General features: G+C 73.9%; 96 protein-coding genes (2 of these 96 cut by a window edge). 43 read left to right on the top strand and 53 right to left on the bottom strand.

Features of this window, described 5'->3' with window-relative positions:
- On the bottom strand, positions 1 to 239 hold the 5' portion of the coding sequence (locus tag ACFYOV_RS17020; RefSeq protein ID WP_389088362.1) for a YciI family protein. The gene continues 169 nt to the left of window position 1, outside the view; the window shows 239 of its 408 coding nt (coding positions 1-239); the start codon lies at positions 237 to 239; its stop codon lies off the left edge, out of view.
- 223 nt (positions 240 to 462) lie between these two features.
- On the opposite strand from ACFYOV_RS17020, the gene ACFYOV_RS17015 reads away from it, so the two are divergent.
- Complete coding sequence (locus ACFYOV_RS17015) at positions 463 to 1188, top strand: SDR family NAD(P)-dependent oxidoreductase (protein WP_389088359.1); 726 nt, start codon at positions 463 to 465, stop codon at positions 1186 to 1188.
- 114 nt (positions 1189 to 1302) lie between these two features.
- On the top strand, positions 1303 to 2433 hold the full coding sequence (locus ACFYOV_RS17010) for a CapA family protein (RefSeq protein ID WP_389088357.1): 1131 nt from the start codon (positions 1303 to 1305) through the stop codon (positions 2431 to 2433).
- 107 nt (positions 2434 to 2540) lie between these two features.
- On the opposite strand, the gene ACFYOV_RS17005 is transcribed toward ACFYOV_RS17010, so the two are convergent.
- Positions 2541 to 3680 (bottom strand): AI-2E family transporter, encoded by a 1140-nt coding sequence (locus ACFYOV_RS17005; protein ID WP_389088355.1) that lies wholly within the window; start codon positions 3678 to 3680, stop codon positions 2541 to 2543.
- Positions 3681 to 3910: 230 nt separating this feature from the next.
- Here ACFYOV_RS17005 and ACFYOV_RS17000 point away from each other — a divergent pair, with 230 nt between their 5' ends.
- On the top strand, positions 3911 to 4627 hold the full coding sequence (locus ACFYOV_RS17000) for a S1 family peptidase (protein WP_389088353.1): 717 nt from the start codon (positions 3911 to 3913) through the stop codon (positions 4625 to 4627).
- Positions 4628 to 4919: 292 nt separating this feature from the next.
- On the opposite strand, the gene ACFYOV_RS16995 is transcribed toward ACFYOV_RS17000, so the two are convergent.
- Together ACFYOV_RS16995 and ACFYOV_RS16990 are read right to left on the bottom strand one after the other, a co-directional pair.
- On the bottom strand, positions 4920 to 6857 hold the full coding sequence (locus ACFYOV_RS16995; RefSeq protein ID WP_389088351.1) for a glycogen debranching N-terminal domain-containing protein: 1938 nt from the start codon (positions 6855 to 6857) through the stop codon (positions 4920 to 4922).
- Positions 6854 to 8359, bottom strand: coding sequence for a hypothetical protein (locus tag ACFYOV_RS16990; RefSeq protein ID WP_389088348.1), 1506 nt, complete (start codon positions 8357 to 8359; stop codon positions 6854 to 6856). The genes ACFYOV_RS16995 and ACFYOV_RS16990 overlap by 4 nt, the downstream gene beginning before the upstream one ends.
- Positions 8360 to 8478: 119 nt before the next feature.
- On the opposite strand from ACFYOV_RS16990, the gene ACFYOV_RS16985 reads away from it, so the two are divergent.
- Both ACFYOV_RS16985 and ACFYOV_RS16980 read left to right on the top strand, forming a co-directional pair.
- A complete protein-coding gene (locus tag ACFYOV_RS16985) occupies positions 8479 to 9714 on the top strand; it encodes an ROK family protein (RefSeq protein ID WP_389088346.1) in 1236 nt (411 codons plus the stop codon).
- Between the two features lie 1308 nt (positions 9715 to 11022).
- The gene (locus ACFYOV_RS16980) at positions 11023 to 12210 is read left to right on the top strand and encodes an NAD(P)/FAD-dependent oxidoreductase (protein WP_389088343.1); all 1188 of its coding nucleotides are present in this window, start codon (positions 11023 to 11025) and stop codon (positions 12208 to 12210) included.
- Between the two features lie 9 nt (positions 12211 to 12219).
- Here ACFYOV_RS16980 and ACFYOV_RS16975 read toward each other — a convergent pair whose 3' ends face one another.
- From ACFYOV_RS16975 to ACFYOV_RS16965, 3 genes are all read right to left on the bottom strand, one after another.
- Positions 12220 to 12891, bottom strand: a complete 672-nt coding sequence (locus ACFYOV_RS16975) for a DUF2278 family protein (protein ID WP_389088341.1) — start codon at positions 12889 to 12891, stop codon at positions 12220 to 12222.
- 202 nt (positions 12892 to 13093) lie between these two features.
- Positions 13094 to 13372 carry a hypothetical protein gene (locus ACFYOV_RS16970; protein WP_389088338.1) on the bottom strand — a complete coding sequence of 93 codons (279 nt, stop codon included), beginning with the start codon at positions 13370 to 13372 and terminating at the stop codon, positions 13094 to 13096.
- Between the two features lie 11 nt (positions 13373 to 13383).
- On the bottom strand, positions 13384 to 14145 hold the full coding sequence (locus tag ACFYOV_RS16965) for a PspA/IM30 family protein (protein ID WP_389088336.1): 762 nt from the start codon (positions 14143 to 14145) through the stop codon (positions 13384 to 13386).
- Between the two features lie 456 nt (positions 14146 to 14601).
- Here ACFYOV_RS16965 and ACFYOV_RS16960 point away from each other — a divergent pair, with 456 nt between their 5' ends.
- Together ACFYOV_RS16960 and ACFYOV_RS16955 are read left to right on the top strand one after the other, a co-directional pair.
- Positions 14602 to 15066, top strand: a complete 465-nt coding sequence (locus ACFYOV_RS16960; RefSeq protein WP_389088333.1) for an SPW repeat protein — start codon at positions 14602 to 14604, stop codon at positions 15064 to 15066.
- Between the two features lie 73 nt (positions 15067 to 15139).
- Positions 15140 to 15946, top strand: coding sequence for a PRC and DUF2382 domain-containing protein (locus ACFYOV_RS16955; protein WP_389088331.1), 807 nt, complete (start codon positions 15140 to 15142; stop codon positions 15944 to 15946).
- A gap of 287 nt (positions 15947 to 16233) precedes the next feature.
- On the opposite strand, the gene ACFYOV_RS16950 is transcribed toward ACFYOV_RS16955, so the two are convergent.
- Complete coding sequence (locus ACFYOV_RS16950; protein ID WP_389088328.1) at positions 16234 to 16653, bottom strand: RidA family protein; 420 nt, start codon at positions 16651 to 16653, stop codon at positions 16234 to 16236.
- Positions 16654 to 17169: 516 nt separating this feature from the next.
- Between ACFYOV_RS16950 and ACFYOV_RS16945 the strand changes: the two genes are divergently transcribed.
- Complete coding sequence (locus ACFYOV_RS16945; RefSeq protein WP_389088326.1) at positions 17170 to 17715, top strand: hypothetical protein; 546 nt, start codon at positions 17170 to 17172, stop codon at positions 17713 to 17715.
- A gap of 230 nt (positions 17716 to 17945) precedes the next feature.
- Here the strand turns inward: ACFYOV_RS16945 and ACFYOV_RS16940 are convergent, their stop codons facing one another.
- Entirely contained in the window at positions 17946 to 19313 is a 1368-nt protein-coding gene (locus ACFYOV_RS16940; RefSeq protein WP_389088324.1) for a pyridoxal phosphate-dependent decarboxylase family protein, read from the bottom strand.
- Positions 19314 to 20153: 840 nt separating this feature from the next.
- Here ACFYOV_RS16940 and ACFYOV_RS16935 point away from each other — a divergent pair.
- The 5 genes from ACFYOV_RS16935 (at position 20154) to ACFYOV_RS16915 (ending at position 24963) form a co-directional block, all read left to right on the top strand.
- Positions 20154 to 20999 carry an MIP/aquaporin family protein gene (locus ACFYOV_RS16935; protein WP_389088321.1) on the top strand — a complete coding sequence of 282 codons (846 nt, stop codon included), beginning with the start codon at positions 20154 to 20156 and terminating at the stop codon, positions 20997 to 20999.
- 25 nt (positions 21000 to 21024) lie between these two features.
- The gene (gene glpK / locus ACFYOV_RS16930; protein ID WP_389088318.1) at positions 21025 to 22542 is read left to right on the top strand and encodes a glycerol kinase GlpK; all 1518 of its coding nucleotides are present in this window, start codon (positions 21025 to 21027) and stop codon (positions 22540 to 22542) included.
- A gap of 178 nt (positions 22543 to 22720) precedes the next feature.
- Positions 22721 to 22924 carry a cold-shock protein gene (locus ACFYOV_RS16925; RefSeq protein WP_389088315.1) on the top strand — a complete coding sequence of 68 codons (204 nt, stop codon included), beginning with the start codon at positions 22721 to 22723 and terminating at the stop codon, positions 22922 to 22924.
- Positions 22925 to 23486: 562 nt separating this feature from the next.
- Complete coding sequence (locus ACFYOV_RS16920; protein ID WP_389088312.1) at positions 23487 to 23942, top strand: hypothetical protein; 456 nt, start codon at positions 23487 to 23489, stop codon at positions 23940 to 23942.
- A gap of 103 nt (positions 23943 to 24045) precedes the next feature.
- Positions 24046 to 24963 (top strand): F510_1955 family glycosylhydrolase, encoded by a 918-nt coding sequence (locus tag ACFYOV_RS16915; RefSeq protein WP_389088309.1) that lies wholly within the window; start codon positions 24046 to 24048, stop codon positions 24961 to 24963.
- Positions 24964 to 25037: 74 nt separating this feature from the next.
- Here ACFYOV_RS16915 and ACFYOV_RS16910 read toward each other — a convergent pair whose 3' ends face one another.
- From ACFYOV_RS16910 to ACFYOV_RS16900, 3 genes are all read right to left on the bottom strand, one after another.
- A complete protein-coding gene (locus ACFYOV_RS16910) occupies positions 25038 to 26177 on the bottom strand; it encodes a beta-propeller fold lactonase family protein (RefSeq protein WP_389088307.1) in 1140 nt (379 codons plus the stop codon).
- Between the two features lie 181 nt (positions 26178 to 26358).
- Complete coding sequence (locus ACFYOV_RS16905) at positions 26359 to 26460, bottom strand: hypothetical protein (RefSeq protein ID WP_389088747.1); 102 nt, start codon at positions 26458 to 26460, stop codon at positions 26359 to 26361.
- Positions 26461 to 26817: 357 nt separating this feature from the next.
- Positions 26818 to 27852, bottom strand: a complete 1035-nt coding sequence (locus tag ACFYOV_RS16900) for a DNA topoisomerase IB (RefSeq protein WP_389088304.1) — start codon at positions 27850 to 27852, stop codon at positions 26818 to 26820.
- A 225-nt stretch (positions 27853 to 28077) separates the two neighbouring features.
- Between ACFYOV_RS16900 and ACFYOV_RS16895 the strand changes: the two genes are divergently transcribed.
- From ACFYOV_RS16895 to ACFYOV_RS16885, 3 genes are all read left to right on the top strand, one after another.
- Positions 28078 to 28314 (top strand): DUF3072 domain-containing protein, encoded by a 237-nt coding sequence (locus ACFYOV_RS16895; protein ID WP_389088302.1) that lies wholly within the window; start codon positions 28078 to 28080, stop codon positions 28312 to 28314.
- Positions 28298 to 30037, top strand: coding sequence for a RecQ family ATP-dependent DNA helicase (locus ACFYOV_RS16890; protein WP_389088299.1), 1740 nt, complete (start codon positions 28298 to 28300; stop codon positions 30035 to 30037). Before ACFYOV_RS16895 ends, ACFYOV_RS16890 begins: the two co-directional genes overlap by 17 nt.
- Before the next feature lie 100 nt (positions 30038 to 30137).
- Complete coding sequence (locus ACFYOV_RS16885) at positions 30138 to 30398, top strand: GlsB/YeaQ/YmgE family stress response membrane protein (RefSeq protein WP_389088297.1); 261 nt, start codon at positions 30138 to 30140, stop codon at positions 30396 to 30398.
- Positions 30399 to 30496: 98 nt separating this feature from the next.
- Here the strand turns inward: ACFYOV_RS16885 and ACFYOV_RS16880 are convergent, their stop codons facing one another.
- Positions 30497 to 31975, bottom strand: coding sequence for an FAD-dependent oxidoreductase (locus ACFYOV_RS16880; protein ID WP_389088294.1), 1479 nt, complete (start codon positions 31973 to 31975; stop codon positions 30497 to 30499).
- A gap of 24 nt (positions 31976 to 31999) precedes the next feature.
- Positions 32000 to 33370, bottom strand: coding sequence for a polysaccharide pyruvyl transferase family protein (locus tag ACFYOV_RS16875; protein WP_389088292.1), 1371 nt, complete (start codon positions 33368 to 33370; stop codon positions 32000 to 32002).
- Positions 33371 to 33985: 615 nt separating this feature from the next.
- Here ACFYOV_RS16875 and ACFYOV_RS16870 point away from each other — a divergent pair.
- Together ACFYOV_RS16870 and ACFYOV_RS16865 are read left to right on the top strand one after the other, a co-directional pair.
- On the top strand, positions 33986 to 34645 hold the full coding sequence (locus ACFYOV_RS16870; protein ID WP_389088745.1) for a dienelactone hydrolase family protein: 660 nt from the start codon (positions 33986 to 33988) through the stop codon (positions 34643 to 34645).
- 559 nt (positions 34646 to 35204) lie between these two features.
- Positions 35205 to 37598: an ATP-binding cassette domain-containing protein gene (locus ACFYOV_RS16865; RefSeq protein ID WP_389088289.1), complete on the top strand. Its 2394-nt coding sequence runs from the start codon at positions 35205 to 35207 to the stop codon at positions 37596 to 37598.
- 110 nt (positions 37599 to 37708) lie between these two features.
- Here ACFYOV_RS16865 and ACFYOV_RS16860 read toward each other — a convergent pair whose 3' ends face one another.
- Genes ACFYOV_RS16860 through ACFYOV_RS16850 form a run of 3 tightly spaced genes read right to left on the bottom strand, consistent with a single transcriptional unit; the run spans position 37709 to position 39140 of the window.
- Entirely contained in the window at positions 37709 to 37963 is a 255-nt protein-coding gene (locus ACFYOV_RS16860) for a hypothetical protein (RefSeq protein ID WP_389088287.1), read from the bottom strand.
- 26 nt (positions 37964 to 37989) lie between these two features.
- Positions 37990 to 38442, bottom strand: coding sequence for a DJ-1/PfpI family protein (locus tag ACFYOV_RS16855; protein ID WP_389088284.1), 453 nt, complete (start codon positions 38440 to 38442; stop codon positions 37990 to 37992).
- Positions 38439 to 39140, bottom strand: a complete 702-nt coding sequence (locus ACFYOV_RS16850; protein WP_389088282.1) for an HD domain-containing protein — start codon at positions 39138 to 39140, stop codon at positions 38439 to 38441. Before ACFYOV_RS16850 ends, ACFYOV_RS16855 begins: the two co-directional genes overlap by 4 nt.
- Before the next feature lie 107 nt (positions 39141 to 39247).
- Between ACFYOV_RS16850 and ACFYOV_RS16845 the strand changes: the two genes are divergently transcribed.
- Positions 39248 to 40207 (top strand): GlxA family transcriptional regulator, encoded by a 960-nt coding sequence (locus tag ACFYOV_RS16845; RefSeq protein ID WP_389088742.1) that lies wholly within the window; start codon positions 39248 to 39250, stop codon positions 40205 to 40207.
- A 51-nt stretch (positions 40208 to 40258) separates the two neighbouring features.
- On the opposite strand, the gene ACFYOV_RS16840 is transcribed toward ACFYOV_RS16845, so the two are convergent.
- The 6 genes from ACFYOV_RS16840 to ACFYOV_RS16815 all read right to left on the bottom strand — a co-directional run bounded on the left by ACFYOV_RS16840 (position 40259) and on the right by ACFYOV_RS16815 (position 44530).
- Entirely contained in the window at positions 40259 to 41398 is a 1140-nt protein-coding gene (locus ACFYOV_RS16840; protein WP_389088279.1) for an amidinotransferase, read from the bottom strand.
- A 73-nt stretch (positions 41399 to 41471) separates the two neighbouring features.
- Positions 41472 to 41984 (bottom strand): AAA family ATPase, encoded by a 513-nt coding sequence (locus tag ACFYOV_RS16835; RefSeq protein WP_389088277.1) that lies wholly within the window; start codon positions 41982 to 41984, stop codon positions 41472 to 41474.
- 54 nt (positions 41985 to 42038) lie between these two features.
- A complete protein-coding gene (locus tag ACFYOV_RS16830; protein ID WP_389088274.1) occupies positions 42039 to 42905 on the bottom strand; it encodes an MBL fold metallo-hydrolase in 867 nt (288 codons plus the stop codon).
- A gap of 53 nt (positions 42906 to 42958) precedes the next feature.
- Positions 42959 to 43633, bottom strand: coding sequence for a DUF6766 family protein (locus ACFYOV_RS16825; RefSeq protein ID WP_389088740.1), 675 nt, complete (start codon positions 43631 to 43633; stop codon positions 42959 to 42961).
- A 163-nt stretch (positions 43634 to 43796) separates the two neighbouring features.
- Complete coding sequence (locus ACFYOV_RS16820) at positions 43797 to 44189, bottom strand: hypothetical protein (protein ID WP_389088272.1); 393 nt, start codon at positions 44187 to 44189, stop codon at positions 43797 to 43799.
- 89 nt (positions 44190 to 44278) lie between these two features.
- Positions 44279 to 44530 (bottom strand): hypothetical protein, encoded by a 252-nt coding sequence (locus tag ACFYOV_RS16815; RefSeq protein WP_389088269.1) that lies wholly within the window; start codon positions 44528 to 44530, stop codon positions 44279 to 44281.
- A 148-nt stretch (positions 44531 to 44678) separates the two neighbouring features.
- On the opposite strand from ACFYOV_RS16815, the gene ACFYOV_RS16810 reads away from it, so the two are divergent.
- The 4 genes from ACFYOV_RS16810 (at position 44679) to ACFYOV_RS16795 (ending at position 49761) form a co-directional block, all read left to right on the top strand.
- The gene (locus ACFYOV_RS16810) at positions 44679 to 45686 is read left to right on the top strand and encodes an SDR family oxidoreductase (protein WP_389088267.1); all 1008 of its coding nucleotides are present in this window, start codon (positions 44679 to 44681) and stop codon (positions 45684 to 45686) included.
- A 370-nt stretch (positions 45687 to 46056) separates the two neighbouring features.
- Positions 46057 to 47535 (top strand): glutamate-cysteine ligase family protein, encoded by a 1479-nt coding sequence (locus ACFYOV_RS16805; protein ID WP_389088264.1) that lies wholly within the window; start codon positions 46057 to 46059, stop codon positions 47533 to 47535.
- Between the two features lie 72 nt (positions 47536 to 47607).
- Positions 47608 to 48360 (top strand): IclR family transcriptional regulator, encoded by a 753-nt coding sequence (locus ACFYOV_RS16800; protein ID WP_389088262.1) that lies wholly within the window; start codon positions 47608 to 47610, stop codon positions 48358 to 48360.
- A 102-nt stretch (positions 48361 to 48462) separates the two neighbouring features.
- Positions 48463 to 49761, top strand: coding sequence for a PP2C family protein-serine/threonine phosphatase (locus ACFYOV_RS16795; protein ID WP_389088259.1), 1299 nt, complete (start codon positions 48463 to 48465; stop codon positions 49759 to 49761).
- 99 nt (positions 49762 to 49860) lie between these two features.
- Here ACFYOV_RS16795 and ACFYOV_RS16790 read toward each other — a convergent pair whose 3' ends face one another.
- The 6 genes from ACFYOV_RS16790 to ACFYOV_RS16765 all read right to left on the bottom strand — a co-directional run bounded on the left by ACFYOV_RS16790 (position 49861) and on the right by ACFYOV_RS16765 (position 55038).
- Entirely contained in the window at positions 49861 to 52026 is a 2166-nt protein-coding gene (locus ACFYOV_RS16790) for a SpoIIE family protein phosphatase (protein WP_389088257.1), read from the bottom strand.
- A 697-nt stretch (positions 52027 to 52723) separates the two neighbouring features.
- Positions 52724 to 52924, bottom strand: coding sequence for a DUF2191 domain-containing protein (locus tag ACFYOV_RS16785; RefSeq protein ID WP_389088254.1), 201 nt, complete (start codon positions 52922 to 52924; stop codon positions 52724 to 52726).
- A gap of 110 nt (positions 52925 to 53034) precedes the next feature.
- Positions 53035 to 53343 (bottom strand): hypothetical protein, encoded by a 309-nt coding sequence (locus ACFYOV_RS16780; RefSeq protein ID WP_389088252.1) that lies wholly within the window; start codon positions 53341 to 53343, stop codon positions 53035 to 53037.
- A 68-nt stretch (positions 53344 to 53411) separates the two neighbouring features.
- Entirely contained in the window at positions 53412 to 53825 is a 414-nt protein-coding gene (locus tag ACFYOV_RS16775; protein WP_389088249.1) for an SRPBCC family protein, read from the bottom strand.
- Positions 53826 to 53923: 98 nt separating this feature from the next.
- Positions 53924 to 54118, bottom strand: a complete 195-nt coding sequence (locus ACFYOV_RS16770; RefSeq protein WP_389088247.1) for a DUF2795 domain-containing protein — start codon at positions 54116 to 54118, stop codon at positions 53924 to 53926.
- Between the two features lie 191 nt (positions 54119 to 54309).
- The gene (locus ACFYOV_RS16765) at positions 54310 to 55038 is read right to left on the bottom strand and encodes an FAD binding domain-containing protein (RefSeq protein ID WP_389088244.1); all 729 of its coding nucleotides are present in this window, start codon (positions 55036 to 55038) and stop codon (positions 54310 to 54312) included.
- Between the two features lie 237 nt (positions 55039 to 55275).
- Here ACFYOV_RS16765 and ACFYOV_RS16760 point away from each other — a divergent pair, with 237 nt between their 5' ends.
- Complete coding sequence (locus ACFYOV_RS16760; protein WP_389088242.1) at positions 55276 to 56010, top strand: D-Ala-D-Ala carboxypeptidase family metallohydrolase; 735 nt, start codon at positions 55276 to 55278, stop codon at positions 56008 to 56010.
- A 160-nt stretch (positions 56011 to 56170) separates the two neighbouring features.
- The gene (locus tag ACFYOV_RS16755) at positions 56171 to 68506 is read left to right on the top strand and encodes an amino acid adenylation domain-containing protein (RefSeq protein ID WP_389088239.1); all 12336 of its coding nucleotides are present in this window, start codon (positions 56171 to 56173) and stop codon (positions 68504 to 68506) included.
- A 268-nt stretch (positions 68507 to 68774) separates the two neighbouring features.
- Here ACFYOV_RS16755 and ACFYOV_RS16750 read toward each other — a convergent pair whose 3' ends face one another.
- The 4 genes from ACFYOV_RS16750 to ACFYOV_RS16735 form a co-directional block, all read right to left on the bottom strand.
- Positions 68775 to 69467 (bottom strand): GAF and ANTAR domain-containing protein, encoded by a 693-nt coding sequence (locus ACFYOV_RS16750; RefSeq protein WP_389088237.1) that lies wholly within the window; start codon positions 69465 to 69467, stop codon positions 68775 to 68777.
- 185 nt (positions 69468 to 69652) lie between these two features.
- Entirely contained in the window at positions 69653 to 70228 is a 576-nt protein-coding gene (locus tag ACFYOV_RS16745) for a tellurite resistance TerB family protein (RefSeq protein ID WP_389088234.1), read from the bottom strand.
- Positions 70229 to 70542: 314 nt separating this feature from the next.
- The gene (locus tag ACFYOV_RS16740) at positions 70543 to 71409 is read right to left on the bottom strand and encodes a GyrI-like domain-containing protein (protein WP_389088232.1); all 867 of its coding nucleotides are present in this window, start codon (positions 71407 to 71409) and stop codon (positions 70543 to 70545) included.
- Positions 71410 to 71512: 103 nt separating this feature from the next.
- Positions 71513 to 71869, bottom strand: a complete 357-nt coding sequence (locus tag ACFYOV_RS16735) for a hypothetical protein (RefSeq protein ID WP_389088229.1) — start codon at positions 71867 to 71869, stop codon at positions 71513 to 71515.
- A gap of 218 nt (positions 71870 to 72087) precedes the next feature.
- On the opposite strand from ACFYOV_RS16735, the gene ACFYOV_RS16730 reads away from it, so the two are divergent.
- On the top strand, positions 72088 to 72510 hold the full coding sequence (locus tag ACFYOV_RS16730; protein ID WP_389088227.1) for a DUF350 domain-containing protein: 423 nt from the start codon (positions 72088 to 72090) through the stop codon (positions 72508 to 72510).
- 39 nt (positions 72511 to 72549) lie between these two features.
- Here ACFYOV_RS16730 and ACFYOV_RS16725 read toward each other — a convergent pair whose 3' ends face one another.
- From ACFYOV_RS16725 to ACFYOV_RS16715, 3 genes are all read right to left on the bottom strand, one after another.
- Positions 72550 to 72894: a hypothetical protein gene (locus ACFYOV_RS16725; protein WP_389088225.1), complete on the bottom strand. Its 345-nt coding sequence runs from the start codon at positions 72892 to 72894 to the stop codon at positions 72550 to 72552.
- Between the two features lie 190 nt (positions 72895 to 73084).
- On the bottom strand, positions 73085 to 74050 hold the full coding sequence (locus tag ACFYOV_RS16720; protein ID WP_389088222.1) for a YihY/virulence factor BrkB family protein: 966 nt from the start codon (positions 74048 to 74050) through the stop codon (positions 73085 to 73087).
- Positions 74051 to 74238: 188 nt separating this feature from the next.
- Complete coding sequence (locus ACFYOV_RS16715) at positions 74239 to 75111, bottom strand: trypsin-like serine protease (RefSeq protein WP_389088220.1); 873 nt, start codon at positions 75109 to 75111, stop codon at positions 74239 to 74241.
- A gap of 240 nt (positions 75112 to 75351) precedes the next feature.
- Between ACFYOV_RS16715 and ACFYOV_RS16710 the strand changes: the two genes are divergently transcribed.
- Positions 75352 to 76704: a cytochrome P450 gene (locus ACFYOV_RS16710; protein ID WP_389088218.1), complete on the top strand. Its 1353-nt coding sequence runs from the start codon at positions 75352 to 75354 to the stop codon at positions 76702 to 76704.
- A 58-nt stretch (positions 76705 to 76762) separates the two neighbouring features.
- On the opposite strand, the gene katG is transcribed toward ACFYOV_RS16710, so the two are convergent.
- The 3 genes from katG to ACFYOV_RS16695 form a co-directional block, all read right to left on the bottom strand.
- A complete protein-coding gene (katG, locus tag ACFYOV_RS16705) occupies positions 76763 to 78994 on the bottom strand; it encodes a catalase/peroxidase HPI (RefSeq protein WP_389088216.1) in 2232 nt (743 codons plus the stop codon).
- A 75-nt stretch (positions 78995 to 79069) separates the two neighbouring features.
- Positions 79070 to 79507 (bottom strand): Fur family transcriptional regulator, encoded by a 438-nt coding sequence (locus ACFYOV_RS16700; RefSeq protein ID WP_389088214.1) that lies wholly within the window; start codon positions 79505 to 79507, stop codon positions 79070 to 79072.
- Positions 79508 to 79736: 229 nt separating this feature from the next.
- Positions 79737 to 80306 (bottom strand): DUF488 family protein, encoded by a 570-nt coding sequence (locus tag ACFYOV_RS16695; RefSeq protein ID WP_389088211.1) that lies wholly within the window; start codon positions 80304 to 80306, stop codon positions 79737 to 79739.
- Positions 80307 to 80415: 109 nt separating this feature from the next.
- Here ACFYOV_RS16695 and ACFYOV_RS16690 point away from each other — a divergent pair, with 109 nt between their 5' ends.
- Positions 80416 to 80847 (top strand): hypothetical protein, encoded by a 432-nt coding sequence (locus ACFYOV_RS16690; RefSeq protein ID WP_389088208.1) that lies wholly within the window; start codon positions 80416 to 80418, stop codon positions 80845 to 80847.
- Between the two features lie 49 nt (positions 80848 to 80896).
- Here the strand turns inward: ACFYOV_RS16690 and ACFYOV_RS16685 are convergent, their stop codons facing one another.
- Together ACFYOV_RS16685 and ACFYOV_RS16680 are read right to left on the bottom strand one after the other, a co-directional pair.
- Positions 80897 to 81778 carry a diacylglycerol kinase family protein gene (locus ACFYOV_RS16685; protein WP_389088206.1) on the bottom strand — a complete coding sequence of 294 codons (882 nt, stop codon included), beginning with the start codon at positions 81776 to 81778 and terminating at the stop codon, positions 80897 to 80899.
- Positions 81779 to 81920: 142 nt separating this feature from the next.
- Complete coding sequence (locus ACFYOV_RS16680; RefSeq protein WP_389088203.1) at positions 81921 to 83513, bottom strand: FAD-binding oxidoreductase; 1593 nt, start codon at positions 83511 to 83513, stop codon at positions 81921 to 81923.
- 72 nt (positions 83514 to 83585) lie between these two features.
- Between ACFYOV_RS16680 and ACFYOV_RS16675 the strand changes: the two genes are divergently transcribed.
- Together ACFYOV_RS16675 and ACFYOV_RS16670 are read left to right on the top strand one after the other, a co-directional pair.
- Positions 83586 to 84185 (top strand): TetR/AcrR family transcriptional regulator, encoded by a 600-nt coding sequence (locus tag ACFYOV_RS16675; RefSeq protein WP_389088201.1) that lies wholly within the window; start codon positions 83586 to 83588, stop codon positions 84183 to 84185.
- Entirely contained in the window at positions 84182 to 85774 is a 1593-nt protein-coding gene (locus tag ACFYOV_RS16670; protein ID WP_389088198.1) for a glycerol-3-phosphate dehydrogenase/oxidase, read from the top strand. The genes ACFYOV_RS16675 and ACFYOV_RS16670 overlap by 4 nt, the downstream gene beginning before the upstream one ends.
- Before the next feature lie 64 nt (positions 85775 to 85838).
- On the opposite strand, the gene ACFYOV_RS16665 is transcribed toward ACFYOV_RS16670, so the two are convergent.
- Positions 85839 to 87905: a discoidin domain-containing protein gene (locus tag ACFYOV_RS16665; protein WP_389088196.1), complete on the bottom strand. Its 2067-nt coding sequence runs from the start codon at positions 87903 to 87905 to the stop codon at positions 85839 to 85841.
- 667 nt (positions 87906 to 88572) lie between these two features.
- Between ACFYOV_RS16665 and ACFYOV_RS16660 the strand changes: the two genes are divergently transcribed.
- The 4 genes from ACFYOV_RS16660 to ACFYOV_RS16645 all read left to right on the top strand — a co-directional run bounded on the left by ACFYOV_RS16660 (position 88573) and on the right by ACFYOV_RS16645 (position 92428).
- Positions 88573 to 89478: a PP2C family protein-serine/threonine phosphatase gene (locus ACFYOV_RS16660; protein WP_389088193.1), complete on the top strand. Its 906-nt coding sequence runs from the start codon at positions 88573 to 88575 to the stop codon at positions 89476 to 89478.
- A 51-nt stretch (positions 89479 to 89529) separates the two neighbouring features.
- Positions 89530 to 90576, top strand: coding sequence for an MASE1 domain-containing protein (locus tag ACFYOV_RS16655; protein ID WP_389088191.1), 1047 nt, complete (start codon positions 89530 to 89532; stop codon positions 90574 to 90576).
- Between the two features lie 101 nt (positions 90577 to 90677).
- The gene (locus ACFYOV_RS16650) at positions 90678 to 91247 is read left to right on the top strand and encodes a DUF6328 family protein (RefSeq protein ID WP_389088188.1); all 570 of its coding nucleotides are present in this window, start codon (positions 90678 to 90680) and stop codon (positions 91245 to 91247) included.
- Positions 91244 to 92428, top strand: coding sequence for a phosphatidylserine/phosphatidylglycerophosphate/cardiolipin synthase family protein (locus ACFYOV_RS16645; RefSeq protein ID WP_389088186.1), 1185 nt, complete (start codon positions 91244 to 91246; stop codon positions 92426 to 92428). The genes ACFYOV_RS16650 and ACFYOV_RS16645 overlap by 4 nt, the downstream gene beginning before the upstream one ends.
- Positions 92429 to 92650: 222 nt before the next feature.
- Here the strand turns inward: ACFYOV_RS16645 and ACFYOV_RS16640 are convergent, their stop codons facing one another.
- Positions 92651 to 93445, bottom strand: coding sequence for a L,D-transpeptidase family protein (locus ACFYOV_RS16640; RefSeq protein WP_389088183.1), 795 nt, complete (start codon positions 93443 to 93445; stop codon positions 92651 to 92653).
- 155 nt (positions 93446 to 93600) lie between these two features.
- Here ACFYOV_RS16640 and ACFYOV_RS16635 point away from each other — a divergent pair, with 155 nt between their 5' ends.
- Positions 93601 to 94359, top strand: coding sequence for a hypothetical protein (locus ACFYOV_RS16635; RefSeq protein WP_389088181.1), 759 nt, complete (start codon positions 93601 to 93603; stop codon positions 94357 to 94359).
- Here ACFYOV_RS16635 and ACFYOV_RS16630 read toward each other — a convergent pair.
- Positions 94350 to 94784, bottom strand: coding sequence for a cupin domain-containing protein (locus ACFYOV_RS16630; RefSeq protein WP_389088178.1), 435 nt, complete (start codon positions 94782 to 94784; stop codon positions 94350 to 94352). The genes ACFYOV_RS16635 and ACFYOV_RS16630 overlap by 10 nt on opposite strands.
- 1100 nt (positions 94785 to 95884) lie before the next feature.
- On the opposite strand from ACFYOV_RS16630, the gene ACFYOV_RS16625 reads away from it, so the two are divergent.
- On the top strand, positions 95885 to 96412 hold the full coding sequence (locus ACFYOV_RS16625; RefSeq protein WP_389088176.1) for a hypothetical protein: 528 nt from the start codon (positions 95885 to 95887) through the stop codon (positions 96410 to 96412).
- Between the two features lie 123 nt (positions 96413 to 96535).
- On the opposite strand, the gene pgm is transcribed toward ACFYOV_RS16625, so the two are convergent.
- The 8 genes from pgm to ACFYOV_RS16585 form a co-directional block, all read right to left on the bottom strand.
- A complete protein-coding gene (pgm, locus tag ACFYOV_RS16620; protein WP_389088173.1) occupies positions 96536 to 98176 on the bottom strand; it encodes a phosphoglucomutase (alpha-D-glucose-1,6-bisphosphate-dependent) in 1641 nt (546 codons plus the stop codon).
- 255 nt (positions 98177 to 98431) lie between these two features.
- The gene (locus tag ACFYOV_RS16615; protein ID WP_389088171.1) at positions 98432 to 98860 is read right to left on the bottom strand and encodes a hypothetical protein; all 429 of its coding nucleotides are present in this window, start codon (positions 98858 to 98860) and stop codon (positions 98432 to 98434) included.
- A gap of 52 nt (positions 98861 to 98912) precedes the next feature.
- Positions 98913 to 99761, bottom strand: a complete 849-nt coding sequence (locus tag ACFYOV_RS16610) for an STM4011 family radical SAM protein (RefSeq protein WP_389088168.1) — start codon at positions 99759 to 99761, stop codon at positions 98913 to 98915.
- A gap of 10 nt (positions 99762 to 99771) precedes the next feature.
- Complete coding sequence (locus tag ACFYOV_RS16605) at positions 99772 to 101148, bottom strand: STM4012 family radical SAM protein (RefSeq protein WP_389088166.1); 1377 nt, start codon at positions 101146 to 101148, stop codon at positions 99772 to 99774.
- The gene (locus tag ACFYOV_RS16600) at positions 101145 to 101966 is read right to left on the bottom strand and encodes an STM4013/SEN3800 family hydrolase (RefSeq protein WP_389088737.1); all 822 of its coding nucleotides are present in this window, start codon (positions 101964 to 101966) and stop codon (positions 101145 to 101147) included. The genes ACFYOV_RS16605 and ACFYOV_RS16600 overlap by 4 nt, the downstream gene beginning before the upstream one ends.
- 97 nt (positions 101967 to 102063) lie before the next feature.
- Positions 102064 to 103305: an STM4014 family protein gene (locus ACFYOV_RS16595; protein ID WP_389088163.1), complete on the bottom strand. Its 1242-nt coding sequence runs from the start codon at positions 103303 to 103305 to the stop codon at positions 102064 to 102066.
- A gap of 28 nt (positions 103306 to 103333) precedes the next feature.
- Positions 103334 to 104284 carry an STM4015 family protein gene (locus ACFYOV_RS16590; RefSeq protein ID WP_389088161.1) on the bottom strand — a complete coding sequence of 317 codons (951 nt, stop codon included), beginning with the start codon at positions 104282 to 104284 and terminating at the stop codon, positions 103334 to 103336.
- A gap of 3 nt (positions 104285 to 104287) precedes the next feature.
- A complete protein-coding gene (locus ACFYOV_RS16585; protein ID WP_389088158.1) occupies positions 104288 to 105244 on the bottom strand; it encodes an STM4015 family protein in 957 nt (318 codons plus the stop codon).
- A 217-nt stretch (positions 105245 to 105461) separates the two neighbouring features.
- Between ACFYOV_RS16585 and ACFYOV_RS16580 the strand changes: the two genes are divergently transcribed.
- The 7 genes from ACFYOV_RS16580 (at position 105462) to ACFYOV_RS16550 (ending at position 111497) form a co-directional block, all read left to right on the top strand.
- A complete protein-coding gene (locus ACFYOV_RS16580; protein WP_389088156.1) occupies positions 105462 to 105788 on the top strand; it encodes a hypothetical protein in 327 nt (108 codons plus the stop codon).
- Between the two features lie 56 nt (positions 105789 to 105844).
- Positions 105845 to 106924, top strand: a complete 1080-nt coding sequence (locus ACFYOV_RS16575) for a DUF6745 domain-containing protein (protein ID WP_389088154.1) — start codon at positions 105845 to 105847, stop codon at positions 106922 to 106924.
- Positions 106925 to 107096: 172 nt separating this feature from the next.
- Positions 107097 to 107246: a hypothetical protein gene (locus tag ACFYOV_RS16570; RefSeq protein WP_389088151.1), complete on the top strand. Its 150-nt coding sequence runs from the start codon at positions 107097 to 107099 to the stop codon at positions 107244 to 107246.
- A gap of 79 nt (positions 107247 to 107325) precedes the next feature.
- Positions 107326 to 107748 (top strand): ATP-binding protein, encoded by a 423-nt coding sequence (locus tag ACFYOV_RS16565; protein ID WP_389088148.1) that lies wholly within the window; start codon positions 107326 to 107328, stop codon positions 107746 to 107748.
- 94 nt (positions 107749 to 107842) lie between these two features.
- Positions 107843 to 108523: an adenosylcobinamide amidohydrolase gene (locus ACFYOV_RS16560; protein WP_389088146.1), complete on the top strand. Its 681-nt coding sequence runs from the start codon at positions 107843 to 107845 to the stop codon at positions 108521 to 108523.
- A 149-nt stretch (positions 108524 to 108672) separates the two neighbouring features.
- Positions 108673 to 110418 carry a SpoIIE family protein phosphatase gene (locus ACFYOV_RS16555; protein ID WP_389088143.1) on the top strand — a complete coding sequence of 582 codons (1746 nt, stop codon included), beginning with the start codon at positions 108673 to 108675 and terminating at the stop codon, positions 110416 to 110418.
- Positions 110415 to 111497, top strand: a complete 1083-nt coding sequence (locus ACFYOV_RS16550) for a B12-binding domain-containing protein (RefSeq protein WP_389088141.1) — start codon at positions 110415 to 110417, stop codon at positions 111495 to 111497. Before ACFYOV_RS16555 ends, ACFYOV_RS16550 begins: the two co-directional genes overlap by 4 nt.
- On the opposite strand, the gene ACFYOV_RS16545 is transcribed toward ACFYOV_RS16550, so the two are convergent.
- A protein-coding gene (locus tag ACFYOV_RS16545; RefSeq protein WP_389088138.1) for an FAD-dependent oxidoreductase crosses the window boundary here: on the bottom strand, positions 111490 to 113036 show its 3' portion. 4 nt of this gene lie beyond the right edge of the window; the window shows 1547 of its 1551 coding nt (coding positions 5-1551); the start codon falls outside the window, past its right edge — the gene reads right to left on this strand; the stop codon is at positions 111490 to 111492. The two genes, ACFYOV_RS16550 and ACFYOV_RS16545, sit on opposite strands and share 8 nt — an antisense overlap.

Genomic DNA, 113036 nt, shown 5'->3' with positions numbered 1-113036 from the left:
TCGGCGAACGGACCGTCGGTGACCGGAGGGCGGCCCTCACCGTCGTAGCGGACCCATGCGCCCTCGGGGGCGAGCGCCCGGCCGTCGACGAACTCTCCGGTCCCTTCCAGCCGCGCCGCGAAATCGCGCATGTACTGCATGTGCGCGGAGATCTCCTCCGGCGTCCACTGGTCCATGGGGACGTCGTTGACCGCTGCCGGGGCGCCGCGGTAGTGCTTGAGCAGCAAGTACTTCGCCATCGTCCTTCTCCTTGGTGCTGTGCAACCCATTGTGGTCGCGTTCACCCCGGGGACGGAGCCGGTCACGGCTTCTCGACATCGCCGGGGATTTTCTTCGGCAGTTCCGGCAGGGCCCGTGAGCCGTGCGAGCCGTCCCGGTCGGCGGGTCGGCGGGTCGGCGGACCAAAGGACCAAGGGACCAATGGACCAATGGACCAACGGGAGGAGACGGGACGGTGCGCTCGTGAGTCGGATCCTGGTGACCGGTTCCGCGGACGGCCTGGGACGTGCCGCGGCCGACGCGCTGCTGTCCGCGGGCCACGACGTGGTGGTGCACGCGCGGAACCGGGAGCGCGCCGCGAGTCTGTACCCGCTGGTCGAGCGCGGGGCGGGCCTCGTGGTGGGCGACTTCACCGAGCGTGACGCCGTACGGCGCATCGCCGGGGAGCTGAACGACGCGGAGGCCCTTGACGCGGTCATCCACAACGCAGGCGTCTGGAGCGGGCGGGCGGTCATGCCCGTCAACATCGTGGCGCCGTACCTGCTCACCGCCCTGCTGCCCGGTCCGCGCCGGCTGGTGTATCTGAGCAGCGGCTCGCATTTCGGTGGGCGCCCCTCGCTCGACGGGGTCGACTGGCGGGGTCGGCGCCCCGGCTCGTACGCCGACAGCAAGCTGTTCGTCACGACGCTCGCGGCGGCGGTGGCCCGGCGGCGTCCCGGGGTGTTGAGCAACGCGGTGGATCCGGGCTGGGTGCCGACGAGGATGGGCGGGCCCGGCGCGCCGGACGATCTCGAGCTCGGCCACCGCACGCAGGAGTGGCTCGTCTCGAGCGACGAGCCCGAGGCCCTGACCAGCCGTGGGTACTGGTATCACCGTCGGCGGTCGGAGCCGCACCGCGCCGTCCACGACGGGGCGTTCCAGGACGATCTGCTGCGGGCGCTCGCCGAGGAGACCGGCGCCGTGCTCTGAGCGGGCGCCGCGACCGGCCCCGGGGCGGGCGGAGCGACGCGGAGAAAGCCGGCGGGGACGGCCCGCAGCGGCGCGGTCGAGCGTCCGGCGCGCGGTGGTTCTAGCCTGGGAAGGGTGCACGAGGGCCTGGTCACCCTGTTCCTCGGCGGGGACGTGATGCTCGGGCGGGGCGTGGATCAGATCCTCCCGCATCCCGGTGATCCCGCGCTGCGGGAGACGTACGTCGGCGACGCCCGGGCCTATGTCGAGCTGGCCGAGGCGGTGAACGGGCCGGTTCCCCGGCCCGCCGGCTTCGACTGGCCGTGGGGTGAGGCGCTGCCGCTGCTGGACGACGCCGCACCCGACGCGCGGGTGATCAATCTCGAGACCGCGGTCACCGGTGACGGCGACTTCGCGCCCGGCAAGGCCGTCCACTACCGGATGAGCCCTGCCAACCTGCCCTGCCTGGCGGTGGTCCGTCCGGACGTGTGCGCGCTGGCCAACAACCACGTGCTGGACTTCGGTCCGCGTGGCCTGGAGGACACGCTCGACGTCCTGGCGCGGGCCGGGCTGCGGACGGCGGGAGCCGGCCGGGACCTGGTGCGGGCGAGGCGGCCGGCCGTCGTGCCCCTGGACTCCGGCGGGCGGGTGCTGGTCTTCTCCTCCGGGATGCCGTCCAGCGGGATTCCCCCGTGCTGGGCCGCCACCCGGGAGCGGGCCGGTGTCGACCTCGTCGCCGACCCCTCGATGGCCGCCGCGTCCGCGTTCGCCGATCGCCTGCGGCAGGTACGACGGCCGGGCGACGTCGTGGTCGTCTCGCTCCACTGGGGCTCCAACTGGGGCTACGGCGTCTCCCGCCGCGAGGTCGGCTTCGCCCACGCGCTCGTCGACGCGGGCGTGGACGTCGTGCACGGGCACTCCTCCCACCACCCGCGCCCGATCGAGGTGTACCGGGGGAGGCTCGTCCTCTACGGCTGCGGCGACCTCGTCGACGACTACGAGGGCATCAGCGGCTACGAGAGCTACCGGGACGATCTGAGGCTGCTGTACCTGGTGTCGGTGGAGGGGGACACGGGCCGGCTGGACGGTGTGCGGATGGTGCCGCTGCAGGCGCGCAGGATGCGGCTGGAGCACGCCCGGCCCGAGGACGGCCAGTGGCTGCGCGACGTCCTCGACCGGCACAGCCGGGCCTTCGGAATCCGCGTGGACCACGAGCCCCGCGACACCCTCGGGGTGCGTCCCCTGCGCGCCGGGCGGCTCGGGTGAGGGCACCGCGGGGACCGCGGGCGGGGATGGGTACCCGCCCGCGGTCCCCGCCGGCCCGCGAGACGTGAGAGTGTGCCCCGGACACGAGCGCGGCGAGCGGGAGTCTCCTAGGTCGGAACGACGCCACCGGGACCGCCACCGGGACGCGGGGCGTCGGTGTCCGGCTCGGCGGGCGGCTCGGCGCGCGGGTCGCCGAGTTGCTCGCGCACATAGTCCCAGACCACCGCGATCAGCGCGGCGACGGGGACGGCGAGCAGACTGCCCACGATGCCGGCCAGGCTTCCTCCCAGCGTCACCGCCAGCAGGACCACGGCCGCGTGCAGTCCCAGTCCCCGGCTCTGGATCATGGGCTGGAAGACGTTGCCCTCCAGCTGCTGCACCACGACGATGATGACCAGCACGATCAGCGCGTCCGTCAGGCCGTTGGACACCAGCGCGATGAGCACCGCGACCAGCCCCGCGAACAGGGCGCCCACGATGGGCACGAACGCGGACACGAAGGTCAGCACCGCCAGCGGAAGCACCAGGGGCACGTCCAGGACCCACAGGCCCAGCCCGATCAGGACGGCGTCGAGCAGACCCACGAGTGCCTGAGAGCGCACGAACGCGCCCAGCGTGTCCCAGCAGCGTGCGGCGACGACGGGAACGTCGGTGGCGAGCCTGCCCGGGAGCTGGCGGGCCAGCCAGGGAAGGAAGAGCGGGCCGTCCTTGAGGAAGAAGAACATCAGGAAGAGCGCCAGGACGGCGGTGACGACGCCGTTGAACACCGTGCTCACCCCGGTGACGACGCTGGTGACGATGCTGCCGGCGCTGTCCTGGACGCGGGCGGTCGCGCTGTCGAAGGCGCGGGCGATCTGCTCCTCCCCGATGTTCAGGGGCGGTCCGGCGGCCCAGTCCCGCAGCCTGGCGATCCCCTCGGTCACGCCATCGGCCAGTTCGCCGGACTGGGAGGCCACCGGCACGGCGATCAGCGCGACCGTGCCGGTCGCCACGAGCAGGAACACCACGGTCACCAAGGACGCGGCCACCGCGGGACGCCAGCCGCGCCCGCGCAGGAAACGCGCCAACGGCCAGGTCAGCGTCGTCAGCAGCAGTCCCACTATCAGGGGCCACACCACCGACCACGTCCGGCCCAGCGCCCACACCACCACCCCGGCCATCACCAGGACCAGCAACAACTCACCACTCACGCGCGCCGACACACCGAGCGCGGCGCGCGTTCTCCTCGAACTCAACCGGGCAGACATACCCGCACCCTAATGAGCCCCCAGCCCCCGTCCCCAACGGCCTCGGGCGGCCATACCACCGCGTTATGGCCAAGCGTTAGTTCCCCGTTCATCCTTCCTCCGGGAGTCTAGGTCATGCCCATGACGAGAACGTCCGCCGGACCGACGGGAGTTCGGCGTGGGCACGGTCCACGCGGCCGTCGGCCCCCACACCCGCACGCCCACCGGCGTGTCTTCCGAATCGAGGAACCTTGCGCACACCAAGGCTCGTGCTCGCTCTCGCCGCGGCAGCGGTGTCCGTCCTCGCGCTGCTCGCACCCACCGCCACCGCGGCACCGGCTCCCCCGACCACCAGCGCCGTGCAGCCCATCATCGGCGGCGGGCAGGCCACCAGCGGCCCCTGGGCCGCCCGGGTGTTCTCCAACGGCAGAGAGACCTGTACGGCGACCATCATTGCCCCGACCTGGATCCTCACCGCGAAGCACTGCGTCACCGGCGGCGGGCTGTCGTTCCGCATCGGCAGCCTGGATCAGCACAGCGGCGGCACGGTGGCCAACGGCGTCCAGACCCACACCCACGGCTCGGATCTGGCGCTCGTGCGGCTCGACCGTTCCGTGTCGGCGACCTATGCCACTCTCGGGCAGCCCGGGTCCGTGCGGGTCGGCCAGAACGTACAGGTCTACGGCTGGGGCGCCACCTACCAGTGCGGCTCCGAGGCCTCCTGCCAGTCCCGCTACCTGAAGGTCGCCACCGTCACCGTGACCGGCGGCTGCACGGACGCCTACGGCGGCTCGGCGATCTGCGCCCGCCGGGGCAACGGCACCACCGCCGGGGGCGACTCCGGCGGCCCGATGATGGCCAACGGCGTCCAGGTCGGCGTCGCCTCCACCAGCGACCGCCAGGCGACCACGGCGTACACCAACGTCACGGCGTACCGCTCCTGGATCCAGTCGATCGCGGGGGTCTGACGCACACCGCCCTACGCCGGCACCGAGCCCCTCACCGCCTCGCGGTGAGGGGCCACCGCGTCTCGGTGACGACGTTCGCCGGGCTCGGCGCTTCCCCGGTGATCAGGTGCCCGGGCCCGGCGCTAACGGCTCGCGCACCCTGCACAGGTCCACCGCGCCCGCGGTGGCAGCGGCCGTGCTGCCGGCCGCGCGGAGCCTCCCGGGTTGCGGCCCGGACGTGCTGAACCCGTGCGCCCGTGATGCCGATCGCCGTCGCCGGGGAGGGGTGCCGATCCGCCGCGGCGGCCGGTCCCTACGCTCCGCCCACCGCTGTGAGCAGCGCCAGCGGGGCCGCCGCCGAGCGGGACTCGCGGGCGCAGGCGTGGGGGTACGGCACGGGTTCCGGGTGGGTGTCACGGTCGTAGCCCGCGATCACCTCCGGGAGGCGGTGGCCGGTCGCGGTGGCCGCCTCGACCAGGCCGTGGGCCACCGTGCGGGCCTCGTCGTGCAGGCCGTAGCGGGCCAGGCCGAGCGCGATCAGCGCGTTGTCGTGCGGCCACACGGAACCGCGGTGGTACGACATCGGGTGGTACGCCGACTGCCCGGCGGCGAGTGTGCGCACGCCCCACCCGGAGAAGAAGTCCGCCTCCAGCAGGCGCCGCCCGACCAGTTCCCCGTACTCCTTGTCCAACAGCCCGGACCACAGCAGATGCCCGGCGTCCGAGGCCAGTGCGTCGACCTGGCGGCCGGTGCCGTCCAGGGCGAGCGCCGGAAAGGAGTGTTCCGTCATCCAGAAGTCCCGCTGGAAACGGTCGCGCAGGTCGCCGGCCGCCTGTTCCAGCAGCGCCGCGTACGTGCCGTCGGCCCACACCGTACGGGCCAGCCACGCCGTGCGGCGCAGCGCGTCGTACGCGTAGCCCTGGGCGCCCGCCGCCATGACCGGACCGTGCGGACGGCTGCCGTCGGCACAGCAGATGGCGCCGGGAGAGTCCTTCCAGTTCTGGTTGGCGAGGCCGCCCCGGTCGGCGCGGTAGACGAGGTAACCGCGGGACGTCAGCCCCCCGTGGTCGAGCATCCAGCCGATCGCGGCACGGGCGTGGGGTTCGAGGCGGCGGGCGAGACCGGTGTCGGCGGTGTGTTCGACGTAGGCGCCGAGCAGGACCAGGAAGAGCGGGGTGGCGTCGACGGAGCCGTAGTAGCGGCCGTACGGCACCTGCCCGAAGTGAGCGAGTTCGCCGTGCCGCACCTCGTGGACGATCTTCCCTGGCTGGGCGACGGCGGCGGTGTCGGCGCGGGTGGCCTGGGTCGCGGCGAGCGCGGGCAGCGTGGCCGCGGCCACGCAGGCCCGGAAGGGGAGGGCGAACAGGGAGGTGAGGAGGGCGTCGCGGCCGAGCAGGGTGAGGAACCAGGGGGCGCCGCCCGCCGGGACGCGGAGCCTCTCGCCGTCCGGTCCGGTTGCCGGGACCTGGAGCGCGGCGAGATCGGCGAGGCCCCGCGCGCAGGCCGCGGCGAGTTCGGGCCAGCCGGTGGGGAAGGCCACGCCCTCGGCGAAGCGGCCCTCCTCGGCGAGGAGTCGTTCGGTGACGGCGGCCGGTGAGCGCGGTACGCGCAGTGCGCGCTTCTCGCCGTGCGGGCGGGCGACGACCCGCAGGGTGAGCTCGGAGGTGCCGTGCGGGTCGAGGTCGAGCGCCCACACCAGGCGCCGGGCCCCCGTGCCCGTTTCCTCCACGGTGTCGGGCTGCGGTTCGGCGGTCACCGTGGTGCGGGACTGCCACTCGCCCCGCCGGTAGGTGAACTCCAGTCCGTGTTCCAGGACTTGGCGGGAGCGGAGGGTGCCGGTCTTGGTGTAGGTGCGGTGGTCGGAGCGCAGTTCGAACTGGTCGGTGAAGTCGGCGTCCACGGTGAGTCCGAGGCGGACCGTGGTGGGTACCGGACGATTGCTGGTGACCCGTACCAGTTCCACGAACGACCCGTCGGCGACAGCCTGTTCGCGGAACAGCGTGCAGGCGGGCGGCTCCTGGCGTCCGCCGCGCGGGACGAGCACGCAGCGGGCGGTGTCGCCGTCGGCCACGGGCGTCAGGGTCTCGGGCACCGCGCCGTCGACGGTGAGCTGCCAGCGGCTGAGGTGCCGGGCGTCGCGCACGAACAGCCCGTCCGGGGCGCCGCCGCCGCGCACCCCGCTGATGTCGCCGCCGTCGCCCACGACGGCGAACGTCCCGCCGTGCACGAGCAGATGATGCCGGTACGTCATCCCCGGTCCCCTCCCTCGGCTGCTGCCGTGTCGATGCCCGGCGCCCCTGTGGCGTCCGGTAAGGATTGCCGGTGGTGAAGCAGGTCGAGCGTGAGCGCCGCGGTCCAGCCGAAGCCGGTGGCCCCGCACGCCTCACCGGTGTACGGATCGACGTACTCGGCGAATCCGGAGGACTCGGCGGTGGTGACCAGCGCCGTGCGCAGCGCGGAGGCGAGTCGCCGCTCGCCGTGCAGCCGCAGGCCGCGCTCCACCAGCCAGCCGGTGTTGAACCAGGCCGGTCCGCGCCAGTAGCGGTGCCGGTCGAAGGCCGCGCCGAGCAGGTCGTAGCTGGGCACCAGACGGGTCGTGGTACCGAGGCCGAAGTGCGGTCCGCGCAGGGTGCGGACCAGGGCGGCGGCGATGTCGCCGGGGATCGCGGGCAGGAGCAGGGGGATCAGACCACAGACGCCGCGTTCGGGAACGAGGCGCCCGGCGCGCAGGTCGCGGCAGAGGAACAGTTCGCGTGCGGGGTCCCAGAGCCGGCCCACGAGGGCGGTGGTGAGGCGTGCGGCACGGGCGTGCCGGGCGGTGCCGGTGGCGCCGAGTTCGCGGGCGATCCGGGCGAGGGCGTACTCGGAGGCGATGAGCAGCGCGTTGAACGCCGGGTCCTCCACTGCGAAGTCGCCGGACCCGTCGGTGTATCCACGCTCCCGGTAGTCGGCGGCCAGCCGCACGTACCGCCCGTAGTCCTGCTCGGTGGGACGGTCCTGCGGGGCGCCGTGCTGGAGGTCGGCGCGGCGGAAGGAGTGCGCCGGGGCCGGAGTGACACGGGCCAGGGGGGCGTCCCAGCAGGGGCTGTTGTCCATGCCCTGTTCCCAGGGGTGGACGACGGAGACCAGTCCCCCGCCGCCCAGGTCGCGCCGGTGCAGCAGGTAGCGGTGCCAGGCGGCGAGCCGTGGATACACCCGGGCGAGGAAGCCGCGGGTCCTGGACAGTGCCGGGTCGGCGCGGTGCACGAGCCAGGCGGCGAGCGCGTGCACCGGCGGCTGCACGATGCCGGACGTCTCCACGGAGCGCGGAGCGCCGGAGGCCCGGCCGGCCGTCGAGGAACGCCAGAAGTCGGGGCTCGGGAAGTAGGCGTCCAGCGGCACGGACGGGTTGAACACGATGTGCGGGATCCGTCCGTCGCCCCACTGTGCGGCGAGCAGCGTTTCCAGTTCCGTCTGCGCCCGCTCCGGCCACCTGTGCCTGAGGCCGATGGCGATGAACGCCGAGTCCCAGGACCACTGGTGGGGGTAGAGCCCCAGCGACGGAACCGTGGACGTTCCCGTCCAGTTGTCGTCGAGGACGCGCGCGGCGCGGCGGGCGGTCCGGGCGTCGGCCCGGCCGGGATCGTATGCGATGCGGCCGGACGGCGCGGCGTCGGCCGTTCCGCGGTACGAAGGGGAGGCGGTTGGGGGAGGCAGAGGCAAGGGATCCAGATGCTCGGTGGCGCGGAGGGTGAGACGGGTCGTGCGATCCACTCGGGGCTCCCCGGAGGCGTCCGGCCGATCAGTTCGGCGGTGTCCACTGTAGGGTTACGTCTATTTAACACGCAAAACCCAATATGTAAGGCAGAGTTGAGAAACACAAGGGGGTGCGCATGACCGGACGGCCGGGAAGGACGGGCCGGGCCACGAGGACGGGCGGCCAGGCGAGCGCCGGCGACCTGCTCGAACTCGTCCGCACGGGCCGCGCCACCACGCGCGGCGCGCTCCAGCGCGCGACCGGACTGTCCCGGGCCACCGTCGGTCAGCGCCTCGACCGGCTGTTCCGCGCGGGCTGGCTGCGCGAGGGGGCCGGCGGTCCGGTGGACTCGCCGCTGGGTGGACGCCCGTCCATCACGCTGGAGTTCGACCAGGAGCACGCCGTCGTCCTCGCCGCCGACCTCGACACCCGGCACGCCCGCGCGGCGGTGCTGTCCCTCGGCGGCGAGCTGCTCGCCGAGCACTCCGGCACGCTCGTGGTCGAGGACGGACCCGAGGCGGTCCTGGGCCGGCTGGGCCGCTGGTTCGCCGAACTGCTCCTCGAGGCGGGGCACCGCGCCGACGAGGTCTGCGGCATCGGCCTCGCGGTGCCGGGGCCGGTCGACACCGACACCGGCCGGGTCGTGCAGCCGCCGATCATGCCGGGCTGGGACGGCTACGACATACCCGGGCGCCTGGCCCGCTCCTTCACCGAGCACACCGGCGCCGGTCCCGTACCCGTGCTCGTGGACAACGACGCGAATGCGATGGCGTACGGCGAGCAGCGCACCGGCCACCGGGACTGCTCGGCGTTCGTCCTGGTGAAGGTCTCCACCGGCATCGGTGCCGGCGTGGTGGTGGACGGCTCGCTCTACCGGGGCGTCGACGGGGGTGCCGGGGACATCGGGCACATCAGGGTGCCGGAGGGCGCGCGGGCGCTGTGCCGGTGCGGCTCCCACGGCTGCCTGGCGGCCGTCGCCAGCGGTGGTGCGGTGGCCCGGCGGCTTGCCGAAGCGGGCGTGCCGGCGGCCTCGGGTTCCGACGTGCGGGCCCTGCTGGCGGCTGGGCACCCGGAGGCGGTGGCGCTGGCACGGGAGGCGGGCCGGCTCGTCGGCGACGTGCTGGCGACGGTCGTGACACTGCTGAATCCCGGGGTGCTGATGATCGCGGGTGATCTGGCCGGGACACCGTTCGTCACGGGCGTGCGGGAACTGCTGTACCAACGGGCGCTGCCGCGCTCCACGGCCCACCTGGAGGTGGTCACCTCGCGACTCGGGGAGCGGGCGGGGCTGGTGGGGGCGGGTGCCCTGGTCGTGGAGCATCTGTACGCCCCCGAGCGGGCCGAGGAGCGGCTGCTGGCACTGGGGGTGTGACGGGCGGCCCGTGCCCCGACCGGCTCGGTGGGCGACGGGCGCGGGCCGGCCCGACCACCGGTCGGGCCGTCGGTCCCCGACCGCTGCGGACCAGCCGCCGCCCTTCGGTGAAGAGGTTGCCCGCGCCGTGCGCGGCGGAACCGTCCACGTTCCCCGAGCGGCTTCGAGCCGAGGTGCGGCAAACCGGGAACACCGGACAGCTCTTGGCCGTGTTCTGCCACGGCGTACGCTGACGGCATGCCTCCTGATCCCCTTAAAGAGGGATTTACCAGCATGTGTCCGATATCCGCCACGAGAGGCCCCGTGTTCGTCGACCCTTCCGGCCACCGTGCGCGCGTTCTCCGGCGCATGGGGTACGGGCTGGCCGGCGTCGCGGCCGCCTGCATGCTGATGCTGGGGTTGAGCCTGACGGGTGCGACGCCCTTCGCACCGGGGACGCTCCTGCCCGGGCCCGCCGACTCGGTGGAGCCTGCCGCACCAGGACGGGAGCCCTCGGGCCGCACGCGGTCGGCGCCGGACGATCCACCCGCAGGAGGCCGTTCGCGGCTCGATGCCGCGGGGGCCCGTCCCGGGGGTGGCCCCGGGGCCCTGCTCCTACCGCAACTCGCCGTCTCCGGCTCGCCCGGTGCCGCGCGGCCGACACCCGCCGGTCCGTCGGCCGGCAGGGTGCCGACGCCGGCGCCCCCGCGGGAAGCGGGAGCGCCGCCGACACAGGCGCCATCACCGGTGGAAACCCCGGCCACCCTCGCCTCCGTCTCACGTACTCCGGTCGCACGTACCGCTCCCCCACCGGCACCCGGCACCGGTAGCGCCTCCGCCACTCCCCCGCCGTCCCCGCCCTCCGCTCCGGCGACCGGCAGTTCGTCCACCCCGTCGGCCACCGGGACACCGGGGCAGACGGCCCCGCCGACCACGCCGCCCGCTCCGCCGACCACGCCGCCCACTCCGCCGACGACCGGCTCCTCTGCGCCGGACGGTGGACTCACCGCCTCCCCGCCGTCCGGCTCCTCGGCGGCCGCAATGCCCTGATCCGCCCCGGCGGTGCGCGAGGTGGGCCCCAAGGGCCGTCCGAGCCCCGGAGCGTCTGATTCGTCCACCCGGCCGGCGCACAGCCCTTCCCCTCCGTTCGCCGCCTCTACGGGTCGTCCCTTCGGGGACACCCTCCCTCTTGCTCGCCCTATCGATTCTCGATAGATTTCCATCGCCATTCGATGTGAAGGCTGATCTCGGTGTGGGCCGGCACGACGGCACGTCGACGCCCACCGCGCGCCGGCTGCCCCCACGAACGACTCCACGAGGAGCACACCCATGTCCGCAGCAGCCCCCTCCCGCCAGCGCGTCGGCGCACCGGCCGGTACCGACGTCCTGGTGGTCGGTGCCGGGCTGGCCGGTCTCCACGTCGCCACGCTGCTCGCCCGGCAGGGCCATGACGTGCTCCTCACGGAACGGCGCAGCAGTCCCACCGTCGCGATCCGAACGACGGGCATCTTCGTGCGCAGGACGCTCGACGACTTCCCGCTGCCCGCCGAGCACCTCGGGCCGCCGATCCGGCGTGTGGTGCTCTACCCCCCTGGCATACACCGCCCCGTCAGCCTGGTCAGCGACCGCGACGAGTACCGCGTAGGCGACATGGCACCGCTCTACCAGGCCTCGCTGACCGCGGCGGTCGAAGCCGGCGTGCGCGTGGTGCTGGGCACGCGCTACGCCGGACGGCGGGGCGACGGCTTCCACCTCGTGGGCCGCGACGGGCCGACCACGGTCCGGGCACGCTTCGTCGTCGGCGCCGACGGCGCCCGTTCCACGGTGGCCCGCGATCTCGGCCTCGACCGCAACCACCACCTGCTGGTCGGCGCCGAGGAGGTCTTCGAGGTGTCCCCCAACGGTGAACCGCCGACCTTCCACTGCGTTCTGGACCCTTCGCTCGCCCCTGGTTACCTGGCCTGGGTGGTCAACGACGGGGAGCACGCCCACGTCGGTGTCGCGGGCTACGCCGACCGCTTCCCGGAGGGACTTCGCGGGGCCCTGCGACGGTTCAGCGGCGCCGCACCCGGGCTGGACGGCGTGGACCGCCCCGAGGCGGTGGAGCGACGCGGGGGCCCGATTCCGGTCGGCGGGGTGCTGCGCCGCATCGCCTGCGCCGACGGACTTCTCGTGGGGGACGCGGCGGGCGCGGTCTCCCCCCTCACCGCCGGCGGACTGGACCCCTGTCTGCGGCTGTCGGAGCTGGCCGCCCGCGTCCTCGACGACGCCCTGCGGACCGGGAGGCCGGACGCGCTGACCCACTACAGCGGAACCGCCCTGCGCGCTCGCTTCCGGGGGCGGCTCACGCTGCGCCGGGCACTGGCCCGGATACGGACACCGGCCGCCGGGAAGACGGCGTTCGCCCTGTTGCGCACCCCGCCGGGCCGGGCGGCGGCCGGGCGCGTCCTCTTCGGCGACCGGTCCTTCCCCACCCCCGCGCGCACCGCAACGCGCGGGCCGGACGTCATTCGATGAGCGCCGCGCTCAGGCCACCGGGTGACCCGCGCTGTCCGTGCGGCCCGCCTGGCTGGAGAACTTGTTCAGGAACACGTCGTACCGGCCGTCGGGGCGCTGGGTGACCGTCGCGCCGTCCTGCCAGATCCCGTTCTCCGCCCACCACGGGGAACCGGCCGGGTCGCCCTGGTTCTGGTGGATGTTGTGCATGCCGAGGTCGCCTTCGGGGTCGTGGTCGAACGGTTCACCGAAGACGAGGATGCGTTGCCCCGCGACCAGGATCGTCTCGAGCGCGGCGGCGGCGTCGACGTTGGAGCCCGCGTTCCAGGGCCGCGAGCCGAACAGGTCCAGGAGGTCCCGCAGCCAGGCCGGCGGACGGCGCTCGAACAGGAAGCCGGACCGGTCCACCAGGGCGGGGTGGCGCAGGTAGTCCAGGGCCCCGGACGCGGGCGAGGGCGCCAGGTCGTGGTACCCCGGAGGGAGGCCCGGCGCGGGACCGAGAGCGCCGCCGTCCAGCGTGAACGCCTTCCACTGCACACCCACGTTGGACTTGTGGCTGTCGACGTCGACGGCGCAGTGGTAGCGCCCGGCGGGCGCGTCCACCTCCAGGTTGACGTGGAACCATCGTCCCTGACTGTCCGGCTGGTCGCGGTAGTGGCTGGACAAGGTGCCCGAGAGCACGCCGTAGCGTCTGAATGGCATGTGGCCAGTGAACCACCGGGACCCGCGGCGGGCCGCCGATCGGTTGCGCACCGTGGCCGAGCGGCGTCCGACCGGGTGACACCCCCGGGGCCGGCCGGGCACCCCGCCGCCGCTGCGCTTTCCGGTGAAGGCCGGAGCCGTGGGTGAACGCCGTACAAACGGCCGCGACCACAACGGCGTGTTGCGGAAGGTGGCAGGACGCTCACCCGGGGATGAGGCCCTCGCCGGACAGCAGCGTCTGCACCTCGTGCAGGCTCGTGTCCTGGTCGGGGAGGACGAGGTCGGACGGCCTGATGGCGTCGTCCGGCAGGGGTGCCCCCAGTCGGCGCACGGCGTCCAGGAGGGAGTTCAGCGCGGTGCGGAAGGCCGCCTCGTCGTCGGCGTCGGCCGCGGACTGCAGGGCGGAGTCGGGCTCGTTCAGTTCGTCGAATCGGTCGTCCGCGACGTCGTACTGGCCCTCGCCGAGTATCCGTATGATCACTGTCTCTCCCGTCACTGGTCCGGCGACCCGTTCGGGCCGCGGTTCTCCAGGGCCGGCGGGGCGGTGGACGAGGTGAGTTGGGCCTTCATCCGGGCCAGTTCCCTGTCCACGTCGGTGCCCGCCGTGATGGCGTCGAGTTCTGCCTGGATGTCGTCGCGGCCGGCGGGGAGGGTGGCGTCCTCCAGCACGCCGGAGGCGATCAGTTCGTCCAACGCGCCGGCCCGGGCCTGCAGTTGTTCGGTCTTGTCCTGGGCGCGCTGCATGGCCATCCCGACATCGCCCAGTTCCTCGCTGATGCCGGTGACGGCCTCGGTGATACTGGTCTGGGCCTGGGCGGCCGTGTAGGTGGCCTTGATGGTCTCCTTGCGGGTGCGGAACGCCTCCACCTTGCCCTGTAGGCGCTGCGAGGCCAGGGTGAGTTTGTCCTCTTCCGCCCGCAGCGACGCCTGCTGGGCCCGCAGGTCGGTGAGTTGGGAGGCCACGGCAGTGCGCCGGGTCAGCGCCTCCCGGGCGAGGTCCTCGCGCCCCGCGGCCAGCGCCTGCTGCGCCTGCGCCTGCAACTTGTCCGCGGACTGCTCGAGTTGATGGACCTGCAGGTCCACGCGCTTGCGGCTGGTGGCCACGTCCGCCACGCCGCGCCGCACCCTGCCGAGCAGTTCCACTTGCTGGGTGTACGAGTAGTCCAGCACCTCGCGGGGGTCCTCGGCCGCGTCGAGGGCCTTGTTCGCCTTGGTCCGGAACAACGTGGTGATGCGGTCGGCGATGCTGCTCATGTCCGGCCCGCCTCCTGGATGTGGGAATGCTGGTACGGGATGTCGGGCGGCGTCACTCCCTCAGGTTCCGCCCGGCCGCACCGTGCCGCAAACCGCCGTCGCCCGGCCGTCGTCCCGCAGTGAAAGGAATTCCGGGGGCGACCGACGGGAACAGGCCGGTCCCGCGTGGGGCACACCGGACGACAGAGGCACCACCAGAGGCACCACCCTTGTGAGCGCGTCAAAAACTTTGTGGCGTTTTATGCGGTTTTGCCCGCCAGGGGGTGGTTAATCGAAGGGGAGTACGCACAGCCACCGAGCGGGGCCGATCCCCGACGGACGCTGATCGACACACCATCCCCCCATTTCTCGCCGGAGGCGATCGCAGTGACGTCACCCAACTACAGGTCGACCGGAGCCACCGGGTCGACCGGAGCCACCGGGTCGACCGGGATGGCCGGGACCGCGGGGTCGGCCATGGAGACGCATCCGGACATCGTCGAAATGCGCCAGCGCCACGCGCAGGCCGAGCGCGCCGCGACGACCCCCAGGGCGCAGGCCATCGAGGCGCTGGCGCTGCTCACGGGCCTCTACCTCGCGGCCTCCCCCTGGATCGTGGGGTTCAACGGCGGCACCTTCTCCCGGCTCGCGATCACCAACCTGATCGTGGGAGTGAGCTACGCGCTGCTGATGAGCGGCGGTTTCGGGCGCGCCTACGACCGGACCCACAGCATGGCCTGGGCCGCATGCGCCCTGGGCGCGTGGACGGTCATCGCCCCTTGGGTCGTGGCCGGCAATGTCGACACCACCCGCACCGTCACGAACAACATCATCACGGGCCTGATCATGCTGCTGCTCGCCCTCGCCGCTGCCGCAGGCGCCAACGCCCGCTCGCGCAACGCCGGCGCGTCCGGGGGTTCCTACGCCGGGGCCGACCGCTGATCAACTCGACCGCACGGTTCCGCGAACGCGGGGGGACGCAAGGTACCGCTTCACTACAAGGAGAACCTTCCTGATGATCACCCGAGAGCAGATACCCACCGTGCTGGACCACCCTGTCTACGACGCCAGGGGCACCAAGATCGGTGACGCCAGCCACATATTCATCGACGACGCCACCGGCGAGCCCGAATGGGTGAGCGTCAAGACCGGTCTGTTCGGCACCAGCGAGTCCTTCGTCCCCATCCACGACGCCTCCGTCGTCGGGGACCACCTCGAGGTGCCGTACGCCAAGAACCAGGTCAAGGACGCGCCCAACGTCGACGTCGATGCCGGCGGCCACCTGTCCGCACAGGAGGAGCACCGCCTGTACGAGCACTACGGCATCGACTGGGAAGGCGTCTGGCAGCAGGGGCGGACGACCACGGGTCGGACCGCCGGTGTCACCGACACCGCGGGCACTGCGGGCACTGCTGCTGCGGGCACTGCCGGCACGGCCGGCACGGCCGGGGACGCGATGACGCGGTCCGAGGAGGAGATGCACGTCGGCACCGAGCGCCGGGAAGCAGGCAGGGCGCGGCTGCGCAAGTACGTCGTCACCGAAGAGCAGCAGATGACCGTCCCGGTACGTCACGAAGAGGTGCGGGTCGAGCGGGAGCCGATCACGGACGCCAACCGCGCCGACGCCATGACCGGCCCGGACATCACCGAGGCCGAGCACGAGGTCGTCCTCCACGAGGAGAAGCCGGTGGTGGAGACCAGGGCCGAGCCGAAGGAGCGGGTCCGCCTGACCACCGAGGAAGTCACCGAGGAGGAGACCGTCACCGGGCAGGTCCGCAAGGAACGCATCGAGGGGGCGGAAACCGACGAGCGCGGCATGTGACGGCCACGCTGATCGGCTGCACCCCACGCGCCCGGGGCGGGGAGAGCGACGGCCCCCGCCCCGGGCGGCCCGCGCCTCCACCGGCGGTGCGAAGCGCCCGTGCGCATGCGTAAGGAGCCTGCCATCCCGCTCGGCCTGGGGTTCGACGCCGACACCGCCGTCGGCGCGCCGTCGTCGGTGGGCACCCGCCGCAGAAGGAGCCGTTCACCCAGCCGCGCGACACCGGGAAGCGGGACGAGCAGGACCTGCGCGAGCCTGCGAGACACCTGATCGACGCGCCCGCCCGATCAGGGCGTAGGCGGCCGGACGCCCCGGGTTCGTCCGGCGGACCGACGCGCGTACACCTCGATCTCGATCTTCATCCGGGGATCGGCGAGACCGCACATGAGCATCGTGGCGGCAGGCCTGACCTCGCCGAAACAGCGGCGCAGTACCGGCCAGCAGGGCTCGAAGTCGGCGCGGTCGGGCAGCATGTAGCGCACCCGCACCACGTCGGCGAAGGTGCACTCCGCCTCGGCCAGCGCGGCCTCGACGTTGCGCAGGCACTGTTCGGCCTGCTCCACCACGTCGTCGGAGATCGTCATGGTGGCGTAGTCGAACCCGGTCGTTCCGGACACGTGCACCCAGTCGCCGTCCACCACGGCACGGGCGTAGCCGATCTGTTCCTCGAAGGTCGACCCGCTGAGGATCGCACGTCGCTCCGTCATGCGCGGAACGCTAGTTCGACCAGCGCGGATACGTCCAATACGGCTGACGGCCGCACTTCGTGGCCGTGCTGCCGCCCGCCACTCGCCGCCGGCCGGGCAACGGACCGCCCGGGTCGTGCAGTCGGCGGACTCGCCGTTCGTCCTGCCCCGCTCCGCGGGCCCGCGGCTGCACGGCCGGAGGACCGGTCTGTGCACGGCGGAGGGCTTCACACCGCGCCACCTCCGATCGGGCCCGGCACGCTCGCACGCGGGTGGCCGTCGCCTGGCGCACGAACGACCCGAACCCCCTCGTCACCCACCTGCCGGCGGTCGTCGGTGAAGAGGCCCCGACCCGGACAGGGGCACCCGGACGGGTGAACCGGCCGCACGGCGGGGAGACGCCGTCCAGCCCGGGCGACGAGCACCCTCCTGCGTCGCATAGCACAGTAGGAACATGAACCGTCACCGACGCCGGCCGAGGCGAGCCCCGTGGATTGCGGGCGGCGCCGCCATGCTCGTCCTCGGCGGCGTCGGCGTGTGGGCGTTGGTGACGTCCGACGGGGGCACTCCCCGCCCGACGCCGTCCCCGTCGGCCGACCTGGCCCTGCCGACTCTCAGTCCTCTGCCCTCCTGGACGGCTTCACCGGAGGCTTCGAGCACGGCACGGCCGACACCGACGCACACGCCGGGGACCCGGCCGACGACGACACCCTCGCCCCGGCGGTCGACACTGCCGGGCGACCGGCCGACGGATCGGCCGACGGTCCCCGGCACGTCGCCCTCCCGGGCACCGCGGGAGACGCCGAGACCGGTTCGCCCGGCACCTCCCGAACCGACGGCACCGCCTCGGCGCACCGCACCGGCACCCACACCGTCGACGCCGCCGACGTCCGCGCCGCCGGCACGGACCACTCCCCCGCCTCCGACCCCCGCGCCACCGTCCCGCACCGCACCCACGCCGACGTCGCCCGTGCCGCCCGCACCCGCGACCAGCACACCCGGAACGGCGACCACGTTCTGGTACACGTCGCCGGTGGCGACGGCCGCCGCTCGGCGGATGGCCGCGGCCGGGGTGGTCGGTGACCCGGCGTGCTCGCTCGCGGCCGTGGGCCGACCGGACCCGGGCCTCGTGCCGCAGGGCGGCCGCATCGGCGTCGGCCGCCACGGCCCCTACTGGTGCCTGATCTGGTAGGCCAGGAGCCCACCCGTCCGCCGGGGAGGTTCGGCGTGCGGTTGCCCGGACGACGAGGCCGGGCCGCAGGGGACCGGCGGCCCGAGAAGCAGAGCGCTCCCCCGCCGAAGCGCCCGCCGGGTCACGGGGCGGTCGCCGCCCTGCTGATCGCGTCGAGCGCGCGCGACACGTCCTCGTCGCTCGTCGACCAGTTGCTCACCGATATCCGCATGACGCGACGGCCGTGCCAGGTGGAGCCGCTGATCCAGGCCGTGCCGTCCTCGAGCAACCGGTCGAGGACCCGCAGCGTGCGCTCGTCGTCGCCGAACTCCGCGCAGACCTGGGTGAAGACGACGTGGTTGAGCACCGTCGCGCCGTCGATCGCCGCGATGCCGTCGGCGAACACGGAGGCGTGCCGGCACAGGCGCTCGACGAGGTCGGCCACACCCGACCGGCCGAGGGACCTGAGGGCCGCCCACACGGGGAAGGCCCTGCCGCGCCGCGACAGTTCGGGGACCTTGTCGACCGGGTCACCTTGTTCGGCCTGGATGAGGTAGGCGCCGTGCAGGCCCATGGCGGCACGCAGCGCCGCCGGGTCGCGGACGACGGCGAGGCCGCAGTCGTAGGGCACGTTGAGGGTCTTGTGGGCGTCCGTCGCCCATGAGTCGGCGTCCGAGCAGCCCGCGGTCAGGTGCGCGTAGCGAGGGGAGGCGGCCGCCCACAGTCCGAAGGCTCCGTCGACGTGCACCCAGGCGCCCGCGTCACGGGCGGCGCGGACGGTCTCGACGAAGGGATCGAAGGCGCCGGAGTGGATGTCTCCGGCCTGGAGGACCAGGATCGTGGGACGTCGATCGCCGGTGGCCAGGACGCGCCGCAGGTGTTCCGGCCGAATGCGTCCCTGCTCGTCCGCCTCCACCGTCTCGGGCTCGCCGAGGCCCAGGTACCGCAGGGCCAGGTCGACGGCCATGTGGCGGTCCTCGCCGACGACGACGCGGGGGGCGGGTCCCCCCGCGAGCCCGTCCCGGGCGACGTTCCGGCCGACGCGCCCCAGCACCACGTCGCGCGCGGCTGCTAGGCAGGTGAAGTTCGCCATCGTGGCACCCGTGGTGAATCCGACGCCGCTGCCCCGGGGCAGGCCGAGCAGATCGAGCAGCCAGGCGCCGGCGATGTCCTCCGCGGCCGTGTACGCCGGTGACACGGCGCGCATGACGCAGTTCTGGTCCCATGCGCTGACCAGCCAGTCCGCGGCCAGTGCGGCCGGTTCGGTGCCCCCGACGACGAATCCGTAGAAGCGGCCTCCGGGGAAGGCCGTCAGTCCCGGATCACACGCCGTGGCCAGCAGGTCGACGACCTCGGCGGCTGGGCTCGGGCCTGCGGGCAGTTCGGAGCCGAGCGCACGCACGATCTGGTCGACCGAGGCGCGGGCGGGAACGGGGCGTTCGGACAGGTCCGCCAGCCAGCGCAGCGCATGGCGGTACGCCTGCTGGAGCGCCCTTTCGCGCGCGTCCATACCTGGGACTATGGGGCAGTGGGTGCCGCCCCGCAAGGCAGGGGCGGGCGCCCCGGCCGCCTATCGCGTCGCGTGCCGCGTGGGGGGCCTGGGCAGGCGCGCGCACCGGTGACCCGCGCGCCGGTCGTCCCGGCCCACGGGTCCGGTTCGCGCCCGGCCCGCCCCACTGCGTGGCGGCTGCCGGACGACGGCTGCGGAGGCCTCCCGTGTCCGCGGTGCCGGAAACCTGCCGCGGAGTTCGACGTGGTGCTCCGGCGCAGCGCGCGGGGAAGCGGCGACCGGACCCGGCCGGAGCGCTGGTGGAGGTGCGGCGGCCTGCGACTGGGTCGGCAGCCGGGGTCCGACCGACCCCTCGGTGCGCACGATGTGCCACCTGCCCGGCGCGGCCGCGGACTGCGACTTCTGCGGCGAGGAGGGCTCGAACGTGGCGGGGAGGCCCTGGCGTCGACCGGACGGCGAGGTCCGCGAGTGGATCGTGTGCCTGGCCTGCGGAACGTCGAACACCCGCGTCTGCGGGCCGCCCCCCGGCGGGCACGGGGACCGGGCATCGCGGTTGACGTCGGCGCCCACGGTCCCCCGCACGGGATCGCGGAGCAGGGCGACTCCTCCCGTTCCCGGTCGCGACCCTGATCGGGACGCTCCCCCTGCCGGGAGCCGAACCGGCCGCAGGAGCGCCCGCCCGGGACGGTGGACGGGCCCGTGAGGTGCGGGAGGTCCCGTCCCTGCGCACACCCCGGGGAGGAGCAGTGCTTCTAAATGCGATTTGTTCTGGTTCGTCTTAGCCTGTCACATGAGACTCGGGCAGTCGACGGCCGGTTCGACCGGCGGAAGGTGAGCCCCATGGCTGAGCGGAGAAAAGACTCCGGACTGATCGGGGAACTGTCGGCCGAATTCGCCGGCACGATGGTCCTCATTCTCTTCGGCTGCGGTGTGGTGGCCCAGGTCGTAGCGGGCGGAGCCCTGACGGATCCGGCCGGTGGTCTCGGAGACCACGACAGCATCGCCTGGGCGTGGGGCCTCGGCGTCACCCTGGGCGTCTACGTGGCGGCGCGGCTGAGCGGCGCCCACATCAATCCCGCGGTGACGCTGGCCCTCGCCGCGTTCAAGGGGTTCCCCTGGCGGAAGGTGCTGCCGTACACGCTGGCCCAGACAGCCGGCGCCTTCGTGGCCGCCCTCATCGTCCGCTGGAACTACACCGAGGCGCTGGCCAAGGCCGACCCCGGTCACACCATCAAGACACAGGGTGTGTTCTCCACGTTGCCCGCCAACGGCAACACCAACCTCCCCGTCTACGAATGGGGCGCCTTCCGCGACCAGGTCATCGGCACCGCCATCCTCCTGCTGCTGATCCTGGCCGTCACCGACCTGCTCAACACGCCGCCGGGCGCGAACCTCGCCCCCTTCATCGTGGGTCTGATCGTGGTCGCGATCGGCATGGCCTGGGGGACCAACGCGGGCTACGCGATCAACCCGGCACGCGACTTCGGCCCCCGATTGGCCAGTTTCATCACCGGGTACGGCGGAGCCTGGCGAGATCAGTACGGAAATCTCTACTTCTGGGTGCCCATCCTCGGACCGCTCATCGGCGGACTGATCGGCGCGGGTCTGTACAAGCCGCTCATCGGCCGGTTCCTGCCGAAGGCGGAACCCGAGCCGCCGGGACGCGTCCCGACCCCAGAGGACTGAACTCCGGCCCGAGAGGCGGCGCGACATGGCGGACTTCGTCGGTGCGGTGGACCAGGGAACCACCAGTACCCGATTCATGATCTTCGACCACGGCGGCAACGAGGTCGCCAAGCACCAACTGGAGCACGAGCAGATCCTCCCGCGCTCGGGCTGGGTGGAGCACGACCCCGTGGAGATCTGGGAGCGCACCAACTCGGTGATGCAGAACGCCCTGCGCCACGGCGATCTGTCGGGCACCGACCTGGCGGCCATCGGCATCACCAACCAGCGCGAGACCACCGTGGTCTGGGACCCGCGCAACGGCCGCCCGTACTACAACGCCATCGTGTGGCAGGACACGCGCACCGCCTCCATCGCGGCGGAGCTGGAACGCTCCGGCAAGGGCGACGTCATCCGCCGCAAGGCCGGGCTGCCACCGGCGACGTACTTCTCCGCGGGCAAGGTGCAGTGGATCCTGGAGAACGTCGACGGCGTCCGCCAGGCGGCGGAAGAGGGCCACGCCCTCTTCGGCAACACCGACGCCTGGGTGCTGTGGAACCTGACCGGCGGTCCCGACGGAGGCATCCACGCCACCGACGTGACCAACGCGAGCCGCACCATGCTGATGAACCTGGAGACCCTCGACTGGGACGACGAGTTGTTGGGCTTCTTCGGGATCCCCCGGCAGATGCTGCCCACCATCAACGCCTCGTCCCACCGCGAGGCCTACGGCGTGACCCGGACCTCCCGGCCGCTGCGCGCCGCCGTACCGATCGCCGGTGTGCTCGGCGACCAGCAGGCGGCGACGGTCGGACAGGTCTGCTTCGCGCCCGGCGAGGCCAAGAACACCTACGGCACCGGCAACTTCCTGGTGCTCAACACCGGGACGGAGCTGGTCCGTTCGCAACACGGCCTGCTCACCACCGTCGCCTACCAGTTCGGCGACAGCCCCGTGGTGTACGCCCTGGAGGGCTCGATCGCGGTGACCGGATCGGCCGTGCAGTGGCTGCGCGACCAGATGAAGATCATCAAGACGGCGGCCGAGAGCGAGGACCTCGCGCGCACCGTCGAGGACAACGGCGGCATGTACTTCGTCCCCGCCTTCTCGGGCCTGTTCGCACCCTACTGGCGCTCCGACGCCAGGGGGGCGATCGTCGGCCTCGCCCGGTACAACGACAACGGGCATCTCGCGCGGGCGACCCTGGAGGCCATCTGCTACCAGAGCCGCGACGTCGTCGAGGCCATGGAGCAGGACTCCGGTGTGCACCTCGACGTGCTCAAGGTCGACGGCGGCGTCACGGCCAACGACCTGTGCATGCAGATCCAGGCCGACGTCCTCGGCGTGCCGGTCAGCCGGCCCGTCGTCGCCGAGACCACGGCGCTCGGTGCGGCGTACGCCGCGGGGCTGGCCACGGGATTCTGGCGGGACACCGACGAACTGCGCACCCACTGGCAGGAGTCCAGGCGCTGGGAGCCCCAGTGGTCCGACGAACAGCGTGCGGAGGGCTACGAGGGCTGGAAGAGGGCGGTCGAACGCACCCTCGACTGGGTCAAGATCCCCTGACCGGCGGATCCCCCTGACCGGGGAGGGGGCGGACGGGTGCTGCGGACACGGCTGATCCGGTACCCGATCCGTGTCATCGCTTGGGCGTGTCTGCGGGGCGCGGGCACGCCGGGCGAAGACGATCTCAAGGCACCCGCAGGACGTGGGGCTGGTTCCCACACCCATGAAGGAGATCACCATGGCCACCGGCACCGTGAAGTGGTTCAACCCGGAGAAGGGCTTCGGCTTCATCGAGCAGGACGGCGGCGGCCCCGACGTCTTCGTCCACTACTCGGCCATCGCCAGCACCGGATACCGCGAGCTCTTCGAGGGGCAGAAGGTCCAGTTCGACGTCACGCAGGGCCCGAAGGGACCTCAGGCGGAGAACGTCACGCCCGCCTGACCAGCCCTCGGGCGACGTCACCGGACCGCTGCGGCGGCGGGGGCGGGCGGCGGTGATCCGCGAGCGCACCGCCCCCCGGGCTCAGTCCCCGCCACCCCCGCCGCCGCAGGACGACCCTCCCCCGCAGGACCAGCCACCGCCACAACCGTGCCCGCCGGACCCTCCGTGCCCGCCGTCACCGCCCCGCGACCGCCCGCGGGACGGCCCTGCGCGCCTCGCGCCCGACACGAGGACGACCACGACGAGCACGATGCCCACGATCAGCACGAATTCCATTGCCTCGACCCCCGTCACTGTCATGTTCCGATCGTGAGAGGGATGCCCCGACCGCACGTCGTCCCAAGCACGACTTGAGCAACCCCAGAGCTACGGCCGGTCCGCCCGTGCAGAAACGGTGCTTCCCTGCCTCAATGGGCGATTGATCCAAAAGCTCCGCGCCGGACGCGCGATGTGACGAAGACCGGGCAGGTCCGGGCGTCCCCGCGCACCACGCGCCGGGCGGCGTTGGATACCCTCGGCGGAGGGATCCCCGGTACACGGAACCACACGACAGGGTCTGACAGTGCAGCCGAGCCGGTTCAAGCGCGCAGGCGGTGCCCTGGGGCACCTGCTGCTCGTCGCCCTGCTCGCACTCGGCGTCCTGACGATGCACACCCTGGGCCACCCCGACCACTCCTCGGCCCCCGCCACGAGCGTCGCGGCCCCCCGGGCCCCGGAGGCGCACTCGGAGCTTGGGGGGACCGGCACTCCCCACGCCGCGCACGGGGAAGCGGACGGTCGTGCGACGGACCCGGCCCGGTCGTCGTCCACGCACGATCCCGTCACGGGGACGAACCCGACCGGGCTGTGCGTGGCGGTGCTGCTCGGTGCCTGGGTGCTCGCCGCCCTCGTCCGGGCGGCCCTGGCCGGTCGCCACGGATGGTCGGCCGGGCTCGTGGCGCGGCTCGGTGCCGTCCTGCGGGCCGGCCCACCGCCCCGGGCTCCCGATCTCACGCGACTGTCGGTTCTGCGGCTGTAGGCCGACCCGTTCCCGCGGGCACGCACGCGCGTCGTCCCGCGGCGAGGTCCGCCCTTCCCGCAGTAGCCAGAGAACCAGAACCGACACACGAGGTCGATGCACCATGTCCCCCTTCACGCGCGCTTCGCGCACGCCCCGGTCCGCCCGCCGTCGGCGCCTCGCCGCCGCGGCGGCCACCGCGGCCGCTCTCGGTCTCACCGTGAGCGCCTGCTCCGGCACCGACGACGACCGCGCCTCCTCGGCCGGGTCCCCGTCCGGCGTCACCGTCAGCCACATCCACGGAGTCGGCCTGGACCCCTCCGACCAGCGCCTCTACGTCGCCACGCACGAGGGCATCTACACGCCCGACGCCGAGGGAAGGCCCACGCCGGTGGGTGACCACCGGGACGACTTCATGGGCTTCACCGTGGCCGGAGCCCGGACCTTCCTCGCCAGCGGCCACCCCGCCGCGGGAGGCGACGGCCCCGGGAACAAAGGGCTGATCAGGAGCACGGACGCCGGACGTACCTGGGAGCAGCTCTCCCTCGCCGGCCAATCCGACTTCCACGCCCTGGAGCAGGCCCACGGCCGCATCTACGGATACGACTCCACCAACGGGAGGCTGCGCACCAGCAGGGACGGCGTCGCCTGGAAGGACGGAGCAGCACTCCAGGCGCACGACATCGCCGTCAGCCCCCGGGACCCCGATGTCGTCCTCGCCACCACGCCCGGCGGCGTGGTCCGCAGCGCCGACGGCGGGACGACCTTCGGCCGGGCCGCCGAACCGGTGATGGCGTACCTCTCCTGGCCCGTCGCGGATGCGCTGCACGCGCTCGACGTCACCGGTGGCCTCCACCTCAGCACCGACGGCGGGTCGACCTGGAAGAAGCGGGGCACCGTGCCCGGCGGCGCACCGCAGGCGCTCACGGCGGTCAGCGCGGATCACGTCCTGGCGGCGACGCAGACGGGGGTGCACGAGTCCGAGGACGGCGGAGCCACCTTCACCAAGCGGCTCGACGTCGAGTCCGGCGGCGGTCACTGACCCGGCCGGGACCCGCGGTCGCCCGGCCCCCGGCCCGCCCCGAGCGGCGCCGGGGGCCGGCGCCGCTCGGGGCGTCAGTGGGCGTGGTCCCCGTCCCCGTGGGACGCCCCGTCCCGGGAGCCCGCCGTCCAGGGCAGGGACACGGTGGTCTCCGGGTGGTCGGGGACGACCGGGGACCGCGAGGTGAAGGAGATGCCGTTGGGGGCGTCGCCCACCGGTATGCGGGCGACGACCTCGCGCTCGGCCAGGTCGAGGACGGCGACCTCGTCGGAGCGGACATTGGTGATGAAGGCGTGTCGGCTGCCGGCGTCGACGGTGATGCCGTGCGGCCCGTCACCCACGACGGGGCGGGCCACCACGGTGAAGGTCTCCGTATCGATGACGGAGACGGTCCTGCCCGGCGCCGCCTCGGTGCCCTGGTTGGCGGCGAGGACGTACCGGCCGTCGGGGCTCGCGTGGACCTGGGCCGGTGCGGGACCGGAGGGGACCCTGGCCACGACCTCGCGGGTGGCCACGTCGATCTTCGCCACGGCGTTCTCGCCACCGAGGGTGACATAGGCGTGGCGGCCGTCCGGCTGGAACGCCACCTGCACGGGTGCGTCTCCCACCGGGATGGTCGCCACCCTGCGGTTCTCTGCGGCGTCGATCACGTGGACGCTGTCGGCGGCCGTGTCCGCCACGTACACCCAACGCCCGTCGGGGCTCGGGCGCATGCCGTGCGGTCCCCCGCCCACCTCCACCGCCCCGTCACGGGCAAGTGACTGCGCACCGAAGACGGAAACGGACCCGTCCCCGGCGTTGGACACGTACACCCGCCCGCCGTCACCGTCCAGGATCACGTGGGCCGGAGCGGCGCCGGTGCCGGCCGCACCGAGGAGCGCGTAGCGGGAGGCGTCCAGCTTCACCACCAGGTCCGCCGCGCTGACGGTCCAGACGGTACGGCCGTCGGGAGCGGCCTGGACGTTGTGGGGACCGGGGATGCCCTTCACCGTGGCGACCGCCCGGTTCGTCGAGGCGTCGATCGCGGTCAGGCTGTCCCCTCCCTCGTTGGCCACCCACACGGTGCCGGTCACCATCCCCTGGTGCGCGGCGGCCGGAACGGCGGAGGGCGCGCGGGAGGGCTGCTTCCGGGAGCTCTCCGGGAGGGCCACCAGGGCGGTGGCTGCGGCCAGCCCCACGGCCGCCGCGGCCCCCATCACGCGAGCTCTCCTCATGGGACCACCTCTCACAACCGTGTTGCCGCGCCGGGGCGCTCGGGCGGCGGATCACCGCCGTGGCGAACGCTAGAGGATGGAGCGGGCCCGCGCTGGGCCGAAGGGCCCACCCCGGAGCCGCCGTACGTCCTCGGCCGTCGCCCACCGGACAAGGGCGTACCCGGCGGGCGGCGCTCCGCGGTCAGCCGTTCTCCTGCCGGGCCTTGCCCACCTGCTCGGCCAGTTCCTCGTTGGTCATGGAGGACCGGCCCTCCACGCCGAGCTCACGGGCCTTCTCGTACAGCTCCGCCCGGGTGTCCTCGGGCGCCTCCGGCGCGGACTCGGCGGCCGATCCGCCGTCGACGGCGGCGAGGGGCTGCCCCGCCGGTTTGCGGGACCGCCGGGTGGCGAACTGCAGCCCCGTCCGCCGCAGGCCTCGTCCTTCTCCCCGGCCTCCTTGGCGAGGACGGGGTGGACAGGCGCTCCAGCTCCCGGTGGTCGGTCATGACCATGGTGATGAGGTCGTCGGCCATCGCAGCTCCTCTCCCGTTCCGTTCGGTTCCTTGCGGCCTTCCTCCGCATGCTGTTTCAGCCGCTGCAGGGTTTCCCGGGTGCGACGGCACATGCGCCGCCACCGTGCGCCGCCACGGGCCGGTGGCGTTCAGACGTCCCTCGGCGGTTGACCGGTCCTGAGCATGCGCACCACGGCGCGCTCGGCGGGCCCCTGTGTGGCCGGGATGCCGAACGTGCCCTCGTCCCCTATGCGGGGCAGTGCGGCGGCGACCGTGACGCCCTCTTCGTACAGTTCGATCACCCGCGGATTGATGTAGGACGCCCGGCAGACCGCGGGGGTGTTGCCGAGGTATCCCGAGACCTCGCGGCACGCGCGGGCGATGGCCCGGCGCCGGGCGCTCTCGCTGCGCGCGACCGACTCCGAGACGGCCAGGGCCACGGCGGCCATGACCGTGGCGTGCCAGGTCCGGAAGTCCTTCGCCGTGATCTCGAGGCCGGCGACCTCCTTGAGGTACGCGTTGACGTCCGCGCTGGCGACCTCGTGCCAGGAGGGCCGCTCCCAGTAGGCGAGGAGCCGGTCGCCCCCGCCCCGGCGGCGCAGCAGCGCGGTGAGGCTGCGGCACGCGGCGGGGTCGGCGACGGTCTGGACGATCTCCTTGCCGTGCTTGCCGGTGTAGGTGAACAGGACCGCGCCGCCCTGGCAGCGGGAATGCTCGCGCAGCAGCGTGGTCAGGCCGAAGCTGTTGTTCAGCTCCGCGTAGCGGTCGCTCCCGATGCGGAAGAACCCCAGGTCGAGGAGGCGGACGGCGGTGGCGAGGACTCGACGGCGGGTGAGCCCCGTTTCGCCCAGGTGCCCTTCCACCGCCTCGCGCACCGCGGGCAGCCTCTCGGCGACGTCGAGAACGTGCTCGTGCTTGGCCTGCTCCTGTTCGGCGCGGAACCGCGGGTGGTACAGGTACTGGCGGCGGCCGGCGGCATCTGTGCCGACGGCCTGGAGGTGGCCGTTGGGCCGGGTGCAGATCCATACGTCCTGCCACGCCGGCGGGATGACCAGGGCGCGTATGCGGTCCAGTGCGGCGGCGTCGCGCAGGGGCTGTCCGTCGGCGTCGAGGTAGCGGAAGCCCCGCCCATGGCGGACGCGGGAGTAGCCGGGGTCTGTGGGCCGGCAGTAGCGAAGACGCAAGGGGTGCCTCCGTGGACACGCGGTACTCCGGTGGGACGCCGGACGCTCCGGCAGGACGGGCTGCCGGTGCGGGCGGTGTCCCTGCGTATACCCGGCCGGGGGATCTGTAGTTCGGGGCCCTGGCCGTCAAGCCCCACACCGGGTCGGGGCATCGGCCGAGGCGCGTCACCGGGCCCCGTCGGCCCCGCTGTGGAGACGGCCGGGCAAACGGGGTAGTCGGGCTTCATGAACGAGCCGAACCCGAGCAAGAACGTCGAGAACTGGACAACAGGTGATGAACCTGCCACCGGCCCACAGCTGAGCTATCTGCGCACGTTGGCCCGGGAAACGGGCGAGACGGTCCCCCAGGACCTCACGAAGGCGCAGGCGTCACAGATGATCGACCGGCTGCAGCAGGCCTCCTCCCGCACGGGACGGGCCGGGGAACCGGGAACCGGGCCGGGCCATGACGCGAGCACGTGACCGCACGGACGAAGGCAGCGCCGCCGGGTCCGGGGACGGTGGCCTCGGTACCGCGGACAGGCTGCGGCGCACAGCCGCCGAGGTGTTCGGCTGGCGGAACCTGCGGCCGGGGCAGCTGTCCGCGATGGAAGCGGTCATGGCGGGCCGCGACACGCTGGCGGTCATGCCGACCGGCGCGGGAAAGTCGGCGGTGTACCAGGTGACCGGGCTGTTGCTGCCGGGGCCCACGGTCGTCGTCTCGCCGCTCATCGCCCTGCAACGCGATCAGATCGCCGGACTCCTGGGCCACGGCGCTCCGGAGGCCGTCGCGGTGAACTCCGCCCAGCCGGCCGGGGAGACCAAGGCCGCCTGGGAGGCGGTGCGGCACGGGGACGCCGAGTACCTGTTCCTCTCCCCCGAGCAGCTGACGAAGGACGAGGTGGTCGAGCGCCTCGCCGGGGCCTCGCCCTCGCTGTTCGTCGTCGACGAGGCCCAGTGCGTGGCCGCCTGGGGCCACGACTTCCGGCCCGACTACCTGCGCCTCGCCCAGGCCGTGGAGCGGGTGGGCAGACCCACGGTCCTGGCGCTCACGGCCACTGCCGCTCCCCCGGTGCGCGAGGAGATCGTGCAGCGGCTGTCCCTGGAGGATCCCGCACTCGTCGTGGCCGGCTTCGACCGTCCGAACATCACCTTGGAGGTACGCCGGTTCCTGGACGACGGGGACAAGCGCCGGGCGGTGGTGGAGCGCGCCGCGGCGGAGTCCAAGCCGGGCATCGTCTACACCACGACGCGCAAGGACGCCGAGGCGTACGCGGCCGAGCTCGCCGGACTCGGTCTGGCTGCCGCGCCCTACCACGCCGGACTGGCCGCCGGTGAACGCGCCCGGGTGCACGACGCCTTCCTGGCGGGTGAGGCCGACGTGGTGGTGGCCACCTCGGCCTTCGGCATGGGCATCGACAAGGAGGACGTGCGGTTCGTCCTGCACGCCTCGGTGCCGGGCTCCCTGGACACCTACTACCAGGAGATCGGCCGTGCCGGCCGCGACGGACGGCCGGCGCTCGCCGTCCTGCACTACCGGCCGGAGGACAGCGGGCTGCAACGCATGTTCGCGACGCGCGCACCGGACGAGGAGACCCTGGGCGAGGTCGCGGAGCGGATCCACGAGGACAGCGGCTCGGTCGCGCTGGACGACGTCGGCGAGCGGGCGGAGCTGTCGCGGCGCCGCGTGACGGCCGCGGCCAACCTGCTGGAGCAGGCGGGCGCGGTGACCACCGATGCCGACGGGACGGTGCGTTCCGTTCCCGGCGTGACGGCCGAGGACGCCACCGCCCGGGCGGTGGACGCCGCGGAGGCGCGGAGGAGGCTGGAGCGGTCGAGGCTCGAGATGGTGCTCCGTTACGCGGAGACGACGGGATGCCGTCGTCGCTTCCTCCTCGGGTATTTCGGCGAGCCGTACGACGCGCCGTGCGGCACCTGCGACGTGTGCCGCTCACCCACGTCGGCCGAGGGCACGGCCGTGGAGGGGGCGGGAGGCACGGATGACGGCCGGTCCCGGCATCCGGCGGCCGCCGCCTATCCTGCGGGCACGCACGTGCGGCACACCGAATGGGGTGACGGCACCGTCATGAGCGAGGAGGGCGACCGGATCACCGTGCTGTTCGAATCCATGGGGTACCGGACCCTGTCCCTGGCCGCGATCGGCGAGAAGGGGCTGCTCACGGTACCGAAGGCACCTGCCGACTGACATCCGGTCACATCAGGCGGACCGACGAGGCTTACGTCCGCCTCCGGCGGGCACGCGGAAGGGCACCCGAACGTCGGGGAAGTCAACGGAAGGAGTCGTCGTGTCGTTCCTCTGGGCCATCATCGCGGGTCTCATCATCGGTCTGCTGGCGAAGCTGGTCGTTCCCGGGCGTCAGCCCATTCCCCTGTGGCTCACGGTCCTCCTGGGTATCGTCGGTGCCGTCGCGGGCAACGCACTGGCCACCGCCTTCGGTGTGCGCGACACCGGCGGCATCGACTGGATCCGCCACATCTTCCAGATCGGCATCGCGGCGGTGCTCATCGCCCTCGTCACCCCCATGTGGGCCCGACGACACGCCTGATCCCAGGACATACGGGGCCAGGAGTACGACCACCGGAACGGCCGGACGCAGCACTGCGTCCGGCCGTTCCGGTCGTAGAGGCAAATGCCCCGGGCGGGTCAGGTGTCAGGGTGTCGTCGGCGGCGCTCGGGCAAGTGGTGCTCGATGTCGTCGATCGACAAGTGGGCACCCTGGCGGAGCAGTTCGTGCTGCACGAGCCGGTACGGCAGACCCCGCGGACCGTGCCCGTGCTTCACGGTCAGCGCCGCGCACACCCCGGCCGCCTGCCCGGTCGCCATGGCGATGGGCATCACACGGTACGACGAGTGCGCCACGTGCGTACCGGAGATGCAGCGGCCCGCCACCAGCAGCCGCTGGGTACCGCGCGGCACCAGACAACGCAGGGGGATGTCGTAGAAGCGGCCCGTCGGCACCCGTTTGAGGACCGTGCCGGAGCCGCGTGGATTGTGGATGTCGACCGGGTAGGCGCCGTGTGCGATCACGTCCGGGAAGGCGCGGGCGCCGAGGATGTCGTGACCGGTCAACTGGTAGTCGCCCACCACCCGCCGGGTCTCCCGGACGCCGATGTGCGTGCCGCTCTGCACCAGGTACGACTCCTCGAAGCCGGGCACGCGGGTGCGCAGGAAGCGGTCGATCTGGGCGAGTTGGCGCCGCGCGGTGTACTCGGCTCGGGTCAGGTCCCACACGCTGGTGCCGAGCACGCGCGTCACCCGCGTGCTGTTCACACTGACCTCGCGCGGATGCGGCGTGCCGAAGAACAGGATGTCCTCGCGCGGCAGCCGCAGGTCACCGGCCGCGCGGGCCTCCTCGACCAGGTCCCACAGGCCGTGCACGCCGCGCCACTGGTCGGGATGCGCCCGTACGTAGTCGGCGAAGTCCGGCCGGGCGAAGTCGGCGACGCGGAACATCAGCGTCATCGGCTGCACCAGACCGTCCTCCTTGCGGCCGATCTCGTACGGTGCCCCGCAGGCGGCCGCGATGTCGCCGTCGCCCGTGGCGTCCACGACCACGGCCGCGTCGATCACCACCGGCCCCGACTTGGTCTCGAAGACCACCCGCCAGCCGGAGTCGTCCTCCAGCGGCAGTGCCGTGGAGGCGAAGGCGTGGAACAGCATCCGCACGCCCGACTCGTCCATCATCTCCGGCAGCACCAGCTTGAACTGCTCCGGGTCGAACGGCACGGTGTACCCGGTCTTCTTCGAGGGCGGCAGACAGCCGCCGCGCCCGGTGAGCCGGTCCAGGAGGCGCCACAGGACGCCCGCGACCACCGGTTCGCCCTCGCCGTGGTCGGTGGGCAGCAGCCGGGTGCCGTCGCCGGCTTCGTCGAACACGGCCTGCTTGTGCTCGTTGTGGAAGGACATCAGCGGCATGACGAGAGCGACCGTCGCGTTGCCGCCGAGGAAGCCGTACCGCTCCACGAGCACCACGCCGGCCCCGGCCTCGGCCGCGGCGATCGCGGCACCGCAGCCCGCCGGGCCGCCACCGACCACCAGGACGTCCGTGCGGCCGCCGTGCTGGGCGGAGCGCGGTGGGAGCGTGACGGTCCGGGTTGCGGCGGGCGGTTCCAGGATGGGCATCGCGTGTCTCCCGTCGGCTCTCCCTCAGGCGGCGTCGTGCGGTTCCCGCCGGAACGGCTCCGCACCCGGCGCGTACGGCCCGCGCAGGGAGCCGACGCGTGGCTCGGTGCCGCTGGTGACCGGCATGGCCCTGAGGGTTTCGGGCGCGGTCCCGTTGTTCGCGGGGGCGCCGTCGGTGCCGTCCACGCCCTCCGCGCCGTCGCCGTCCCCGTTGTGCCCGCCGCTCCCCCTGGTGCCGCCGCCGTCGACGGCGTCGAGGAGGGTGCCGCAGCGCACACAGGTCTCCAGGGCCAGGGTGCGCAGTTCCCGCACCCGCGAGCGCAGCTCGGCACGGCGCTGGGGATATTCGTCCCAGAGCCGGTCCACTTCCGCCAGGAGCAGGCCGGCCTGCTCCCGCGCCACACCGACCAGGGCGGGCGCGCCGATGCGCCGGGCGAAGTCGAAGACCTTGCCCGAGTAGGGCAGCGGCAGGACCGGCAGACCCGAGACCGCCGCGAAGATCACGAAGTGCAGCCGCATGCCGACCGCCAGGTCGAGATGGCGCATGAAGCCCAGGACCTGCCCGGGGCTGTAGGAGCCGTTGAGGATCCGTCCCTGGTCCGGCGCGGTCATGTGGGAGAGGACGGCGTGCGCGTGCCGTACGTCGTGGCGTTCCATCGGCATGAACACCACGTGGGCGTCCAGGCGGCGGACCAGGAAGTCGGCGACCTCGGCCAGCAGCGCGTGGTAGCCGCTCTCGTCGAGCTTCTCGGCGGCCCGTCCGGGCTCCCGCACCGACATGCCCACGAGCCGGACCCCGGCCGGCAGGCCCTCGTCCCGCATCATGCGCCCGGTGAAGGGCTCTGGGCACAGGCGCAGCGCCGGATCCGCGGTGACCCGGACCTCGCTCTCCACGCCCACTTCCTCGAGCACGAGGCGGGACTCCTCGTCCCGTACGACCACGTCGTCCATCGCGGGCAGCACGGTGCGCACCGCCTCCCGGTCGTCGGCCTCGCGCAGCGGGCCGGCGCCGAGGGCGTAGGCGAAGGTGCGCACGCCGTGGCGCTGCGCCGCGCGGACCAGCCGCAGATAGCGGCGCGCCTCACCGTCGTAGAGGATGCCGCCCCCGCCAAGGACCAGCAGGTCCAGGCCCGACAGCACCTCCAGGACGGGGCCCTGGGCGACCCCCTCCCAGTCCACCACCTCGTCGGCGTCGGGATGGTGGGCGCGGGTGTGTTCGGCGTTCCGGCTGAAGACGACGAGCCGGGCGTGCGGACGGTGGCTCCGCAGGCAGCCCAGTACGCAGGTGAGAATCGACTCGTCACCGATGTTGAAACCGCCGTAGGACCCGAGCACACCGATGCGCAGGTCCTTCGGGGCGGGGAACCGGGGCGGATGCTGGGCGGCGTTGGTCATCCCGTGCACTCCCGTCGCGTCGGAGTCGGTGGGTACAGGATGGCGGTCCGTCGGTCCGGGTGCTCGTCGCCGGACGCAGTCCGCGCAGTGCGGGAACGCGGTCGAGTGTCGAACGCGTACGTGCGGGGTGCCCCCGGAACGGCGGGGCAAACGGGCCGATCGGCGTCCACCGCGTCGCCCGCCCCGGGCCAGGCACGACGAACGAGGCACGCGCCGCCCACCTCCTGTGCGCCCGCTTCGGGGCCGCGCTGCGCACCGCCGCCCCACCTGGCGGAGGCGCCGCCCGTCGGGAACACCTGGCCTCCCGCCGGACCACCGGTCGCCGCGCCGGGCGGGACGGCCGTATCCACGGAGCAGGCGGCCGATCGGGGCGGCGCGGCCGTTGCCCGCCGCGATCGGCCGGCCGGGTGCGGTGTCGGCTCGCGAGGTCGGCCCTGCCGCACGGCACCGTTCAGCCGGAGGGCGGCTGACTGATGAGCTGGTTCAGCGGGTGCGGCGAGGGGGGTGAGCACCGCGGCGGCGTCCGGTTCGGGACCGCTTCGCGGGGAACGACTGGGTTCGGCCCCCGTGGGTACACGCCTCGCACCCAACGGACAGCCGCGGGAGATGAGCGCGATGATCTCCGACATGGTGATGGTGCCCGTTCACGGGGCGACGCTCGCCGGCGATCTGGCGGTACCCGACGGTGCCCCGGCGGTGGTCCTGTTCGCGCACGGCAGTGGCAGTTCCCGGCTCAGCCCACGCAACCGCGCGGTCGCCGCCGAACTCAACCGGGAGGGACTGGGCACCCTGCTGCTCGATCTGCTCAGCGAGGACGAGGAGCGCGAGGACGCCGTGACCGCTCGGCTCCGGTTCGACATTCCGCTGTTGGCGGACCGCCTGGCGGTGGCCGTCGACTGGCTGGGGGACCAGCCGGACACCCGGAACCTCCCGGTCGGCCTGTTCGGCGCGAGCACCGGCGCCGCCGCCGCGCTGGTGGCGGCGGCCGAGCGGCCCGGCCGGGTGTTCGCCGTGGTGTCCCGGGGCGGTCGGCCGGACCTGGCCGACGAGGCCCTGCCCCACGTCGCGGTACCGGTCCTGATGCTGGTCGGCAGCCGGGACGAGCAGGTGATCGACCTCAACGAGCGGGCCGCCGGACAGCTCGCGGCACCCCACGAGATCCGGATCGTGCGGGGCGCCACCCATCTGTTCTCCGAGCCGGGCGCCCTGGAGGAAGTGGCGGCCGCCGCCGGCGCCTGGTTCCGGAGCCGTACGGACGCCGCGGGAGACCGTTGATGACCGGCCGGACGAGTCGCGGCTCAAGCGGCACGCCCCGCTCTCGGAACACCTGAGGGCCGGCCGGTGCCATCTGCCCGGTGGCACCTGCGTACCGAGCCGCCTCGGCGACCGTTACGACGACTTCTGCTGGACTTCTGCCGGACTTGCCGGACTTCCGCTGCCCTCGAAGTGGATCGCCACCCGGTCGCCGTGCCCGGCCTCGACGTGCCGGTCCACGCGGCGTGGACCGCGCCATCGCCCTGACCGCTCCGCCCACGGGACCACCGGGTGCGGGGGCGGGCGTGGCCCGGCCCGTGCGGCCCGCGGGGATGTGACAGTCGCGCAGGTGGTCAGGAGAACATCGCACGTGGCCGGGCATTTCTCGTACGGGTCGCCGGGGGGCCGGTCCGCGCGAGGTCGGGCTTGCGGCGCGGCGGCGGGCAATCCGGCGTCCACGGAATCGGGAATGCGGCGCACAGGTGGTCAGGAAACGAGAAGCGCGGGCCGCCCGGCCGCCGCTAGCGTGGCCGTCACGGACCGGTGCCGCAGCGGTCCCGCCCCAGACGATGGAGACACGATGAGCATGGCCCCGAGGACGGGCGCGCAGTCCCCCGCGCCGCACGCCGCCGACCGTCACGACCTGATCCGCGTGCTCGGCGCCCGCGAGAACAACCTCAAGGACGTCAGCATCGAGATCCCGAAGCGGCGCCTGACGGTGTTCACCGGTGTCTCGGGCTCCGGCAAGAGCTCACTGGTGTTCGACACGATCGCCGCGGAGTCGCAGCGGCTCATCAACGAGACCTACAGCGCCTTCCTGCAGGGCTTCATGCCCAGCCCGGCGCGTCCCGAGGTCGACGTCCTGGACGGCCTGACGACCGCGATCAGCGTCGACCAGCAGCGGATGGGCGGCGATCCGCGCTCCACGGTCGGCACCGCCACCGACGCCAACGCGATGCTGCGCATCCTCTTCAGCCGGCTGGGCGAGCCGCACATCGGCCCGCCCAGCGCATACTCCTTCAACACGGCCTCGGTCCGGGCGAGCGGTGCGATCACCGTCGAGCGGGGGGCAAGGACCAAGGCACAGAAGGCGACCTTCGAGCGCACCGGCGGCATGTGCCCGCACTGCGAGGGCCGGGGCACGGTCTCCGACGTCGACCTCACCCAGCTCTACGACGATGCGAAGTCGCTCAGCGAGGGCGCGTTCACCATTCCCGGCTGGAGGTCCGACAGCCAGTGGACGGTGCAGGTCTACGCCCAGTCCGGGTTCGTCGACCCGGACAAGCCGATCCGCGAGTACACCGAGAAGGAGATGCGGGCCTTCCTCTACGGGGAGCCGGTCAAGGTCAAGGTCAACGGCGTCAACCTCACCTACGAGGGTCTGATCCCCAAGATCCAGAAGTCGTTCCTGTCCAAGGACAAGGAGGCGATGCAGCCGCACGTACGGGCCTTCGTGGAGCGGGCGGTCACCTTCACCACCTGCCCCGAGTGCGACGGCACCCGGCTCGGCGAGGGGGCCCGGTCGTCGAAGATCGAGGGAATCAGCATCGCCGACGCGTGCGCCATGGAGATCCGTGACCTGGCGGAGTGGGTGCGCGGCCTGGCCGACCCGTCGGTGGCGCCGCTGCTCACCGCGCTGCGGCAGACCCTCGACTCGTTCGTGGAGATCGGGCTGGGCTATCTGGCGCTCGACCGTCCGGCGGGCACGCTCTCGGGCGGCGAGGCGCAGCGCGTCAAGATGATCCGTCACCTGGGCTCCGCGCTCACCGACGTCACCTACGTCTTCGACGAGCCCACCATCGGTCTGCACCCCCACGACATCCAGCGGATGAACGACCTGCTGCTGCGGCTGCGGGACAAGGGGAACACGGTCCTGGTCGTGGAGCACAAGCCGGAGGTCATCGCGATCGCCGACCACGTCGTCGACCTCGGGCCCGGCGCCGGCACGGAGGGCGGCACCGTCTGCTTCGAGGGCACCGTAGAGGGGCTGCGGGGCGCGGACACCGTCACCGGCCGCCACCTCGGCGACCGGGCGGCGCTCAAGGACTCGGTGCGCAGGCCCACCGGGACGCTGGAGATCCGCGGCGCGGCGACGCACAACCTGCGCGACGTCGACGTCGACATCCCGCTCGGGGTGCTCTGCGTGGTCACCGGAGTGGCGGGCTCCGGCAAGAGTTCGCTGGTGCACGGGTCGATCCCGGCCGGCTCGGGAGTGGTGTCGGTGGACCAGGCGCCGATCCGCGGGTCCCGGCGCAGCAACCCGGCGACGTACACGGGACTGCTCGACCCGATCCGCAAGGCGTTCGCCCGGGCCAACGGGGTGAAGCCGGCCCTGTTCAGCGCCAACTCGGAGGGGGCCTGCCCCACGTGCAACGGCGCCGGCGTCCTCTACGTCGACCTCGGGATGATGGCCGGCGTTGACACGCCCTGCGAGGACTGCGAGGGCCGGCGGTTCCAGGCATCGGTCCTGGAGTACCGCCTGGGCGGGCGCGACATCAGCGAGGTGCTCGCGATGTCGGTGACGGAGGCCGAGGAGTTCTTCCGTACCGGGGAGGCCGCCGCACCGGCCGCGCACCGCGTCCTCGACCGGCTCGCCGACGTCGGGCTCGGCTACCTCACCCTGGGCCAGCCGCTGACCACGCTGTCCGGCGGCGAGCGGCAGCGGCTGAAGCTGGCCGTGCACATGGCCGACAAGGGCGGGGTGTACGTCCTCGACGAGCCGACCGCCGGCCTGCACCTCGCCGACGTCGAGCAGTTGCTCGCCCTGCTCGACCGGTTGGTGGACGCGGGCAAGTCCGTCATCGTCGTCGAGCACCACCAGGCGGTCATGGCGCACGCCGACTGGATCATCGACCTCGGCCCCGGCGCCGGCCACGACGGCGGCCGGATCGTCTTCGAGGGCACGCCCGCCGACCTGGTCGCCACCCGCTCCACCCTTACCGGCGAGCATCTCGCGGCGTACGTCGGCGACTGACCCGTCGGCGGCCGACCGCGGCAGCGGCGGACGGCGCCGGGCCGTCCGCCGGGCTCCGCCCACCGGCCGCGACCGCCGCCCGCCGGTCCGCCCGGGCGGGAAGAAGTGCATCAGCCCGGGCCCGGCGCCGCCGTCCACATCGTGCCGCGTGCTTCGTACTCGAGCATCTGCTCCAAGCAGATCGCGGCGTCGGCCCCGAGTTCGCGGCGGGCGAGCCACAGAGCGAGGTCCAGGCCCGAGGTGACACCGCCCGCGGTGACCAGGTCGCCGTCGTCGACCACCCGGCCGGGTGTCACGACCACGCCCTGGCGTTCGAGGTCGGCGCGGGCTCTGTGGTGCGTGGTGCAGGGGCGCCCCCGGGTCATGACGCCGGTGCAGAGCGCGCCGACGGTCAGTCCCGGGCGGGCCGCTTCGGCCGGCGCCCGGGGAAGGATGCCGCGCCGGATCTCGGCCCACACACCTGGTTCCTCACGGCGCGCGTAGCCGCACCGGGGACGACGAGCAGGTCGGCGTCATCCAGGGACCAGCGGTGGTCGACGCGCACCCTGCTGCCGTAGGCGGCCGTGACGGACCGGGGGCCGTCCACGGTGACGTAGCGGACCCTCACCTCCCGTTCGGTGAAGTGGCCCGCGGCCGACAGCGCCTCGTAGGGCGCGGCGAAGTCGAGTTCCTCGACACCGTCGAAGAGGATCACGGGGACCCGCAGCGGGCCGTCGGCGCCGGGCGGGGCGGAGACCCCCGCGGGACGCGCGGAGGGCGCCGCGGCGGCGCGGCCGGCCGTGGTGGCCGAGAGGGCCGCGGCACCGAGCGCACCGGTGGTGCTCAGCAGGGTTCGGCGTCTCAACTCGGCGCTCCTGGCTTCTTCCCGGACACGGACCGGTCGCCCCAGCGTGCGGTGTCGGTCATGGCCTCCAACCGGGTCCGGTGGGGCGGTGTGGACCGCTCCCGCAAAAGTTCGGCAGCGAGGGAGAACGGCGGGGCCTTCGGCGGACGGCGCCGGGCCTGGGCGACGATCTCGTCGACGATGGTGGTGGCCATGGACAGCCGCGGGTACGCGGCATGGATGGCCCTGCCGGCCGCGTCGCTGACGCATTCCGTCCCGATGCCGAAGTCCATGCCGGTGCCCAGGTGCACCAGGGCGCACAGGGTGCTGCGGGCCTCGGCGATGCCGGGCGAGGTGTGCAGGGCGATGGCCTCCCACACGGCGTCGACGTCGGCCGCGGGCAGCCCGTGCCCGGTGAGGAACCCGGCGGCCAGGTCTGCGCCCTCGACCTCGAACCGCCGGTCGCTCTCACCGCCCGCCCGCGTCAGGCCGAGGTCGTGCAGGACGCAGGCGACGAAGAGCAGTTCGGGATCGTAGTCGCGGCCCGCCTCGGCCCCCTGGTGGTCCGCGCGGAGACGGGCGAACAGGGCACTGCGGACACTGTGGTTGGCGGTGGCGGCGGACTCTGTCTTCTGCGCCAGCGCGAGCGCCTCACGGGCCATGGGGGTGTCGGGGAGCGGCGGAACGCCGCTTGCCAGCAGCTCATTCATGGTCTCCATGCTCGGCGGGAGCGTCGGTGCACAACAGTGGCAGAATGGCCACCGTGCGAAAGGATGCTGCCGCAGGGGCAGTTGGGGATCGCGAGGGGGGCGCCGCGCCGCACCGGGTGGCGGTCGTGGTGACGGACGGTGTGCTCCCCCTGGACCTGGGCATCCCGGCCCAGGTCTTCATCGCCGTCCCGGGGCGGGCGTACGAGCTGACGCTGTGCGGACGGTCGGCGGGGCCGGTCGCGACGGCGGCGGGGTTCACCATGACGGTGACGTCCGGGCTGGAGGCGGTGCGCTGCGCCCATACGGTTGTGGTCCCGGGATACGCACCGCACCGTCAGGAGGTTCCGGCGGCCGTGCTGGACGCGCTGGCCGGGGCCCACGCCGAGGGCCGGCGGCTGGTCTCCATCTGCACCGGGGCCTTCGCGCTGGCCGCGGCAGGTGTCCTGGACGGCCGCAGGGCCACCACCCACTGGTTGTACGCCGACGAACTGGCGGCGCGGTATCCGGCGGTGTCGGTGGATCCCCGGGTGCTCTACGTGGACGAGGGGCAGGTGCTGACCTCGGCCGGTGTGGCGGCGGGTATCGACCTGTGCCTGCACCTGGTCCGCCGTGACCTGGGGGCGCGGACCGCCAACCAGGTCGCGCGCACCCTGGTCAGCGCGCCGCACCGCGACGGTGGCCAGGCGCAGTACATCAGGCGCCCGTTGCCCGCCGACGCGGGCGGCACGACCCTCGCGCCCACCCGGGCGTGGGCGCTGGACCGTCTGCATGAACCGCTGACGGTGCCTCGACTGGCCGCGCACGCCCACATGGCGCCGCGCACCTTCGCCCGGCACTTCGTCGCCGAGACCGGCACCACGCCGCTGCGCTGGCTGCTCGCCGCCCGGCTCGACCGGGCCCGCGAACTCCTGGAGAGCACGTGCCTGGGTATCGACCAGGTGGCCGAACGGTGTGGTCTGGGCACCCCGTCCAACCTGCGGCTGCACTTCCGGCGGGCCCTGAAGACCACACCGACGGCCTACCGGGCGGCGTTCGCAGCGGTGCCGGGAGAGAGGCCGGGCGACCAGCGGGGCTGAGGGAGGTCCCCGCCGTCGGTGGACGACCGGACGGCGTCCCGGACGAGGCGGTCAGTCGAAGTACGACTGGAGTGTTCCGCGGCGCCGGATGTCGAGGGTCGCGCAGTGGAAGGAGCCGCCGAACGGCGCGTAGTGCAGCAGGTCGCACGGAATCGGTTCGAAGCCCCACCGCTCGAGTGCGCGCAGCATGTCCGTGTGGTGCCGCTCCGCGATCACCCGCTTCTCGTCGATCATGAGCACGTTCATGCTGAGCCATTTGCCGCACATCGAGGTGACCCTGAGCGCGGGCTCCCTGATCGGATTGGGCTCCGGGGCGACCAGGACGTCCCACGCGCGCAGGATTTCGGGCAGCCGGCCGACGTCGATGTACTCGGGATTGACCAGGACCTTGCCGGGCGCGAGCGGCATGAACGTCGTGTCGATGTGCATGGGCGTGCGGCATCGGCTCTCGATCTCGTGGATGCGGTAGCCGGGGCCCAGATGGCGGCGCAGCCATTCGACGCCCATGCGGTTGGTGACGTTGCTGCGGGTGACGAACAGGTCCCGGCCGGCCCGCACGAAATCCGCGGCGTCGAAGACCGGCTCGAACTCGGTGAGGATGTGGCGCATGGGCTCACCCTCCCGAGGGATGCGGAAGTCCTTCTCGAAGAGCTCGTCGGTGAGCTGTGGCCTGGGTGCGGCGGTCCAGCGGGCGCCGCGCCGGAAGTAGTCCTTGAGGATCGGCCGGTAGGAGTGGGTCTCGAAGTACCGGCAGGGCCAGGCCATCGGTGTTTCGATGACCTCGTCGCCGATCACCAGCATGCTGTCGCGCGGACAGGTGTTGCAGAATCCCCGGGACGACCAGTCGGGCGTGGCGAAGCGCCGCCGGTGGTCGGCCGCCTCCGGGCGTCTGACCGTGACGCCGAGGGACTGCAGCAGGGCGACGAACCGATCGAGTTCCTCCTGCGCCCGCTCGACCAGCACGCGCGGGTACCGCAGGCCGGCGGCGAGTCCCTGGAGGCGTGCTGCCCAGGGCGGGATGTTGCAGGTCACGACCGGATGGTCGGAAGGAATCGTCGCTCCGTCGAGACGCCCGACGACGATCTCCTCCAGCGGGTCCCACTCGTTGTGGGAGTTCACCGGCGGGACAACGGGCCGGGTGGCGTCGTCCGCCACCACCGGCACGGTTCCAGGACCCTGCACTACCGCCATGCTCAGCCGCCTCTGATCGCGGTGGTCGGTGACTCGTACAGCGCTGTGAGGACTCGCCCGAGCCCTCATCCACTCATTCGGGTGCCCCCGGAGTGACGGGACCAATCGGCTCGGCGATCCCCGGGCCCTCCCGCACCTCGAAGCCGCCCCGCCCGTCCCACCGGACTTCCCGCACGGTGTCGAAGCCGTCCGTGGGCGTGGGTGCGCGCAGCCGTCCCAGGGTGGCCAGGACGCCGACGGTCGGCACCCGCTCGCGGCCCCCGCGGGCGGCGTTGCGCCGGAGCGAGCCGTCCACGTCCGGCGGGAACCAGTACGCCGTCACCGTCGCGCCGTGGGCCCGGGCCAGTTCCACCAGCGGTGCCCACTCCGCGGGCGACGGGTTGGTGTTGTCCACGGCCACGGACCGCCCGGCTGCGAGGTGTTGGGCCACCAGCCCCAGCTGGCGCCGCTGCTTGGTGCGGGCGCCCCGGGGGAACAGGTCCTTGCTGACCAGCTCGTACCGGCCGGCCAGGCACCGCTCGTAGAAGGTGGACTTCCCGGACGCCTGGAGCCCGACGAACACGGCCAGGTCCACTGCTGTCGCCATACCCGCCACGGTGGCATGCCGTCGCCGGACGGGCGAACCCGCCGCGGCGACGCGTCACAGGACCGCGGGTACCGCGTCGCGACCGGCGGCCAGGCGGGCGCTCTGCCCGTGTCCGCAGTGCACGATCCGGTCGCCGAGGCCGGCCTTCTCCGCCTCGGTGAGGAACGCGGACAGCGGCGAGCGCATCACCGTGTAGTCGTGGTAGTGCACCGGGAGGACGTGCCGGGGGTCCAGGCGCCGGGTGAGTTCCGTGCCCTGGGCGCCGTCCATGGTCACCACGAGGCCGCCGGGGAGCCGGGTGCCGCCCAGATGGAGGACGGCGAGGTCGGCGCCCGGGAAACGCCGGGCGATCTCGTCGAGACCGTCGTACACCAGGGTGTCGCCCGAGACGTACAGCCGCAGGCGGACCGGTCCTCCCGCGGGGCCGAATTCGAGCATGCTGCCCATCACCGGCGGCAGCAGCCCGCGCACAAGGGCGTGTCCGGCGTGCCGGCCCGGCAGGGCGGTGACCGTGACCTGGCCGGCGCCGTGCCGCACCGTGAGCCCGCGCCAGGTGCGCAGGCCCGCCGTGTGGCGGAATCCGTGCACGACCCTCAGACGCCGGGCCGCGTGCGGCGTGGTGAGAACAGGCACCGTGGGGTCGAGGTGCCGGCGGGCGCGGCGGTCCCAGTGGTCCCCGTGGAGGTGCGACAGCACGACGGCGTCGAGGGCGGGAAGGTCGCCGACGTCGACGGCCGGCTCCGTCAGGCGCCGGCTCAGCAGGCCGTGCCCGAGGTACGCGTACTGCCCCCGGTGCAGGAAGTTGGGGTCGGTGAGCAGTGTGAGCCCGCGGTACCGCAGCAGGACCGTGGCGTTGCCGATGAAGGTGAGGTCGAGGGCGTCGCCGTCCGTGCGGTCGCCCGCGGTGTGTGACATGGTCATTCGTCCCTCTTCCCGTGGGTTCGGTCGGCCCGGCCCGGCCGGGCGCCCGTGGTTCATCCCTCGACACCCGTGGCCGTGTGCGGGGCCCCGACGGGCTTGGACTCCGGTGATCCGCGTTGCCTCAGGTAGATCGACAGGACGGCCATGGAGGCCACGGCCAGGAGTTCGGACTGCCAGTTCTGCAGGGTGCGGTTCCAGAAGTCGGCGGAGGACGTGTAGTGGGCCCATGTGGTCGGCGCCTGGAGCCGGCGCAGCTGCTCCTCGTTGTGGGCGGCGACGCCGGTGATCGACTGGGCGAGCCAGGACAGCAGGAAGATGCCACCCATGGCCAGGCCCAGCGAACGGGAGTAGAGCGTCCCGCGCCAGTCCTTGTGCCGGGCCCAGCGCGGGGAATCGGGTGTGGCGTGGTCGCCGGCCATCTGGTCCTCGTCGGACTCGGGGCCGGACCTGCCGAGTTCCTTGGATTCCGGGGATCCGCGCTGCAGCAGCCAGACGGTGGCGAAGACGTACAGGAAGAACTGGAGGTACTCCGACTGCCAGTTCTCGGTGACGTCGACCGCGAAGTCCGACGACGTCAGATACGCGCCGAGGCCGACGGGAACGAGACCGTCGGCGACGAGCTGGTTGTTGAAGTCCGCGTGCCCGGACACGGCCTGACCCACGAGGGTGAGCAGGAACGTGGTCAGGAAGAACAGTCCCAGGCCGTTGTGGCGCAGGAACCGCCGCATCCGGTGGCGGTCCGGCGACGCGGCGCCGTTCCCCGCGGCCGGCCGCCCGGCAGGCGGTGCGGTGTTCATCGCTGCATCAGTCCCAGCGCCGTGAAGTACGCCAGACCGCAGAAGATCACCAGCAGAGTGCCGACGAACAGGGTCCGCATGGTCTCACCCGCCCTCACCCGCCCTTGAGCTCACACTGGTAGGGCCGTTCTGGGCGGGGCCGGCAGCCGGCGGCCGTCACCTTCCAGCCGGCCGGGAAGCGGGCCAGGAAGACGGTGTCCCGTTCCAGCACCACGCGTGCCTGGTCGCCGTAGACGTCCACGCCCCGTACCGCACCGCCCATGGGCAGCTCCTGCGCCTCGACCACCCCGCCGATCGCCTCACCGCAAGGGCTCCCGGCGGTCTGCTCCAGGTCCTCCCGGGTGGCCGGCGCCAGGGCCGCGCACAGCTGGTCGTACCGGCGGGCGCCCAGTGCCTCCTCGAACCGGGCGACCTCCCCGGTGACCTCGTCACGACGCTCGGGGAGCGTGTCGCAGGCACCGGCCGCGGCGACCACGAGCAGGGCCACCGCCGCAGTCCCGGCCGCGGCCGTCCGTCCCCGGGCGGTCCGGGGAGGGCGGCCGCCGGGCGGTCCCGGAAGTGCGGCCATCGCCGCCGCTATTCCCGCCCGTGGCGCCCGTCGTCGGCCGTGCCCCGCTGCCCACCGCGTTCGGTGTCCTCGACGCCCTCCAGGGGCTCGCCCGCCGCCGTTCCGCTCGGCGGCCCGTAGCCCTCCCGGGCGCTCGCCGTGCCGGGGACCGTACGTTCCCGCGCCTGGCTCTCGGCGCCGGAGTGGGCCCCCGGTTCCGCTTCGTCGCGTGCCCGTGCGTACGGGTCCCGGTGCTCGTCCGTTTCCTTGTGGCCGGTCATCCGTGGTTCCTCCGATCGGCGCGTGGGCTCTGCCGGGTTCCCCCTGCCGGGGGCGGAAAACGGCCGTGGAGGTGATCCGCCGGTTCCGGGTACCCGGGGCGCTGCCGGGCGGGGGCGTCCGGTCGACAGCGAGCCGAAGGAGCACGGAATGGGACCGCGGGATCAGGTGGTGGTGGTGACCGGGGCGTCCAGCGGGATCGGCCGGGCCACGGCCGAGGCCTTCGCGCGCAAGGGCTGCGCCGTGGTGCTGGCCGCGCGCCGGGAGGACGCGCTGCGCGCGGCCGCCGAGGAGTGCGAGCGGCACCGGGGCGCGCGAACGCTGGTCGTGCCGACGGACACCACCGACGCCGGGGCGGTCGAGGACCTGGCGCGGCGCGCCGTGCGGGAGTTCGGCCGGATCGACGTCTGGGTCAACAACGCGGCCGTCAACGCCTTCGGGCGGTTCGAGGACGTACCGCTGGAGGACTTCCGCAAGGTGCTGGACGTCAACGTGATGGGGTACGTCCACGGAGCCCGGTCGGCGCTGCGGGTGATGCGTGAGCAGGGTAGGGGCACGCTGGTCAACGTGTCGTCCATCGTCGGCGCCGTCACCCAGCCGTACAGCCACCCGTACAGCCTGTCCAAGCACGCCGTCCAGGGGCTCGGCTCCAGCCTGCGTCAGCAGCTGCGGGTGGAGGGGGTGGAGGACATCCACGTGTGCACGGTGATGCCCGCGACCGTCGACACCCCGCACTTCGAGCACGCGGCCAACTTCACCGGCCGGGAGGTCGTCGCCATGCCCCCGGTGTACAGCCCGGAGCGGGTGGCCCGGACGATCGTGAAGCTGGCGCGCCGTCCGCGGCGTGAGGTGGTGGTCGGCCCGGCGGGGCGTGCTCTGGTACGTCAGTCGCGGAGGGCACCGGCGCTCGCGGAACGGGCGATGGCACGGCAGACGGAGAAGACCCACCTGTCGCACGAGGAGGAGGCCCCGGCCACGCACGGCGCGGTGCACGTGCCGGCTCCCGGGGAGGGGTCCGTGCACGGCGGCTGGGGCGGCCGGCGGCGCACCGCGGTCCGCAGGACGGCTGTCGCCGCGGTGCTGGCGGGCGCAGTCGCGACGGCGAGGCACCGCACGGCCGGACGGGTGCGGACGGGACGTCACCCGGTGTGGGGCTGAGCGTCCACCGCGGAGCCCGCCTGCCCATGCCCCACCGCCGCACGCGCACCCTGCGCACCCACGCCCGACCACGTCCGCAGCCCTGCCGGCGAGCGCAACACCGGCGTGCCCGCCCCCCTGCCCCGGCCGGCCCTCGGTCCGCCCACCGCACCACCACCGAGCGCCACGCGTTGGTGCGTGGGGCCCGTCGCAGGCAGGATCGCGGGCCGGGGCTCGCGGGGCTGCCCGCCGCGGTCCGGCATGCGCCGTCGGCCACGCCCGCCCCGGAGCCCGAGGCCACGGTGGTGCCCGTTCGTCTGGTGGGAGTCGGCCGGTGGTGCGACGCTGGGGTGGAGAGGTGTCCGAGGACGGGAACCCGGGAGGGAGACCGATGGGACGGGACGTCCCGGCACTGGTCTTCACCCGAGAGGACCGCCGCCGCTACCGGATCAAGATGCAGGAGTGCCTCGACGCGTTCGCCCACATGCTGCGCGAGTCACGGTTCGAGGCCGAACGGCCCCAGGTGGGACTGGAGATCGAGCTCAACCTGGTCGACGACCGGGGTGAACCGGCGATGCGCAACAGCGACGTGCTGGAGGCCATCGCGGATCCGGCCTGGTCCACGGAGCTGGGCCGGTTCAACCTCGAGATCAACGTTCCGCCCCGTACGCTGACGGCCGGCGGCCCCGACGCCTGGGAGTCCGAGATCCGCGCCGCCCTGAACCACGCGGAGCAACGCGCCACGTCGGTCGGTGCCCATCTGATCATGACCGGCATCCTCCCCACCCTGCGGCAGGACCACGTCGGTGAGGCGGCGCTGTCGGAGAACCCGCGGTACCGGCTGCTCAACGACCAGATCTTCGCCGCCCGGGGCGAGGATCTGCGCATCGAGGTGGACGGCGTGGACCGCCTGCGGACCTACGCCGACACCATCACCCCGGAGGCGGCGTGCACCAGCACCCAGTTCCACCTCCAGGTGACCCCCGAGCAGTTCGCCGACTACTGGAACGCGGCGCAGGCCGTCGCCGGTGTCCAGGTCGCGCTGGCGGCCAACTCGCCGTTCCTGTTCGGCAAGGAGCTGTGGCACGAGACCCGCGTCCCGCTGTTCGAGCAGGCCACCGACACCCGCCCGGAGGAGATCAGGGTGCAGGGCGTGCGGCCGCGGGTGTGGTTCGGTGAGCGCTGGATCAACAGCGTGTTCGACCTCTTCGAGGAGAACCTGCGCTACTTCCCGGCCCTGCTCCCCCTGTGCGACGACCAGGATCCCCTGGAGACGCTGAGCCGCGGCGACATTCCCGAACTGGGGGAACTGACGCTGCACAACGGCACCATCTACCGCTGGAACCGCCCCGTCTACGCCATCGCCCACGACAGACCGCACGTCAGGATCGAGAACCGGGTGCTGCCCGCGGGCCCGACCGTCGCCGACACCCTCGCCAACGGCGCCTTCTACTACGGGCTCACCCGCGCCCTGGTGGAGGAGCAACGGCCGGTGTGGTCGCGGATGTCCTTCTCGGCCGCCGAGGAGAACCTGCACACCGCGGCCCGCCACGGCATCGAGGCCCTGCTCTACTGGCCCGGAATGGGCGAGGTGCCGGTGCCCGAACTGGTGCTGCGCCGACTGCTGCCGCTGGCGCACCGCGGGCTGGAGCACTCCGGCATGGACGAGGCGTGGCGGGAGCCGCTGCTCGGCATCATCGAGCAGAGGTGCGTCACCGCCCGCAACGGCGCCGTCTGGCAGAAGGAGATGTTCCACCACATCGACGGCATCGCGCACTGCGGCCGGCACGAGGCGCTGCGGCGGATGACGCAGCTGTACATCGACTACATGCACCTCAACGCCCCCGTCCACACGTGGCCCGTGGACTGACGCCCGCCACCGGACGGCGGGCGTCAGTCCACGGCCTTGCCCCGGGCGTGCGCCTGGCGCACGCTGGGGCGTATGGGCTCGAACCCCACGCTCATCACGTCGGTGCAGCGTGCCTTCCGGCTGCTGGAGGCGGTCGGCGCGCACCAGAACGGCGCGCCGGCCAAGCGGCTGGCGCGTGAGGCGGGGTTGCCCCTGGCCACCGCCTATCACCTGCTGCGCACGCTGGTCCACGACGGATACCTGCACAAGCTGGAGGACGGCGGGTTCGTCCTGGGCGACAAGGTGCATTCGCTGCACTCGGCCGGACACGGGCAGGCACTGCTCGGCCGGGTCCGGCCCGTGCTCGCCGCACTGCGCGACGAGCTGTCCACCGCCGCGTACCTCACGTTCTACCGGGACGGCGAGATCCGGGTCGCCGACATCCTCGACAGTGCCCGGGCGCCCCGTGTCGATCTCTGGGTGGGATTCGAGGACGCCGGGCACGCGACCGCGCTGGGCAAGTCCGTCCTGCGGGAGCTGGACGACGAGGCCCGCAAGGACTACCTCTCCCGCCACCCCCTCGCCGACCTCACGCCCCGGACGATCACCGCGCCCGGCGAGCTGCTCCGGCAGCTGGACTCCGCGCCCTCGGCGCCGGCCGTCATGGACCTCGAGGAGTACTCCCTCGGTACCGTCTGCGTCGCGGTACCCGTCTACAGCGGGCGCACGCTCGGCTCGCTCGGTGTGTCCCTGAGGGCCGACCGGGCCTCCCGCCTCGACGAGGTCCGGGCCCGGCTGCTCCCGGCAGCGAGCCGGGTGACACGGAACCTGTCACTCACTATCTGAAAATCCGACTCTTGTGACGGCTCCGCCGACCCTCTTTCCTGAACCCAAGCAGACATTTCAGGGAGCGCTCGCCGCGCAGAGGTGAAGGACTGCGGACGACACATGAGGCACGCCCGACAGCATGGTGGCGACCACTGGCCGACACGGACGTCGAGGAACAGGAGGGAAGGGGGGAAACACCAGGCGTCGTCGCCCCGGACCCGGACGGTCGCGCACCTGGCCGCGGCCACGCCCGCACTTCCCGTGCTGCTGGTCGTCCTCGTGGTGCTCGCGGACCTCGCCGGTGGCGCGGGAAAGATCTGGTTGCCCCTGCTGGCCGCGGGACCCGCCCTGGCGGCCGCCACCAGCCGTCCCGGTGGGGTCCTCGGTGTCGGTGGCCTCGCCGTGCTGCTGGGCGCGGCACTCGGTATTCGTCACGGTGAGCCGGCCGGTGAGCTCGCCGCAGTCCTGGCCGCCCTCGTGGCCGTCACCCTGGCGAGCGCGCTGGCCAGTGCCCTGCGGGGACGCCGGGAGCGGGTGCTCGCGGCCGTCCGCTCGGTCGCGGAGACCGCCCAGCACGCACTGCTGAAACCGGTCCCCTCCACCGTCGGCCCGTTCCAGGTGGCCGTCCACTACAGCGCCGCCGCCGCGGAGGCGCGGATCGGCGGTGATCTGTACGCGCTGATTCCGACGCCCCACGGGGTCAGGCTGATCGTCGGCGACGTGCGCGGCAAGGGACTGCCGGCCGTGGGGACCGCGGCGCTGGTCCTCGGTGTCTTCCGCGAGGCCGCGCACGACGAGCCCGATCTGCTGGCCGTGGTCGGCAGGATCGAGCGGAGCCTGGCACGCAATCTCGGGTACGACGACTTCGTCACCGCCGTGGTCGCCGGTTACCCCGAGCCCGGGCGCCTGGAGGTGGTCAACTGCGGACACGCGCCTCCGCTACTGGTGCGCGGCCTCGACGTCGTGCCCGTGGAGCCCACGCACCCCGCACCGCCGCTCGGCCTGCGCGCCCTCTCGAGCCAGGCCCCCAGCCTTCAGGTCCTGCCCTTCACCGACGACGACCAGTTGCTGCTCTACACCGACGGCGTCACCGAGGCCCGTGACCACGGCCGGGCGTTCTACCCGCTCGCCGAGGGCCTGTCCCGGCATCTGTGCGAGGATCCCGCCGTGACGCTCGCCGCGCTGCACCGGGAACTGCTGGCCCACGTCGGCGGCCGCCTGCACGACGACGCCGCCCTGCTCCTGCTCCGCAAGCCGCCGGCGGTGGAGGCGGCGGACCCGGTGGCGCCGCTCCCGGGGCCGCAGGCCACGGGCGCGGACGACGGGCGCCCGGCCACCCGGCGGGCCCCGCACGCCGCACCTCCCACCGACCACGTCCAGCGGATACGGGTCGTCGACGACCGGGAAGGCGCCGTTTGACCCGGCGGCGCTTGACCGGACGAGGACGCCCCCGGTCGCGCACGGGCACCATCCCGGGGTGGGACTTCCCCGCTCCGCTCGGGTCGGACCGCAGCCGTGTCAGGTGTGATCGCCGCCGGGGATGTCAGGCGGGCCCCCCGGGGGGTGGGCCTCGGCATGGAGCACGAGCAGGGCGATGTCGTCGGCGCGCGGACCGGCCGTGCAGGACTTGCTGAGCAACTCGTCGATGAGCGCCTCCAGGTCGCGGTCGTCGGCCCTGGCGAGATCACCGGCGAGGCGGTCGATGGCGTCGTCGAGATCGACGCCGGGGGTCTCGATCAGGCCGTCGGTGTAGAAGGCGAGCATCATGCCCGGGGTGAGGGGGATCCGCGTCACGGGAAAGTCCGCGTCGGAGTCGATGCCGAGGAGCGGTCCGGGCGGGACGTCCAGGGAGCGCGTGCCACGGCCCGGGAGGCGCAGCAGCGGGGGCGGGTGGCCCGCGCTGGCCAGGGTCACGCGTCGGCGGGCGAAGTCCAGGTGGGCGTAGAGGCAGCTGGTGAACAGGTCCGGGCCGAGATCGGTGAGGAGGCGGTTGGTGCCGGCGAGGACCTGGTCCGGGGGCGTGCCGAGGTTGGCGTGGGCGTGGACACCGGTGCGCACCTGCCCCATGAGGGCGGCGGCCGCCGCGTTGTGTCCCTGGACGTCGCCGATGACCGCGGCGACCGCGGCGTCACCGAGCCGGATGAGGTCGTAGAAGTCGCCACCGATGTCCATGCCCCGGGTGGCGGGCAAATAGCGGGCGGCGATCCGCAGACCGGGGACGGTGGGCAGCTCGCCGGGCAGCAGGGCCTGCTGGAGGCTGTGGACGAGTTCCTGCTTCGTGTCGTAGAGCCGGGCACGGTCCAGGGCCTGGGCGATGAGTCCGGCCAGTGACGTCAGGACCGCGCGCTCCTCGGCCGGGAAGTGGTGCGGCTTGTCGTAGGAGAGGATGCAGCAGCCGACCGGCCGTCCGGAGATGATCAGCGGAAGGAAGGCCCACGCCTTCTTGCCGCTGACGTGCGGGGCCTCCGGATAGATGCGCCGCATCTCCTCCGGCTCGGCGAAGAAGGCGGGGATGCCGCTGTTGAGGACGCGCCCGGCCGGGGTGAACGTGGTGTCCAGGGGGAGGCCGTCCAGGCGGTCGATGGCGTGGGGCGGGTAGCCGCGGTAGCCGGTGATCCGCAGCCGTCCGCCCTCGGCGCTGGACAGGACCAGGCCCTCGGCGCCGAAGGCGGGCATGACCTGGTCGGCGATCAGGTTGATGACGTCCTGGACACCGACGACCTCGGTCAGTGCCGCGGCCAGGTGCGTGAGCTGGTACAGCTGCCCCGCGCGGGCCGGGGCCACGGTGCTCGTCGAGTGGTGGGGCGCCGGTGCGGGGGGAGCCGGGGTGCCGCTGGGCACGATGCGGACGCTGATGCCACTGGCGTCCGGGTACAGGTGGAAGTCCAGCCACCGGTCCGGCGGGCGACAGGCGGTGAAGGCGACCGGCCCCCGGCTGATGACGGCGGCACGGTAGCGGTCCTCATAGGTGGGGTCGTCCATCCAGCGCAGGGACTGCCAGGGCAGCGTGCCCAGCAGGTGCTCGGCGTCACGTCCCAGCAGTTCACAGGCGCCGGAGCTGACGTAGGTGAAGCGTCCCTCCAGGTCCAGGGCGCAGCTGCCGCCGGGCAGACGCTCGACGAAGTCGGCGGCGGCCGACTCCGGGCTCGTGGTGCGGTGGCCGGCGTCGATGCGGACGACCCGCGGCCGGTCACCGGGGACCGGTGACCAGCTCCTGCTCTCCACCGCCTCCTCGATGAGCCGGGCCAGCCGCCGGCAGCTGGAGAGGATGTTGCCGCGTTCCCGCGGGGTCATCACGGAAGGGCGGGCGTCGGCGTTCCACATCAGCAGCAGGGCGCCCCACGGCCGGGTGCCGGTGACCGGGGCGGCGGCCAGCGCCAGGGAGTACGGAAGCGCCGCGGCGGTCCGGGGGTAGGAGTGGGCCATCTCCCCCTGGTTGCCGACCCACACGACGCGCTCCTCGCGCACCGCGTCGGCCACCGGCGCGGGGGCCCCCAGGGCGACCCTGGACCAGGGCGCGGCGAGCTCGGCCGGCGCGCCGCACAGCACGTCCAGCACCAGCAGTGACTCGGCGGGGGCGAGCAGGTACAGGGCACCGACCGCCGCGCCGGTCCGGCGCACCGTCTCCGCGAACGCGGCGTCCAGCTCGTCGGCGCCGGCGGCCGGGCCACCCGTGCCGGTCACGAGGCACCTCCTGCGTCACAGAGGGAAGGGTCCCGGACGGCGGTGCCGTCCCCTCTTCCCGTCGAGGTTCTCAGTGAACCCGCCCCATCGCGGGCGCACGGTTCGCTGATAGGGGGACGTTACCGCCGTGGCGCACGATCGGCATGACGTACGGCCACTGCGGGGTGGAAGGCCACTCCCGGGCGGTGGAACGGGGGCGGGCCGGGGGCCGGGGGGTCGGCCTGGACGGGGCGGAGCCCCGGTCCCCCGTACGGGCGCGGGAGACGGGGCTCGGCGGATGGAGCGTTGGGCAGGCCTCGCACCTGCATCTCCCCGCGGGGAGCGGGGCGTCTTGCCTTGGACCACCAACGCGCGGCCCGCCGGACCGCGTGCGGCGGGCTCGGGATCGACGTTAGCGCCGTCCCCGGGCGGGCGCGCGTCGGCGTACGCCACCGGGGGTACGCCCACCCGCGCGACGATCCGGGGTCGCGTTGCGCGGGTCCTCGGAGTCGGGCGCGCAGTTCGTCTTCGGTTCGGTTCGGGCGTCGCGCCGGCGAGCATGTGCCGCACACCGCCTGTGCGGCGGGGAGCCAGCCTGCCGGGTCGTGGTGGTCGTCCGCGAGACCTTGCCCCGGGCGGACAGCGGCACCACGACCGTCCGCGCGAGTTTCACCCGGGTCCCGCACGGTCCGGCCGGCCGTGGCCGCCTGACGAGCCACTAGCCCTGCGGCTCCTGGGGTTTGAGGTCGATCTCGCGGAGGCTGTCGTCCCTGAGCCCGGTGCGGGCCTCCGTGCGGTGACCACGGGCGATGTAGTCGCGCACCACCGCTTCGACGGCGTCCTGGGGGGAGCCGATCCCCGCCAGGACCATGACCTCCACCACCAGATCGGCGTCCAGACCGACATTGACCTTCGCCACGGTGCCCCCTTTGATCGCTGCGGACCGCCGGCACTCTAGCCGCTCGGGGGAGCGCGCACCGGCGATTCGCCGCAGCCGCCCCCACCGCGGGGGAATCGGCGGGGTCCGGCTCACGGGCGGGGATCGGTGCGGTGCCATCGCGGCCGGGCGTCGGTGCCGCGGCGGCCGGCGACGGAGGCGCACCGCGGGCACTGGCGCCGGACCCGGTCCGCCGCGCCGCCGGACTCGGGGAAGGTGTCCGGCCAGCTGATGTGGGAGAAGCGGATCAGCTGCGAGCGGCTGAGGGACAGGCCGCAGACGGTCTGGTTCGCCCCGGGTTCCCACGCGTGGACCTCACCGGCGGGCAGCCGACGACGGCCCTCCTCCTCGTCGGTCCACTGTCCGGAGGCGGCTACGGCGTACTGCTTGGGTCGTGGCATGCGTGCGGATCCGTCTCGGTCGCGTCTGTGTCCGTGGCCCCTGGTGTCGTGCGCCGCCGGTCCGCCGGTCAGCCGGCCGGATGGTCGACGCGCAGCCGTACCTGTTCCTCCAGGCGCTCGAGGCTGGTGTCGAGGGCCTCGCGCACGGCTTCCCCGCCCGGGTCGTGGCTGTCGTCGAAGAAGGACAGGTGCACCGTCACCTCGCTGGCTCCGCTGCCGATGCCGGCGACCTGGAGCCAGCCGGCGTAGGCGCCCTGTTCGCGGGTGCCCCACTCGAGACGCATCTGCTCGCGCCGGGCGCGCAGCAGCGCGGAGGTGTCCTCGTCGGTGCGGTCCTCGTGCACGGTGACGGCGGGCAGTTCCTCGGGATGCACGTGCAGGGCGTCGGGCAGCCAGGTGTCCAGTCGGCCGACGTCGGCGGCCTGGTCGAAGACGTGCTCGGGCTGTGCGGGCATCGTGCGTGAGCGTTCGTACTCGGTCATCGCGCCACCGTTCCTCGGTCGGGTCGTACGGCCGGTGAGCCCGGCCCGCCGGCCCCGTCCGTGCGGACCGGGGACCGGCGGGGCCGGGGACTGCGCCCCTACTCGTTGCCGAAGACCGCCTTCTGTACGTCGTTGGGGCCGTCGAACCGGTCCGTTCCGGTGTTGCTGAGTTTGTCGACGAGGGTGTCGTCGGCGCCGTTGTTCCTGGCGAGCGAGACGAGATCGTCACGGCTGGAGGGGTATTCGGCACCCTTCAGCGCCTTCTGCAGGTCGATGGGGCTGATGTCGGCCATGGCAGCCTCCTGTCCTGTCCCGTGATGACGCGGTGATCCCGGTGACCCCGCGTCGGGCGTGCCCCGGGTACCCAAGGGCCGGAAGCGTGAATCGCCCACGCACACGCGGCACGGACCGACCGGACCGGGCAGGGCCGGGGCAGCGGTCGGCCGCGGCCCCGGCCGGCGGCGCCGTGTGTGCCGGGTGCCGCTCAGCGGGCGGTGGGCGTGGGCGGGCTCAGGATGCCGGTCACCTCGCGGCGGACCGCCTCACGAGCCCGCGGCGGGAGGGATCCGAGGTCCGTGCGGTCCAGGGCGTGAAGGGATTCCTCGGCACCGCCCCCGCACCGCGTGCTCTCGCTGACCACCTCGTAGCCGTCCCGGACGGCTATCCGCAGCTGGGGCCGGCCGTCGTCCTCCGCGTGCACGGCGGTCGCGACGACGAGCGGCGGCGGGCCGCCCACCTCGCCGGGCTCCTTGTAGTAGCCGCTGGTCAGTGGGGAACGCCAGCGGAGGCCGAGCAGCAGGTGGCGCTTGGTCACGATCTCGGCCAAGTCGGCCTCGCAGGTCCCGTCCGCGTCCAGCACGGTCCCGCGCGCCCCCAGGACGAGCGCCGCGGGCAACAGGCACCGCAGGGTGCTGCCCACGATGTTGCCGCCGACCGTGGCCGTCCGGCGCACCGCGCCGGTGCCGACGGTGGCGGCGGCGCGGCGCAGCACGTCGGGCACACGGTCGTCGACGCGGTGCAGCAGGGCCGCCGCACCCAGGGCTTCCCGTTCCACGGCGTTGGCCTCCGGCAGCCTGCGCAGCGACATGGCCTGCTCGGGGAAGCCGTCCCGCTGCCACAGGGCCCACACGAGGGTGGCGCCGCCGACGGGCACCGCCCCCTCGGCCAGGTATGTCTGTGCCTCGGGCAGGGATGTGGGCAGACGCAGGAGCACGGCAGGACCTGCCTTCCTCGACATCGGCGGGCCCGGGCGGTGCGAGGCACCGCTCCACCGCGCGATCATGGACACTGCATTCTCCGCAGCGCCGCGGGGGCGCGTACAGGGCTCACTGGTTCACCCGGCGCGGCGCCTCCCCCCGCCCTTGCGCTCATCCGGCCCCCTGCTTCATGGTTGCGCGCGTCACACGGCTCGTCATCCGGCCGAACCCCACGTCACGAACTCGGAGATCGCATGCTCGGACGCGCCGCACGACTCCTCTGTCTTGTCATGCGCATGATTGCCGCCTTCGCGGGTGCCGTCGCCACCGCGGGCACGGCACACGCCGACGGCTGCTACACGTGGACCCCCACCCTGTCCCGTGGCGCCTCGGGCGCGGACGTCACCCAGCTCCAGATACGGCTCGGCGGCTACCCCGGCTACGGCGCCGTCCTGGCCGTCGACGGAAGCTTCGGGCCCGCCACCGAGGCGGCGCTCAAGCACTTCCAGTCGGTGTACGGCCTGACCGCGGACGGCATCGCCGGCCCCAGCACCTACGACAAGCTCGACGCCCTCCAGGACGACGACTGCACCCCGGTCCACTTCACCTACGCCGAGTTGAACGACTGCAACTCCACCTGGTCGGGCGGTGCGGTGAGCGCCTCGACGGCCAAGGCCAACGCCCTGCGCACGATGTGGAAACTGGAGGCCGTGCGGCACGCGCTCGGCGGCCGGCCGATCACGGTCACCAGCGGCTTCCGCTCCTACGCCTGCAACGAGGCCGTCGGCGGCGCGAGCGGCAGCCGCCATCTCCACGGGGACGCGGCCGACCTCGGTGCCGGGCCGCACTCCCTGTGCACCCTGGCCGGGCAGGCCCGGTACCACGGCTTTAGCGGCATCCTCGGCCCCGGCTACCCGGGACACGACGACCACACCCACGTCGACCACCGCAGCAGCCAGTACTGGTCCGCCCCCGCCTGCGGCATCTGAGCCCGCGTCAGCACCGCGCGCGTTCGCCGGCAGCCGGCACCGGGGAACCCGCGTGATCGACAGGCGGGACGCGGGCGCAACCCGTCCCGGCTCCGCGTCGTCCCTCATAGCGTTCACCCGCGCGGTCCGCCGCCTCCCGCTCCGACGAACGAACGGATCCATGAACGCCGCAACCCTGCTGGACGTCCTGTTGGACGCCGCCCGCCAAGCGCCCGACCAGGTGGTCGTCCACGTTCGCGGGGACGGCAGCGAGGTCGCCGTGACCTTCCGGGCGCTCCTGGAGGACGCCCTGCGCGTCGCGGGCGGCCTCCGCGACGCCGGCGTCGCCCCGGGCACCTGCGTGCCGATCCTCGCGGACCGCAGCGAGGACTTCCAGCCCCTGTTCTGGGGCGCGTTGGCCGCCGGTCTGGTACCGGTGCCGCTCGCGCCCGACGCGCGGCGGGTGCGGCCCGTGTGGGAGCACCTCGGCCGACCCCCGGTCCTGGCGGACGCGGCCTGCGCGCACGTGGCCCTCCGGCTCCCCGACGGCGTACGCATCCTGCGGCTGGAGGCGTTGCGGGAGCGCTCCGCACCGGCCTCCCCCGTCGCACCGGCCCCGGACCGGCCGGCCTTCCTCCAGTTCTCCTCCGGCAGCACGGGAGCGCCCAAGGGCGTGGAGCTCACCCACGGGGCCGTCCTGGCGAACCTGCGGCAACTGGCGGAGGCCGCCGCGCTCACGGAGCACGACGTGGTCGTCAGCTGGATGCCGTACTTCCACGACATGGGCCTCATCGGCACCCATCTGGCGCCGCTCGCCGCACGGGCCAAGCAGGTGAAGATCGGTCCGCTGTCGTTCGCCAAGTCGCCCCGGCTCTGGTTCGACGTCGCCGCCGCCCACCGGGCGACCGTCCTGTCGGCCGCCAACTTCGCTCTCGCGCTGACGGTCCGCCGGGTCCCCGAGGAGGTCCTCGACGGACTGGACCTGAGCGCGGTGCGGCTGCTCCTCGTCGGTGCCGAGCCCATCTCGGCGACCGTGTGGCGGGACTTCACCTCCCGGACCCGAGGGGCCGGACTGGATCCCCGGGCGGCGACGCCGGTGTACGGGCTGGCCGAGGCGACGCTGGCGGTGACGTTCCCGCCACCGGGCGAGGTGGCCGAGCCCGTGGTGCTGGACCGTGCCGCGCTCAGCCGCGGCCGGGCGGTGGAACGGGAACCCGGTCCGGACGCCGTGGAGTTGATGGACGTGGGGCTGCCGGTGCCGGGCTGCTCGGTGCGGGTGACCGACGACGCCGGACGCCTGCTGGGGGACCGGCGGGTCGGGCACATCGAGGTGAGCGGCCCGCAGATCGCACGCGGCTACCACGGCCTGCCCGAGGCCACGGCCCGGTCCTTCGCGGGCGGCTGGCTGCGCACCGGCGACCTGGGGTTCCTGAGGGACGGCCGGCTGTGCGTCAGCGGCCGGCACAAGGACGTCCTCTTCCTCAACGGCCGTACCTTCCACGCACCGGACGCGGAGGAGGTGGCGGCCGGCACCCCGGGGCTGCCCCGTGGCACGACCGTGGTGGTCGGCTCGACCGACCCGGTCACCGGCACGGAGCGGGTGGTGGTGTGCGTCGCCTGGGCCCGGCCGCCGCGCACCGCGACCGGGGTGCTGGACCGGGTCGCGCGGCGGGTCCGCGCGGCCCTCGGCCACGACGACGTACGGGTGCTCGCGCTGCCGCCGTCCGCGTTCCCGCGCACCACGAGCGGCAAGGTGCAGCGGCAGCGGATGCGGGCACGGTTCGAGGCGGGGGCCTACCGGGACGCGGTGTGCTCCGGGACCGGCGGTGCGCCGGTCGGGCCCGTCTCCGCCACGGAGCACGGCGGCCTCGCAGGGGTGCCCCTCTCCGGTGCGGAGGAGGGCGGCGGCGGTGCGGGGAGCGAGCCGGTGGACGGGGGGCGGCGGCCGTCCGGGGGCCGTCGCACGGCGCCGCCCCGCTCCCGTGGGGACGTGCGGCGCCTGGTGCGGGAGGTCTGGGCGAAGGTACTGGCGCTGCCGCAGACGTCGTTCGGCGACCGGGACCGGTTCGCCGAACTGGGCGGCACCTCGCTGCGGGCCATGGAGGTGCTCTCGGCGCTGGAGCAAGCCCTCGACGTCACCCTGGGGCCGGCCGTGATGCGCGCGGACACGGTCGCCGCACTCACCGACCACCTCCTCAGCGTCACCGCGGACACAGCCCGGCACGCGTCCGGGCGAACGGCTGCGCCGTCCGGGACCCCCGGGACCGCGGTCGTCGGCCTGGCCTGCCGGTTCCCGGGAGCGAGCACGCCGGAGGAGTTCTGGGACCTGCTGGCCACCGGTCGCGACGCCGTGACCGCGGCGCCGGCGGGCCGCTGGAGCTCGATGCGCCCGCCCGGGCCGGACGGGCCGGGGCCCGGCCGCTGGGGGGCGTTCCTGGACGATCCCGCCGTCTTCGACGCCGGCCACTTCGGGATCGGCGAGGAGGAGGCACGCACGCTGGATCCGCAGGCCCGGGTCTTCCTGGAGCTCGCCCACGAGGCGCTGGAGCGCGCCGGTTACGCCGGGCCCCGCCGCCGCGGTCTGCGGGTGGGTGTCTTCGCCGCCGTCGGCGACAGCGGCTACCGGCAGATCCTCGCCGACGCCGCTCCCGAGGAGGCCCCGGTGTCCGCGACGGCACTGACCGGCAACCTCCCCAACCTGGTCGCCGCGCGCGTGGCGCACTGTCTGGACCTGGACGGTCCGGCGCTCGCCGTGGACACCGCGTGCTCCTCGGGTCTGGTGGCGCTGCACCTGGCCCGGCGCAGTCTCGCGGACGGCGAGTGCGACGTCGCGGTCGTCGCAGGGGTCAACCTGCACCTCACCCCGGCCGCGCACCGGGCCCTTGAGGCGGCGCAGGCCCTGTCGCCGACGGGGCGCAGCCGCGCCTTCGGCACGGCGGCCGACGGGTTCGTGCCGGGTGAGGGCGGCGCCGCCCTCGTCCTGCGGCGCCTCGGGGAGGCCCGACGGGACGAGGACGAGATCCTGGCCGTCGTCCGCGGCACGGCCGTCAACAACGACGGGACGTCGCTGAGTCTGATGGCTCCCAACCCGCTGCGCCAGCGGGAGGTGATCGACCGGGCCTACGAGGACTGCGGCGTCGACCCGGCGTCGGTGACGTACGTCGAGGCCCACGGCACGGGCACGGCCGTCGGCGATCCGATCGAACTGCGGTCCCTCGCCCACGCCTTCCCCGCCCGGCCCGACGGCCGGCCGCGGCTGCTCGGCTCGGTGAAGACGAACGTGGGCCACCTGCTCAACGCGGCGGCACTTCCCTCCCTGGTGAAGGTGGTGCTGGCGCTCCGGCACGGCCGGCTGCCGGCCTCGCTGCACCACACGCCCCCCTCCCCCGCCGTCGAACGGTCGGGCTTCGCCCTGGTCACCGAGCTGAGTCCGTGGGAGTCGACGGGACCGCGCAGGGCGGGCATCAACGCCTTCGGCTTCGGCGGTACGAACGCCCACGCCGTGCTGGAGCAGGCACCGCCCGCCCCGGTCCGTACCCCGCGCCCACCCGGGGGCGGCCCGCGGCTGCTGACCCTGTCCGCGGGCAGCGCCGCCGGGCTGGACGCCTGGACCTCCCGCCTCACCGGCCATCTGTTCGCCCACCCGGAGCTCGACGAGGGTGACGTGTGCCGGACGGCGAGCACGGCCCGCGACGAACGCCCCCACCGGCTGGCGCTCGTGGCCGACGGCGACCTGCGCGCACGGCTCACCGCGGCAACCGGGGCCGGCCGGTCACGGTGGCCGGGCGTGGCCGCCGGTACGGTGACGCACCGGCCGCGGACGGTCTTCGTCCTCCCCGGCCAGGGCACCACGGTGGCCGGGCGGGGCCGGGCGCTGTACGCGACGGCGCCCGTCTACCGCGAGACGCTCGACGAGGCGTCCGCACTGGTGGGGAGCGTGCACGGGCGGGATCTGACGGCCTGGTGCGTCGAGGGCGACGCGGCCGTGGAGGTTCTGGCGACGGAGGTGGCGCAGCCGCTCCTCGTCGCGCACGGTGTGGCGCTCGCCCGGCAGTTGGCGGCGTGGGGCGTACGGCCCGACGCGGTCGTCGGGCACAGCGTCGGTGAACTCGCGGCGGCCTGCGTCGGCGGAATGCTGTCGCTGTCCGAGGCGGTGCTGTTCGCGGCGGAACGGGGCCGTCTGATGGGCGGGTCCACCGCGCCGGGCGCGATGGCGGCGGTGCGCGGCGCCGACGAGCGGGAAGTGGCCGCCGCGGTGGCGGACTTCCCGGGTGAGCTCGCGGTCGCGGCGTACAACGGCCCCGGCCGGCTGGTGATCTCCGGTGGCCCGGAGGCGGTGCGGCGGGCCTCGGAGCGCCTGGCCGGGCGCGGCGCCGTGGTGTGCCCGCTGCCCGTGGCGCGGGCCTTCCACTCCCCGCTGATGGCCCCGGTGGCCCGGGACCTGGCCGACGCGGCGCGCGGGCTGACGCCGGCGACCCCGGACACCGCGGTGATGAGCACGCTCACCGCCGAGTGGCTGGCGCGAACGGACGCCCACCACCTGTGCGACCACGCGCTGCGGCCGGTGCGGTTCGGGCAGGCCGTCGCGCGGCTGGTCGACGAGGGGTACGACACCTTCGTCGAACTCGGCGGCGGGGACCCTCTCGCCGGTTCGATCCGTGCCGTGGCCGCCACCCGCCGTCGGGCGGGCGGCGCGGAGGCCGCGCAGGGCACGGAGGACGCGCAGGAGGCAGGGGGCGCAGAGGGCGGGTCCCCTCCCCCGGGACGCGCAGGGCGTCCCGACACCGGAGTCCTGGTGGTGTCCGCGCCCGTCGGGCAGGACGGGGCCGGAGCCGCCTCCGGCGGGGCGAGGGAGCTGCTGGAGACGGTGGCGCGGCTGTGGGTGCGCGGCGTGCCGGTGGACCGTGCGGGGCTCGACGCCGGCACCCGGCGGGTTCCCCTGCCTCCGTACCCGTACCAACGGCGCAGGTACTGGCCCGAACCGGCGACGCACGGGCTGCTGCACCGTGTCGCATGGCGGCCGGAGCCCCGGTCCGCGGACGGTCCCGCCGGTCCCGTCCTGGTGACCGGGACGGACCCGGCCGCGGTGCACGCCCTGGCGGACGGGTTCGCGTCCCGGGGCGTGCGCGCGGTGACGGCCGAGGACGAGGTGCCCCCGCGCGCGGTGGTCCTGCTCGGCGCGCCCGGCCGGCGGGGAACCGCGGCCGGTCTCGCACGGGACCAGCGAGCCGCGGTCGCGGCGTTCCGTGAGGCGCTGACCCTGCTGGACCGTACCGGGGCCCGCCGGCTGCTGGTCGTCACCGAGGACGTGCACGTCACCGGGCACGGCCCGGAGTCCCCGGCACCGGCGCAGGCGGTCCTCGGCGGGCTGGCCCTGGCGGTCCCCGAGGAGTCGGCCGGGGTGGTGGCGAACTGGGTGGACCTCGCGTCCCGGGACGACACCGGCCGGCGGCTGGACGCCCTGCTCGCCGAGACCACGGCGCCGCAGGCGACGGGCGCGGTCGCCTGGCGGGCCGGGCGGCGCCTGGTGCGCACCGTCGTGCCGGCGGCGGGGGCGATCCCGGCCGGGTCCGGCCGGCTGCCGGCCGACGGCACGTTCCTCGTCACGGGCGGGGCCGGAGGCATCGGCTCGGCCCTGGCCCGTGACCTCGCGGGCCGGGGCCGGCCGGTCCTCGTCCTCGCGGGGCGTTCCCCGCGCCCGCCCGAGGGTCTGCTGGAGGAGCTGACCGGCCTGGGGGCCGACGCCCGCTACGTCGTGGCCGACCTGACGGCACCGGAGGACGTCGAGCGGCTGGTCGCCGCATTGCCGCCGCTGGACGCGGTCTTCCACGCGGCCGGCGTCGCACGCCCCGGCAGTCTGCGCGGGACGGAGGTGCCGGACACGGTCGACGCGCTGGGTGCGAAGACGCTCGGCACGCTCCTGCTGGCCGAGGCGCTGGAGCGCCACGGGCAGCGGCCCGGCGTGTGCGTCGCGTTCTCCTCGGTCTCGTCGGTGCTGCCCGGTCTGGCCGGCGCCCTGGGCGGCTATGCCGCGGCCAACGCCTTCCTCGACTCCTTCGCCGGGGCCGAGCGCCTGGCCGGCCGGCCGTGGCTGTCGGTGAACCTCGGGCCGTTCGCCGAGACGGGCCTCGCCGCCGCCGCGGGGGCGGGCGCTCCCGCCCGCACCGGGATCCGGCCCCTGGCGACCGCGCCGGCACTGGCCGCGCTCCGGTCGGCGTGCGGCACGGACGCGGCACAACTGGTCCTCGCCGACCTGGCGTCGCCGCCCGACCCGCGCCAGGTCCCCGCTCCGCCGACGGCACGTCCCTCGACCACGCGTGACCTGCCCGCGACCGGCTCGCCCGCGCCGCGGGAGACGCCGCCCCCGTCCGGCACCGCCGTCCTGCTGCGCGAGCTGCTCGGCCGGTCGCTGGACGTCCCCGCGTCGGCCGTCGACGACGACACGCCGTTCCTCGCCCTCGGGCTGGACTCCCTGGGCGCCGTCGACCTCGTCAAGCGGCTGGAGCGGGAACTCGGCCGGGATCTGCCCGCCACGCTCTTCTTCGAGCACCGGACGGTACGCGAACTCGCCGCGCGTCTCGACCTGGACGGTGACGCCCTCGACGACGGACCGGATCCGGGCGCCCCGCAGGGCCCGGCCCCGCAGGCGTCCGCCCAGGACGGGGCGGCCTTCGCGCTGACACCCGTGCAGAGGGCGCTGCACACCAGCAGCCTGCTCCACCCCGACGTTCCGGCACGCGGGCATCTGCGGCTGACGATCCGCGGCCCGCTCGACGCCGGCCTCCTCGGACGGGCGCTGAGCGCCCTGGCCGAGCGGCACGGCGTGCTGCGGCTCCGGGTCGACCACGCGGACGGACTGCCGCTGCAACGCATCGCGGGACCGGTGCCGTTGGCGGACTGGTACGAGGTGCGCGACTGTCCCGCCGCGGAGGTCACCGACGCCGAGAGGGCCCTGTGCAACCTGCCGTTCGACCTGGCGGCGGGCCCACCGGTGCGGGCCGTCCTGCTCCGTGCGGATCCCCGACTCGCCCACCTCGTGCTGGTGGTGCACCACGCGGCGGTGGACGGCTACAGCCTGTACCTCCTCGCCGAGGAGCTGTGGACGTCGTACACCGCCCTCCTGCGCGGTGAACGCCCGGACGGTGCGCCCGCACCGGACTTCGCCCGCTACGCGGCCCACCTGGCGCGCGGGCGGAGAGCCGGGGCCGGCCCCGCGGACGCCGCCCTGCGCCACTGGGCCGAGCGTCTCGCGACCCGGGGCGAACCGTTGCCCCTGCCCTACGACGGCGACCCCGACGCGCCGCCGACGGGCCCGATCGTGCAGCACCACGGTGAGCTCGACGCGGACCTCACCGGCGCACTGGAACGGCAGGCCGCCGCCCACGGGGTGACCCTGTTCCATCTGCTGCTCGCGGCATACGTGCGCTGCCTGGCCCGGTGGACGGGGCGCCGGGACATCGCCGTGAACGTGGCCCGGGCCGGGCGCGAGGAGAGGTTCGACGGGGTGGAGCGGCTCGTCGGCCCGCTCGCCGACACGCTTCCGCTGCTGTGCGAAGCGACCGGGGACGAGCCGCTCGCCGACCTCGCGGAGCGGGTGCGCCGCGCGTGGCTGGAGAGCGAGCGGCACGCCGGGCCGAGCAGCCTGGACCTGGCCGGACTGCTGCCGGGTGCCGGTGACGGTCCCCGCACGGTGAGCCCGGCGGGCTTCAGCTTCGCCCGCTTCCCGGGAGGGCCGGCCGCGGACCGCCCGGTTCAGGTGCGGGCGACGGCGGCCGGAACGGGGTCGGCCGCGACCCGGCTGAGCCTGCTGTGCTGGGCGGACGGGCCGGTGCTGCGGCTGTCGTGGAACTTCCCGGCACCGCTGTTCGAGCGGACGACGGTGGCGCGTCTGGACCGGGAGTTCCGTTCGGAACTGGCCGCTGCGGCCGCGTCTCCCGAGACCGCAGCGCCCGAGACCGCAGCGCCCGAGACCGTAGTGCCCGCGGCCGCCGTCTCCGCAGCGCCCGGACCTTCCGCCGCGTCCCGCACGCCGTGCGCGCCGGGTCCGTCCGTCGGGGTCGCGGCCGCGCCGCCCGAACCGGCGGCGCAGGCGGCACGCGGCGGTGGCCGGGTGCCGTTGGCCGCCCGGTTGGTCGACCGGTTCCGGGCCACCCCCGGTGCGCTCGCCGTCGACGCCGGTGACGCGTCCCTGACCTACGAGGCACTGGACCGCGCCTCCGGACTGCTCGCGGCCCGGTTGCGCGCCGTCGGCGTACGACCGGGCGATCTGGTCGGACTGCTCACGGAGCGAGGTGCGGACACCGTCACCGGGGTGGTGGGGATCCTGCGGGCCGGGGCCGGCTGGGTCCCCCTCGATCCGGAGCACCCCACCGCGCGGCTGGCCGACCAGCTGGCCCGCACCGGCGTCGGCACCGTGGTGTACCACGCGCCCACCCGTCCGGCCCTCGACGCCCTCACCGGAGTGCACGGCGTGCCCGTCGACGGCCCGCCGCGGGCACCGGCGCCCGGCGCCGTTCCCGAACCGCACGCGGGCGATGCCGGGTCGATCGCGTACGTCGTCTTCACCTCCGGCTCCACCGGACGGCCCAAGGCGGTGCCGATCACGCACCGGGCGATGGAGAACTACCTCGACTGGGCCGTCACCACCTTCGGCTACGGCGCCGGGGACCGTCTCGCGCAGACCGCGTCACCGTGCTTCGACGCCTCGGTGCGGCAGTTGCTCGCGCCCCTCATGGTCGGCGGCACGGTGGTGACCGTGCCGCGGGACCTGCTGCGGGATCCCGAGCTGCTGCTCACCCACGTGGAGCGGGCGCGCCTGACCGTATGGAGCTCCGTGCCCACGCTGTGGGAGCAGTTGCTGACCGCCGCGGAGGAGCGGGTGCGGCGCGGGGCGGGCCGGCCGGACCTGTCCGCGCTGCGTTGGGTGCACGTCGGCGGTGAGGCACTGCCCGCCGAGCACGTGCGCCGCTGGTTCGACCTGTTCGGCGCGGGTGCCCGCATCTCCAACCTGTACGGCCCGACCGAGACGACGATCAACGCCACCTGCCACGTCATCGACACCCGCCCGGGTGACGACGTGCGGCGGCTGCCGATCGGCCGGGCCGTGGCGGGTACCGAGCTGGAGGTCGTGGGTGCCGACGGCCTGCCGTGCCCGCCCGGCGCGCCGGGCGAACTGTTCATCGGGGGTGCGGGACTGACGCCCGGTTACCTGGGCGATCCGGAGCTGACCGCGAAGGCGTTCACGCTGCGCGAGGGGCGGCGCTGGTACCGCAGTGGGGACCGGGTGCGCCGGTCCGCAGACGGCACCCTCGAGTTCCTGGGCCGCGTCGACGACCAGGTGAAAATCCGCGGGAACCGGGTCGAGCCCGGGGAGGTGGAGGCGGCGCTCCAGTCGTACCCCGGTGTCGCGCGGGCCGTGGTGACCGCGCACGAGGGGCGGTTGCTGGCGTTCGTCACCGTCAGGGTCGGCGCCGGTCGGCCGGACCCGCGGGAGGTGCGCCGGCATGTCGCCGCGCTCCTGCCGTCGTACATGGTCCCGGCCCGGATCACGCCCGTCGGGGAGCTGCCACTGACCGGCACGGGGAAGGTGGACCGCCTCGCGCTGGCCGGTGCGGTCGGCGTCGCATCGACCGCCGCCGGAGCCGCCGACGGGACGGTGAACGCCGGCCGCGCCGCGGTGACGGGCCTCGCGGAGGCCGACACCGTCACCCCGGCCGGTGAGGGCGTACCGGCCCGTCCGTCCGCGGTCCGCGTCGGCGGGACGGCCCCGGCGACGCCGACCGAGCGGCGCCTGGCGGCCGTCTGGTCCGAACTGCTGGCCGCCGGCACCGTGTACCGCGAGGACGACTTCTTCGAACTGGGCGGTGATTCGCTGCTCGTCCTCCAGGTGTTCGCCAGACTGGCGGAGCGGGACGGGCCACTGCCCAGACCGACCGCGATCTACCGGCACCGCACCCTCGCCGCCCTGGCCGCGGCCGTGGACGCCGCCGCGGCGCAGGACCCGCCCTCCACGGACCCGGCACCCGTCCCCGTCCCGCCTCCCCGGCCGGCCGGCGCGGACCACACGGCCCCGTTCCCCGTCACCCCCGGCCAGCGCGGTTTCCTGCTCGCCGAGGCCCTCGCGCCGGGAGGCGGAACCTGGCTGGCGCGGCTGCGGCTGACCGGGCCGCTGGACCCGGACGTGTTCCAGCGGGCGGTGGATCTGCTGGTGGAACGCCACGGCATGCTGCGCACCGTCTTCCCCGCCGGTGCCCGGCCGCCCGTGCAGCAGGAACTGCCGCCCGCGCTGCGGCTGCCCGTCGTGTTCGAGACGGTCGCGGACCCCGCCGAGGTGGACGAGCGCGCCCGGGCCGAGGCCGGGCGCCCGCTGGAACCGTGGGCCTGGCCGCTGCTGCGCCTGCGGGTGCTCACCGTGGCCCCGCACGAGCACGTCCTGCTCGTGCACGCGCACCACCTCATCGGTGACGGGTACAGCGCGGCGCTCCTGATGCGGGAACTGACCGAGGCGTACGACCGGTTCGCCCGCGGCGAGACGCCCCGGCCGCCCGCCCCGCGCGGCACCTTCCGCGACCACGCCCTGGCGCGGCCCGGCACCGGGGACGGCTCCGGTTCCGGCCCCGGTGCCTCGTCGGCCGAGGCGGAGCGCCGGGCCCGGGTGGGCGCCCCGTACCGGCCGCCGGTCCTGCGCGGCCCGCGGGACGACGGCGGCCCGGCACCGGTCGGTGACGGCGTCCCGTTCCATTCGACCGAGTTCACTCTCGACGCCTCCCTCACCTCGGCCCTGCGGGCGCTCGCCTCGACCGCCCGGACAACCTTGTACGCCCCGTTGCTGACCGCCTACTACCTGGAACTGGCGGCGACGGCGGGCCGGCCGGACCTGGTCGTCGGCCTGGCGGTGAGCGGGCGCGACCAGGGGCCGCCCGACGCGCACCGGATCTTCGGGCCGTTCGCCGCCGCCGTGCCGATCCGGCCGGCCCGCGCGGGCGACCGGCCCCTCGGGGAGGTGGACTTCGCCACCGCCCTGCGCCGGATCGTGACGGAGACGGAGGAGGCCCGCGCCCACGAGGACGTGGTCCCACGGCACGCCGACGGGCTCCCGGCGACCTCGCAGTTCTTCTTCACCTTCCTGGACTTCTCGGCACTGGCGCCGGTGGACGGCCACGCGTTGCGGGTGGCCTGGGAGGACGGGGACAGCGTGTTCCTGCCGCCTGCGCCCTCGACGGACGTGTTCCTGGCGGCGCGGCCCGACCGGGGCGGGCTGCGGGTGACGGTCCGCGGCTCCGCGGCGGCGTTCTCGCCCGCCGAGCTGGACGGCTTCGGGGGCGCGGTGCGCGACCGCCTCGTACGGGCCGCCGCCGGACCGGCGGGCGTGGCACGCCGGTCCCGGGCGCGGGAGACGATGGACGCGGCCCTCGTGGGCTATCTGCCGGCTCCGGAACACCTCGCGCGTCTGGCGGGGCTGCCCGAGGGAGCTCTGTCGCGTGCCCAGGTGCGGGCGCTGCTGTTCCCGGACGGCGAACCACGCCTGCTGGAGACGGTCTCGACACCGCTGGGCCGGTCGGGTTTCGTCTCCGTCCCGGCCTTCGCCGACGAACTCGCCCTGGACGCCGGCCTGGTGGACCACACCGTCCGCGCGGTGTCACTGGCCGCGTCCCACGGCGCGCGGTGCGTGTCGCTGGCGGGGATGATCCCGTCGCTGACCGGTTACGGCTTCGAGGTGCTGCGGTCGGGCCGGCAGCCGGCCCCCGTGACGACGGGGCACGCGGCGACGGTCGTGTCGGTGGTCAAGGCCGTGCACGCGGCGCTGGACGCCACGGGCAGGGACCTGGCGGACCTGGAGGTGGCGTTCGCCGGGCTGGGTTCGATCGGTGCCTCCTCACTCGAGCTGCTGCTGTCCCTGGCCCCGCGCCCGGCGCGGCGTCTGGTCCTGTGCGACGTGCGAGGCAGCGGGCCACGGCTCACGGAGCTGGCACGACGGCTGCGCGAGCGCGGCCTGGCCGGCGACGTGGAGGTCGAGGAGTCGGGCGTCCTCCTGCCGGACGCCGTCCACGCCGCGGATCTGCTGGTGACGGCGGTGAGCGGCGCGGCCGAGGTGCTCGACGTGGACCGGCTCCGGCCGGGGGCCGTCGTGGTCGACGACTCGTTCCCGCACTGCTTCGACACCGGTCGCGCGCTCGCCCGGATGCGGGAACGCGGGGACGTCCTGGTCCTGGGCGGCGGTCTGCTGCACGTCGGCGGCGCCCGGCGGGAGGCCGCCGGGGACCTGCCCGACGCGGTGGCGGCCGCGCATCTCGCCCAGCCATGGATCGAGGGCACCCTGGCCTCCTGCCGCGCGGAGTCCCTGCTGCACGCCGCGGGTCACCGGCTGCCGCTGGTGCACGGGCTGGTCGACCCGGGCGTGGCCATGGCCTACTGGGAGGCCGTGACACGGTCGGGGGTCACCGCGGCGCCGCTGCACCTGCTCGGCCACGCCCTTGACGCGGGCAGGCTGCGCGAGGCGGTGGCGACGAGGAGATGACCGTGCGGGGCCACGGCGGCCGGGGTGGGGCCGGTCCGGTCCCGCTCGACGCCCCGGTCCGGCGAGGAGGCGTCGCGCGACCACCACCCCTACGGCGCGGCGCGGAGCCGGCCTCCCGCAGGGGCGGGGACGCCTCCCCGGAGGCCGTGGCGGCCCGCCGACGGGCTCCGGGCCCGGCCGGAACCGAGACCGGCCGGGAGCACCCGCGCCGCGGTCCGGAGGCGAAGGAGACGGCCTCGAGACCACCGGGCCGTCGGGTCGACCGTGATCAGGGCTCGGGCGGATGCGTGGAGCGGACCCGCTGGGCGACGTCGCGGAGTTTGATGTTGTGGTGCTGGGAGATCCGGCGCAGCGCGTCGAAGGCCTCGTCCTCGCTCAGCCGGTGGCGCTCCATGAGGATGCCCATGGCCTCGCCGATGGCGTGCCGGGACTCCATGGCGTGTTCGAGCTGGTCGATGGTGCGGGCGTCGGCCAGGGCCACGGAGGCGTGCGAGGCGAGCAGCAGCCCGGCGGTCTCCATGTCCTTGGTGAAGGTCCCGGGGCGGCGCGCGTAGAGGTTCAGCGCACCGAAGTCCTCGTCCTGCGCGTAGAGGAGGACTCCGGTCATGCTGCCGATGCCCAGGGTCCGGGCCGCCTCCGCGAACCGCGGCCAGTCGTCCCGGGGCCGGGTCATGTCGGCGATGCGGTAGAACAGTTCGCTCCCCGCGCGGCGTGCGAGGTCGAAGCAGGGTCCCTCGCCCAGCTCGGCCTGGATGCGGTCGGACTCCTCGACCATGTCCCCGCACTTGGACAGGGTCACCGCCCTGCCCTTGTGCACCGCGAGGATCCCGGCGGCGTCACAGCCCTCGACCAGTTTCACGGCCGAGGTGGCGATCTCGTCCAGGGTCCCCTGCACCGTCTGCTGGGCCAGCAGGTCACGGGCGAGCCGGGCCATCGCCTCGGCGAACTCCCGCCACTCCATCGCCACCACCCGCCTCGATCACCGGTCGGGCCACAGTACCGCTCGCGACGGTGAGCGACGACCGCTCTATCAACGGCCCTCACGCCGATGCAGCAGGGACCACCCCCGCGGCAGGGGCGGCGCCACCCGTGCCCCGGCCCTGCCGCCGGCCCGCTGCGACGGGCCGGCGGCGGCCGGTGACCGGGTCAGATGCCGAACTCGGAGGGGGAGATGCCGAGGGCGGCGCAGGCGTCGCGGACGGCGTGCTGCTCGGCCGGCGCGAAGTCGCCGTCGGCCCCGGCGACGACGATGCCGGTCTGGACGACGGCACGGGCCTCGACCGGCTTCTTGGCCGCCTTGGAGATCTCCTGGAGCGCCTGGGCCTTGCCCAGCTCGAAGTTGGCCGTGAGCCGGTCCACGTGCTCGTTGAACCGCTTGCGGAGCTGGTCCGGCGGGAAGTTCTGCAGCACCTCGTTGGAGACGATCAGTTCCTCCACCCGCTGCCGCTCTGCCGGGTCCACATGGCCGTCGGCCGCCGCGACCAGGGCGCACATCGCCATGCTGGCGTCCCGGTAGGCGCCGCTCTTCAGTTCCGTTCTCGCCGAGGCGAGCTGCGACTTCAGCAGGCCGATCAACTGGGCCTTGCTGCCGCCGGAGGACGAGCCGTGACCGCCGCGCTGTCCCGGTCCGGGGAGCCCGTGCCCCTGTCCGCTCCCCGGCCGGGCGCCCTGGGACTGCTGGAGAGTCCTGGCCTGGTCCTTGAGCCGGTCCCACATCGTCACTCGTGCCACCTCGGCTTCTGTCGCTGTCCGTCCGGCCCCGTCGTGAGGCCGGATCTTCACCGTCCGACTGATGGAACGGACGCGGGCGCCACCCGGTTCCCGATCGGCAAAGAAGACGCAAAGGGAGGAGCGAGGGCAAGGTCCGAGGGGAAGGGCCGAGGGGACGTACCGAGAGGAAGGACCCGGGCGGGAAGTCGCCGCTCACGTCGTGACGGGCCTGCGGTCGCTGCACCCGGTGAACGGCTTCCGGGGCCGATCCCCGCCCATGGTGCCACCCTCGCCTGCCAGCCCCGGAACAGGCGGGAGGGGCGCTCTCATGTCCCCGCACGCTCCACGGGGACCCAGATCTCCGCGTCCGCGTGGGATCCGTCCTGCGACAGCCGGGTCCGCAGGATCTCCGGTCCGGGCCGGCTCCGGTACGGATTGGACGGGAACCACTGGGTGAACACGTCCCGCCACAGGTGCTGCAGCGCCTGCGGGAACGTCCCGGAGTTCTCGAAGACCGCCCACGTCCCGGCGGGGACGTCGATCGCGTCCATCCCCTCGGGGACGGCGGCCCCCGTCACCACGCCGTGGTAGTAGTCGAGTTCGGTGCCCTCGGCCCGGCTCGCGGCGAGATCGTCGCTGACCGAGACGATCCCCTCCGGCTCCTGGTCGGACAGTTCACCGATGCGCCGCAGCGTCTCCGGGTCGATGCCGCGGACGAAGGCGGCGATCGCCGGGTTCACCCCCTCGTGCACGAGGGGCACGCGCGCCTTCCTGCCGACCACGCGGAACTCCCCCTTCTCCACGACCCTGTACCGCATGTTCGTACTCCCTTCGACGACGAGGCGGAAGGACATCCGCGGCTGGGAGCGCAGGCTCGCGCCGGTCTTCCTGGCCTCCCCGGGGCCGACGCCGTGCATGGTGCGGAAGGCGCGTGCGAACGCCTCGCCCGAGGTGTAGCCGTGGCGCACCGCGATCTCCAGCAGGGTCCGCTGCCCGGCGAGCACCTCGGCCCCCGCGACCGTCAGCCGCCTGCGCCGGACGTACTCGGAGAGCGGGATCCCCGCCAGCGCGGAAAACATCCGCCGGAAGTGGTAGTCCGACGTCAGCGCGATCCTGGCCAGGTCGGACACGTCGATCCGCCGGTCGAGATGCCGCTCGATGTACTCCATGGCCTCGTTGAGCCGCTCCAGCACCCGGGCCTCCTTCCCTTTCGGACCACCACGCTAGAAGGCGCCGGCGGGCCGGGACCCGACATCCTGTGCCCGCGGCGGTCGGGTGCCGGGGTGCCGCTGCCCCCTACGCCGCGCTGCCGCGGGAGGTGTGGCGCTCGCACTCCGGGTCGTGGTCGGTCGCGCAGGAGGTCCACCAGCGTTCGCAGCACGCGGCCTCGACCTCTGCGCGGGCGACGACCGCCGCGGTCGCGTCGCGCCAGGCCGCGCGGCGGACCTCGCGTTCGCGCAGGACGGCGACGGTGCGCCGCTCGTCGGCCAAGACGGTCTCGCGGACCGTGGCCAGGAGCGGGGTGAGGCCGGCCAGGGCCATGGCGAGGGTGGTCCAGACGGGGACGGTGCCCCAGGTCTTCACGGTGCAGAAGGCGAGCCAGACGGCGACGGCGAGGTAGAGGGCGGTGAGGATGCGGCTGCCTCTGCTCATGGCGGGTCTCCTTTTGTCGTCCGTGCACGATCGGGCAGGTGGCTGCTGCCCGCGTTCCGTCGACATCGGATGCCCGGGATGTGCGGGGACCATGGCTGTGCGGAGCCAAGGGATGTGGTGGTCACGGCCGGTGGCCGGGGGTCCGAACGAGTGCGCTACATTTTGCTCTCCCTTGACCGCGATCACTCACGATCCCTCACCACGGAGCCGGCCACCTCATGAGCGACATCGTCAACGGACTGGGCCGGGCCACCGCCTACGGCGGCCTCGGTCTGGTCCTGCTGGTTCTCGGCATCGTCCTGGTCGACGCGCTGACGCCCGGGAAGCTGGGCCGGCAGATCTGGGAGGAGCGCAACCGCAACGCCGCCACGGTGCTCAGCTCCGCGCTGCTGGGCATCGGCGGCATCGTGTTCACGTCCATCTGGACGACCTACGAGGACTTCGGCAAGGGGCTGGTGTCGACGGCCGTCTTCGGTCTGCTGGGGCTGGTGATGATGGCCGTGGCGTTCCTCGTGGTGGACCTCGTCACGCCGGGCCGTCTGGGCGCCACCCTGGTCGAGCCCGAACCGCATCCGGCGGTCTGGGTGACCGCTTCGTGCAACGTGGCGGTGTCCGCCGTCATCTCGGCGTCCATCGCCTGACGCGCCTCCGCCGGTGCCGGGGCCGTGCCCCGCTCGCGGTCAGGCCACGCGCGAGCGCTCCCGGGGAGGAACCCGCACCGGCGCCAGAGGGGCCCGGACCGGACGGACCCGGTAGGTCGTCCGGTGCGGGTCCACGATCGGCTCGCCGAGCGTGATCCTTCCGGTGGCGTGCAGTTCGTCGCACTCGGCGGTGGGCAGGGCGACGTAGCAGCCGCCCATGCCCGCGCCGGAGTCCAGTGGCCGCCAGTAGCTGTATCTGCGGCGTCCGTTCCGGTACACCGTCACGAACACGGGGGTGGAGGGGTCGGAGACGACCCGCAGTACCTCGGCGCCGGCCGTGCTGATCGGGGTGCAGGACCGTCGGGAGACGCGCGGCTTGTTCATCAGTCCTCCGTAACCGTGTTCTGCGGGGCGTCGGTGCCGGTGGAGGGCATCGCTGGTGGCCTTTCCGGAGCCGGGTGCTCGAGACCGTCTACCCAGCGCGCGGCCGGAGTTGATCTCCCTTGCCGACCATTCTGCAACCCGGCACCGACAACGGGGGCCCGGCACCGCGCCGCCCGCCCCGGACGACCGGTCATGACCCCGGCCCCGGATCCGGCAGCACCGGGGTGTCGATGCCCGCCCGCGCCGCCTCCAACTGGGCCGCGAACGCGATGCCGAGGAAGAGCGCCACGGCGGTGAGGTTCGCCCACAGCAGCAGGGCCACGAAGGCGGTGAGCGGGCCGTACAGGGAGCCGAAGGCCCCGCTCCCCTCGACGTACAGGGCGAGCAGCCAGGTGGCCGCGATCCACAGCAGCAGGTGGACGGCGGACCCGACCGCCAGCCAGGTGTAGCCGGGCTGGACCCGGCGGGGCGCCCAGCGGAAGATCACCGCCGAGGCGATCCAGGCGAGCAGCAGCCCCGCCGGCACGTCCAGCACGTCCCACCAGTCCGTCCGGCCGCCCGGTCCCCCCGCCACGCTCACCACCGCGTCGCCGACCGCCTCTCCGGCGACGAGCACGACGAAGCCGAGGACCAGTGGCAGGCCGGCCGCGACGGCGAGGAGGACGGCCCGGGCGTACTTGTACCGGAACGGGCGGTCGCGCTCGATGCCGTAGATGCGGTTGGCACCGCGCTCGATCTGCCCCATGGCCGAGGCGAGGTTCAGCAGGGCGAAGGCCAGGCCGAGCCACAGCGCGAGCGTGCTCCAGACGTCGCCGTGGGCACTGCGCCGCGTCCCGTCGAAGGCGTCCTTGACGACGTCCGCGCTGGCGCCCGGCACGATGCGGCCGAGGGTGAGTTCGATGACCCGGCCCACGCCCTCGGTGTGCACGGAGGTGGCCAGGCCCACCAGCGCCACCGTGCACGGAACGAGGCCGAGGACGACCTGGAAGGCGAGGGCGCGGGCGTTGGTGAACCCGTCGGCGTACCGGAAGCGGGTGAAGGAGTCGGCGAGCAGGCGCAGGCCGCCGTAGTGGCGCAGGGCGGCGAACGCCTCGTCTCCGGAGAGCTCGTCCCCGATCATGTCCCGGGTCTGCGGGACGTGGACGACGGTTCCCATGCGCGGACGCTCCTCGGCTCGGACGGGCTGCGTTCCTGTCCGTATGCCCCGGAAAGCGCCCCGCCCGGTGTCCGTGGCGGCCGAACGTGTCTCGCCGACGGGGCGGGGCACGCCGAGCGTGCCGGTGGCGGGATGCCACCGGCACGCTCGGTTCGCGCCGGCCCGGTGGGGCCCGCGGGCCGGCCCGGTTACGGCAGTTTCACGAACGGGGCCAGGAAGGCGCGTGCTCCCGATGTGTCGAGCCGGTAGGTGACATTGGTGGCGTAGCACGGGCTGTCGCCGGTGATCGTCGTGGCCGCAAGGATCCTCTTGCCGCCGAGGACGGCGAAGTTCGGGCCGCCCGAGTCGCCGTAGCAGGCGCCGCCGTTGCCCTGGGGCGCGGTCATGGCCAGGCGCACCCAGGAGGTGTTGAGGGCGTCGAACGTGACGGGGGCCTTCATGCGCACGCCGCCGCCCGGGTGGGTGTGGCCGCCGGGTCCGTTCACCGCCTCCTGGGTGCCGTATCCGGCGACGGTCCAGTCGGCGGAGTTCAGCTTCTGCGGCCCGAGCGCGCCGAGCTGGTCGGCGGTGGGCAGGGTCGCCGGGGTGAACGACCAGCGTGCCTTCATCACGGCGGCGGGCAGTTCGACGACCGAGATGTCACGGGTGTCGGAGGCGGGCCCGGGGTATTCCGGGTGGCTGTGGGCCGTGCCCTCGACGGCGACGGCACGGGCCTGGGCGGCCGGGTCGCCCGGGTACTTCTTCGCGGCGGCGTCGAGTCCCGCCTGCACGTCCTGGTCGAGCGAGACGTGGAACCTGACGTTGTCCGGCCAGTCCGTGGTGCAGTGGGCGGCCGTCAGGAAGGTGTCCGCGTCGATCATCGTGCCGGAGCAGACCCAGTCGACACGGTCCGGGGTCGCCGGATCGCCGTCGTTGTCCCAGGTGGCCACGAGGGCGCCGACCTCGGTGCGTTCGGGAGCGGGTGTCGCGTTGTACGAGTTGATGGCCGACGAGGGCGTGGCGACGGCGAGCACGGTGGCGCAGGCCGCTGCGGTGACGGCGGTGGCACGTAGGGCGGTCAAGAAGAACCCCTTTGCTGGGTGTTGGTCGGGCGTTCTCCTGTGGGAGGTGAGGTGCATTGAATCGCCTGTGATCGTTCAGGACAAGAGCGCCGTCCTCCGGCCTCGTGACGGAACCACTCCCCTGACATGGGCGGGGGTGGTGCGCGCCAGTGGCGCACGCCACTCGATCCTGCCGATTGGGTCCCCTCCGCCGCAGGGAAGTGATCAAGGCGCCATGATCACCCGAAGGGAGCCTCCCCCGTGACGCTCGCAGCGCTTCCCCCCATACCCAGGGCCTCCGGATCACTTCCGGTCCTGGGTCACGCGCTCCAGCTCCTGCGTGACAACCTCGGTTTCATCGCCTCGCTCCGCGCGAACTACGGCCCGCTCGTCGAGATCACCCTCCAGCCGGGGACGCGGACGGTCGTCGTCCAGGACCCGGCCCTGGTACGCACCATGCTCGTGGACCTCGGCCCGAGTCTCGACAAGGGCAGGTTCTTCGAGAAGATGGGCCAGCTGCTGGGCGACTCGGTCGTCACCGCCGCAGGCCGGCACCACGTCCGCAAGCGCCGCCTCTTGCAGTCCGCGTTCACTCCCGACGCGATCGCGCGGTACGTCGACACCATGCGCGAGGAGACGGCCGCCGCCGTCGGCGGCTGGCGGCGCGGCCGGGTGCTCGATGTGCACCGGGCGATGGTCGGGCTGTCGCTGGACGTGCTGGTCAAGACCGTCTTCTCGGGCACCCTCGACGAGACGGCGTTCCGCCGTCTGCGCCGCGACCTGTCGGTGGTGATGAGCGGCGTCGGGGTCCGCGTCATGCTGCCCGACTGGGTGGAACGCCTGCCGCTGCCGGCCAACCGTCGCTTCGACCGCGCCCGCGACGCCGTCCGCGCCACCGTGGGCCGGGCGGTCACCCGGCTCCGGGCCTCCGGGCACGACACCGGTGACATGCTGTCCCTGCTGCTGCGCGCCCGCGACGAGGACAGCGGCCGGCCGCTGACCGAGGATCAGATCTGCTCGGAGATACTGACGTTGGCCGTGGCCGGTACGGAGACCACCGCGTCGGTGCTCTCCTGGGCGCTGTACGAGCTGGCCCGTCGTCCGGAGGTCGAGGACCGTGTCCTGGCCGAACTGGCGGACGTCCTCGACGGCCGCGAGGTGACGTTCGAGGACCTGCCCCGCCTGCGTTACCTCACCCGGGTCGTCACCGAGACGCTGCGCCTGCACCACACCGGCTGGCTGGTCACCCGCCGTACCGTCACCGAGACCCGGCTCGGCCGGTGGGTGCTGCCCGCCGGCACCGAGCTGGCCTACTGCCAGCACGCCCTGCACCGGGATCCCGGTCTGTTCCCCGACCCGCTGCGGTTCGACCCGGACCGGTGGGACGACGGCTCCTCACCGGCGGGCTTCCTGCCCTTCGGCGCGGGCAAGCACAAGTGCATCGGCGACCGGTTCGCCCTCACGGAACTCCTCACCGCCCTGGCGACGATCGTCCGGGAGGTCCGCCTCACCCCCTTCCCCGGCCGGGTCGTCACTCCCGTGGCCGGGGCCACGGTGCGGCCGGGCAGGCTGCTGATGACCGTCCGGGCCCGCGAGAGCGTGGCCGGCGGCTGAGCGCGGGACGTCCGGGCCGGTCCGCGACGGGCCGGCCCGGACGTCTCGGGTGTGCCGGTCAGGCGAGGTCGAAGCGGTCGAGGTTCATGACCTTGTCCCAGGCCTGGACGAAGTCCCGCACGAACTTCTCCCTGGCGTCGTTGCTCGCGTAGACCTCGGCGAGCGCGCGCAGTTCGGAGTTGGAGCCGAAGACGAGGTCGGCGCGGGTGCCGGCCCACTTGACCTCGCCCGTGGCCGCGTCGCGGCCCTCGAACGTGGTCTGGTCCTCGGACGTCGCCTTCCACGTCGTGCCCATGTCGAGCAGGTTGACGAAGAAGTCGTTGGTCAGCGCGCCGGGTGTCGCGGTGAACACGCCCAGCGGGGACTGCTGGTGGGTGGCGCCCAGCACGCGCAGGCCGCCGACGAGCACCGTCATCTCGGGGGCGCTCAGGGTCAGCAGGTTGGCCCGGTCGAGGAGCAGGTACTCGGCCGGCAGGCGGTTGCCCTTGCCCAGGTAGTTGCGGAAGCCGTCGGCGGCCGGCTCCAGCGCGGCGAAGGACTCGACGTCGGTCTCGTCCTGCGATGCGTCCACGCGGCCCGGGGCGAAGGGCACCTCGATCTCGAAGCCGGCCTCCTTGGCGGCCCGCTCGACGCCGGCGCAGCCGGCCAGCACGATCAGGTCGGCCAGCGAGACCTGCTTGCCGCCGGTCTGCTCCGCGTTGAAGGACTGCTGGACGTTCTCCAGGGTGCGCAGCACCGTCGCGAGCAGGTCGGGGTTGTTGGCCTCCCAGTCGCGCTGCGGCTCGAGCCGGATGCGGCCGCCGTTGGCGCCGCCGCGCTTGTCGCTGCCGCGGAAGGAGGAGGCCGACGCCCACGCGGTGAACACGAGCTGGGACACGGTGAGGTCGGTGGCCAGGACCCGTGCCTTGAGGGTCTTGACGTCCTCGGCGTCGATGAGCTCGTACGTCCGCTCGGGCAGCGGATCCTGCCACAGCAGGGTCTCCTCCGGCACCTCCGGGCCGAGGTAGAGGGACTTCGGGCCCATGTCTCGGTGGGTCAGCTTGTACCAGGCGCGGGCGAAGGCGTCGGCGAACTGGTCGGGGTTCTCCAGGAAGCGGCGCGAGATCTGCTCGTAGACCGGGTCGAAGCGCAACGCCAGGTCGGTGGTCAGCATCTGCGGGGCGTGCTTCTTCGCCGGGTCGTGGGCGTCGGGCACGGTGCCCTCGCCGGCGCCGTTCCTGGGCCGCCACTGGTGGGCTCCCGCGGGGCTCTTCGTCAGCTCCCACTCGTAACCGAAGAGGATCTCGAAGAAGCTGTTGTCCCAGGTGGTGGGGGTGTTGGTCCACGTCACCTCGAGACCGCTGGTGATCGTGTCGCCACCCCTGCCGGTACCGAAGGTGCTCCGCCAGCCCAGGCCCTGCTCCTCCAGCGGCGCGGCCTCGGGGTCGGCCCCGACGTGGTCGGCCGGACCGGCGCCGTGGGTCTTGCCGAAGGTGTGGCCGCCCGCGATGAGGGCGACGGTCTCCTCGTCGTTCATCGCCATCCGGCGGAACGTCTCACGGATGTCGCGGGCCGCGGCGATCGGGTCCGGGTTGCCGTTGGGGCCCTCGGGGTTGACGTAGATGAGGCCCATCTGGACGGCGCCGAGCGGGTTCTCCAGCTCCCGTTCGCCGGTGTAGCGCCGGTCGTCGAGCCAGGTGGTCTCGGGGCCCCAGTACACGTCCTCCTCGGGCTCCCAGACGTCCTCGCGGCCGCCGGCGAAGCCGAAGGGCTCGAAGCCCATCGTCTCCAGGGCGACGTTGCCGGCGAGGATCATCAGGTCGGCCCAGGAGATGCTCTGGCCGTACTTCTTCTTCACCGGCCACAGCAGGCGGCGGGCCTTGTCGAGGTTGGCGTTGTCCGGCCAGCTGTTGAGCGGGGCGAACCGCTGCTGGCCGGCGCCGGCGCCGCCGCGGCCGTCGCTGATGCGGTAGGTGCCGGCGCTGTGCCAGGCCATGCGGACGACGAGCGGGCCGTAGTGGCCGAAGTCGGCCGGCCACCAGTCCTGGGAGGTGGTGAGCACCTCGGCGATGTCCCGCTTGACCGCGGGGAGGTCCAGCGCCTTGAACGCCTCGGCGTAGTCGAAGTCCTCACCGAGGGGGTTGGCCACGGCCGGGTTCTTGGCGAGGATCTTCAGATTGAGCCGGTCCGGCCACCACTGGTGGTTCCCGCCGCCCTGGGTCGGGTGTGCGGCACGCCCGTGCGCGACCGGGCAGCCACCCGCCTCCTCCGCCTTCGGTTCGGTGACGATCGCGTCGTGGTTCTCGGTCATGGCATTCCTTCCGGGCAAAATCCGAACGATGAGCAGATCTGCGCAGAATCGGCGCACGATGGTGGATCGCGCGGTTCAGGTGGTGGGGGCGGTGGAGCAGCCGGGGCACAGGCCCCAGTAGATGACCTCGGCCTCGTCGATCGAGAAGCCGCGGCCGTCGGACGCGGTCAGACAGGGGGCGTCGCCGGTGGCGCAGTCGACGTCGACGACGACGCCGCACGAGCGGCACACGAGGTGGTGGTGGTTGTCCCCGACGCGCCCCTCGAACCGTGCCGGACTCCCGGCCGGTTCGATGCGGCGCACGAGTCCCGCCCCGGTGAGCGCGTGCAGGGCCTCGTAGACGGCTTGGAGGGAGACGTGGCCTATGCGCTCGCGCACCGCCGAGGCTATGTCCTCGACACCGAGATGCCCGCCCTGACGGACGGTCTCGAGCAGCGCGACGCGGGCGGCGGTCGCCCGCAGGCCGGCACCGCGCAGTGCCTCCGCGGTCGTCGGCGGCCGGGATGCGGTCATGGGCAGAACCTACAGCTCCAGACGCGAATAATTCCAGAGAACGATTCATTCCAGTCTTGAGTCGCGTCCGGTACCGGTGGGTGTCCGGGAAGTGAGCAGGCAGCGGTGCGGCGTGGTGGATCGCTGCCATTGGCGCAGCGGCACCGCTTTGTGGTGAACCGGTAAGGCTGCATGTTCTCGGAACGGCGGGCCGTTGGCCCACCGGCCGACCCGGGGTCGGCCTGCCGGGTCAGGACGGCAGCCGCGTCTCCGTGCCGTCGTAGACGAGCAGGCCGTCCGGACGCAGACGGGCTCCGGGCGTCGGGGTGTGGGGCATGGTGCGCCCGTCGTGCATCAAGTGGCGGACCGGCGTGCCGCGGGACAGGACGGCGAAGTCGGCCACGAGGCGGCGGTGGCAGCGCCACCAGACCGTTTCGGCGCACATCACCGCGGTGCGTTCCCGCGCCGCCTGCCGCAACAGAGCGTCCATCGCCGAGACGAAGCCGGGGCTGCGGGTGTGAGCGGCGTAGCCCCGAAAGGAGGCGTTGCGCCAGACGGTGTCGGGCGAGTCGGGGGGTGCGGTACGGAAACCGCCCAGGTCCCGTTCCCAGCGGTAGGCGATGCCGGCCTCGGGCAGCCAGCGGGCGAGCCGCTGCCGGGCCATGTCGGGGTGGCGGCGACTGCCGGGAGCGGTCCTGATGTCCACGACCGCGGCGATCCCGGCGTCGCGCAGGAGCACGGCCAGGGTGCCGCGGTCGGCCGTGCCGTGACCGAAGGTGAAGAGCTCGGGGCCGGCGGGCGCGCCGCCACGCACTTCCACGTCACCAGTGTAGAGCCGGCGGCTTTTCTAAAACACACACCCATTGACCAAAGAAGGATTCGGCGCTTCTATAGTCGATGAACGTCAACCATAGAAGGAGGGCCGGACCATGACCTCCACCACCACCCACGACACCTCGGCCGGGCCCCGGCGGGCATCGCTCGCCGATCCCGGCTACCAGGCGTTCGTCATCCTGCGCACCGGTTTCACCGTGGCGCCGATCCTGTTCGGGCTCGACAAGTTCGCCAACCTGCTCGTCGACTGGCCCGCCTATCTCGCTCCGTGGATCGACGACCTCGTCCCCGGCAGCGCTCAGGCGGCCATGTACGCGGTGGGGGTCGTCGAGATCGCGGCCGGCGTCGTCGTCGGTCTGGCTCCCCGCCTCGGGGGCTGGCTGGTGGCCGGCTGGCTGGCCGGCATCATCGTCAACCTGCTCACGGCGCCCGGTCACTACGACATCGCGCTGCGCGACTTCGGCCTCCTCCTCGGCGCGGTCGCCCTGGCCCGGCTGGCCCAGGGCCACCACGTCCGCCGCAGGTGAACAGCGCCCCCGGCACCACCGGCGCAGGACCCGGGGCCGCCCCGGGTCCTCAGCGCAGCACGCGCAGCGCCCCGGGCAGGACCCTGGCCGTCACGGGAAGGACGGCGTCGACCTCGCCGTCGGCGCCGTAGGGGACCTCACGGTCGGCCGAGATGCGGACCTCCCGGCCCCTGAGGATCCCCACCTCGGGGCGGTCGACGTGGGCGCCGGTGCCGAGTTCGTTCATCAGGGTGAAGAACAGCCGCCGCGGCGCCTCGCGGATCATCACGATCTCCAGCAGGCCGTCGTCCACCCGGGCGGCGGGCGCGATGACGCGTCCGGAGCCGTAGTAGCCGGAGTTCGCCGCCACCACGGTGTAGCCGAGGTGCTCGTGCTCCACGCCGTCCACGGTGACCCGGTACCGCGCGGGCCGCCAGGTGGTGACGGCACGCAGTCCCCCGGCGTAGTAGGAGGCGGCGCCCCGCAGCAGCCGGGACCGGTTGGCGTGCCGGTTGGCGAGCGCGTCGACGCCCGCGTACACGCTGCCGAGGACGACCGTGCGGTCGTGGACGGCCGATTCGACCTCAATGGTGTCGACGGGGCTCGGTTCCCCGTGCAGCAGGATCCGGGCCAGGTCCGCCGGGTCGGTGGGCAGGTCGAGTGCGCGGGCGAAGTCGTTGCCGCGTCCGGCCGGCACCAGCCCGAGTGTCGCACCGGTCCCGCTGAGGGCGCCGCCGACGGCGCCCGCGATGCCGTCACCCCCGACCGCGAGCACCACGTGCCCCTGCCCGCCGGCCTCACGGGCGAGTTCCCCGGCGTGGGTCAGACTGCGGCTGTACTCGGTACGCAGCCCGGCCCCCGCCTCCCGCAACAGCCGGGCCACGACGAGCAGGGCGGCGGCGCCGGCGGCGCCGCCCGCGGTGGGGTTGACGACGGCGGTGAACTCTCGCATCGATGTGCCTCCGGGCGGGCCGACGGAATGGAGCGTACGGGCGGTGGGCGGCGTGGGGGAACAGCGCTGTGGACCGGCTGGGACGTGGTCGGCCGAGCCGGGCCGGGACGGGTGGGCCCGAGCCGGGCCGGGAGCGGCCGGCTCAGTCGGTGGGCAGCAGGACGCCGGGGTTGAGCAGCCCCTCCGGATCCAGGCACCGCTTGACCGCGCTCAGGGCCTGGATGCCCAGCGGGCCGACCTCCCTGACGTACCAGTCCCGGTGGTCGGTGCCGACGCCGTGGTGGTGGCTGATCGTGCCGCCCGCGGTGAGGATCGCCTCGTTGGCGGCGTGCTTGGCCCGCGTCCAGTGGGCCACCGGGTCGTCGCCCTGGGCCGAGACCACCGTGAAGTACAGCGAGGCGCCGTTCTCGTAGACGTGGGAGATGTGGCACATGACCAGGGGCGGGGTGCCGGCCTCGGTGAGGGTGCGGGTCAGCGCGTCGCGGACCGCAGCGCAGAGGTGCGGGACGCGGGACCAGTACGTGGCCGTCTCCAGCGTCTCGGCGAACGCCCCGGCGTCGAGGAGGGAGTCGCGCAGGTAAGGGGCCGAGTAGCGGCCGTGCGCCCAGCGCCGTCCCGCTTCCTCGCCGAGAGGCGTCCCGCCGCTGTCGCGCAGGACGGCCGCGGCCCTCTCACGTCGGTGGGCGACGTCCTCCTCGGTGCCCTCGTAGCCGGCGACGGCGGTGCATCCGGCGGGCTGCGGGGCGTCGGAGCCGATCGCGTCCGGCTGGGCGAGGCCGATCAGCGTCTCGGTCTCGTCGGACAGCCGCAGCACCGTGGGACGCGGCCCGTCCTGGGCGAGGCGGCGCAGGGCGGCGGCGCCCTGCTCGAAGGAGGCGAAGTGCCAGCCCTCGTAGACACGGGTCCGCGGCACGGGCCGGACGCGCACCGTCACCGAGGTGATGACACCGAAGGCCCCCTCGGATCCCAGGACGAGCTGGCGGAGGTCGGGCCCGGCGGCCGAGCGCGGGGCGCGGCCGGTGGCGAGGGTGCCCTCGGGGGTGGCGAGGGTGAGGGAGAGCACCATCTCGTCGAACCGGCCGTATCCGGCCGACGCCTGGCCACTGGAGCGGGTGGCGGCGAATCCGCCGATGGTGGCCCACTCGTAGGACTGGGGGAAGTGGCCGAGGGTGAAGCCGTGTTCGGCGAGCAGCGCCTCGGCCTCGGGGGCGCGCAGACCCGGCTCGAGGGTGGCGGTGCGGGAGACCGGATCCAGGTCGAGCAGCCGGTTCATGCGCCGCAGGTCCACCGCGACGAAGGCGCCCCGCCGTTCGGGAGCGAGTCCGCCGACGACGGAGGTACCGCCGCCGAACGGCACCACGGGCAGTCGGTGTTCGGCGCACACGCGCAGGACGGCCAGCACCTCGTCGTGCCCGGCGGGCAGTACGACGGCCGCCGGGACGTCGGTGACGTCACCGTGCCGCATCCTCAGCAGGTCGGGGGTGGACTTGCCGCGGGTGTGCCGGACCCGCGTCTCCGGGTCGGTGCGCACGTGCTCCTCGCCGCCCAGGGCGTCGGCCAGGGCCCGGCGTGCGTCGGGCGCGAGATCCGGCTCGGGGACGGCCAGGTCCTCCAGGGCGACCGGCGCGCTCTCGCGGGGCTTGACGCCGAGCAGGTCGCGCAGCAGCCCGATCACCGTCTCGGGCAGCGGCGTGGCCCTGGCCGGGTCGCCCCAGCCACTCCACAGCATGTCCATGACTGTCGTCCTCACGGTTGTTGGGGGGCGATGCCGTCGCGCGACGGCCTCATGGGCGTTACACTGTGACACATGACGCCTATTCGTCACAACAGCTCGGACAACGACGCCGTGCTGGACGCCGTGCGCGACTGCGTGCTGGCCGTCGGCGTGCGCCGCACCACGCTGACCGACGTGGCCCGTCGCGCGCGGGTCTCGCGGATGACGCTGTACCGGCGCTGGCCCGATGTGCGCTCCCTGGTCGGGGACCTGATGACCCGTGAGTGGGTTGACGTGGCCACCGGCGCCATGCCCGAGCCGCGGGCCGGGGTGCACACGCGCGGCCGGCTGGTCGAGGGGCTGGTGGCGGGCGTGCGAGCGTTCGGCGGGCATCCACTCTTCCGGAAGATCGTCGACGTCGATCCCGAGCTGCTGCTCCCCTACGTGCTGGACCGCCGCGGCGCGAGCCAGGAGGCCCTGCTGGGACTGCTGGCCGGCGCCCTGCGCGAGGGGCACGCCGACGGCTCGGTGCGCGTCGGCCATCCCGAACGGCAGGCCCGGTCCGTCCTGCTGCTTGTCCAGTCCTTCGCCCTGTCGCTGCGGACCATGACCGACCCGGACGACCCCGAGCTGACCTGCGAGTCCTTCCTCGCCGAGCTGCGCGACATCCTGGAGAGGACCCTCACGCCATGAACTCCCCCAGCGGTCCGGCCACCACGGGCTCCGCCCCCTCCTCCCTGTCCGCCGCACGGCGCGCCCGTGAACTGACCGAGAGCGTGGGCGGACCCGTCGTCGACGTCCTGGTCGTCGGTCTCGGTGCCACGGGTGCCGGGGCGGCGCTGGACGCCGCCGCCCGCGGCCTGAGCGTGGTGGCCGTGGACGCCCACGACCTGGCCTTCGGCACCTCCCGCTTCAGCAGCAAGCTCATCCACGGCGGGCTGCGCTACCTCGCCTCCGCCCAGCTCGACGTCGCCCACGAGAGCGCGGTGGAGCGCGGGGTGCTGATGGAGCGCACCGCACCGCACCTGGTGGGCGCGCAGCCGTTCGTGCTGCCCCTGACCCCCCTCGTCCCGCGCGGTCAGGCCGCGCTGGCCCGGGCGGGCTTCCGGGCCGGGGACGCCCTGCGCCTGGCCGCCCGCACCCCCCGGGCCACGCTGCCCCCGCCGCGACGGCTGTCCGCGGTGGAGACCCGCCACCTCGCCCCCGCCCTGCGCGGCGACGGCCTGCGGGGCGGCCTGCTGTCCTGGGACGGCCGGCTCACCGACGACGCCCGGCTGGTGACCGCCCTCGCCCGCACCGCTGCCGCCCACGGCGCACGAATCCTGACCCGCGTACGGGCCCTCGCCCTGACCGCGTCCGGAGCCACCGTCCGGGACGAACTCACCGGCGAGACGGGCGGGATACGTGCCCGCGCGGTCGTCAACGCGTCCGGTGTCTGGGCGGACGGCCTGGTCGACGGCATCCGGATCCGTCCCTCGCGCGGGACCCACCTCGTGCTCCGCCCCGAGAGCCTCGGCCCCCTCCCCGCGGGCCTGCACATACCGATCCCCGGGGAGAGCAACCGCTTCGTGCTCGTGCTGCCCCAGGACGACGGCCGGGTCTACGTCGGGCTCACCGACGAGCCGGTGGACGGGGACATCCCCGACGTCCCCCAGGCGCCCGAGACGGACATCGGCTTCCTCCTCGACGTCCTGGGTTCGGTGCTGGACGTGCCGGTCCGCCGCGACGACGTCGTCGGGGCCTTCGCCGGACTGCGGCCCCTGCTGGACACGTCGGCGGCCGGATCCGGCGCGGCGCCGAGGACCTCCGACATCTCCCGCCGGCACGCGGTCCTCACCTCGGGCGACGGGGTCGTCACCGTCGTCGGCGGCAAGCTCACCACCTACCGCCGCATGGCCGAGGACGCCGTGGACACCGCCGTCCGTGTCCGCGGCCTGCCGGCCGGGCCGTCCCGTACGTCGACCCTGCCGCTCGTGGGAGCGGCGCCGCGGCGCGTGCTCGCCGCGGTGTCCGCACCGCGTCGGCTGGTGCGGCGCTACGGGACCGAGGCGGCGGCCGTCCACGAGCTCGGGACGCGCGACCCACGGCTGGGCGAACCGGTCCTGCCCGGACATCCCGTCACCGGAGCGGAACTGCTGTGGGCCGTGCGGCACGAGGGCGCGCTCGACGAGAGCGACCTGCTGGACCGCCGCACCCGCATTGGACTCGTCCCGGCCGACCGGGCGGTGGCCCTGGACCCGGTGCGCGACCTGCTGGCCGCCCACGCGGCGGGACGGGGCTGAGCCGGCGGCGGGGACGGCGGGCGGCCCCCGCCCGGCCGGTGCGGGCGGGGGCGGAACCGGCCGGTCAGCCGCTGTGGACGCCGACCTCGCGGAGCGAGTATCCCCAGTCGGTCCCCCGGTCCAGCATCTGCACGCGCACGTACCGGGCGGGTACGGCGGTGAACCGGGCGGTGTCCAGGCCGCCGTCACCGGCGGTGGTGGACCAGGCGGTACGCCAGTTCGTGCCGTCGGCGGACAGGTCCACGCGGTACGAGCGGCCGTAGGCACGCTCCCAGTCGAGCGTCACGCGTCCGACCCGGTGCGTCTGCCCCAGATCGATCCGCAGCCACTGGTCGTCGCTCCAGCCGCTGGCCCACCGGGTGTCCGGCCTGCCGTCCACGGCCCGGCCCGGGCCGTAGCCGGTGAACGGGTTCCACTCGACCGAACTGGCCGTGGCCTGCGCGCCGGCGGCTTGGTTCACGTCCGCACGGTGGTTCTCCGAGGCTGCCCAGGTGTCCAGGTAGGACTCGGCGCCCCGGAAGAGGTCGTCCACCACGTCCTGTCCGCCCACGCGCCGGATGTCCTCGATCCAGTCGGGGACCAGGCCGTAGTGCGCCGCACCGTCGGTGTTCAGGTCCCAGGTGCGCAGGCCGGTGGTCTGCCGGTCGATGACCGAGCCCCCGTCGACGCTGCGGAAGGGATAGGTGACGGGGTGGGCGGCGTCCGCGCCGCGCGGGGCGGGCCAGCCGCCGACGCCGTTCATGTCCGTGCCGTAGCCGTAGCCGACGCCGTACTTGTCGCGCACCGCCTCCGTGCGCCTCGCCTCGCCGACGAAGCCCTCCGAGCCGTGCATGTACTGGGCGATGAACCCGCCCAGACCGTAGACGCGCTCGGTCCAGTTCAGGTCCATCCAGCTGTGCGAGGAGAGCACACCCGGGTACCGCTCGGCCTCGAAGAGGTCGAGCACGCGACCGGTGGCCCTGACGCTCATGTGATCGATCTCGAGCATCATGTTGCGCTTCATCATGCCGCGCACGGCGTACTCACCGAGGTCGGTGAGCCCGCGGACGTTGCACCGGGCGTCCGCCGCGTACGAGGGCACCTCCACGCCGGCCGGGAGCCGCTTCTCCGCCTCCGGTGCGGAGGCCAGACCGATGGGGTTGTCGTGCTGGGGGCCCGTGCACTTCTCCGTGCGCCAGAACGTGCCGGTGGACAGGAACTGGCCGACGTTGATGGCGGTGCCGAGCGCCCCCTCGTCGAAGCGAACGCCGCACAGCGCGTTGTCGAACTTGTGGCACAGGAACATGCTGCGCACACCGAGCGCGTGCAACTCGTCCAAGCCGGCGTCGATGTCCTCCTCGTCGCACTGCGGGACGTCCAGGACCTGCTTGCATCCGAACGGTTCGGAGGTCTCCACGCCCAGGACGACAGCGAGCCTGCCCTGCTCGACGACCCGGCGGGCCTGCGCGCTGTCGGTGACGATCCGGAACCAGCCCTTGCCGGGGCCGCCGTACATGCGGTCGACGTAGTCCTGCATGTCGTAGGTCAGCTTCGCCTGCAACCGGATCGACGTCATCTCGTCGCAGCTGCGGTCCTTGAAGAAGTACACGGAGCAGATCACGCCGTTGGTGACGAGGTCGTTGACCAGGACGCGCTGGCCGCCGCGCCAGGCGCGCTCGATCCAGGCGTAGTAGTTCTGCTGGTGGGTGAGGGAGTCGTGCGCGGGCCAGTCCGCGAAGGTGGGCCAGCCGACCGGGTCGTGCTTGCCGTCACCGCCGTTGGTGAGGAAGTCGAAGACGGCCAGGGAGCCGTCGGGGTAGTGCTCGGGGCAGTCCTTGAGCGCGTCGGCGATACCCTTCTCGGAGAACGCCTTGCCGCAGATGAGCCGCCCGCCGAAGGCCTCGTTGGACATGATGTGGTTGTGCGCGTCGACGAAACCGCGCACCTCTCCGCGGGAGTTCGTGCCCCGGAACGGCTCGCCGGTCACATTGATCCCCGAATCCGGCGCGGGCCGTGCGCTAGGTGTCCACCAGTCGTCGGCCGCCGAACTGGGCGTGGGTCCGAGGGCCGTGGCCAGCACCAGCAGGAGCAGCGAGACGACCGCGGCGGGCCGGCGGCGTCCGCGGTGCGGTCGGTTCGGGCGTCGAGTCATGGTCACTGCCCACGTCCCTCCGTCGGCGGGTGCCGGTCGGTGAACCGGAACGTCCGGATCGCGGACGTTCGATTGTCATGACCGGTGCAAGACATGGGCCGAGGATCCCCGGGGCCGAATACCGCGTCAAGAGCCCCCGGCCACCTGCCCGCCGGCCTTCGCCGAACCCGTCCCTTCGTGCGCGCGTCGCCGCTCCCGCTTGTCTCCCGGGTGACAACGGGCCGGCGCCCGCCGGGCGCCCCCTGGGGCACCACGTCCCCCTCAGGGGGCGACCGCCCGGCCCTGGCCCCGGCGAGAACTGAGCTGCCGCCACAGGCGCCTGCAACCACCGACCGAGGCCGGACGGCTGCGCCTGGCACGATGGGTGGTCGAGGGCGGCCGGCCCCTTCGCCGGGCCCGCCGAACGCTGTCCGGTCCACCCGCGCCACCGCCCCGCGGCGGGCCGACCGCCACCGGCAGCGGCCGCCGGCACGGCCGTCCGCTCCAGCCCCGCACCGCCCTGCGCTCCAGCCCCGCACCCCCCTGCGCCTGCGGCCTCCACGCCGGATCAGCTGGCCCGCCCTCCCCTTGTCCGACTATCATCCTTGGAACATCACTTGAGGTAGATTGACCACTTTGACCCGATATGAACTACCCAGAGTGACTGCCGCGCCTGAGTGAGTGATCCATGTCCCGCATCGGCTCCACGGACGACGGCGACGAGCTGCTGGCCAGGCTCGGGCGGCTGACGGCCCAGGCCCGCGCGCAGGCAGAGGTGCAGCGCTCCCGGGTCGAACTGGCCGTGGCCCTGCAACGCGGCATGCTGCCGCGCCACCTGCCCATGGCCCGCCGGCTGCGGCTGGCCGTGCGGTACGCGCCCGCCTACCAGGGACTCAACGTGGGCGGCGACTGGTACGACGCGTTCCGCATGCCCGACGGCCGGATCGGGCTGTCCATCGGCGACGTGCAGGGGCACAACATCGAGGCGGCGGCGTTCATGGGGCAGGTCCGGGTAGCGGTGCGGGCACTCGCCTCGGTCACCGGCGAGCCGGGAGAGCTCCTCGCCCTCACCAATGACCTGCTGCTGTCCCTGGGCTCCGACCTCTTCGCCACCAGCACGTTCATGCGGCTCGACCCGGCGACCGGGGAGCTGGAGAGCGCACGGGCCGGGCACCTGCCGTGTGTCTGGGCCACCCCGGACGGCCGCTGCGGGATCACCGAGGACGAGGGGGGACCGCCGCTCGGCGTCCAGCCGGGCATGAGCTACCCGGTGACCCGGTACCGGCTCGCCGAGGGCGCCGTGTTCGTGATGGTCACGGACGGTGTCGTGGAGGGCCCGTCGATGCACCTGGACGAGGGGCTCGACCAGGTGGTGCGGCTCGCGGGCGGCGCGGCCGTGGCGGGGACGGGGGCGGACGCGCTCGCCGCCGCGGTCATCAAGGGCGCCGAGCGGGTGGGGCACGAGGACGACGCGGCCGTCCTCGTCATCGGCCACGACGGCACGGACACCGGCTCGGACGGCCATGGCTCGGGGAGCCCGGCGGAGGACCCCGCCCCGGTCTCACCCGACGGCCGGCCGGACGCTCAGCCATAGGGCCGCAGCTTCGCCTCCCTCGCCTCGCCGACGGGACGGCACCGGTGTGTGATGACTGGTGTGGTGGCTAGCCAGGATCTTCGTGCACCGGCCCTCTTCGCGCTGCGGACGCTGGCGGTCGCCCTGTCCTACTACGCGGCGGGGCGGCTGGGCCTGCTGCGGGATCTGGTGGTCGCGGGCTCGGTGGTCTCACCCATCTGGCCGCCCACGGGCGTGGCCCTCGCCTGCCTGCTGCTCTTCGGTCTGCGCCAATGGCCGGGCATCGCGCTGGGTGCCCTCTTCGTCATCATGTCCCTCACCTCCCCCCGGCTGTCCTCGCTCGGCGTCCTGGTCGGCAACACCGCAGCGCCCGTCTCCGGCTTCCTGCTGCTGCGCCGGGTCGGCTTCCGCACCGACCTCTCCCGCTTGCGGGACGGTCTTGCCCTGGTGTTCCTGGGGGCGCTCACGGCCATGCTGATCAGCTCCACCATCGGCACCGTCATGCTGGCCGTCACCGACAAGCTCCCCGCGCGCAGCTTCTGGGCGGTATGGCTGGCCTGGTGGGTGGGGGACGCGATGGGCGTGCTCATCGTCACGCCGGTGCTGCTCCTGGCCCGCCGCGCGCACGAGCGTCTGCGCTGGTCCCGGTGGAAGGAGGCCGCGGGTCTCGCGGTCATCGCGGGGTGCCTCGTCCCGCTGTCCACGCACAGCAGGGCGAGTCTGCAGTTCCTCGTCTACCCGCTGCTGATCTGGGCGGCTCTGCGGTTCCGGCTGGCGGGGAGCCTGCTGTGCGCGCTGTTCGCCTCCGTCCTGGCCACCGTGGCCGCGACCGACCGGGTGGGCCCCTTCCAGGACCTGTCCGGCGTGGAGGTGATGATCAGCCTCCAGGCGTTCAACGGCGCCCTGGCGCTCACCGCCCTGCTGCTGTCGGCGGTGATCACCGAGCAGCACAACACCCGGCGCTCCGTGGAACGCGCCTGCCAGGAACTCGTCGAGGTGCTGGAGCACCTGACCGCGGGGGAAGCCCCGCCCGGCCGGCCCCCTCGGGACGACGCCGGTCGCCGGAGCGAGGACCAGACGGACGACGGCGGGGTGCCGAATGCCCCGTACCGCCCCTGACCCGCTCCCCTCCCCGGCGCCCCTCACCGCCTGACCTGGTGCCCGTCGGCATGCGCGGGCGAACGCGGGGCACAAGGAGGATCCGGAACGGGGAGGTATTCATGACGACGACGACGGAACCCGCGCGGCGATCGGAACTCGGGACGTGCCGTTGCTGCGACGACGACACCCCCGCGGTCGAGCAGGAGGAACCGCCGGAGACCCCGCGGGAACGCGTCAACCGCAGGTGGAACGAGATCATGCAGGAAACCCGCGTCGCCCAGACCGGCGTGCAGATCCTCTTCGGCTTCCTGCTGAGCGTGGCCTTCACCCCCCATTTCAGGGACCTGGGCACCTTCGACCACACCGTCTACGTCCTCACCGTGGTGCTGGGGGCGTCGGCCACGGCCTCGCTGATCGCACCGGTGTCGATCCACCGCTTCCTGTCGGGGCAGCGGATGAAGGACGAGATGGTGGAGGTCGCGCACCGGCTGATGATGTGCGGCATGGTGCTGATGGCTCTGACGATCGGCTGCACCCTGCTGCTCATCCTGCACGTCGTCGTCCCCGGCCTCCTCGCCGAACTGCTCGTCGGCGCGGTGATGCTCTGGTTCGGCCTGTCCTGGTACGCCCTTCCGCTGTGGCTGCGCCGCCGCTCCAACCGGCGCGCGGAACGCCGGGCGGCCCGATGACGGGGACGGACGACACGGACCTGTCGGCCCGGCGCAGGCAACGGCTGCGAAGACGTCTGGAGCGGCTGATCGGCATCGCGGCCACCGAGGGCAACGAACTCGTGCCGTTGCGCAACGGCGACGCGATCTTCCCCGCCATGCTCGAGTCCATCAGGAACGCCGAGCACACCGTGGACATGATGACGTTCGTCTACTGGCGCGGTGATGTCGCCCAGGAGTTCGCGCAGGCGCTCGCCGAGCGGGCCCGGGCCGGGCTGCGGGTGCGACTGCTGCTCGACGGGTTCGGGGCCATGGAGATCGAGCAGGACCTCCTCGACGCCATGGACGCCGCCGGGGTGCAGGTCGTCTGGTTCAGGAAGCCCGTCCGGCTGTCGCCGCTGAAGCAGAACCACCGCTGCCACCGCAAGGTCCTCGTCGTCGACGAGCACACCGCGTTCACGGGCGGGGTCGGCATAGCCGAGGAGTGGTGCGGCGACGCCCGGCACCCCGGCGAGTGGCGCGACACGCACGTGCGGGTGCGCGGTCCCGCCGTCGACGGCATCGCCGCGGCCTTCGCCCAGAACTGGGCCGAGTGCCACGACACGCTGTACGACGAGCGCGACCGCTTCACCGAGCACGAGCAGCCCGGCCGTGCCACCGTACAGGTGGTGCGGGGCTCGGCCGGATTCGGCTGGCAGGACATGCAGACGCTGATCCGCGTCGTGCTGACCTCCGCCGAGGAGCGCATCCGGCTGTCCACCGCCTACTTCGCGCCCGATCCGTACTTCGTCGGGTTGCTCGCGGACGCCGCACGGCGGGGCGTGAAGGTGGAGATCCTGCTGCCGGGGCCGTACACCGACCAGCGGGCCTGCCGGATCGCCGGGCAGCAGCACTACGAGACACTGCTCGACGCGGGCGTCGAGATCGGCGAGTACCAGCCGACGATGCTGCACACGAAGATCGTCACGGTGGACGGTGTGGCCTCCCTGATCGGCTCGACCAACTTCAACCGGCGGTCTCTGGAGCACGACGAGGAGGTCATGCTGGCCGTCCTCGACGAGGAGTTCACGGCCGCCCTCGACCGTGACTTCGACGAGGACCGCCTGCTGTGCGCTCCCGTGGACCCCGCCCGCTGGCGACGCCGCCGCCTCACCCTACGGCTGCGCGAGGCGGCCGTGACGCCCTTGCGCCGGTTCCTCTAGGACTCGGCATCCGCCTGCGCCGGGGCCGCAACATCGGGCTCGCCGTGCACCTTCTGGGTGAGCAGCCGCTGGACACCGGGGTCGGCTTCGGCCACTACCCGTACCGGCACGCGGGAGGCGGACCGCCCGCACCGGCACGCGGGAGGCGGACCGCCTGATGCCTGACGGCGGTGGCGGGCCCCTCCCCCGCTCCCGACTCGACGGGCCGTCAGGGCCCGCCCGTCACCTGAGCAGTGACTGGGCGTCTCCCATGACGACCACGGGGTGCAGACCGGGGTCGAGCCCACGCAGCAGTTCCCTCATGTGCCGCCGGTCCAGGCTCACGCACCCCTCGGTGGGGCCGTGGTGGTCCACGTGCAACCAGATGCCGCCGCCCCGGTCCGCGCCGAGCGGGCGCGTGCCGTCGAGCGGGGAGGTGCCCGGCACCCGGTTGTAGTCGATCGCCACGACGTAGTCGAAGGACCCGGCGAGCGGTTCCCCCTCGAAGCCGGTGCCGGTGATGGTGAATCCCGACGAGTGGTCGTACGGCAGCCGGGTGCCGGGGTCGGGCAGCAGTCCCCCGGCGTCGCTGAGCGTGAACACTCCTACGGGTGAACGGAGATCCCCCAGACGGTGTTCGTCGGTCCAGCCCTTCCGGGCGTTGCGGGCGGGCCATCGCGGGCCCTCCCGCCACCCGGACGCGGTGCGCCGGTACAGCACGGCCTCGGAGCGGTTGGCGTCCCTGGCCCGGCCGGTCACCACGAGGACCTGGTGGGTGTCGACCGGGATCCAGGCCAGCGTGCGCGGGCCGAGGCCGGGGATCGGGGCGGGCGCGCTCGGCTCCGCCGGGGTGTCGGCCCTGCCCTGTGCGGTGCCGGCCGTGCCGGACGGGCCCTGCGCCGGGGCCGCTGCCGTAGTGTGCCGCGCCGTGCCGTCAGTGGTCGTCCCGCATCCGGTGAGGACGGCCACCGTCAGCACCAGGGCGACGGCCGGCACGCGCAGACCCCGTCGGTACGGGCATTCGCTCGATGAAGCCATGCGGTAAGCGTGTAGCCGACCCGCCGGGAACCCGTCGGTTTCCGGCGCGAGTCGGTCAACGTCCCCCATCTGCCCACTCAGTGCATGGTGGGAAGCGCTTCCTCGGTCCGGCCGTACCATGGCTGGCCACCGGCAAGCAGGAAAGGGGCGTCACCATGTCCGAAGGCACGACGGCCGCCACGGATCTCACCTCGCAGTACACCGCCCAGGTGGCCGACGACCTGGAGCGCAACGTCAAGGAACAGGAGCGCGTCTCCGCAGAGATCACCGAGCTCCAGCGTCAACTGGCCGTACTGCAGCACGACCACACCGTTCTGGTGAACATGCAGCAGGCGCTGGGTCTCACGCCGGCGCCCGCCGAGCCCGCCGGCACGCCGGAGGACGACTCGGTGTCCGAGAGCGCGACCGTCCCGGCGCCGCGCGGAGACAGTGGCGCCAAGTCGGGTGCGGGCAAGCAGAAGCGCGGCCGGAAGACGGCGACCTCGGCGCGCTCCACGGCCCGGAAGCCGACGGCCCGCAGGACGGCGGGCGGACGGTCGGGGGAGAAGCCGTCCGCGGAGAAGCCGTCCGCGGACAAGTCGTCGCCGGAAGGGACCAGGGGCGTCGGGGGCCGAGCGGCGAAGCCGGAGGCGGCCGGGACGCAGAGCCAGAAGGTGGAGGGGCCCACGCTGGTCGACCTCGTCCGCCGGCACCTGACCGAGCAGAGCGAACCCCGCTCCGCGGCGGAGGTCGCCACCGCACTCGGACAGGCCCACTCGGGGCGCACCTTCAAGACCACCGTCGTGCGCAGCACCCTGGAGGGTCTCGTCGCCCGCAACCAGGCCCAGCGCACCAAGCAGGGCTCGTCGGTGTTCTACACGGCTCCCGACGGCACCGAGCGGTCCCCGGAGAACGAGGAGGCGACTCAGTCCTGACGCCGGCTCGGCTCCGCGGACGCGTGCGCGGGCTGGATCCGCAGCCCGGGGCGGCGGCGGTGGACGGTCAGGTAGGTCATTCCGTCGTCGCCGGCGGCGAGGCCACGCGTGGAGCCGTGCGGGAGCCAGGTCAGGCTGCCCCGGTGGAGCGGGTGCGTGCCGTCGGGGGCGGTCAGGGTGCCGTGCCCGGCGAGGACGAGCAGCACGACGTCGAGGTCGGGCTCGCGGTGGGTGTCGACACGCCGACCCGGCGGGATGCGCACCACGTTGGCGTCGAGTTGGCGGCCGGGCTCCTCGAGTCGCCACAGGGCACCTGCGGGCGCGTCGGCCAGTGCCGCGAGTGCGTCCGTGTCGCACAGGACGCGCGGAAGCGGGGCGTCGCCGTCGGCCGCCGCCGGGAAAATGGCGCCGTCTTCTGCCGTCATCGGGTGTCACCGTCCCCAGTCCACGGGCCCGCCGGTCGCGGACCGGCCGGCGAGGGACGGAATCCACTGCACCGCCCTCCGAACGGGAAACTAACAGACCCGGCCCGCGCGGTCCGCCGTCCCTGGCGGGGTGCTCAGCTGCCCCGGCGAGATCCGTGCGCCCCGGGCGGCACGTGCCGTGCGCGGCACCGGCGGTCACGGCCCGGCCGAGGGGGTGCGCACCTGTGCTTCGCCGGCCTCCGGGGGGCGGGCGGTTCGCCGCCGGCCTCGTCGGACGGGTGAGCGCCGTGATCGGCGCCGCCGTTGCGTCGGCAGGAGTGCTCTGACCGGCGCGTCGCATCGGCGCGAGGCGCCCCGCGATCGCGGCTGTCTCCGCGGCGGTGGCGTCCTGCACGATACGTCGGCCCTCCACCGTCACCGGCAGCAGCGTCTCGCAGCGGCCGACGGGGAGTGGGCCCGGTCGGCGAACCGGCCGCGATCAGCCGGTCGACCACGCGCATCGCGGTCGGCCGTACGCATCGCAGTGGTCGACCGTGCGCGTCGCGCCGCACGGGGCGGCGGCGAGCTGCTCGGCGAACGCGACCAGGGTGGTGCGCCGCGGCCGGAGAACGCCACCGGCATCCGGAAGCGCCGGCGTCGTACCGCGGTCCTCCACGGCGGCCACGACCGCGCCGGAACGGCCATCAGCTGTCGCGACGCGGCCGGCACCGCACGGGGTCACCTCGTCGCCGTCGTCCCCGGCTCCGAGCGGGTTCTCTCACGCCCGGGCGCGTGTCCGTCGTGCCGCGCCCGTCGCACCGGGTCCGCGCGGCGCCCCGGACCGAGGGTCCGGGGCGCCGGTCCGCGGCAGCCGCTTCCCTGGTGTGCCGCGGCGTCGGTGACGGCACCAGAGTGGCACGGGCGGGTGGTGTGGCGCAGGAAACCGGGCTGTCGCGGGCCGTGCGCGGGGGCGCTCACCGCGGGCCGGGGACGCCGTGCGGGACCGGCCGGGGCACTGGTCCAACGGATTTGCGCTGTGCCATCATCCTGGCGGGTGCCTGCCGGGAGTGAGCCGTGATCGTCGTCGGCTCCCTCCCGCACACGGGAGGGAAACGACGGACGTGACCGCGCAGTGGCCGGACGACGGCGGTACGCCTCAGGGGCGGGACGGCTCGCCGTCCGTGCCGGACGATGTCTGGCAGCTTTTCCTCGGGGACACCGAGCACGCCATCCGGGCCTCCGCGCCCAGGGAACCCTCCGCGCACCAGCGGGCCCGGGGTGCGCTGCCGCAGGCGCCGCGCACGGGCGGCGGCGACCGCGACGACCGCGCGGAGCGGGACCACGCCGTCGACGCGGTCGGTGACCTGTGGCGCCCGGACGACCCGTGGGAGGGCCCGTCCTGGCGCGAGCTCGACGCCCGTGCCCGGCTGCGGCGGGTCGGCCGCGTGGCCGGCACGGCCGCCGCGATCGCCCTGGCCCTCGGCGCCTGGTCCCAGTTGTCGACCGGCGCGGGGACGCGTGACGAGGGGCCCGCCGGCACCGTTCTCCAGCAGTCGGAGGAGGCACCGGCCGAGTTGCCCACGGCCACGTCCGTCCCCTCCGGCCCCGCCTCCCCCGAACCGTCCGCGTCCGAAGTGCGGGCGGGCTGAGGGCCCTTCGGCCGGGACCGGCCGCACGGTCCGTGCCCGCGCAATGAGCCCGGCCGCAGGGGTTCTGTCCGGGTCGGCCGCGAGCGCGGGGCGACCCGGGGTCGTCCGCCCACGGGGTCCCCGTCAGCCTCCGAGCGCCGACAGGACGACGCCCTTGGCCTCCTCCTGCACCCGGCGCAGGTGGTCGGGGCCCTGGAAGGACTCGGCGTAGATCTTGTAGACGTCCTCGGTGCCGGAGGGCCGGGCGGCGAACCAGGCGCTGGCCGTGGTCACCTTGATGCCGCCGATGGGCGCGCCGTTGCCCGGGGCCTCGGTGAGCACCCCGGTGACCGGCTCCCCCGCGAGGGTGTCGGCGGTGACCTGAGCGGGCGAGAGCTTCGCGAGGCGGGCCTTCTCCTCCCGGGTGGCCGGGGCGTCGATCCGCTCGTAGGCGGGCTCGCCGAAGCGGGAGGTGAGCGTGGCGTAGTGCTCCGAAGGCGTCCTTCCGGTGACCGCGGTGATCTCGGAGGCGAGCAGCGCCAAAATGATGCCGTCCTTGTCGGTGGTCCACACCGAGCCGTCCCGGCGCAGGAAGGAGGCCCCGGCCGACTCCTCACCGCCGAAGCCGAGCGAACCGTCGACCAGGCCGTCCACGAACCACTTGAAGCCGACCGGCACCTCGACCAGTGCGCGGTCGAGGTCGGCGGCGACCCGGTCGATCATCGCGGAGGACACCAGCGTCTTGCCGACGCCCGCCGCGGCGGGCCACTGCTCGCGGTGGGCGTAGAGGTAGCCGATCGCGGTGGCGAGGTAGTGGTTTGGATTCATCAGGCCGGCGTCCGGGGTGACGATGCCGTGTCGGTCGGCGTCGGCGTCGTTGCCGGTGGCGATGTCGAAGCGGTCGCGCTGCCCGATCAGGGAGGCCATGGCGTGGGGCGAGGAGCAGTCCATGCGGATCCTGCCGTCCCAGTCCAGGGTCATGAACCGCCAGGTGGGGTCGGTGAGCGGGTTGACCACGGTGAGGTCGAGGCGGTGCTCTTCGGCGATCCTGCCCCAGTAGGCGACGGAGGCGCCGCCCAGCGGGTCGGCGCCGATGCGCACGCCGGCCGCGCGGATCGCGTCCAGGTCCAGCACGCTCGGCAGGTCGGCGACGTACGTGCCGAGGAAGTCGTGGCGGCCGGTGCCGGGGGCGGCGAGGGCGCGGGCGTACGGGATGCGGCGTACGTCCTTCAGGCCGGCCCGGATGATGTCGTTGGCCCGGTCCTGGATCCAGGTGGTCGCCTCGGAGCCGGCGGGGCCGCCGCTCGGCGGGTTGTACTTGAACCCCCCGTCCGCGGGTGGGTTGTGGGAGGGGGTCACCACGACGCCGTCCGCCAGACCGGTGGCGCGGCCCCGGTTGTGGGTGAGGATGGCGTGCGAGACCGCCGGGGTGGGGGTGTAGCCGTCGGCGGCGTCGATCAGCACGGTGACGCCGTTGGCCGCGAACACCTCCAGGGCGGTGACCCGGGCGGGCTCGGACAGGGCATGGGTGTCGGCGCCGAGGAAGAGCGGGCCGTCGGTGCCCTGCTCGGCGCGGTACTCGCAGATCGCCTGGCTGGTGGCGGCGATGTGGTCGTCGTTGAAGGCGCCCACCAGGGACGAGCCGCGGTGTCCCGACGTCCCGAACGCGACGCGCTGTGCGGCATCCTCCGGGTCCGGTCGCACCGCGTAGTACGCCGTGACCAGCCGGGCGACGTCGACGAGGTCTTCGGGGCCGGCCGGACCGCCCGCTCGCTCGTGCTGCATGTGCCCACTCCTCCGCATGGGTTGAATCTTCGCCTGCGGAGACATCTTTCCTCTTCGGGACGGCACCGCGCGAGTGGGGTCCCGGCCGGTGCTCGCGCAGCGGCCGCGGTCACCGGCCCGGGTCACGGCCGACGCGGTGCGCCGGGTACGGGAAGGGCCGCGGCCCTGAGCCGGGCGGCCGGGCCCCGGTCAGGGGCGACGCGACGCGAAACGCGCGCGGGACCGGCCCGGGGCGGCCCGGTCCGGTCCCACGGGTCAGATGCGGCCGCCGGTGATCCGGGTGAGGGGGCCGTGGGTGCGGCGTTCCGCGCGGCGGCCGACCGCGTAGGAGGCGGCGCTCAGGACGGTGAGGCCCGCGGCGGCGCCCGCGGCGACCAGCTTGCGGTTGACGATGACCGTCCAGGCCGTCTTGGCGCCGGCGGCGACCTGACCGGACGTGGCGACGACCGCGCGGCGGCCCGCCTCGACGCCCTTGGCCGCGGTCTGCACGGCTCCTCCGGCCGCCGCGGCCGCGCGCCCGGCCCCGGAGCCGACCGCTGACGTGGCATCATCCGCCTTGGCGGCGGCGCTCGTCGCGGCCTGCCCGGCGGGAGCGGTCGCCTTGTCCGCGGCCTGCCGCGCCTTCGCGGCCGTGGACCGCGCGGATGCGTTCTTCTGCTGCGTGGTCTTGTTCTGTTCGCTCATGGACACCGCCTTGCCCCGGCCCGCCGGGGCAAACACGGTGCGCGCCCCCGAGCTACCCGGCCCGCGCCGGGATCCGCTCCAGCACGCCGCCCGCGAACACGTCGTACAGCGGCAGGGTTTCGAGGTGGACGTAGCCGATGTGGCAGTCGCAGACGGCCAGCGGGCAGGGGCGGGGGCGCAGGGCCCGGCGGTACGTGCCGTCGTAGAGGTTGCCGAGTTCGGTGCGGACGAAGTGGCAGCGGCGGACCGTGCCGTCGCCGTCGACGGAGATCACGGACTCGCCGGTGCGGCACGGCAGCCCGGCGCTCGCGTGGGGTCGGCGGCTGTACGGGAAGAGCGGGTCCAGTTCGGTCCAGACGGCGGCCTCGGCGTCGTCGTACGCGTGGCCCTCGGCGGCGTTGATCCACAGGTACACGTGTCCGGGCAGTTCGGCGCGCAGCCGCCGGGCCGGTTCGAGGTGTGCGGGCATCCCGACGATGCCTACGCTGAACCGGACGCCCAGGCGGACCAGTTCACGGGCCTTGGCCAGGAAGCGCTCGTAGGGCGTCTGTCCGGGGTGGTAGGTGCACCACAGGGCCAGGGTGTCGAGGTCGGCGCCGGCCAGCCAGTCGGTGCGGCAGCTGAGGTTGGTCTGGATGGCCACCCGCCGGATGTGGGGCCGGTGGGACAGCCGGGTCAGGGTGTGCCGGTACCAGGAGCGCACCAGCCCCTCGCCCCAGGGGGTGAAGAGCAGGGAGAGCCGGTCGTCCTCCTGGGCCGTGGCCCAGTCGGCGAACCGCTCCAGGCAGGAGCGGTCGGCGCTCAGCTGCTCCCTGCTGTCGCGGCGCTTGGCGAAGGGGCAGTAGGGGCAGTCGTAGTCGCACGAGGCCAGCGGGCCCCGGTAGAGGAGGGTCAGGTCCATCGGGGCGGGCTCACTTCCGCTCGTAGGCGGCCATCGCGGCCCGTACGGCCGGGGAGAACAGTTCCGGTCCGACGGCGTCGGAGTGGGCCAGGCCCTCCGGGGTCAGGCGCAGCCGCGCCGCGTCCGGGCCGCAGTCCTCGAGCCAGCCGCGGTCGGCGAACCGGGACAGCTCCGCCGAGAAGTCGTCCGCGGGGGTGCGTCCGGCGAAGCGGGCGCGGTAGTCGGCGACGTCGAGTCCCTCGGCCTGGAGCAGGGACTGGAGCAGATGGCGGCGGCGGGCCTCTTCGGTGTCGATGCGGCGGCCGTACTCGGCGTGCGCGAAGTCGGCGGCCGGGCGGGAGACGTAGTCGTCGATGATGCCGCGGATCTCGTGCATGCCGACGGCGTAGTCGAAGGAGTAGTGCACGGCGGCGGTGTAGGAGCGGGCGCCGCAGCCGAGGCCGATCATGCCGTCGGTCTGGCAGGCGTAGTCGTCCGCGCCCTGGGGCGGGGCATCGGCGCGGCGGAACATGCGCATGGACTGCTGCTCGTACCCGTGGGCGAGGAGGTGGTTCCGGCCCAGGCGGTACAGGTCGAGCCGCTGCTCGTCCCAGGCCGGGTCGTGCTCGCCGGCGCGGCGGCCGAGGCCGGTCAGGGGGCGTACGTAGAGCGGGTAGAGGTAGAGCTCCTCGGGGTGCCAGGCCAGGGCCGCGTCCAGCGAGCGCAGCCAGCTGCGGTCCGTCTGGCCGTCGATGCCGTAGATGAGGTCGATGTTGAGCACGGGGATACGGGCGTCGCGGACCCGGCCGAGCGCGGCCTCGACGTCTGCGCGGCGCTGCGGGCGTACGGCCGCGCGGGCCTCGGTGTCGTCGAAGCTCTGCACGCCGAGGCTCAGGCGGGTGGTGCCGCGTGCGGCCAGGACCTGAAGGCGGTCGGCGGTGGCCGTCGCGGGCGAGGCCTCCACCGAGAGCGGCACCGCGCGCAGATCGGCGCCCATGCGGTGCTCGGCGATGTCGCACAGTCGTTCCAGTTCGGCGGCGGTGAGGAAGGTGGGGGTGCCGCCGCCGAAGGCCGCGGTGGCGAACCGCACCGGTTCCCGCTCCCCCAGCGCCCGGCGTACGGCCGTGGCCTGCCGCTCCAGGGCGTCGAGGTAGGCGCCGGTCAGGCCGTCCGGGGCGCCGACGCGGGTGAACAGGTTGCAGAAGCCGCAGCGCACTTCGCAGAACGGGATGTGCAGGTAGAGGGAGAGGGCGTCCTTGGGCTCGGCGGCCCACAGGGTGCTCAGCCGGGGGCGGTCGGTGAGTCTGCGGTAGGCGGTCTTGTGCGGGTAGGCGTAGACGTAGCTCTGGTACGGGCTCGCCGGGCGCGCCCCGTCGGAGCGGCGCCGCGGGCCGGTGACGGTGGTCATCGGGCGGCCTCGGCGGGGGCGGGGTCCAGGAAGAAGTGGGCGTAGGGCACGGTCCAGACGGACTCGTGGCCGATGCGGTGGCCGGTGTAGCCGTCGTCGCCGTAGGCGGTGCCGTGGTCCGAGCAGACGATGGCGAGGCAGCGGCGCCGTGCGCGGGCGGCGGCGAACAGACGGCCGATGTGCCGGTCGACGTACTCCAGGGCGGCGGCGTGCGTGGCGAGCGTGTCACCGTCCTCGCGGGTGGCGCCTGGCAGGTGGAACCAGTTGGGCTGGTGCAGGGCGGCGACGTTGACGAAGAGGAACAGGCGTTGTTCCCGGGGGAGTTCGCGTACGACCTGTTCGGCGCGGGTCACCTGTGCCTCGAAGGAGGTGGGTGAGGCGACACCGAACTCCGGCTCCCAGTGGGACTCCTGGAACAGGCCGGGCAGCACCGAGCCGAGCGGGGCCTGCTTGTTGAAGAAGCCGACCCCCCCTATGCACACGGTGCGGTAGCCCGCCGCCGCGAGGCCGGAGACCAGGTCCGGGGTGTCGTGGACGAAGGTGTGCTCGGCGGTGGTCTCGCTGCCGGCGAAGCGGGCCGCGAACAGCCGCGGGTGCGGGCCGGGCGCGGCGGGTGTGGGCAGGAAGCCGGCGAAGATCGCCTGGTGCGAGGCGTAGGTGAAGCTGCCCGGCGCGTGGCGCTTCTCCCACCGTCCGCCGGGCAGATGGCGGGCGAGGTGGGGGATGCGGCCGGCGGCGGCGAGTTCGGCGGCGACGTCGTGGCGCAGGGTGTCGAGGGTGACGAGCAGGATGTCGTGGGTGCCGACGACCTCGTTCATGTCGAGCGGGGCCGACGTGCCGGTGCCCGGCGGATCCGCCCGGCGCGGGGCGGCACTCCCGTGCGGGTCGTCGTGGGGCGCGAGCGCGGGGCTCGGTTCAGGCGCTGGCATGGGTGGTTCCCGTTCTGTGCTGGGCTTTCCGGTGGGGCTTCCGGCGCTGGTGTGGTGCGCCGGGGGTGGTGCCGCGCAGCACCGCCGCGACCTGCGCCGCGTAGGTGTCGAGGCCCTCCGCGCCGCTGCCGGGCAGCCCGGTGAGGCGGGGCAGCAGATCGCCGAAGGCATTGACCTCGCCGACGGCGAACCGGCGCCAGCCGACGGCCGGGAGCAGGTCGACGCCGACGCACAGGGTGCGCGGGAAGCAGGCCGCCGCGCGCTCGCACACGGCGAGGACGTCGGCCCAGCGGCCACCGGCCGACTCCACGGCGTCCCGGACCGCACCGAGGTCGCCGCGGCTGCCGCCGAGGTGGAGGTTGGTGAGCGGGGAGGTGCTGGTGCGCACCACCGCATGGGTGGCGCGGCCGGCCACGACGACGACCCTCAGGTCGGCGACGCGGCCGTGCTGGGACGCCTTGGGCAGCCAGCGCTCCAGGTGCAGACTGTCGGGGGCCAGCGCGTCCACGACGGCGGCGATGTCCCGCTCGGTTTCGTAGCGGCGTACCGAGAGGGAATTGAACAGCCGTCCGTCCGGTGCGAGTTCGACCGACGTGGTGGCTCTGACGCGGCCGCTGCCGGACGCCTCGACGGCGAGCACGCCGGATGCCGAGGAGCCGTGCGCCGGCTTGACGAAGAGCCGCGGCATGCGGTGCTCCCGCATCAGGGCGCGTACGTCGTCCCAGCCGGTCACCTCCGCGGCACCGGGGCCGGAGGTGGGCGACCGGGGAACGGGCACGTCGGCGGCGGCGAGGGCGGCGTGACAGCGCCGCTTGTCGAACAGGACGGCCAGGTCGCCGATGTCGTCGAGGCGGACGCCGCCGCGCAGGCCGCGTACCGCGGTCAGGAACCGCGTGTACCAGCCGGCCGAGCCCTCCACCCGGGTGGGGTCGTGCACGCCGCGCAGGATCCGGTCCACCTCCGGGTTCTCACCGGGCGAGTCGAGCCGGACCACCTCGTCGGGGGCGAAGCCGGCTCCGCCGTCCCGCAGGACCCGCTCCCAGGGCACGACCCGCGGCGCGGCCAGGCCCGCGGCGCGCACGGCGTCGGCGAAGAGCGCGACCCGGCGGTTGCCGGGGTTGCCCACGACGGCGAAACGCGGGCCCGTGCCGGGCCCGGGGACAGCGGGTCCGGGAACACCGGCGGCGGGTGCGGAAACACCGGCGGCAGGTGCGGACGTGCCCGTCATCGGCGGGTCCCCCGCCCGGCGTCGCGGGTCATTCGCCGACCGCGACATACCGCTGCTCCGGACGATGGCCGCGGCGGCGCGCGGGGGTGAGGGTGAGGCTCACTCCGTGCGGCTCCAGTGCCTCACGCAGGCGGTCGGTCATCTCCTCGCTCATGAAGTGGTGCCCGAGGTCGAGCGACCGCAGATGGGTGAGCGGCTGGCCCGTCAGCAGGGCGGCGCCCCCCTCGTCGCTCAGGACGCCCATGCTCAGGTCGAGGGACTCCAGCCCCGCGACCACGGGCGCGGCGGACACCACCGCGGCGATGTCGTCCTGGATGTCGCTGTTGCGCAGGCCCAGGTGGCGCAGTTCCGGGCACGTCCCCAGTGAGGCCACGAGGGTGCGGACATCGGCAGCGGTGCAGTCGCCGCCGTACCAGGCGGTGCCCAGCCACAGCTCCAGCCGACGCAGGGCGGGGAGGTCGCAGGCGGCAAGGGCGCGCACCGGTGCGGGCGGCAGGCCGCCGGACTCGATGCGCAGCGTGCGCAGCTCCGTGTGCCGCAGCGGCTCGAGGACCAGGTCCTCGGCGCCGCGCAGACCGAGCTCGCGCAGGCCGGGCCAGACCCGCAGCACCCGGCCCGCGTCACCCTGCCTGATCCACGAGATCTCCGTCTCCTCGGACTCGACGTCCGCGAGGAAGAGGGCCCGGAGCCGGGGGAGACGGTGTGCCTCGGCGGTGAGCAGGTCGAGGACGGGGTTGATGCCGTGCTCGTCCCACTCCTCCCACCAGGCGCCGACGACCAGGGCGGTGACCTCCTCGGTGCGCACGTCGGACAGGAAACGGCTCCACACCTGCTCGAACGGGACCTCCCATTCGGCGGTGAGCCTCCAGGCGACCGAGGCGGGCGCGGGCAACTGCGGAGCGGGGCCGTCCCCGGGGGCGTGGAAGTCGTGCACCGGGAGGTCGTGGAAGCGCGTCAGGTGCGACGGGTAGTACCTCATGTGCTACTCCCCCACTGACACGTAGCGCTGGACGGTGCCGTCCTCGTCCTCGTCCGACTCGGCGTCGTCCGGGTCGAGGTCGACCTCGACGCCCGCCGGTTCGAGGGTCTCGCGTATGCGCTGCTGCATCGGCTCGCTGATGTAGTGGTGGTGCAGGTCCAGGGACTTGAGGTGGGTGAGCGGCTGCCCGGCGAGCAGGGCGGCCGCGCCCTCGTCGCCGAGGGTGCCCATGGACAGGTCCAGCGCCTCCAGGCGGGCGACGACCGGCGCGGACGCCACGGCCGCCGCGACCTCGTCCTGGATCTCGCTGTTGCGCAGCGCCAGGTGGCGCAGGCGCGGCAGCCGGGCACCGGACAGGATCGGCTCCAGGTCGGCGGCCTCGCTGTCGGCGCCGTACCACGATGTGCCCAGCCACAGGTCGAGACGCTCCAGGGCGGGCAGTTCGCTGGCGCCGATGCCGCGGACGACTCCCACCGGAAGGCCGCCGGTCTCCACCGTCAGGCTGCGCAGCACGTCGTGGCGCAGGGCGGGGAACTCCAGGCCCTGGCCGCCGCGCACACCGAACTCCTCGAGGGCGGGGAAGCCGGCGAGCAGCGGTGTGACGTCCGTCTGGTTGATCCAGGAGATCTCGCACTCCTCGAACACCATGTCCCCGAGGAACAGTGCCCGGAGGGCCGGCAGCCGGTCGCGGGCCGCGAGCAGCGCCTCGACGACGGCGGAGGGGTCGCGGTCGTACGCCTCCTGCCAGGCGCCGACGATCAGGGCGCGGACCCGCGTGGTGTCGACGGCGGAGCGGAAGCGGGCGAAGGCCGCCTGCCACTCCTCGTCGGCGTCGTAGACGTCGCTCGTGATCCGCCAGGCCACGGCGTCGGCCGCGGGCAGTTCCGTGGTCACGTCGGGCCCGGGGAAGGTGAAGGCGGGCAGGCCGTACAGCTTCTCGAGGTGGCCACCGATGGTCATACGGGCTGCTCCTGACGTGCGACGGGGAGGTGGACGGGGCACGGACCGGACCGCCGCGAGGGCGTGGTGCGGGCCGGCCGGCGATCCGTGCAGCAGTTCTACCAACAGCCACCGACAGCCCTCCGCGGCGGGGCGGGTGACGGTCCGTTGTCAGTGGGGGCTCGTACTGTCCCGGCATGGCTTCGGCGCAGGGTGCGCCGAGGAGGAGGGGAGAGCCGTGTACCGGCAGGGAGACGTTCTGATCGTGCCCGTCGCGCAGGAGGCCGTGCCCGCGCACGTCCCGGACGCGCCCAAGGAGCCGCGGGACGCGCGGGGGCGGCTGGTGCTGGCGCTGGGGGAGGTCACCGGGCACGCGCACGCGGTGGTCGGCCGGGGCGAGCTCGTCCGCGAGCCCGGGCCGTACGGTCCGCTGCTGCTGCATCTGCCGGAGGGCGGACGGGTCGTCCACGAGGAGCACGCGCCGATCGCGCTGCCGAAGGGCTGGTACCGGGTGATACGTCAACGGGAGTACGTCCCCGGTTCCGTCCGGCTGGTGGCCGACTGAGGTCGGGGCGGGCCGGGAGGAGAGACGGACGAAGCACGGACAGGGGGACTTCGACGATGACGAGCACGCATCAGGAGACGACGGCGCTCACCACCAGCGGCGACGGCGACGGCGAGGCGGACGCGGGCGGCACGGACGGGCTGCGGCGGTGGCGCGAGTGGTCCCTGGCCGCGGTACCCGCCGACCGCGCGGCTGCCGAGGCGGGCATACGGCTGGCCTACCGGCGCGCCGGGCTGCCGGAGCCGGAGCGGGTGGTCTGGGCCGGGTCGCCGCGCGAGGGCGTGACGCTGGTGCGGCAGGGCACGGACTTCGGGCCGAGCGTGCGCGACGCGGTGCGCACCGCGCCATGGGCGGCCGAACGACGCCGTAGACACGCGGAGTTGGGGGCAGCGGGCTGGTCCCGGCACTGGTCGGCGACCGGTGGGGCGCTGTGGGACTCGACGCAGGCCCTGGTCGACCGCATCCGTGACGGTGTGCTGGACGACCTCGCCGGCGACGACCCGGCGGCCCGCACCGAGGTGCGGCTGATCCTGCTGGACGCGCTGCTGGGGCAGCACGACGCACCGTGGCTCGCGGCACTGGGCACCGACGGGTCGCCGCTGGACGGTCTGGCCCGGGTGTGCGCAGGCGCCGGCTGGTGGTGGCCGTTCGAGAAGGTGGCCGTGGTGTGCGAACGCCCGGTGGCCCTGCACCGGGACGAGGCGGGCCGGCTCGATCACGGCGAGGGTCCCGCCCTCGCCTTCCCCGACGGCTTCGCCCTGTGCGCCTGGCGCGGGATGCCGGTGCCGCACGCCTTCCTGGACGAACTGCGCACGCTCACCCCGGAGCGCATCCGGGCCGAGGAGAACGCCGAGCTGCGCCGGGTGATGCTCGAGTACTACGGCTACGACCGCTACCTGTCCGAGTCCGGGGCGCGGCCCGTCCACCGGGACGCGACCGGCATCCTGTGGCGCATCGACCTCGACGGCGACGAGCCGGTCGTCATGGTGGAGGTCGTCAACTCCACACCGGAGCCGGACGGCACCCACCGCACGTACTGGCTGCGCGTGCCACCCGCGACCGCGACGGCCCGGGAGGGTGTGGCCTGGACGTTCGGGTTGGGGACGGAGGTGTACGTGCCGCTCGCGGAGACCTGAGGGGCCACCGGGCGGGCCCCACCGGGCCGCCCGGACCCGGCGTGCGGTCGTCCGTCCGGCGGAGCCGCGGCCGATGCGCGCCGCGGGGCCGCATCCGGCACGGCTGAGTCGGCCTGTCGCGGGTAGCCGGTGTACGGCAAGGACAACGCGGACACCGCGGAAAGGAGCCCCCATGCCGACCATGATGGAACGCATCAAGCAGTTCGCCAGGAGCCCGCAGGGACGGCGCACCACCGAGCAGGTGCGGCGGGCCGCGGCCGACCCCCGGCGCCGCGCCCAGGCCCAGCGCCTGCTGGGCAGGTTCCGCGGCGGTCACCGCTGATCACCCCCATCGCTCCCCTGCCGCGCGGCCCGGCGTCCGGACACGACCGGGCCGCGCGGCCATGACCGGGAAGGACACCATGGACGGAACGTCGGTGCGCGCCGTGGGCTGGGCGCGCTCCCTGCCGCTGAACAGCGAGGTGAAGGCGGCCCGGGACTGGGCGCGTGCGCATCTCGACGCGCTGGGCTGGACCGCCACCGCCCCCGAGACCGCGGACGCGGTGCTGCTCACTGTCTCGGAGCTGGTCACCAACGCGCACAGGCACGCCCACAGCAACGCCCAGCTGATCATGACCTGGGACCAGCGCTGCCTGCACATCTCCGTGCACGACACCTCCTCCGCCCTCCCGGCCCCGCGCGAACCGGACTCCGAGAGCGTCGGCGGACGGGGCATGCTCCTCGTCGACGCCCTGGCCGACCGGTGGGAGATCCGCCCCTGTCCCCACGGCAAGTCGGTCACCGCCTGCTTCCGGGGGCCGGAGACGGAGGCGAGGCGGCACTGAGCGGCCCCCGTGCGGGTGGGGCCGTCGGCCCGGCATACGATCGGCCGACCCCGACCCCGACCCCCACCCCGAGCCCGACAGGAGCTGCCGCCCGGTGACCACCGTCCTCCCGCCGCCCCGCACCGCCGACGGACTGCTGCGCCCGCGCCGTCTGGGCCGTGCCGAGGACGGCGAACGGCTGCACGCGCTCCTGTGGGCCCCGGGTCCGGGCTGGCGGATGATCAGCAGCGCCGTCCTGGGCGGAGGCATCGGCGAGCGGGCCTGGGTGCTCAACGCCCAGGTGGCGCACGGCTACCGGCGCACCGACCCGGACCGGCACCTGGCCGCCCTCGCCGCCACGGCGGGCGCGCGGGGGCCGGGAGTGGGGCTGATGACGGCCGCGGACGTCCGCGCGTACGCCCATGCCGGGGACGGCGGCGCGGAGGCCCTGGTCACCTCGGGCGTCGACGTGCGCGGTTGGGCCGCCTCCCCCGCCGGGGGCGCGGACGGCCCGCCGGCGCCCGGCACGATCAACATCGTCGCCGCGGTGCCCGTGGCGCTGGCCGACGCCGCGCTGGTGAACGCGGTGGCGACCGTGACCGAGGCGAAGGTCCAGGCGCTCCTGGACGCCGGCTACGACTGCTCCGGGACCCCCACCGACGCCGTGTGCGTCGCCGCCCGCGTCGCGGGCGCGGGCGAACGCGCGCACGCCTTCGCCGGTCCCAGGTCGTTGTGGGGCGCCCGGCTGGCCAGGGCGGTCCACACCGCCGTGACGACCGCCACGCCGGCCCCCTGACCTGCCGTCCCGTCCGCCGCACCCGCCGGACGCCGGTCGCGGTCCCCGGGGCGGGTTGCTTCGTGGGGACGAATAGGGGACGGTTGCCCGGGTACATCAGTTTTTCCCGGCAGAAGGGTGGCAGGTGCGCCACGGCGCGCCCTACGGTTGTGTTTTCTTCCCACGGCTCAGCTGCCGGCCCCCGCCCCAGCGCCGCCCCCGGCACGAGCACGCCGTGGGGTGACTCTCCCCACCCCGTGCTGGTCCTTGGGCCGGGCGGTGCCGTCGTCGACGCCAATCCAGCCGCCCGGCTGCTGCTGCGCGGCCGTGGGGGCCCTTCGTCGCCGGGTGCCGTCCCGCGGTGGCTGGCCGAGGCGCACCGGCGCGTCGTGGCCGGAGACCGCTCTCCGGCCGTCACGCCGACGGGCAGGATCGGTGACCGTCACGTCGAGGCCCGGCCCACCGTGCCCCCGGGCGGGGACGTGGTGTGGTGGCTGGTCGACGTCACCGACCGGGTCGAGGCGGAGGCAGGGCTGCGCCGGGCCCGGGAACGGGCCGAGACCCTTGCCGCGGTGTCCAGCACGCTCCTGTCGTCGCTGAACGTGCCCCGCTGCATCGAGGTGGCCACCCGCCTCGCGGCCGAGCACCTCGCGGAGGCCGCCGTGCTCGTGGCCCCTCCCACGGGCCGGCACTACCCTGTGGCGCACGCCCGGCGCGGCCGGCCCGTCGTCCGGGAGACGCGGCGGATCGACCCCCGCGACGTCCCCGGACTGGCCGAGGCCCTGCGGGGCTTCCCGCCGGTGCCCGCGCGCTGGATCAACCCGGGCGACCTCCCGGACTGGGTGATCCCGGAAGGCTTCGCCGGGCCGGTCGGCTCCGTGATCGTCACCCCGCTTCCGGGCCACGGCGTGCCGGCGGGCGCCCTGATCCTGCTCCGGTCCGGCACCGCGCAGGTCTTCACCCCGGACGAGGAGGACTTCGCCCGGTTCTTCGCCGCCCGCGCGGGGGCCGCACTGTCGGCGGCGCGCCTGTACAGCGAGCAGGCCGCGATCACCGCCACGCTGATGCGCGACCTGCTGCCTCCGGAACTGGCGAGCGTGCACGGGGTCGAGTACGCGGGCCGCTACCGCCCTGCCCAGGACCATGAGCGGGTCGGCGGGGACTTCTACGACGTGCACCCCGGATCCGGCCCCACCGAGGAGACGCTGGTCGTGCTGGGCGACGTGGCGGGCAAGGGGCTGGAGGCGGCGGTGCTCACCGGCAAGATCCGCAACACCCTCCAGGCACTGCTACCGCTGGCCGCGGACCACGCGCACGTCCTCAACCTCCTCAACGGTGCGCTGCTCAGCTCCCACCAGAACCGCTTCGTCACCCTGGTGCTGGCTTCCGTCCTGTGGGAGGACGAGCGCGTGCGGCTGCGCCTGACCAGCGCGGGTCACCTGCCGCCGCTCGTCGTGCGCGCCGACGGCACGGTCGAGGAGGTGCCCACGCACGGCACCCTGGTCGGTGCGCTGCCCTCGGTGACCGTGCACACGGCCGAGGTGGTGCTCGCTCCCGGCGAGACCTGCCTGCTGTACACCGACGGCATCACCGAGGCACGCGGCGGGCCACTGGGCGACGAACTTTTCGGCGAACACCGCCTCCGTCAGGCGCTGAGGGAGTGCGGTGGCCTGCCCGGCGACGCGGTCGTCGAACGAGTGCAGATGCTCGCCGCCCAGTGGCTCGGCTCCGACCGGCACGACGACATGGCCACGGTCGCAATCGGCGCGCCCAGGCCCGGCCCGTCCGCGCGCCGGCGGCGCGTGGACGCCGTTCCGGGGAACGTGGACGCCGTTCCTGGGAACGTGGACGCCGTTTTGGGGAACGCGGAATCCGATTCGGGGAACGCGGAATCCGATCCGGGGAGCGCCGGATGACCCGGGACCTCCTCCCCGTGACCGTCCTGCGCGACCGGCTGTGGCAGGCGGTGATCGCAAGCGACGAGTACGGCGCCGTCGACGTCGTCAGGACCGGCCTCGAGGCCGGGTGGGACGAGGAGAGCCTGCTGCTCGGCGTCGTCGCCGCGGTGCAGAAGAAGGTCGGCGCCGAGTGGGCCGCCGCGCGGATCAGTGTCGCGCAGGAGCACGCCGCCACCGCGATCAACGAGCGGGTGATCGCCGCCCTGGCCCACCGCCCGGACGCGGCCGGGTCCGGGGCCGCCTGCCGCGGTCGGGTGACGGTGACCTGTGTCGACGGCGACTGGCACGCCTTCCCCGCCCGGCTGGTCGCCGAGGTGCTGCGGCTGCGGGGCTGGCGGGTCGACTACCTGGGCGCCCAGACCCCCACCGCGCACCTGATCGCCCATCAGCACCACACCGACTCGGACGCCGTCCTGCTGTCCGTGTCGATCCCCACCCATCTGCCCGCCGCGCACGCGGCGATCACCGCCTGTCAGGCCATCGGTGTGCCCGTCCTGGCCGGAGGCCGCGCCTTCGGCCGGGACGGCCGCTTCGCGCGTGCCCTGGGCGCGGACCGGTGGGCGGCGGACGCCCGGGGCGCCGCGGCCGCGCTGGAGGCGGGCCTGCCGAGGCCGGCCCCGACGGGGGGCCGCCAGGCGCTCGACGACCTGCCCCACCTGGCCGACCAGGAGTACACGGCGGTCGTCCGGTCCCGCGGTCGGCTGGTGCGGCAGGTGCTGCGCGAGCTGGAGGACCGCTTCCCGGCCGTGCGCGACTACGACGAGGCGCAACGGGAGCGCACCGCGGAGGACGTCTCCCACATCGTCGACTTCCTGACCACCGCCCTGTACGTGGACGCCTCCGAGGTGTTCACGGAGTTCTTGACCTGGACGGCAGACATTCTCGAGGCCCGCGGCGTCCCGCCCCGGTCCCTGACCGCCGGACTCGGCATCCTGGCCGGGCAACTGCACGACTTCCCCCGTGCCCTCGGTATCGTCGCCGAGGGCACGGCCGTGCTGTCCTCCCGCCCCGCACCCGGCGCTGCCGCCCTCAGGTGACCGAGGCCGCCCTCCCCCACCGTGCCGCGGCGCGCAGCACCGCGGCGCGTCCTCGGCCGGGGACGGTCCACAGGGTCTGGCCCCGCACTCCCCAGCGTTCCAGCAGGGCGTTGGCGGCCAGGAACCCGGTCGTCGCCGCGCGCTCCATCAGCGCCACGGGCAGGTCGGTGCGCACCAGGTCGCCGGCCAGCACCAGTCCCGGGTGCGGTGTGCGCACGGTCGGCCGATCGGCGTGACCCCCCACGGCGAACAGGGGGCAGTCGGACCGCCACACGTGCCGGGCGTCGACGACCGTGGCCGTGCGCGTCTCGGGGTAGACGCGGTGCAACTGGCCGACGAGGCGCCGCTGCTCGGCGTCGCGGGACGCCTCCGCGGGCACCGCGTAGGCGTGGAGTTCGACGACGGAGCCGCCGGTGCGCGCCGCCCACCGGGCCGCCTCGTCCTCGTAGCGTTCCAGCACGCTGATGTTGTCGAGGGTGCCGTAGCCGCCGGTGCCGAGGAACGCGGGCCGGTCGGGGGCGACCGGCCGGTCCAGCCACAGGCGGCTGACGAGGAACGGCGGCGCGGTGCGCAGCCGGGCGACGCGGTCCCGCCACGGGGCGTCGCCGAGTTGCTGGGAGCGGGCGACGAGGCCGCGCAGTCCTCCTGTGTCGAGGGCGAGGACGACGGTGTCGTGACGCCGCTCCCCCTCGGCGGTGGCGACGGTGTGCCCGCCGTCCGCGGTGGGCGCCACGTGCTCGACGGGGGTGGAGGTGCGGATCTCGGCCCCGTGCCCGGCCAGGTAGGCGGCGAGCGGTTCCCACAGGGCAGCCGGGAAGGGCGCGCGGGGCACGTCGAACAGCAGGCCCTCGGAGGAACCCAGGAAGTAGATGTGGAACATCAGCGCCATCTCGGCTGCCGACAGGTGCCGCGGGTCGGCGAAGAAGCTGCGGGAGAACACCTCGAACGCCAGGTGCCGCGCGCCCGGCGGGAAGCGGACGGCGTCGAGGAAGTCGTGGGCGCTGACGTGGTCGAGCGTCGCGTAGACCCCGGGGACGCGGACGTCGAGCAGGGGCAGGGCGGCGGCCGGGTTCATGCCGCGCAGGTCGCGCAGGCCGAAGGAGGGACTGAGGGCGACGAAGCCGAGCGCGCTCCAGGGCGGGGTGCGCGGGACGCGCCGGAAGCTGTCACGCTGTCCGTCGGCGTGGTGCAGCGGGTAGTCGGGCAGGGCGGTCAGCCGTTCCAGGCCGGGATCGGTGCGGCGCAGCAGTCCCCGGAGGTTGTAGTACTGCCGGAAGAAGGCGTGGAAGCCGCGGCTCATCGTCGCCGCGGTGCCGTCGCCGAGACCGATCGGCCATCCTCCGGCCCGGCCGCCGAGGAAGGGTTCGGACTCGTACAGCGTCACCGCCGCTCCACGTTCGGCGAGGGCTGTCGCGGCTGCCAGTCCGGCGATACCGCCCCCGACGACGGCGGTGGTGGGGCGGGCGCCTTCGATGCGCGGGGCGCCGGGAGGGGGCGGCAGCAGCCGGGCCCGGCGGTCCCGGCCACGGCGGGCGGGGG

This window comes from Streptomyces sp. NPDC005931 (assembly GCF_042871235.1).
GTDB lineage: Bacteria > Actinomycetota > Actinomycetes > Streptomycetales > Streptomycetaceae > Streptomyces.
The sequence above is the reverse complement of the archived record's forward strand: the minus strand, read 5'-3'. Positions and strand labels throughout refer to the sequence as shown.

Excerpts from the sequence above, each read along its gene's own strand:
- ACFYOV_RS17005 (WP_389088355.1), bottom strand. The coding sequence starts at position 3,680 with ATGTCTGCCCGGTTGAGTTCGAGGAGAACGCGCGCCGCGCTCGGTGTG.
- ACFYOV_RS16995 (WP_389088351.1), bottom strand. The coding sequence starts at position 6,857 with ATGACGTACCGGCATCATCTGCTCGTGCACGGCGGGACGTTCGCCGTC.
- ACFYOV_RS16985 (WP_389088346.1), top strand. The coding sequence starts at position 8,479 with ATGACCGGACGGCCGGGAAGGACGGGCCGGGCCACGAGGACGGGCGGC.
- ACFYOV_RS16980 (WP_389088343.1), top strand. The coding sequence starts at position 11,023 with ATGTCCGCAGCAGCCCCCTCCCGCCAGCGCGTCGGCGCACCGGCCGGT.
- ACFYOV_RS16975 (WP_389088341.1), bottom strand. The coding sequence starts at position 12,891 with ATGCCATTCAGACGCTACGGCGTGCTCTCGGGCACCTTGTCCAGCCAC.
- ACFYOV_RS16965 (WP_389088336.1), bottom strand. The coding sequence starts at position 14,145 with ATGAGCAGCATCGCCGACCGCATCACCACGTTGTTCCGGACCAAGGCG.
- ACFYOV_RS16960 (WP_389088333.1), top strand. The coding sequence starts at position 14,602 with ATGGAGACGCATCCGGACATCGTCGAAATGCGCCAGCGCCACGCGCAG.
- ACFYOV_RS16955 (WP_389088331.1), top strand. The coding sequence starts at position 15,140 with ATGATCACCCGAGAGCAGATACCCACCGTGCTGGACCACCCTGTCTAC.
- ACFYOV_RS16950 (WP_389088328.1), bottom strand. The coding sequence starts at position 16,653 with ATGACGGAGCGACGTGCGATCCTCAGCGGGTCGACCTTCGAGGAACAG.
- ACFYOV_RS16940 (WP_389088324.1), bottom strand. The coding sequence starts at position 19,313 with ATGGACGCGCGCGAAAGGGCGCTCCAGCAGGCGTACCGCCATGCGCTG.
- ACFYOV_RS16935 (WP_389088321.1), top strand. The coding sequence starts at position 20,154 with ATGGCTGAGCGGAGAAAAGACTCCGGACTGATCGGGGAACTGTCGGCC.
- glpK (WP_389088318.1), top strand. The coding sequence starts at position 21,025 with ATGGCGGACTTCGTCGGTGCGGTGGACCAGGGAACCACCAGTACCCGA.
- ACFYOV_RS16925 (WP_389088315.1), top strand. The coding sequence starts at position 22,721 with ATGGCCACCGGCACCGTGAAGTGGTTCAACCCGGAGAAGGGCTTCGGC.
- ACFYOV_RS16915 (WP_389088309.1), top strand. The coding sequence starts at position 24,046 with ATGTCCCCCTTCACGCGCGCTTCGCGCACGCCCCGGTCCGCCCGCCGT.
- ACFYOV_RS16910 (WP_389088307.1), bottom strand. The coding sequence starts at position 26,177 with ATGAGGAGAGCTCGCGTGATGGGGGCCGCGGCGGCCGTGGGGCTGGCC.
- ACFYOV_RS16895 (WP_389088302.1), top strand. The coding sequence starts at position 28,078 with ATGAACGAGCCGAACCCGAGCAAGAACGTCGAGAACTGGACAACAGGT.
- ACFYOV_RS16890 (WP_389088299.1), top strand. The coding sequence starts at position 28,298 with ATGACGCGAGCACGTGACCGCACGGACGAAGGCAGCGCCGCCGGGTCC.
- ACFYOV_RS16880 (WP_389088294.1), bottom strand. The coding sequence starts at position 31,975 with ATGCCCATCCTGGAACCGCCCGCCGCAACCCGGACCGTCACGCTCCCA.
- ACFYOV_RS16875 (WP_389088292.1), bottom strand. The coding sequence starts at position 33,370 with ATGACCAACGCCGCCCAGCATCCGCCCCGGTTCCCCGCCCCGAAGGAC.
- ACFYOV_RS16870 (WP_389088745.1), top strand. The coding sequence starts at position 33,986 with ATGATCTCCGACATGGTGATGGTGCCCGTTCACGGGGCGACGCTCGCC.
- ACFYOV_RS16865 (WP_389088289.1), top strand. The coding sequence starts at position 35,205 with ATGAGCATGGCCCCGAGGACGGGCGCGCAGTCCCCCGCGCCGCACGCC.
- ACFYOV_RS16860 (WP_389088287.1), bottom strand. The coding sequence starts at position 37,963 with ATGACCCGGGGGCGCCCCTGCACCACGCACCACAGAGCCCGCGCCGAC.
- ACFYOV_RS16850 (WP_389088282.1), bottom strand. The coding sequence starts at position 39,140 with ATGGAGACCATGAATGAGCTGCTGGCAAGCGGCGTTCCGCCGCTCCCC.
- ACFYOV_RS16840 (WP_389088279.1), bottom strand. The coding sequence starts at position 41,398 with ATGGCGGTAGTGCAGGGTCCTGGAACCGTGCCGGTGGTGGCGGACGAC.
- ACFYOV_RS16835 (WP_389088277.1), bottom strand. The coding sequence starts at position 41,984 with ATGGCGACAGCAGTGGACCTGGCCGTGTTCGTCGGGCTCCAGGCGTCC.
- ACFYOV_RS16830 (WP_389088274.1), bottom strand. The coding sequence starts at position 42,905 with ATGACCATGTCACACACCGCGGGCGACCGCACGGACGGCGACGCCCTC.
- ACFYOV_RS16825 (WP_389088740.1), bottom strand. The coding sequence starts at position 43,633 with ATGCGGCGGTTCCTGCGCCACAACGGCCTGGGACTGTTCTTCCTGACC.
- ACFYOV_RS16815 (WP_389088269.1), bottom strand. The coding sequence starts at position 44,530 with ATGACCGGCCACAAGGAAACGGACGAGCACCGGGACCCGTACGCACGG.
- ACFYOV_RS16810 (WP_389088267.1), top strand. The coding sequence starts at position 44,679 with ATGGGACCGCGGGATCAGGTGGTGGTGGTGACCGGGGCGTCCAGCGGG.
- ACFYOV_RS16805 (WP_389088264.1), top strand. The coding sequence starts at position 46,057 with ATGGGACGGGACGTCCCGGCACTGGTCTTCACCCGAGAGGACCGCCGC.
- ACFYOV_RS16800 (WP_389088262.1), top strand. The coding sequence starts at position 47,608 with ATGGGCTCGAACCCCACGCTCATCACGTCGGTGCAGCGTGCCTTCCGG.
- ACFYOV_RS16795 (WP_389088259.1), top strand. The coding sequence starts at position 48,463 with ATGAGGCACGCCCGACAGCATGGTGGCGACCACTGGCCGACACGGACG.
- ACFYOV_RS16780 (WP_389088252.1), bottom strand. The coding sequence starts at position 53,343 with ATGCCACGACCCAAGCAGTACGCCGTAGCCGCCTCCGGACAGTGGACC.
- ACFYOV_RS16775 (WP_389088249.1), bottom strand. The coding sequence starts at position 53,825 with ATGACCGAGTACGAACGCTCACGCACGATGCCCGCACAGCCCGAGCAC.
- ACFYOV_RS16770 (WP_389088247.1), bottom strand. The coding sequence starts at position 54,118 with ATGGCCGACATCAGCCCCATCGACCTGCAGAAGGCGCTGAAGGGTGCC.
- ACFYOV_RS16760 (WP_389088242.1), top strand. The coding sequence starts at position 55,276 with ATGCTCGGACGCGCCGCACGACTCCTCTGTCTTGTCATGCGCATGATT.
- ACFYOV_RS16755 (WP_389088239.1), top strand. The coding sequence starts at position 56,171 with ATGAACGCCGCAACCCTGCTGGACGTCCTGTTGGACGCCGCCCGCCAA.
- ACFYOV_RS16750 (WP_389088237.1), bottom strand. The coding sequence starts at position 69,467 with ATGGAGTGGCGGGAGTTCGCCGAGGCGATGGCCCGGCTCGCCCGTGAC.
- ACFYOV_RS16735 (WP_389088229.1), bottom strand. The coding sequence starts at position 71,869 with ATGAGCAGAGGCAGCCGCATCCTCACCGCCCTCTACCTCGCCGTCGCC.
- ACFYOV_RS16730 (WP_389088227.1), top strand. The coding sequence starts at position 72,088 with ATGAGCGACATCGTCAACGGACTGGGCCGGGCCACCGCCTACGGCGGC.
- ACFYOV_RS16725 (WP_389088225.1), bottom strand. The coding sequence starts at position 72,894 with ATGAACAAGCCGCGCGTCTCCCGACGGTCCTGCACCCCGATCAGCACG.
- ACFYOV_RS16720 (WP_389088222.1), bottom strand. The coding sequence starts at position 74,050 with ATGGGAACCGTCGTCCACGTCCCGCAGACCCGGGACATGATCGGGGAC.
- katG (WP_389088216.1), bottom strand. The coding sequence starts at position 78,994 with ATGACCGAGAACCACGACGCGATCGTCACCGAACCGAAGGCGGAGGAG.
- ACFYOV_RS16700 (WP_389088214.1), bottom strand. The coding sequence starts at position 79,507 with ATGACCGCATCCCGGCCGCCGACGACCGCGGAGGCACTGCGCGGTGCC.
- ACFYOV_RS16690 (WP_389088208.1), top strand. The coding sequence starts at position 80,416 with ATGACCTCCACCACCACCCACGACACCTCGGCCGGGCCCCGGCGGGCA.
- ACFYOV_RS16685 (WP_389088206.1), bottom strand. The coding sequence starts at position 81,778 with ATGCGAGAGTTCACCGCCGTCGTCAACCCCACCGCGGGCGGCGCCGCC.
- ACFYOV_RS16680 (WP_389088203.1), bottom strand. The coding sequence starts at position 83,513 with ATGGACATGCTGTGGAGTGGCTGGGGCGACCCGGCCAGGGCCACGCCG.
- ACFYOV_RS16675 (WP_389088201.1), top strand. The coding sequence starts at position 83,586 with ATGACGCCTATTCGTCACAACAGCTCGGACAACGACGCCGTGCTGGAC.
- ACFYOV_RS16670 (WP_389088198.1), top strand. The coding sequence starts at position 84,182 with ATGAACTCCCCCAGCGGTCCGGCCACCACGGGCTCCGCCCCCTCCTCC.
- ACFYOV_RS16665 (WP_389088196.1), bottom strand. The coding sequence starts at position 87,905 with ATGACTCGACGCCCGAACCGACCGCACCGCGGACGCCGCCGGCCCGCC.
- ACFYOV_RS16660 (WP_389088193.1), top strand. The coding sequence starts at position 88,573 with ATGTCCCGCATCGGCTCCACGGACGACGGCGACGAGCTGCTGGCCAGG.
- ACFYOV_RS16655 (WP_389088191.1), top strand. The coding sequence starts at position 89,530 with ATGACTGGTGTGGTGGCTAGCCAGGATCTTCGTGCACCGGCCCTCTTC.
- ACFYOV_RS16650 (WP_389088188.1), top strand. The coding sequence starts at position 90,678 with ATGACGACGACGACGGAACCCGCGCGGCGATCGGAACTCGGGACGTGC.
- ACFYOV_RS16645 (WP_389088186.1), top strand. The coding sequence starts at position 91,244 with ATGACGGGGACGGACGACACGGACCTGTCGGCCCGGCGCAGGCAACGG.
- ACFYOV_RS16640 (WP_389088183.1), bottom strand. The coding sequence starts at position 93,445 with ATGGCTTCATCGAGCGAATGCCCGTACCGACGGGGTCTGCGCGTGCCG.
- ACFYOV_RS16635 (WP_389088181.1), top strand. The coding sequence starts at position 93,601 with ATGTCCGAAGGCACGACGGCCGCCACGGATCTCACCTCGCAGTACACC.
- ACFYOV_RS16630 (WP_389088178.1), bottom strand. The coding sequence starts at position 94,784 with ATGACGGCAGAAGACGGCGCCATTTTCCCGGCGGCGGCCGACGGCGAC.
- pgm (WP_389088173.1), bottom strand. The coding sequence starts at position 98,176 with ATGCAGCACGAGCGAGCGGGCGGTCCGGCCGGCCCCGAAGACCTCGTC.
- ACFYOV_RS16615 (WP_389088171.1), bottom strand. The coding sequence starts at position 98,860 with ATGAGCGAACAGAACAAGACCACGCAGCAGAAGAACGCATCCGCGCGG.
- ACFYOV_RS16610 (WP_389088168.1), bottom strand. The coding sequence starts at position 99,761 with ATGGACCTGACCCTCCTCTACCGGGGCCCGCTGGCCTCGTGCGACTAC.
- ACFYOV_RS16605 (WP_389088166.1), bottom strand. The coding sequence starts at position 101,148 with ATGACCACCGTCACCGGCCCGCGGCGCCGCTCCGACGGGGCGCGCCCG.
- ACFYOV_RS16600 (WP_389088737.1), bottom strand. The coding sequence starts at position 101,966 with ATGAACGAGGTCGTCGGCACCCACGACATCCTGCTCGTCACCCTCGAC.
- ACFYOV_RS16595 (WP_389088163.1), bottom strand. The coding sequence starts at position 103,305 with ATGACGGGCACGTCCGCACCTGCCGCCGGTGTTTCCGCACCCGCCGCC.
- ACFYOV_RS16590 (WP_389088161.1), bottom strand. The coding sequence starts at position 104,284 with ATGAGGTACTACCCGTCGCACCTGACGCGCTTCCACGACCTCCCGGTG.
- ACFYOV_RS16585 (WP_389088158.1), bottom strand. The coding sequence starts at position 105,244 with ATGACCATCGGTGGCCACCTCGAGAAGCTGTACGGCCTGCCCGCCTTC.
- ACFYOV_RS16575 (WP_389088154.1), top strand. The coding sequence starts at position 105,845 with ATGACGAGCACGCATCAGGAGACGACGGCGCTCACCACCAGCGGCGAC.
- ACFYOV_RS16570 (WP_389088151.1), top strand. The coding sequence starts at position 107,097 with ATGCCGACCATGATGGAACGCATCAAGCAGTTCGCCAGGAGCCCGCAG.
- ACFYOV_RS16565 (WP_389088148.1), top strand. The coding sequence starts at position 107,326 with ATGGACGGAACGTCGGTGCGCGCCGTGGGCTGGGCGCGCTCCCTGCCG.
- ACFYOV_RS16550 (WP_389088141.1), top strand. The coding sequence starts at position 110,415 with ATGACCCGGGACCTCCTCCCCGTGACCGTCCTGCGCGACCGGCTGTGG.